The sequence below is a fragment of the Desulforapulum autotrophicum HRM2 genome, assembly GCF_000020365.1.
GTDB lineage: Bacteria > Desulfobacterota > Desulfobacteria > Desulfobacterales > Desulfobacteraceae > Desulforapulum > Desulforapulum autotrophicum.
The window spans coordinates 3171082-3286424 of the sequence record NC_012108.1 but is presented as its reverse complement, the minus strand read 5'-3'; the positions used below and the strand labels follow the sequence as shown (position 1 = coordinate 3286424).

The window sequence follows — 115343 nt, the reverse complement described above, 5'->3', positions numbered from 1 at the left end:
CTGGAGCCCAACTTTCTGGATGCAGGACGCCTGAGAAATCCCATGGGAAGCCTTTCCATGATCAGCGGTATCTTTGGTTATGTTGCCGCCCTTGAGGCGTTAAAACAAATTTAATGGCCCCCCCCCCTAAAATTTCCCATCCATGATTTTTACCCTACCACAGGAAATGACTTTGACAGGAAAGAGATGAAAAAAGACACACTGTTTGCAACCAGAAAAGAGCCGGTACCGGCCTTTGATTTCAACGAATCCGTGGCATCCGTATTCAGTGACATGCTCGAGCGGTCTGTTCCCATGTACCGTGAGAGCATTACCCGCCAGGCTGAGCTTGCCCTGGATTTTTATCGCAGTAAAACCCTGATCTATGACCTTGGCTGTTCCCATGGCAATTTTGGCATGCTTGCAGGAAAGCGTTTTGGAGACCGGCCCTTTTCCATGGTTGGGGTGGACAGTTCACCCCCCATGATCGAAAAATACAAACAGCGGCTTGAACAAGAGTCGTTCCGGGACAATATTGTCCTGGTCTGTGACCGGGTTGAAAACCTTTGCCTTGGCAATGCCTCAGTGGTGGTTGTGAACTTGACTCTCCAGTTTCTCAGTCTGGACAGGCGGGATACCCTGATTTCAGATATTTATACGGCCCTGGTGCCCGGCGGTATCCTGCTGCTCACTGAAAAGGTTCTGGCTTGGGATTCTTCAATTGCGGCCGTTCACCTGGATTATTACAGTCGTTTCAAGCGTGAGAATGGATACTCAGAGCTCGAGATCAGCCAGAAGCGGGAGGCACTGGAAAATGTCCTTGTGCCTGAAACCCTTGAGGTCCATCAACAGCGGCTTGCCCGGGCAGGGTTTGACCGTATGGATGTCTGGCTCAAGTGGTTTAATTTTGCCTCGATGATTGCCGTTAAACCCGAAAGACCAGGAAAATAGACCCGTGAATAGAACAGACCTTTTTAAAGGGTATGAACGCCTTGAGAGTCAGTTCGAACTCCAGGGCATTGACGGAATGCTCACAGCGCTTGCTCCCGTTTTTGATCATCCCAGGGGAAATACCCTTAAATATACGAAGGCCCTGGAGGGACTTCCAGAGACAATCGCCTCAATCGTGGACCTTGACCGGGATGCTCCCAGGGTCGGTGTGGATTCCGATCTTTCATTCGGGCAACACCAGCAACTGTACCAGTCCCTGTTCCAGCTGTGTCCCTGGCGGAAGGGTCCGTTTGAGTTCTTCGGCATCGACCTTGATGCCGAATGGCAGTCAAACATCAAGTGGGATCGTTTCGCCGGCAGGATCTCGGCGTTGACCCATCGTCGGGTCCTGGATATAGGGTCCAGCAACGGCTATTACATGTTCAGGATGGCTTCCCAAAAACCCAGGCTGGTCCTAGGACTTGAGCCCCAGCACACCTTTTATTTCCAGTTCCATGCCGTGAACCAATACGCCGGCCAGGCAAATCTGTTTGCCCTACCCATTGCCTTTGATGCCATGCCGGTCACCAGGGGGTTTTTTGATACGGTTTTCTGCATGGGGGTGCTCTACCATAGACGGTCTCCCCTGGGCATGCTCAGGAAAATCCACGATATGATGCAGATTGGCGGCGAGTTAGTACTTGAAAATCTTGTTCTGGAGAGCCGGGAGGATCTCTGTCTTTTCCCCGAGGATCGCTATGCAAAGATGAGAAACGTTTTTTTTATTCCAAGTCTCAAGGTGATGGAATCCTGGCTCAAGCGGGCCGGGTTTGCCGAAGTCAGCTGCATTGACATTTCGTTGACGACTCCCGGGGAGCAACGTAAAACCGACTGGATTCAGACGGAATCTTTGGATGATTTTTTAGATCCCCGGGACAGGAGCAGGACGGTGGAGGGGTATCCCGCCCCTGTCCGGGCTGTTTTTACGGCAAGGGCCATTTGACCTAAAAGACCGTGCTCCACCCGGCATTGGCAAAAGCAAACCGTTCTTTAAACCGGTTATAGCAGATGGCGGCTGCCTCATTGCCCGTGCAGTGGGATACGGCAATAAGCTTGACCTTGAACCGGTCAAAAGCCTCAAGTGATTTTTCCAGCTGTTCTCCGACCCCCATAAAACCCAGGTGGGTGCCGCCGATGACAGAATGGAAGGTGTCGTGGCCGCTCTTTTCACTGAAATGGTTCATGACGTTGACAATGCCGGCATGGGCGCAGCCCGATACGATGACCGGGCCCTTTGCCGTCTCGATGAGCAGAGAGGCGTCGTCCAAAAGGGGATCCACGATAAATCCGGTGTCGTTTTTTACCAGAAGGTGGGTGTCTGGGTGTTCAAAATCGGTGGTCCTTGGCACCTGGCCTGAGAAAAAGACGCCTGGAGCGATCTTTCCGTATTCGGTTTGAAAGTCAAAGCGTGCGCCAAGGGTTGCTTCAAGGAATTCCCGCTGGAATTTGATGCCGATGAAAGCCTGGGTCTTACCCCTGGGGGTCTGAATCTCGGCGTATTTTTTGTCAAACACTGTGGGATGGGCAATGACCCTGACGCCCCTGGGAGGAAAGAGCACCTGGGGAAGGCCGCCTGTGTGGTCATAGTGGCCGTGGCTCAGTACGATTGTGTTGATCTTTTTCAGATCAATGCCCATGGCGTCGGCATTGGATTTCAGGGTCAGGCCCTGGCCCGTGTCCACCAGGATCTTCTGGTCCCCCCTTTCAATGAGAGCAGCAAAGCCGTGCTCGCCCGTGATGCCGATCACCCCGCCCGCCCTGTTTTCGCAGATAACGGTGATGCGTGTTTCGTCCATAACAGCTCCTTGTCTATGGTCGCCTGTGGTTGTCTTCCGGGAAAGTCATACCTGTCTATAATTGTTTTGGTGTCTGCTGGTGGTTCATAATATATTGTTTGCCCCTTTGTTCAAATACGACAACGCTTTCCAGGAACTCGATTTTGCCGTGGGTTTCAAAGTTAAGGCCCAGCTTGTGCTCCTTTAAGGGATAGATGTTCCAGTCGTGGGAGACGCAGATGGCAATCCGGCCGGGTTCAAGGGCATCAAGCTTTGTTCGCATGAAATTGGCCAGCACTTCGGCCACCTCTTCTGAATCCTGCATCATGTCATGGGCAAGGCCCTTGTCGAACCATGAACGTAAAAAAACATCGTTCCCAAGGTCCTTAAAGGCGTTAAAGGCGGTTTGCATGTCCCGAATATAAAAGGGGGCAAGGGCGTTTTCAAGGGTGTTATGACCCTGGAACCGGCAATGTCGCTGATTGTAACCCTTGTCCATGAGGTAGGCGGTCTCGATGCAGCGGCCAAAGTGGCTTGAGAAAAAAACAGGACCTGGCTCCTGGTTCAAGGCCTGGCCGAATTCAACAGCATAGGTCTTTCCTGTTTCGGTCAGTCCCAGGAAAGGTTCCATCTGGGGGTCAGTTCCAAAATGCCTTGCCGAATGGCGCATGACAATGGAGATTTTTTCAACCCCCTGAAGGATAAGGTCATTGATCATCGAAAGGGTCTCTTTGCTTCGGATTGTTTCCTGGTTGGGCATTCTTTACAGCTCCTTAAAGCGCTTGTGTCTGTTTCCGGGGATATGGTATAAACCGACATGGCCAGCCCATGGTATCTGCCCTGGCCACTGCGAAATCTGAAACGTCCCACTGATGGTGCTTGGGTAAGCGTTACATATAAAACCCTAATTAATCAACCATAAATGTGGTTTAATGACAAGCAATAAAGGGGTATTGAATGAACAAAGATGTGAAAATTATAGGTGTTCCAATGGATTTCGGTCAGCTTCGCAGGGGGCTTGATATGGGACCGGCTGCTGCCCGTTACACGGGCCTTGTATCGGCCCTTCGCACCCTTGGTCATCATGTGGAGGACCTGGGTGATGTTCGTGTACCCGTGAGAACCCCCGTGGAAGAGGGGGAGGCCTCCGATTATATCGAACAGATCCGGGGGGTGTGTGAACAGGTGTACGATCAAGGCCGAACAGCAACCAGGGAAAATGCCTTTCCCCTCTTTATCGGCGGGGATCATTCCATTGCCATCGGAACCGTGGGTGGCGTGTCCCACGACCGGCCGACCGGCCTCATCTGGATCGATGCCCATGCTGATTTTAATACCCCTGTGACATCCCCTTCGGGTAACATTCACGGCATGCCCCTTGCCGTTCTCACGGGAGACGGAGATGATCGCCTGGTTAACCTTGGAAGGCCGGGAGCAAAGGTTGATCTTGAAAACATCGTCATGATAGGGATCAGGGATGTTGACAGGCTTGAACGGGAACGGCTGAAAAAGAGCGGCATTACCGTGTATACCATGAGCGATATTGACGAGCAGGGCATGAGCACCATTGCCAAAAAGGCCCTGATGAAGCTGATTCATTTGAAAAGGGTTCACCTGAGCCTTGACATTGATGCCCTTGATCCCGTGGAGGCCCCGGGTGTCGGCACACCGGTTCCTGGCGGGTTAACCTTTCGGGAGGCCCATCTGTTCATGGAGATTCTTTCCGATTCAGGCAAACTTACCTCCATGGACCTTGTGGAGATTAATCCCATTCTGGACCAGGCCAACAAGACGGCAAAGCTTGCCGTTGACCTGATTGTTTCAGCCCTGGGAAAGAGCATTTTGTGACGATTGCCCAGTACCTGAACGCCCTCAAGGGATTTAAGGGGCTTGCCCCGGATCTTGTCTGCCACAGAACCATTGATGCAAAAAAAGCCCGTTATGGAGACCCCCTGGATACGGATCCTGTGTGGCAGGTGTTTCAGGACCAGGGTATCCAGAGGCTCTATGAGCACCAGGCAAGGGGGGTGGCGTTGATAGAAAAAGGGGTGCACACCGTTATTGCAACCCCCACGGCAAGCGGTAAGAGCCTTGTATACAACCTTCCTGTACTCCGTGCAATCTATGGGGACAACGCCTCTTGCGGGCTTTACCTTTTCCCCCTTAAGGCCCTTGCCAGGGATCAACTCGGCACCCTTGAGACCCTCATGGCCGGGGTTAATGCAAAGATTGCGGATACGCTTACAGCGGCTGTCTACGATGGAGATCTCTCTGCCTACCATAAGGCCAAGGTGCGCAACAATCCCCCCAACGTTCTGCTGACCAACCCTGAGATGCTCCACCTTGCCATGCTCCCCCACCACCATTTGTGGGAGTCGTTCTTTGCCAATCTTAAATTTGTGGTGGTGGACGAGGTACATACCTACCGGGGGGTGATGGGGTCCCACATGGCCTGGGTATTCAGACGTCTTCTGCGCATCTGCCGTCATTATGGGGCTGAGCCAGTGTTTGTCTTCTGCTCTGCAACCATTTCCAATCCAGGAGAACTTTCAACGGCCCTGACAGGCCTTGCGGTTGAGGTGGTGGACGCAGACTCAGCCCCAGCCGGGAAAAAGGATGTTCTTCTCATGAACGGCGCTTCAGGGGCGGCCCAGACAGCCATTCTTCTCATGCATGCAGCCATTCACCGGGGACTTCGCACCATTGTCTATACCCAGTCCCGGAAGATTACCGAACTGATCGCCATGTGGGCATCCCAGCGGGCCGGGGATCTTGGCAGTCGCATCAGCGCCTACCGGGCAGGATTTCTTCCAGAGGAGCGACAGAAGATAGAGCAGCGGCTCGCATCCGGAGAGCTCCTCGCCGTTGTCACCACAAGTGCCCTTGAACTTGGCATTGATATCGGCAACCTGGACCTCTGCATCCTTGTGGGATATCCCGGAACCATCATGTCCACCTGGCAGCGGGCAGGGCGGGTGGGAAGGGACGGTTCAGACGCTGCAATGATCCTTGTGGCCCATGAGGATGCCCTGGATCATTTTTTCGTGAACCACCCTGCCATGCTCTTTGATCTTCCGCCTGAACAGGCCGTTATCAATCCCTTTAATCCGGTTATCATGGAACGTCACCTTGAGTGTGCCGCCGCAGACCTGCGCCTTGACCGGGACGAAAGATTCCTGGATGACCCGGCCATTCAAATTGCCCTTGGTCGTCTGGAGGCGGATGTCCGTCTCCTAAAATCCCGGGACGGCCGGTTCTGGTATTCTGCGCGGCAAAATCCCCACAGGGAGGTGAACCTCAGGGGAACGGGCATGAGCATCCCCATTTTTCTGGATGGTCAAAAAAAGAAGCTCGGGGATGTGGATAGGTTCCGGGCCTTTTATGAGACCCATTGGGGGGCGGTATATCTTCACCACGGCAGCACCTATCTGGTGTCCGAGTTTGACCATGAAAACGGCAGGGTCCAGGTGGTCAAAGAGCGAGTGCCCTATTTTACCCGGGCCAGATCCACCAAATCTACTGAAATTCTTTCGGTCATCCATACGCGCCAGGTGTGGCAGACAAGGGTCTGTTTCGGACGCTTAAGGGTAACCGACCAGGTCACGGGATTTGAGAAACGAAGCGTCAACAACCAGCGTTCCCTTGGTGTTTTTCCCCTGGAACTTCCCCCAATTGTTTTTGAGACCGAAGGGGTGTGGATTGAGATTCCTGAACAGGTAAGGGATTGCATTGAGACCCGGCGTCTCCACTTCATGGGGGGGATCCACGCCCTGGAGCATGCAGCCATCGGGATACTGCCCCTGCTTGTGATGACGGACAGGAACGACCTTGGTGGCATTTCCATTCCCTTTCACCCCCAGGTGGGAATGGCGGCCGTGTTTGTCTACGACGGCACCCCGGGGGGCATCGGACTTGCCCGCCAGGCCTTTGAACAGGCAGAGATCATGCTGGAGAGAACCTTTGACGCCATTCGTCTCTGCAAATGTGACAACGGCTGTCCTGCCTGTGTCCACTCTCCCAAATGCGGGTCGGGCAACCGGCCCATTGACAAGGGTGCTGCCCTGGAAATTCTCCTGGCTTTGAGAAATGAGAAAACCACCCCACCCGTTGACAGGTTCAGGATTTACGCCATGGGAAATCAACAACCCGAACCGTCATTACCCCATGGCAGCCCGTCCCTGGCGGATAAATTGAATGATTTGGCAAATGCTTCACCCCATGGTTTGCCAAAGCCCCCTTCAAGGGTGGTCAAGCGGTTCGGGGTGCTTGACATTGAAACCCGGCGATCAGCACAGGAGGTCGGCGGGTGGGGACGTGCCCACCTCATGGGGGTGAGCTGCGCCGTGCTCTTTGATTCTGGAATCAACGATTTTCGAGTCTACCTTGAGGCGGATGTAGAGACCCTTGTACAGGATCTTCAGGCGTTTGATCTTGTCATTGGTTTTAACATCAAGGGGTTTGACTATAAGGTGCTCTCAGGCCTAGTCTCCTTTGATTTAACGACGATTCCCACCCTTGATATGCTGGTGAAGGTCCATGAGCGTCTCGGCTACCGTCTCTCCCTTGATGCCCTTGCACGATGTACCCTGGGTACATCCAAGAGTGCCGATGGGCTTGCCGCCCTTGAGTGGTGGAAACAGGGGGAAATCCATCGGATTATCGAGTACTGCAAGCAGGATGTGAAGGTCACACGGGATCTCTACCTGTTTGGACGAGAGCATGGCTTTCTTGTGTTTGAGAATAAGGCGAAAAAAGAGGTGTGTCTGCCGGTTGCCTGGTAGATAGGGAAAAGGAATTGAACTTTAAGAAATAAACAGGTTATCGTCTAACCATGGAATTTTACACTAAATACATTCTGCCTAAACTCATCAATCGTGTATGCTCTTATAAAGATATCACCATGATACGCAGGGAATTGGTACCCAGGGCAAAAGGGCTAACCCTGGAAATCGGTATGGGGTCGGGACTTAATTTGCCGTTCTATGATCCGTCCAGGATAGATCTGGTTCTGGGACTGGAACCCATGGCAAAACTGAGGCAGATGGCTGAAAAAAAAGCACTTAAACTTCCTTTTGATGTTGATTTTATAGGGCTGTCTGGTGAAGACATTCCTTTGGCGGATAATTCCGTTGATACGGTCCTTATAACATATACCTTATGTTCCATCCCAGATGCTCCTAAGGCTTTAAAAGAAATGCAAAGGGTCTTAAAACCCAGGGGGGAATTGATTTTTTGTGAACACGGCAAATCACCGGATGAACATATTTTCAAATGGCAGAACAGACTGAATCCGCCTTGGACAAAAATCAGCGGCGGCTGCCATTTAAACCGGCATATTTCCGGACTGATACAAGCGAGTGGTTTTAAAATTGTGGCCCTTGATGCCGGATACAACAGCCCGCTGAAATTGCTAAGCTACAACTACAAAGGGATCGCCGTCCCGGGTTAGGTCGTAAATAAAATTGATTTTAAACTTTTTGGAGGAAGGGATTATGGGTAAATACGGATTTCTCGGGATCGGGATTATGGGTCGAGCAATGGCAACCAATCTGCTAAAAGCCGGTTTTGATGTCACTGTTTGGAATAGATCAGCAGAAAAATGCGCCCCTCTGGTCGATCTGGGAGCCAAGAATGGGAAAACAGCTGCGGATGTTGTTGCCCACTGTGATATAACCTTTGCTATGGTATCCGATCCTGGGGCAGCCAACACCCTTTGTTTTGGTAAAAATGGGGTTTTAGAAGGTATTTCAGCCGGAAAATCCTACGTTGACGTTTCAACGGTGGATGCAGGGACTGCCATTCTTATTCATGATGCGATCAAGAAGAAAGGAGGCAGGTATCTTGAAGCGCCAGTATCCGGGAGCAAGAAGCCGGCAGAGGACGGTGCTCTGGTTTTTCTTTGTTCCGGAGACGAATCCCTTTATAAGGACGCCGGAGAAGCGCTGGATGTAATGGGGAAAAAATCATTCTATTTTCCGCAAATCGGTCAGGGAGCACAGATGAAACTTGTCATCAATATGATCATGGGGACAATGATGACTGCATTTGCCGAGGGGCTTTCATTGGGTGATAAAATAGGGTTAAAGAAAACAGCGATCCTTGATGTTATTGCACAGGGTGCAATAAACAGCCCCATGTTTCAACTCAAAGGCCCAAGCATGACAGTGGGTGACTTTACCACAGCGTTTCCTTTAAAGCATATGCAAAAGGACATGCGGCTGGCATTGTTGTTAGGAGATTCTTATTGTCAACCGCTTTACACAAGCAGTGCCGCAAACAACGCTTATATTACGGCCAGGAAAAACGGCTGCAGTGACGAAGACTTTTCAGCGGTGATAAAAAATATCGAAAAATAACTGTATCCGTTGATTTGACTGACACCTGAAAATCCGAAACCCTGGGGGGGTGCTATTTGACCGGATCTGCCGCGTTGCCGGGCATTTGCGGTAGGCGACTACAGCCCCATGCCCGGCATCTTGTACGTCCAGCCCACTACCGCTTGCAACTTTTAGGTGACAGATGGATTGAAAAATCAGATTTCAATAATTGATATTTTGGAATCAGGCGCATTTGTTGTGTTCAACTCCCATGGGAGGAAAAATCGATTAGACAGGTCCTGCTGTTCGGGCTGTTGCAATGGTGTCTAAAAATTGTTACACAAGCTTGAATGATTCAATTCGATGAAATATTAAAAAGGAATGTTTTTGAATGTCACATATCAATAATCCCATGGAAATCTACAAGTTGTTGAATGGTTCCAACTGTAGAGAGTGCAATGAAAAGACCTGTCTGGCATTTGCAGTGGCTGTGTTCAAGGAAAAAAAACCGATACATGCGTGTCCTTATTTGGAAAAACAAGTGATTGAACAGTATGGCGGGGAAATTGAGAAGCCCAACACCGTTGATGAATATAAAGAAGAGGCCATTAAAGAATTAAAGCAGAAGATATCTTTGATTGATCTTTCCCAGGCAGCGCAACGTCTGGGAGCCCGGTTTTCCAAGAATAAACTGACCCTGAAGGTTTTTGGTAAGGATTTCAGTGTAGATACCAATGGTAACCTGGCCTCTGAAATTCATATCAATGCATACATGGTCGTTCCGGTATTGAACCATATCTTAAACGGTTCGGGTAAATCTCCCCAGGGCAATTGGATCACATTTCGAGAGTTGGCTGGTGGGCCTTCCCGGTATGCTCATTTTCACCAACGTTGTGAAAAACCGTTGAAACGGGTTGCCGATACCTACACGGATCTGTTTAAAGATATGCTGGACATTTTCGGTGGAAAAAAAATTGTCAGTCAGATTGGTTCAGATATTTCAATTATTCTATATCCCCTGCCTCTTTTCCCCATAATGGTTTGTTACTGGAAACCCGAAGATGGCCTTGAATCCAGTCTTCACATCTATTTCGATTCTGCATCCGATGATAACCTTGACATTGAATCAAACTATACTATGAATGAAGGGATTACTTTGATGTTTGAGAAGATCGCCCTGCGGCATGGCGCTTGCAAAATTTAGGTTTCAATGAAAATGCGTCATCCCCGGGCCGCATGGCAGACTAACTCCAGGCGATGATGCAAAAGTTAACCGTGTGAATTTATAAAAGCCTTGACACGGATTCTTTAAAATCATATCTTCATGCCTTTTTGTTCGTCGGGGGAGAGGATATGGTTTCAGTGTGCGGGCTTGATTTCGGGACATCTAATTCCTCACTTGCCGTGGGTTGTAACGGGCAGGTGAGCATGGTGGATGTGGATCACAAAAACAGTAACACCAAGTATCTTAAATCTGTTCTCTATTTTTACAAGGATGAGCAGGGAGACAGGGTCCACACGGGTGATGATGCCATTGACGAGTATCTCCTGGGCGGTTTGGACGGACGCTACATGCAGTCCATCAAATCCTTTCTTCCGGATGCCACGTTTACGGAAACCTTTATCAATGGACGTCGTTATACCATTGACCGGCTGGTTTCCCTCATCCTCAAGGATCTCAAGGAAAAGGGTGAACAGGCGGTCAACACCTCGCTTGATTCCGTGGTTCTGGGTCGGCCTGTTGTTTTTTCCGAGGACAGTGAAAAGGATCAAATGGCCGAACAAAGGCTTGGGTCAGCGGCCCGTCTTGCCGGTTTTAAAAATATTGCGTTTGAGCTTGAACCCATTGCTGCAGCCCTTGCCTATGAGCACTCCCTGGAACAGGGCAGGGAGGAATTGATCTTTGTGGGTGATTTTGGCGGCGGCACCTCTGATTTTACCATTATCCGCCTTAAGGGTGGCAATCCCAACAATTACGACAGAAACAGGGATATCCTTGCCCTGGGCGGCATTTATATCGGTGGTAACACCTTTGATTCCGATCTCATGTGGGAAAAGGTCGCCCCCCACCTTGGAAAGAATGTCAGGGTCACCCTGCCCATGGGGTCGAACAGCCTGCCACTTTCAACGACCATCACAAGAAAGCTTCGGCTCTGGAACTGGATTCCCCAGCTCAAGGATCCCAAATTTGTTCGTTCAATCAATGAATTTAAAGCCTTTGCCTCATATTCAGACCAGCGGCTGATCGAAAACCTCCAGACACTGATCGAAGAGAACCTGGGGCTCAATCTCTACCAAAGCGTGGAACGAACCAAGTGTGCCCTTTCATCAATGGATGAGGCATTCATTAATTTCAATGAGCAGGGGATCTGCATGGCAGAGCGGGTGGTAAAACACGAATTTGAAACCATCATTGCCCCGAATGTCGCAAGGATAGAGAAAGCCATGGATGAGACCCTCGCAAGGGCCGGCATCACACCCCATGGGATTGACAAGGTCTTTCTAACAGGTGGTTCTTCGTACATTCCTTTGGTGCAGCGGGTATTTATGGAAAAATTTGGACCCGAAAAAATAACCCAGGCCGACGCTTTTTTAAGTGTGGGCCACGGCCTGGGGCTTTCTGCGTTACGCATGTTTGGTTGATCCGGGCCAAGCGTGTAAACCTGCTTCAAGCCGTGGAACCGGAGCCGTGTTTTTTTATATATTCGCCTATAGGGGCGGATCTATGGTTTCTGGCAGCTGCTCAAGATACCATGTCATGGGGGCGATGAGTTCGAAACCAATCTCCTGGAGTCTTTTTTTGACCCGGACCACATTGTTGGTGCGAAGATAGATAAATACTGCCCTTTTACCCTCATCCCAGTAACGGGCCACAAGCACAGAGCCAAACGAGATTTTCTCTTCGGTCACCACGTCCACGATTTTTTTGAGCTGGCCCATTCTGTCCTCAACAATGACGCCGATGAGGGTTCCGGGCTCTCCGATTCCCATGACATTTGTAAATGCCCTCAGAAGATCCCTGACAGACAGGATGCCCGTGAGAGCCCCTTTTTCATCCACAACCGGAAAGGCACCGACCTTTTCCCGCTGGATCAGCAAAAGGGCATCCTGAATGGTGTCCATGGGGGAGATGGTCTTGGGGTTTGGGGTCATGATGTCGGCCACGGTCATTTTTTTTATCTTCTCAAGCTGCAGGTTGCGCTCTTTTTCATCAAAGAGCATAAAAGGCATGGAACTTCTGATGTCCCGGTCTGTTATAATGCCCTGCAGGTGGTTGTCTTTGTCCACAACGGGCAGGTGACGGATATCGTTGGCCTGCATGATCTCCTGGGCCTCAATCACCGACCTGTTTTTGTCTATGGTGATCACTTTTTTTACCATGGATTTGCTTACAAACATAAAATCCTCCAAAATTCTTTTTTTGTTTCCGAACCTGGATTTTGCCTGAACCTACCCCTTGAGCAGGATGGATACGTGATTGGCGGCAAGCTCGGGCAGCAGTTTCAGGGAATATCCCCCTTCGAGAATTGAAACCACCCGTCCTTGGGCATGGTGGTTTGCAAGGGCCATGATGGTCTCCATGATCCAGGAGAAACCCTCGGTGGTGAGATTCATGTCTGACATTTCGTCGCCTACATGGGCGTCGAATCCTGTTGAAACCAGGATAATTTCGGGTTTGAACCGTTCAAAGGCGGGCAAGAGGTCCCTGGTAATGAGGCTCTTGTAATTGTCATCCCCGCGACCTGGAAGCACCGGGGAATTTTTGGTAAAACCAAAGCCCTTGAGGGTTCCCTCGTCAAAGGCCCTGCCCGTTCCAGGATAGGCAAACGATGGGTGCTCATGGATGGAATAGTAAAACACGGAGGGGTCAGATTGAAAGATGTGTTCTGTGCCGTTGCCGTGGTGGACATCAAAATCCACGATTCCCACCCGCTCAATGCCGCATTCGGACTGAAGATAGCGAGCTGCAATGGCGATATTGTTGAAGTAGCAGAATCCCATGGCCTTGTCGACCTCTGCATGGTGGCCGGGCGGTCGTATGGCGCAGAATGCGTTGTCTATCTTTTGATCCATCATCATCTGAACGGCATCAAGGATGCCGCCCACGGCCAGAAATGCCGTTTCATAGGTTTCAACGCAGATCTGGTTGTCCTGGTCGTCAAAATAGTGGTTGCCCGAGAGACTCACCTCTTCAAATCGCCTGACATAGTCGTGGTCATGGACGGCAAGGATCCATTTAAGGTCTGCCCGTGAAGCAGGGATGATGGTTAATTGTTCCAGAAGATTTGCCTTGCGAAGGCCTTCGTGGATGGCGATAAGTCGTTCTGACATCTCGGGGTGATAGGGTCCTGTGTCATGGAGAAGATACCTCAGGTCATGCACATAGCCGGTTTTTTTCATGGGCCTCCCATCCAGATATTTTAGATTGTCAAGGCGGTGCTGTTGACGTCGTGTCAAAAAAAGTCAACGATAAGAATTGTAGATTCTTTCTTCCATAAGTTCTAATACCGGCAGCGGATGGGTGTCAAGAAAAAAACAGCCGACCGAGTTTCTGGATGAGTTTGTGGTTGAACTGATTGATTTCCTGAATTTTGAACAGGTATCCTGCGCCTGAAAATACCAGGATAAAGACAAGGCCTGTGATGATCGACACGGAAAGGGCTCCGAAAAGGGTGGATGCATTGATGAAGGTTTTCAGGAAAGCCGTTATTTTTACGAGGAAAAAACCTGTTCCAAGGCTCAGTCCTGTCATGGAGAACAAGAATCGATACACTGCGCCCCGTCCGTTGTTGTGGCTTTTTCTGTTCCACAGTTCAAACAGCAGCAGGGTCTGGGCTGTTGCAGCAATGGAGAGGGCAAGGGCGATTCCCCCTGCACCCATAATCCCCATGAGCAGGTAGAAGACAGGCAGGGTGAGAATGACGGCAAGGGTGCTGAAGAGGGCCGGAAACCAGGTGTTCTGCATGGCGTAATACCCCCGGACAACAACAGTCTGGGCTGCAAATGCAAAGGTTCCGCAGAGGAGGAAGGGCAGAATGCCGGCCGTTACCTGGGTGGCATCGGGGCCGAATCGTCCCCGCTGGAACAGGATGAGAATGATCTCGTGGCGCAGCACCATGAACAGAACCGAGACCGGGATCACCAGCAGCAGGTATTTGAGGGTGGTGTTGAGAAGGGCGTTGAGTTCATCTATTTTGCCCTGGGCTGCAAGTTTTGCCATGAACGGATAGGATGCAACCCCAACGGCCTGGCCAAAGAGTCCCACAAGGATGAACATGATCCGCAATCCATAGTTGAGGGCTGCAATGCTACCCTCGGCAAGATAGGATCCAAAGTATTTTAAAAGAATTTCTGTTGAAAAGGTCATGGTCAGGCCGACCATCAACGGCAGGGTCAGGACAACATACCGGACAAGTTCTGGATGGGTGATGTCAAATATGAACCTGAGACGCATGCCTGTGTTTTTTGCCCCATGGTACTGGAGTAGAAAATTCCCCACAAAGGCCCCGCCAAGAACCCCCCAGGAAAAACCTTCCATGCCAAGGAACGGACCCAGGGCAACGCCGCCAACGATGATGCCAAGGTTGTAGACAAGGGGGGCAAGGGCTGGAATAAAAAATCTTTTTTTCGTGAACTGGACGGCCATGAAGAGCCCGCCTGAGAAAAAGAATAGCTGGGCCGGGATGATGATTCGGGTCATTCTCACTGCCAGTCTGAACAGTGCGGGGTCATCAAATCCCGGGGCAAGGAGGGAAACAAGTTCAGGGGCAAACCAGAGGCAGACCAGGGTTACGCCCACAAGGAGCAGCCCAAAGGTGGTAAAGACAAGGGAGAAAATTCGCCACCCCGTTTCCTCATCGTTTCTTTCAATATAGGCGGCAAAGATGGGAATAAAGGTGATGGAGAGAAAACCGCTTGCAACGATGTGGTTCAGGATCTCAGGTACGATGAATGCCACCTGATAGGCATCGACCTCACCGCCAGCCCCCCCTGAAAAGGCAATGGTCATCTCCCTTCCAAGGCCGATGATGCGGCTTGCAAAGACAGATGCCATCATGATAATTGAGGCAAAACCCACCTGTTTGAAAGTTGAATCGTTTTTTTCCATGATTTTGGAGGCAAGAACTATCACAAAGAACAGGTAAAGAAAAGTGAAAATCCCAGGAAAGGGTTTGACTTGAAGGCCATGGTCAGAATATGATTATAGATCAATTAAATTGAAGACCGATCCCGGCATCCGTCAATACCCATGGTGGAACTGGGTAAATCAGATTGACAGGTAAAAATACTTAATACCATGGACTGCATACAATGAAAAAATTCAACCTGGTCGGATTTATCCTGGTGGCAGGGGGTGTACTTGTCCTCGGCTTTCAGGCAATCGCTGCCCTGATGCACACTGACAATTTCTGGAACGACCTCACACTTTCAACGGCAATGCCCCTTGACCTTGACAGGTATATCCAGATGATCCCCTTTGAGTCCCTGCAAATCGGTCTTGATTACCTTGCCCTGGATCTGCCCCTTTACCAGCTCCTGGTCGCGTTGGGGGTGATCTGCTTTATTCTAGGTTCGTTTTCAAGGAGATAGCCATATGGTTGCAGACACCCCAATGACCCGCCGTACATTTATATCCGGCTCCCTTGCATTGGGTGCAGGTGTTGCCCTGGCAGGCTGTGCTGTAAATCCTGTGACCGGCAAGAATCAGTTCATGATGGTAACGCCTGAGCAGGAAGTCGCAATGGACCGCATCCAGTCCCCCCACCAGTTCTCGGCCGACTATGGCGCGGTTCAGGATCAGGGGGTCAACACCTATGTGACCGAGATTGGCACAAAGCTGAGTGCTTTGACCCACAGGCCCCGGATGCCCTATTCGTTCCAGTGCGTCAATGCCACCTACATCAACGCCTATGCCTTCCCCGGGGGCAGCATTGCCGTGACAAGGGGTATTCTTTTAAAGCTGTCCAACGAGGCTGAGCTTGCGGCCCTCCTGGGCCATGAACTGGGCCATGTCAATGCCAGGCATTCGGCCCAGCAGATTTCAAAATCAACCCTTTCATCTATTTTTATCAGCGGGGTTGCTGCCGCCGTGGGTACCCAGGGTCAGGGGCTTGGAGATGTTGCCCGTCAGATTGGCATGCTGGGCCAGGGAGCACTCCTGGCCCGGTACAGCCGGGACAACGAGCGGGAGGCCGATGCCCTTGGCAACGAATACATGGTCAAGGCCGGATATTCGTCAATGGGGTTTGTGGGGCTCATGGGTATCCTCAACACCCTTAACAAGAACAAAGCCTCGTCCACGGATATCCTTTTTTCAACCCACCCCATGAGTGACGAGCGCTATGGTACTGCCGTGGCAAGGAGCCGTAATCCCTATGGGTATTCGTCGGGGTTCTCCTTGAACCAGGAGCGTTACATGGACAACACTGCATCTGTAAGGGCGGACAGGGCTGCCATTGAGGCCCTTCAGGCAGGCGATCAATACATGGCTAAGAAAGAGTATCAAACGGCAGAAACGCAGTTTGCAAAGGCCATAAAGCTTGCTCCCGAAGATTATACAGCCCATGTGATGCAGGCAAAATGCATGCTTGAAACCCGTCGTTTTGAAAGGGCTGCAACCCATGCAGACCTTGCCGTTACCCTTTATCCAGACGAACCCCAGGCCCAGTATGTGGCCGGTTTTGTCCACCTTAACCTCAATCAGTTTGCCAGGGCCTTTGAGCGCTTTGACCGGTATGCCGGCCTTCTTCCTGGAAATCCCGGCGCAATTTTTTTCAAGGGGTACTGCCAGGAGAAGATGGAACATGTGGCAAGTGCTGCCGAGTTTTATAAACTATATCTGAACGAGGTTCAACAGGGGGAGTATGCAGTCCATGCCCATGGGCGGCTTAAACAATGGGGATATCTGTGATTCAGATGCCCCCGGGATGAATGGTCAGGCCATGGAACTTGTGCGAACCCTTAAGGTGATGACACTTGCAACCGGGTCTGATCAGGGGTGCTGGTCCGCACCGGTGTTTTTTTTTTACCGGCCCGGGGGATTCTATTTCTTTTCATCCCCAACTTCCCGTCACATAGGGGAGGCTGGAGCCCTTGACGGCTTGTGTGGTGCCTCCCTGTTCCATGACACAGAATCAATCAACGAACTCAGGGGCGTTCAGATGCAGGGCGTTATAGAATTACTGACCATGACTCCGGAAACCCTTGGAGCGGCAGGGGGTTATGTCAAAAAATTCGGCATGCAGGTTACCGGTGATAATGTTCTGGCCGCCATTACAAGCCATTACCGGGCAAAATTTTACCGGTTTGTTCCCCAAGAGACCTATTACATGGACAACCGTCTTGGCTTCGGATCAAGAATAAAGGTAAATTTATGAGTTTTTCAAGTCTTGCAGCCTGTGTCGATTTTTTATCCAACCAGAAGGATCTTGTAATAATTCGGCAAGAGGTGGATCCTGATCTTGAGATGGCTGAGATCCACAGGCGTGTGTTTGAGGCAGGCGGTCCTGCCATTTTATTTGAACGGGTCAAGGGCACCCGGTTTCCGGCTGTGTCAAACCTGTTCGGCACCCATGACCGGGCCGTAAAGATCCTGGGGGCTGGACTTGAGACTATCAAGCACCTTGTGCGTCTTCAATCCGACCCGGGTGAAGCGTTACGATCTCCCCTTAAGGCCCTCAAGGCCCTGCCGGGTCTTGTCCATGCCCTGCCTGCAAAAAAGCGGACAGGGCCGGTTCTGGATGCCCGGGCAGGGATCAACGATCTTCCAATGATACGATGCTGGCCCATGGACGGGGGTGGGTTTATTCTTCTGCCCCAGGTCTGCTCCCAGGATCCTTTGCGGCCAGGCGTTTTTCGTTCAAATCTGGGTATGTACCGGGTGCAGTTGTCGGGAAACGATTATCTTCCGGGCAAACAGATCGGCCTGCACTACCAGATTCACCGGGGAATCGGCAACCACCATGCCAGGGCCCTTGAACAGAACCAGCGGCTCAAGGTGAGTATCTTTGTAGGGGGGCCTCCGGCCCATACCCTTTCGGCGGTCATGCCCCTTCCGGAACACCTTCCCGAGGTCAGTTTTGCAGGGGTCCTTGCCGGCAGACGGTTTGCCTACACCATTCAAAACGGCTATCTCATAAGTCTTGATGCGGATTTCTGCATCACCGGCACCATCGCCATGGGCCGCACAAAACCCGAAGGACCCTTTGGAGATCACCTGGGATATTACTCCCTTGTCCATGACTTTCCCTATCTTGAGGTGGAATCGGTCTTCCATCGAAGGGATGCAATCTGGCCTTTTACCGTGGTCGGCCGGCCTCCCCAGGAGGATTCAATTTTTGGTGAACTGATCCACGAGATGACAGGTCCTGCCATTCCCGTGGCCATTCCCGGGGTGACGGCAGTCCATGCCGTTGACGCTGCAGGGGTTCACCCGCTTCTGCTTGCCAAGGCCCTGGAACGGTATGTGCCCTATGAACCCAGACAGCCAAGGGAGCTTCTGACCCATGCCAATGCCATCCTTGGAGCGAACCAGCTTTCCCTTGCAAAATATCTGTTTATCCTGGCCCACGAGGACGCTCCTGATCTGGATATCTCAGATGAAAAGGCCTTTCTGGTTCACTGCCTTGCCCGGGTGGATTTCAGCCGGGATCTTCATTTTTACACCTCCTTTACCATGGACACCCTGGATTACAGTGCCGATGGCCTCAACACCGGGTCAAAGCTTGTGGTGGCAGCCGCAGGAGAGGAAAAACGAACCCTCGTGACCCATGTTCCCGTTGGCCTCAACCTTCCCCCGTCTTTTTCAATGCCAAGACTTGCAGGACCGGGCATGGTTGTGGTCAAGGGGCCTGTGTTTACCGACTATCCAAGGGCTGATAAGGAGGTTGCTCAGCTTGCAGAACACCTTGCAACATCTGATGCCGTTGGAGGGCTTGCCCTGGTTGTGATTGCAGACGATTCGGATCTTGCCGCCCGGAACTTTGACACCTTCGTGTGGATCACCTTTTCACGTTCCAACCCCTCCCACGACATCCACGGTGTTGAGTCTTTTGTCCGTCACAAGCACTGGGGGTGCAGGGGGCCGTTGATCGTTGACGCGAGGATCAAGCCCTTCCATGCGCCGCCCCTTGTCCCGGACCCTGATGTTGAACGGCGGGTGGACCGGCTGGGTCAAAAAGGAGGGGATCTCCATGGGATCATCTGATCGAACCAGCGAAAAAAACACCATGCTCACCTATTACAAGGGACTTGCCGCCTGTTCAAAGGAGCTGATATCCGGCAGGCCCAATGCCTTTGTGCGCGTTTTGCATGAACTTCTTGTGGTAACCCAGGCCGACAGTGTTTCTTTTTATGAAAATTTCGTTGATGCCGATGACAGACTATGTGCCCGAAACGTTCATCTGCTCATGAATCAAGGCATTGACAGTCCTGAAAGGGCCTCTGCAAAAGTCTGGTTTGCCTATGAAGACCTTGCATCTGAATGGGAAGCAGCCCTGGGACAAGGAGAGATTGTCATTGTTGACCAGGGGTGTGGTGGTGAATTTGAAAATGAAAAATTCAAGGCGAATAAAACGGCTTTTTCACTTCTTGTCCCACTTTTTACCGGTAACCACTGGCACGGATTTATAGGGTTTGAGGCGTTGAGCCCCACCCGTTCCTGGCAACCCATGGACATAGAGTTCCTTACCACGGCAGCCGAGATGGTTGGCGGTTATATTGAAAAGGAATTTTATATCTCAGCCCTGATAAAGAGTGAAGAACGTTACCGGTCGATCATCGAAAATATTGATGAGGGATACTATGAAATAGACCTGTTGGGGGTTTTTACCTTTGTAAACAGACGGCTGTGCCGGATGACCCGCCGGACCCGTGACCGTTTTCTTGGAATGAATTTCAAGGAGGTGGTTAATCCTGAAACTGCCAAATTGATCAAAGAGGTGGCAAAAAATGTTTATGAGACCGGCATGCCGTCGGGTCTTAACCAGACCCGGGTTATAAGGGCGGATGGTTCCGTTGTGGTTTATGAGCATTCCATTGCCCTTATTGAAGATGCCCAGGGAAAGAAAAAGGGCTTCCGTGGTATTGTCCGGGATGCAACCCAGTCCCTTGACCAGGAAAAAAAACGAAAGGCCCTTGAAGAGAAGTATTTTCAGGTGGAAAAGCTTGAATCCATTGCCACCCTGGCAGGCGGCCTTGCCCATGAGTTCAACAACCTGCTCATGGGAATCCAGGGCAACACCTCTCTGTTGCTGGTAAAGTACCATTCCCATCCAATGATTTCCGACAAAATCAAAAACATTGAGCGATGTATCAAAAGAGGGGCAGAGGTTACAAATAAACTGCTTGGGTTTGCAAGATCAGGGAAATATCAGGAAACGGAATTGGATCTTAACCTGCTTCTCAAGGGGGTGTGTGACCTTTTTGGCAGAACCCGGAAGGATATTCGAATTTTTCAGAATTGCAATGGGGATGTTCGCCTGGTCAGGGGAGATTCTGCCCAGATTGAACATGTTTTTCTGAATCTTTTGCTCAATTCTGCACAGGCAATGCCCGGTGGAGGAGAGATTCGTATCATTGTCGAGAATCATCCTGTGGATGAAGCCTTTGCCTTTCTCCACGATGCAGAGCCTGGAGAGTACGTCAGGATAACGGTTTCAGATACCGGGACAGGCATGGATGCGGCGACTCGAAAGCGGGTGTTTGAACCTTTTTTTACCACAAAGGAGCGGGTCAGGGGAACAGGCCTTGGCCTTGCTTCGGTCTATGGCATTGTCAAAAATCATTCGGGAATGATTACGCTGGATTCTAAACGAGGAGAGGGAACCAGCTTCAAGGTTTACCTGCCGGCATGTGTCTACGAGCAACCGGCCCGTTCGGCCGAAGAAGATTTTTCTGATAAGCAGTTGTTAACCATTCTTCTGGTGGATGACGAAAAAACGGTTCTGGATATCAACATTGAAATCCTCGAGGTGCTTGGTTACAGGGTCATTGCCGCAGAGAATTCCCGGGATGCGGTGGAGCTGTTTGTCGAGAATCTGGACACGGTTGTTCTTGTTATCATGGACGTTATCATGCCCGGGCGAAATGGATTTGAAACGGCCCGGCTTCTGCGGGAAATAAAGGAAGATGTTAAGATTCTTTTTGTCAGCGGATTTCCCAAGGGCCACGATCAGTTTGAAGATGTATTTAAAGCAAATGAGCAGTTTATTCAAAAACCCTACACCTTGGAAGAATTGAACATGGTTCTCAACAGGGTGCTGGAAAACAGGCGGTGATGGCAGCCTGGTCTTTTGTCCGGTTTATACCGGCTATCCTGATATGAAATTAAACATGGCTGTGAAAACAGGGGAAAAATAGATGTCCAGGAGATTGCCATGGGTCAGTTTTATCCATACCAGGGCTGCGACAAAAAGATATGGCACAGCATCAAAAATAAGTTTGGATCGGGATGAAATGTTCGTTTGTTTCGGGAAAAAAAACGAGACAAGGGAGGCACCTGCAAGGGGGGGGATGGGAATAAATCCGGTTACAAACATGATGATGTTTACGGCCACCAGAATGGGGAACACCTGGTCCTCAACCCCCCAGTTGCCCATGATCCACAGAATGCTGCCGGCGATGGAGGCAAGCATGAGGTTGGCAAAAGGGCCGGCAAATTTGACAAGGATGAGGTAAAAATCCGGGTGTTTAAAGTTCTTTGTGTGTATCTTCGGCTGTTTTGGCCAGCCAAAACCTGCCACGGCAAAGCACAGAACTCCAGACAGGTTCATGTGACCCAGAGGGTTGAAATGGAATCGATCCTTTGCCTGGGTCTGGGCATCTCCCAGAAGGGTTGCCATGAACGCCTGGGCCTCTGCATTAACCGTGATGGCAAGGAGAATGGACACGATGAAGATGATGGTGGTGTCAAATTGAAGATTTGAAAAATCAAGAATAAACGGCAGGTGTGTCAGGTTCGCATATTCCATTGACTGTCCTTTTTAAGCGCTTTCTAAGAGGAGGGGCATTCCGGGGCATGACAGGTGATGCCATGCCCCGGAAACGTGTGTTCTCTATCCGTTATACTGGGGTTTTGTGGTTAGCTTTGCAAGGATGACCCCTGCAACCAGAAGGCCCCCTGAGATGTAGAAGGCAAGGTTCAGACTACCGGTGATGTCCTGGATAACACCGCCTATTCTTGCCATGAAAAACCCAAGTCCCCATCCGATGAAAACAAGACCATAGTTGAACCCAAGGTTTTTTGCACCGTAAAAATCCGCCGTAAACGAAGGCATTAACGAAAGACCTCCGCCGTACTGCCAGTAGGCAACACCCACAACGAGGAACAGGAGAAACAGATTCTGGGTTGAGATGACAAAGGGCAGGGAAAAGAGGCAGAGGGCTGAGACACCACAGTTAAGGCAGTAGGCATTGAGCCGTCCGATCTTGTCTGAATAGTAACCCGTACCCACCCGTCCCGAGGCGTTGATCAATCCGCCATAGGAGACCAGGATCCATGCATTTGCCATGAAAAAGGGCATGCCCTTGGCTGTTGTCATCATCAGGCCGTTGGCCGAACTGATGATGAGAAGGCCTGACTGGGTGGTAAGGATGAACATGAAGACAAGGGCGTAGAACTGCCAGGTCTTGAGAACATCGGCCGCTTCCCAGTTATGGGTTTTTTCCGTGGCACCCGAGTGTCCGGCGTTGGTCACATTGGCCGGGGGAACATATCCTTCAGGCGGAGCCTTGAGCATCTGACCTGCAATGACAACGACAACGGCAAAGAACGAGCCCAGGACAACAAAACTTCCCGTGATGCCGTAGAGGTCAATGAGTTTCTGGCCCAGCCACCCGATGTAAAGGGCTGCGCCACCATAACCACCCACCACAAGGCCTGCTACAAGGCCGCGTTTTTCCGGTCCAAACCATTTCAGGGCAGCAGGGGTAGGGGCTGCGTATCCAATGCCCATACCTGCGCCACCAAGGATGCCAAAACCGATGATAAGCCCTGTATAGCTCTTCATCAGTCCTGCAACAATGCAGCCGGCTGCCAGGAGAAGCCCTCCACAGGTGGCGCCGAATTTCGGGCTGATTCTATCCTGGATACGTCCGCCAGGGATCATGAGCAGGGCAAAAATAATGACGCAAAGGGAAAAGGGGGTTGCGGCCTGGGCATTGGTCAGGTAGACCCAGCCTTCATTGATGCCCGTCATCATTTCTCCTGCCCTGTCAACATTGACCAGGGCCGATTTCCAGATGCTCCAGGCATAGAGAATACCAAGACAAAGATTTATGGCAGTTCCGGCAAAGGTGGTTATCCATGCCTGTGCCGGGACTTTTTCGATTGCTTGCTGGCTCATTGTCTGCTCCTCTGTTTCGTGTAAAAATTTAAACCTAGGATTATTTTGAGGCCTTCTTCCCATATCCGATGGCGCCCAGGCTCACTTCGATCTCATCGAGAATGGCAGGGTCATCAATGGTGGCCGGAACTTTGTACTCCTTTTGGTCGGCAATGCTTCGCATGGTTCCCCTCAGGATCTTGCCGGATCGGGTCTTGGGAAGGCGTTTGACAATGGTGGCCGTCTTGAATGCCGCCACCGGTCCAATTTGATCGCGAACCATCTGAATGGCCTCCCGGATGATCTGATCGTGGTCAACGGTGACACCTGCTTTGAGCACCAGAAATCCCAGGGGGACCTGACCCTTGAGCCGATCTTCAACCCCCATGACCGCACATTCGGCAACCATGGGATGGCAGGAAAGCACCTCTTCCATGGCCCCGGTGGAGAGTCTGTGGCCGGCAACATTGATGATGTCGTCCGTGCGGGTCATAACATAGATATACCCTTCTTCGTCAATATACCCTGCATCGGCTGTCTTGTAGTATCCGGGAAATTCCTCAAGATAGGCCTCAATATACCGTTTGTCGTTCTGCCACAGGGTGGGAAGGGTTCCCGGAGGCAGGGGCAGCTTGACCACAATGGCGCCGATTTCGCCCGAGGCAACCGGTTTGTTGTTGGGATCAACCACCTGGACGTCCCAGCCGGGAACAGCCTTGGTTGGAGAGCCTGGTTTTACCGGAAAGTGGTGCAGACCCATGCAGTTGGCCGCAATGGCCCAGCCGGTTTCCGTCTGCCACCAGTGGTCAATGACCGGGACTTTGAGGTTGGTTTCTGCCCATTTCAGGGTATCCGAATCGGTTCTTTCGCCTGCCAGGAACAGGATTTTAAAACTTGAGAGATCATAATCCTTCATGAGCTTGGCCTCCGGGTCATCCCGCTTGATGGCCCTGAAGGCTGTTGGTGCGGTAAACAGACTCTTGACCCCATGGTCCTGGATCACCCGCCAGAAAGTTCCAGCATCCGGGGTGCCAACGGGTTTACCCTCAAACATGATGGTTGTGGCACCTTTGAAAAGAGGTGCATACACGATGTAGGAGTGGCCCACAACCCAGCCGATATCGCTGGCTGCCCAGTAGACATCCCCTTCGTCAATGTCGTAGATGGCCTTCATGGTCCATTTGAGTGCCACAAGGTGGCCGCCGTTGTCCCGGACTACCCCCTTTGGCTGACCCGTGGTGCCCGAGGTGTAGAGGATGTACAAGGGGTCTGTTGCCAATACAGGGACACAGTCATGGGGCTTTGCAGCGTTCATGAGTTCATCCCAGTCATAGTCCCTTCCGGCCTTGAGCTCGGCCTGGACCATGGGGCGCTGGAACACGATGCAGCTGTCAGGTTTGAACCCGGCAAGGTTGATGGATTCGTCGAGCAACGGTTTGTAGGGGATGACCTTTTTGACCTCAATACCGCAGGAGGCCGTGACCATGACTTTTGGCTTTGCATCGTTGATGCGGGTGGCAAGTTCGTTGGCTGCGAAACCGCCGAACACAACGGAATGGACTGCACCAAGCCTTGCGCAGGCCAGCATGGCAATTGCGGCCTCGGGAATCATGGGCATGTAGATGATGACCCTGTCTCCCTTTTGAACGTTCTTTGCAGCAAGGACCCCGGCAAACCTGGCCACTTCGTCCCTGAGTTCATTAAACGTGTAAACCCGTTTGGTGTTGGTTACAGGGCTGTCGTAGATCAGGGCTTTGTTTTCACCGATGCCGTTGTCAATGTGAAGGTCAAGGGCGTTGTAACAGGTATTCATCTCACCGCCGACAAACCAGCGGTAAAACGGTTTGTTTGAATCATCAAGAACTTTGTCCCATTTTTTATACCAATGGCATTCTTCTGCAATAGGTCCCCAAAAGGCTTCAGGATCATTGATGGACTGGTTGTAAGCCTCTTCATACAAGTTTGACATAAAATTAGGTCCTTATTTTGGATAAAAGTTTAAAGCCGGCAACAAGGTGTGACCGCTGTTGCCGGACAGTTGAGTGTTATTTTCCGGTAACCATCTCCTTGATGATGACAACGACTTCCGGGTTGGCCAGGGTCATGACATCACCAACGTCTTTGTTGTTGGAAATCGCGCCCAGAACACGGCGCATGATCTTACCGGATCTTGTTTTAGGCATATCGGGCACAAGCCAGACTTTTCGTGGTTTTGCAATTTTTCCGATTTGTTCGCAGATCGCGTCGGAAATTTTCTGGGCAAGGGCTTCAGTTGCTTCGTATCCTGGTTTAAGGGCGATGTAAAGATCAGGGACCTTTCCTTTGATATCATGGGCAACTGGAACAACGGCAGCTTCTGCGACTTCATTAACCACAAGGGCTGCGGATTCTATCTCTTTGGTACCGAGACGATGACCGGACACATTGATGACATCATCAATTCTGCCCAGAATTCTGTAGTATCCGTCATCGGACTTTGTGGCTGCATCACCGGCCAGGTATGGCCAGTCACGCCAGTCTTTGCTCTTGGGATCTTTGCAGTAGCGGGCAAAATAGGTCTCAACAAACCGATCCCTGTCTCCCCAGATGGTCTGAAATTGTCCCGGCCATGGATTCTGGATACAGATATTGCCTGCGATCCCAGCCTTTGTGACTTCATGTCCGTTTTCATCATAAATGATGGGATGAATGCCTGGTACTCCAGGGCCTGCACTGCCGGGCTTCATGGGCTTTATACCCGGCACGGTGCTGCACAGAAAACCGCCGTTTTCGGTCTGCCACCAAGTGTCAACAATGGCGGCTTCGCCCTTGCCGACTTCCCGCTGATACCATTTCCATACCTCGGGCTCAATGGGTTCACCCACGGTTGTCATATGTTTGAAATGGTAGTTGTATTTTGCGGGTTCATCTGGACCTATTTTTCTCAATGCGCGAATGGCGGTGGGAGCGGTATGGAAAATATTGACATCAAGTTCCTGGGCGATTCTCCACGATCTGCCTGCATCCGGGTATGTGGGAACGCCTTCATAAATGACAGATGATGCACAAAGGGCCAAAGGACCATAAACAATATATGAATGGCCGGTAATCCACCCGATGTCAGCCATGCACCAGTAAACATCTTCAGGATGAATATCTTGAATATATTTTGATGTGCCTGCTACATAGGCGAGATAGCCTCCTGTGCTGTGCTGGCAGCCTTTGGGTTTGCCGGTAGTTCCACTGGTGTACATGAGAAAAAGGGGATCTTCAGCAAGCATTTTTTCGGGTTCAATACGCTTACCATAGTAGTTTTTCAATTCTTCATTTACAAAAAAATCACGGCCGGCAACCATGGGGGTCTCGGTGGAACTCTTGCCCGGGTATCGCTGCCATACCAAAACCTTGTCAACCACCTGGCCTCCGTTTTTGGCTATTTTGACAGCATCATCGGCGTTAATTTTATGGTTTAGCAAAGTTCCTGATCTGTAATAGGCATCCATGGATATGAGTACCCTGGACTGGGAGTCAACAATCCTGTCTGCACAGGCATTGGGTGAAAAACCGCCGAAAACAACAGAATGAATTACTCCCAGGCGAGCACATGCAAGCATGGTAATGGCAAGTTCTGCTGTCATGGGCATGTGGACGGTGACTCGATCTCCTCTTTTTAAACCTGCAAAGTCCCGGAGAAGGGCAGCAAATTCGTTGACCCGTACATAAAGCTCCTGATAGGTAATATGGTCGACCCTTTCACTTTCAGGCTCAGGAACAAAGTGGATGGCTGTTTTATTTTTGTTTTTTTCAAGATGGCGGTCAATGCAGTTGTAACTTGCGTTTATCAATCCGCCCTTGAACCATTTCCAGCATGGGGCATCACTGGTATCAAGTACCGTATTCCAGGGTTTATACCAGTCTAGCATTTTTGCATATTCGGTGAAGCAGTCAGGAAAATTATCAAGACTGAATCTGTCGTAAACGGCTGGATCGGTCAGGTTTGCCTGGCCTATGAATTTTGTTGAGGGATAGTAATAACCTTCTTCCTGCCAATGTACCGCAATCTGCGCCTCGGTGGTCTCTTCTACTTTTTTGTCACCCATTGATTTTCTCCTTGGATTATAGTTGAGCTGCCATAGTATTAACGGTAAATCGAAAAGTAAAAAACCGGGTAATATCACCTCCTTTTAAATGAAAAGAAGATCCATTATTGGTATTTTTTCCATGTTGCCGGGAACATGGTTGTTGAAAAAAGTGAGGCTGGTTCGCGGTTCAGTGCATTTATATTGAGCATTGATGGTGCATGGGAAGTAATTACTGGCGTCAGAGCGAAAATAAAATCAATTCAATAAGAACCATAACGACAGAATGAATCTAATTCATATCGTATATGCGACTATAAAAAGGAAATTTTCTTTAGTCAATAGAAAAAATTAAAAATTCCGTTTTTATGAAAATATATTGCCCATTGATGTTGTTTTTATATATCGTTACCCGAACAAGTTTGATAAGACTGGTGACCATTATAAAGGAGGAATTTGAACCGTGAAAAATCCAGTGGATATTTTTTGGAAACACAGACTTGCACAAGTTGGAGAAAAGCTTGAAAAGAATAATTTTGAAGTCTTTCATGCTGACACAGTTGAAGGGGCAAAGGATATCGCCCTTGGGAAGATTCTTCCCGGGCTGAGCGTTAAAAGCGTCTCCTGGGGCGGCTCCATGACCTTTGTTGCCACAGGCCTTTTCCATGCCCTAAAGGATGATCCTCGTTTTACCGTACTCAACACCTTTGATAAAACGATTGGTCCCGACGAGCAGATGTCGCTCAGGCGAAATTCACTGCTTGTGGATCTTTTTATTACAGGAACAAATGCCATCACCAGTGATGGTCATCTTGTCAACCTTGACATGATCGGTAACAGGGTGTGCGGCATCACCTTTGGGCCTCGCCATGTCATCGTCATTGCCGGGCGAAATAAGATATGCAGGGACCTGGCCCATGCCATGGACCGGGTTAAAAATTATGCTGCCCCTGTGAATGCGATGAACCTTGACAAGAAAACGCCCTGCAGGGAAACCGGGGTTTGCCAGGACTGTTCAAGTCCAGATCGAATTTGTAATACATGGATGATTACCGAGCGGTGCTTTCCTAAAAAAAGGGTTAAAATAATTCTTGTAAACAAGGATTTGGGGTTTTAACCGGCGATTGATCGCTGTTTGAGAAAGGGGGTCGGCAGATCATTCAGATTCTGTAAGCTTGGGTAACAATGTTCGGGGAAGTGGAATTCTAACTGCTCAAAAACAATGATTGGCTTTTAACAAAGGAGGATTTATGGCGTTTAAGGCGTATGATAATTTCCATGCGATGCTTTGCGAGACCATTGATAAATATGCAGACTCGCCGGCATACAGATGGTTTGATGCAGACACCACCCCCACATCTGTGACCTGGAAGGCATTCTATGATGGGGTAAAAACGGCATCAAAAAGCCTTATTGCCCTTGGTGTTGAAAGGGGCGACAAGGTCAATATTCTAAGTTACACCTGCTATAACTGGATGTTGACCGATGTTGCCAACATGTCCGTTGGGGCCGCAACTGTGGGCATCTATCAGTCAAACCTCCCGGCTGACTGTGAGTATATTATCAATCATTCTGATGGGGTGCTGGTTTTTGCCGAAAATCAGATCCAGTTGGATAAACTCTTTAAAATCAGGGAGCAGATTTCGAATGTTAGAAAAGTGATCCTGTTCAATGGAGAGGCCCCTGAAGATGACTGGGTGATAACCTATGACACCTTTCTCACCCTTGGAAAGGAGATCTCTGACGCGGTTTTTGAGGAACGCACACACAGCGTAAAACCCGAGGATACAGCTGGGCTTGTCTACACCTCGGGTACCACTGGCGTACCCAAAGGGGTTGTTTTGACCCATGACAATCTTACCTCGACCAGCCAGTCTGTTTTCCAGTCCGGAAATTTTAAGGCAGGTGAAGAGATGTTTGTCTTTCTTCCCCTGGCCCATGTTTTTGCCAGAACCTGTTGTTACACGGGCATCAAAACCGGTAACCGGACAAGCTTTGCACGGGGAGTGGATACCCTGCTGGAAGATTTTGCCCTGGCCGCTCCCCACTGGTTTGTAAGTGTTCCCCGGGTGTTTGAAAAAATTCACACCAAGGTCATCAGCGGGGCTGAGGCAAAGGGTGGGGTTGCTTTGAAAATTTTCAACTGGGCATGCGCCGTTGGGCAGGAAGTCAGCAAACGAAAGGTGGACCGTCGGGAGATTCCCTTTGTCCTGGGGCTTAAATACCAGGTGGCCACCCGGCTTGTTTTTTCAAAGATCCACAAGGCCCTTGGTGGCAATGTCAAGTGGTGTATCAGCGGTGCCGCCCCCCTTAATCCTGAGATTGCCCGGTTTTTTCATGCCGCAGGTCTTTTGATACTCGAGGGGCTGGGCATGACCGAAAATACCTCTTTTTCCCATGTGAATCGACCAGACAGCTATGCCTTTGGTGTCGTGGGACCGCCCGGTGAAGGCCTTTTCCATAAACTTGCCGAAGACGGCGAGGTGCTGACCAAGGGCCGCAATGTGATGAAAGCGTACTATAAGATGCCCGAAGAAACAGCTGAGACTTTTACCGAGGATGGCTGGCTTAAGACAGGGGATATTGGAGAGATTGATGGGAACAATGTCCTTAAAATAACGGATCGGAAAAAGAGCATCCTCATTACAGCCGGCGGTAAAAATATCGCCCCGTCCCGCATTGAAGGGATCATGACCACATCTAAATACATCAATCAGATTTGTGTCGTCGGGGATAGAAGAAAATATCTTTCCGCCGTTGTCACCCTGGACGATGAAAATGTCATGGCCTATGCTGATGAAAAAAATATTGCCTATGGCAGGGTTGCCGACCTTGTGGAACACCCGGAAATAAAGCGTCTCATTGAGGGTGAGGTGGAAATGAGAAACCAGTCCCTGGCCTCGTTTGAAACCATTAAAAAAATTACCCTTGTGCCCGAGTTTACCATAGAAAACAGTATGATGACCCCGACCTTTAAGCTGAAAAAGAATGTCATTCTGAAAAATTACGGGGATCAGATCGACGCCATGTATTGATGGGTGTGGGGGCAGATGTCATGTCTGCCTCCGGGAAGAAAAGAGTAAAAAGGGTTCCCTGTCCAGACTCACTCAGGACATGGACCTTTCCCCCCAATTCTTCCATGATACCGTGGACCATGGCCAGCCCTAAGCCTGTGCCGCTTCCCATGGGTTTTGTGGTGAAAAATGGTTCGAAAATATGTGCCATTGTTTCGTGGGGCATGCCATGGCCGGTATCGCTTACGGTCAGTTTTACATAGCTGCCCGGCAATAGATGAATTTGTTTCTGGGCCGTTTCTTGTTGGATAATTTCCCTTTGAATGGAAATTTTGAGAAGGCCTCCCTTTTTACCCATGGCATACCCCGCATTGGTGCATAGATTCATGATGACCTGGTGTACCTGGGTGGGATCGGCTTTGATCATAAGGGTCTCATCCATGGACGCATCGTCGATGCTGATGTTTGACGGTAAAGTGACCCGGATCAGTTTTAAAACCTCATTGACAACGGGATAAATTGCAATGGTTTGAAGCACCCTGCTGTCCTGGCGACTGAAGGTCAGAATCCCCTGGACCAGATCCCTTGCCCGGTCACAGCCTTTTATTATCCTGTGCAGGCGATGGTACATGCGGGTCTGTCTGTCTGTTTCATTTATGGATAGCTCCGCATACCCGAGTATGGCTCCGATGATATTGTTCATGTCATGGGCAATACCCCCGGCAAGGGTCCCGATGGCCTCCATTTTCCGGGACTGGTTGAGCTGGATTTCAAGGGCCCGATTCTCCGCCTCCGCCTTTTTTCTTTCAGTAATATCCCGGGTGATACCGATCATTTCAATGGGGTTGCCCTGTTTGTCCTGGACAAAGGTGGTGGTGGTTTCTGTCCAGAAGATCTGCCTTGCTTTGTTATAGCACTCAAGCTCAATGGTAAAAGCGTGCCTTGTCTCGCCGGTACAAGATGCGCTTTTTTGCATTCCTTCCTGAATGGCTTTCCAGGCATTTTTTCCAGCGTTCCGGGGTAGCATTTCCTTGAAAATAAAACCTTCCGCCTCCTTGGGCGTATACCCCATCATCTCTTCCACGGACGGGGTGATATAGATCAGTTTCATGGTTTTAAGATCAAGCCGCCAGATGACATCCTTTACATTCTCTGCAAGCATCCGGTACATTTTTTCCGAGTTATCGATGTCCTTGAGAAATTTTTCGCGTTCAAGTATCATTATCTTGACATTGTCAATCAGGGCAAACGAAAGAAGTATGGCCACAAGGGCTGATGAAATCGGTACCATGGAATCGGTAAAGAGGTTGTTTCTAATCAGGCCAAAGGATTTTATGACCATTAAAGCAATGGTGACAATAAAGGGGGACCATGCCAGAAGATAAAATCCGGCCCTCCGAATCTGTTTGAAGACGAGCATTATTCCTGAAAAAGTCATGGCCAGTCCCATGAGGCAGGCCATGACCATCAGGGCTCTTGTCATAAACGGATAGGGTACAAAAAATGAGATGAAAATAAGTACGACAGATCCTGCGATGAAGGTCTTAAGAATGGTATCAAACAAGGGGAGGTGTTTTTTTGTGTGGAGAAACGAACGGGTAAATAGAACGGCTCCTGAAATTGCTGCAAATCCAGAAAGGGGGTGACAGAGGTTGGCCCATTTTGTTGATTCAGGCCAGAGATATTGAAAGGCCAGGCCTGTATGAACCAGGGTAAAAAAGGTGATGGCAGAAACAAAAAAGGCCAGAAATAAAAAGGCAGACTGTCGCAGGGAGACAAAGATCAAAAGGCAATAGATGATCGTTGCCAGCATTATCCCGCAATAGATCCAGTTCAGTGCAAGATCAAGTGTCCTATGGTGTTCAAAGGCGCTTTTTCCCCATGCAGTGACCGCTGAGACGATGGCACCCCCGGAATGAATCCTAAAGTAAAAGGTGTGTGCTCCTGGAGGCAGGGTGACCGGGACCACCATGGTCCTGTAATCCACAGGCCGCAGGGAAAAGGGGTGAAGATCGCCCCCCTTTGTGCTTGTAAATCCTTCTGGACCAGAGTGGAAAAATTCAAAATGATCCACCACTGCATAGGGATACTCCAGGAACCAGGAGATGGTTTTTGTTGATGGGTTGTTTGCTGTAAATTTGAACCAGAAATTGGCGGTTGAATACCCAAAGCTTGATTGTCCGTTGACGGGTTTAAACAATACATTGTCTCGGGGGGTGACGATGTCTGCGATGTCCAGGGTTTGTGAATCATCCCGAAAGACAGACAGAAAGGGTGTCAAGTCTTTTCTGTCCGTCTGCGGGGTGATCTGGATGACTTGAGAACCTGAACATACGATTCCCGTGCAGAGCATAAGCATGGTACCTGCAATGAAATAAAGGATAGAATAACAGGTCAGGCCCTTGCTCATTAATGGTCACCTGGTTGAAAAAGATAATTCTAAGTATTTCCAAGGCTAGTTACCGAGCATTCCATCCCTGAGTCCTTTATCTCCTGAGAAGGCATCGGTTTCAAGAAGCCATATGGCAAAAAGCGCCTTTTTGAATTCAAGGCCGCTGATGGTGGTTGCAAGTACATCATTGTAATAAATAGCAGTTCCATTGCCCGGTGTATAGAGATATTTCCAGATGTCATTTTTCTCAGCCTTGACTAGGGTTCCAAGAAAGGCGTTGATGTCAGGTTTTAGACTGTCATAGTTGGTCCCGGCCCCATATTGGAAACCGTCTGAAAACGTATTGGTGACCTTGTCAATGGGACCACTTCGTTTCCAGGTCATGGTGATGGCCATGGGCTGATCTGCATTGATGATATCCTGTGAAACGTTGGTCCTGGCTTTCAGGTAGAGGCCAGCGGCATACACCTTAAAACCAAATTTCTTACGAATCCCCGTTCCGTTCAGCACAAGTTCGTCATTTGTGATGCTCATGGTGTCAGGGACGATGACCCCGCCTGTTTCAACGGCAAAAGCGGTAGTTGCTGCAAACGACAGTGCAAGAACAACAAATAAGACTTTTTTAAACATGGTGCCTCCTCTTTAAATGTGTGAAATGGTTATGGGACTATACGTCAAACAGATTCCTTTTCGTTGCAGAAATGGTCTGGGTGTCCCTGTAAAGGTCCTGGACAAGGGGCTTTTCAATGTTTTTTCCCTTGTGACGATTTCACGGATGTTGGCCATGATCTGATAGAGGTTCCCTTGAAAATCGTTAAGGTTTTTAAAAAAACGCATTATAACGCCAGCCCCTTTTTTTGCCTTGACCATATGTTATTGACAAGAACGCCGATCATTAATAGAAATAGAAATTCATATTAGAGAGAGTCAAATTGTTAGTCAAGTTAAAATTGAACCTAAAAGTTACCTGGCTTAGGATTTTAACGAGGCAGATGTGATCGTTTTTGCACCAAACCTGTGGGAAATCCTGTCCACGGCCCTGTCCAGGACAGCCCATCGTCTATCCTTTTGGTCAATATTGTCAAAAAGTTCCAATTGAACAGGGGCATCCGGGGTTGAAAAGGATGAAACCCCAACGCCCAGAAGCCTTATTTTACGGGTTTTGGCCGTTTGTTCAAACAGGGTACAGGCTTCTCTGTAGATGGCCGTTGAGGCACAAATGGGAACCATGAGTTTGGTCTGGCGGGTGATCTGGGTAAAATCAGAGAATTTAAGCTTGATGGTGATGTTGGTGGCAAGGAGATTCTTGGCCCTTAACTGCCTGCCCACTCGCTGGGCATGGGCAAGGAGATGCTTTTTCATGACGACCATGTCAAGGGTGTCGTTTTCAAGGGTGGATTCACTTGAAATGGATTTTATCGGTCCGCTGGTTCCAATTATTGACGGATCAATACCCCTTGAAAAGTTTAACAGGTCGGTGGCAAACTTTCCGAATTTCTTTTCAAGGATCGGATGGGGGATGCGGCTGATATCCCCGAGGGTAATTATCCCAAGCTGTTTCATCTGGTCCATGGCACGTTCACCGACACCGGGCACTTTTTTGATGGCCAGGGTCTGGATGACCTCGGGTGTATCTGTTCGCTTGATGATGTGGATACCGTCGGGCTTGTTCATGTCCGAAGCAATTTTAGCAAGAAATTTCAGGTGGGATGCACCAATGGAACATGTGAGACCGGTCTCCTGCTTGATTCTGTCTTTAATGGCAACACAGATTTTTTCGACGGATCCAAACAGCCGTTCACAGCCTGTGATGTCAAGAAAGGCCTCATCAATGGAAACCTGTTCAACCAGGGGGGTAAATTCATTGAGAAGGGTCATGATCTGACCCGAGACGGCCGCATATTTTGATTTGTCCGGAGGAATCACAATCAAATGGGAGCATTTATCCAAGGCCATGAACATGGGCATGGCCGAGTGGATGCCAAAGCGCCTTGCCTCGTAACTTGCCGTTGCAACAACGCTTCTTTTTGAATTGCCGCCTACCACAAGGGGACGTCCGGCTGTTTCCGGGTGATCCCTCTGCTCGATCGCGGCAAAGAAAGCATCCATATCCATGTGCAAAATCATCTGGGGTGAAGGCTCTCCCGGATATCTTTTTTCTGCTTGAGCAGTAGAAAACGGTGAATGGCTTCGGTCTGGTCGACGTCGGGTGCTTCAAACAGACAGTGACAGATTTTGTGTGCGTCAATGGATACGATCACAATAACAATGCAAAGCTTATATTTAAACCTGATCTCCTCGTCCCCCAGGTGCAGTGTGATCCTGTCCCTGTCTCCTGGGTTAAATCCATGGTTTTTGAACGAAACCCCGCCAGCGCTGATGTCAATGAGTTCAACCGTTGTGTTGAGAAACTGTATGACCGGTGGGCGGGGTAAAGCAAAGGTGTACCGGAAGGTATCGCGCTTGTCCGGTGTTTCATGGATCAGCATGTCAGTATGGGGTCGCCTTTTTTTCCAGAACAAATTCCACCCTCCTGTTGATGGCCCTGTTGGTATCAGACGTGTTTGGCACAAGGGGTTCCATGTCTGCATAGCCAGTGGCGGTAAGCCGTTTGGGATTGATTCCTTTTTGAATCAGATGTTTAAGCACCGTTGTGGCCCGGATTGCAGAAAGCTCCCAGTTGGATGGAAATTGTGCCGTTTCAATGGGGATGTCGTCGGTGTAACCTTTAATATTTATACTGTATTCAGGATACTCAAACACCACGGCCACGATTCGGTCAAGAATGGCAGTGGCGCCCTGTTTGAGGTTTGCCGATCCTGAATCAAACAGGGTCTGGCCGTTGATGGTGACGATGACTTTTCCGTCAAGCACATGGGTCTTGATTGTGTCAGGCGCTTCCCTGTTGACAATAAACCGGTTCACGTCCCGGATGAGGGTTGCTTGCCGTGATCGAAGGCCTGTGATATCTTCGATGGTGATCTTTGTGTTCAGGGCGTCCGGGATTTCCATGAATTCGATCATGCCAATGGGGTCTTTTTGCAGGTTGATTTTAAGCTTAACTGTCTCAATGGCGGCCTTGTATCGTTCCCGGTCAATGTTTGACAGGGAAAAGAGCAGTATGAAAAAAACCAGAAGCAGGGTCATGAGGTCCGCATAGGTGACGAGCCATCCTGCTTCGTCGTCGGTGGAGACCAGGGAATTGGTTATGGTTCTCCTTGGCATGGTTCTTATCTCCCCACCATCTCTTTCATGGGTTTTCGAAGCCGTGCAGATATGAACGAACTCAGTTTTTCATACAGGATGACAGGGTTGTTGTTGTCAAGTATGGAGATGGACCCTTCTAACATGATCTCAAGGTTGATCACCTCAAGAATGGTTCTTGCCTTGAGTTTCCCGGCTATGGGAAGAAAGAACATGGTGGACATCAACGATCCGTAGAATGTGGTCAACAGAGCCGTTGCCATTGCAGGGCCGATCTGGGAAGGCTCCTGGAGGTTACTGAGCATCTGCACAAGACCGATGAGGGTCCCCAGCATACCAAAGGCCGGAGAATAGATTCCCATTTTTCTGAATACGTCCTGGACGATGAAGTGGCGCATCTTTAACGATTCAATTTCGGTAATCAGGGCATTGCGGATCACGTCGTTGGATGAGCCGTCTGCAATGAGTCCACAGGCTTTTTTAAGGAATCCTGAGTCTGTCTCGATCTTTGAAAGTTCCAACAGCCCCTGGCGTCTTGAAATCTGGCAAAGGCTGATCATGATTGCAACGGCTTCGTTGGGGTCTTCCTTTTCCTTGGAAAAGACAAAATAGGCTGCCTTAAAGGCGGCAAAAACATCCCTGAATTGAAAGGTTAAAAGGGTGGTTGCAAGGCTCCCGCCGCCAACGATCATGAGGCCTGGAATGTTGATGAAGTTGTGGATGTCACCGCCGAGAAAGATTGCGCCGACAATCAGAAAAATTCCAGAGGCAATACCCAGAAGAGATGCAATATCCATTGACAGGTTCCAGCTTAACTGTTTACATCCAGGCAGACATTTGAGGTTATCTGCAACGGCTTGGTCATGGATCTACCCATATCTGAATATCCCATGGGGGTCAAGGATTGATGCGCCATGGGTCCTTGTTGATTTGATGAAGATCGCCTTGATTTCTTCAGGTGCTGCGCCTGTGGATGGGTAAAAGGAGCCCTTGATATGAAGGGGTTCTGGTGGTATATCTGGGGACAGTTTCAGATCCATGGAGGAGTCAATGAAGATAACAAAACAGGTATGTCTTGTAGCCGTCATTTGGATGTTTCTGCTGTCGTCGGGGTGTACCGACAGCGACAGCAGCACTCATAAAAAAGCGGGTGACCCACCAAAGGTCCCTTCAGTGCAGCCGGCAACGGCCGTCCCACGTCCGACCCTTCCTTCGGGCATCCATTGGGAGACCAACGACCATGATCCTGTTTTTGCATCCCCCCTGGCCGTCAAGGGCGGCACCTTTCATACGGCCCTTTTAAGCTTTCCCAGGACCTTCCGCCTTGTGGGACCCGATTCCAACGGCAGCTTTGCAGGCCCCCTTCGTGCCAACAACCTTTCCCTGATTAACATTCATCCCAACACGGGTCATATTATTCCCGAGCTTGCCACCCACTGGGCCTTTGATCCTGACAAAAAGACCATGTACTTTAAGCTCAACCCCCTGGCCAGGTGGTCCGATAACGTTCCGGTCACGGCCGCAGATTATGTCTATACCCTGGAATTCATGCGTTCGCCCCACATCATTGCTCCTTTTTACAATGATTACTACACAAGGGAAATTGAATCCGTGGTGGTATATGACGATTATACCATTGCCGTTAAAAGCACCAAGGCCATGCCAGAACTCTACCTTCGCCTGGGTATTTCTCCTACGCCCAGGCACTTTTTTGGCACCCTTGATGATACCTTTGTCGAAGGTTTCAACTGGCGCATCATTCCCAACACCGGCCCCTATCAGATTTCAGAATTTAAAAAGGGAAAGCGTGTCCGGTTTGAACGCAAAAAACAGTGGTGGGCAAAGGATTTGAGATACTTTAAGAACCGCTTTAACCTCGACGCCGTCGTATTCAACGTCATCAGGGACTATAACATGATCTGGGAGTATTTTAAAAAAGGTGAGATCGATGTCTTTGACCTGACCATGCCCAAGTACTGGTACGACAGGGCCGACACCCGGGTTTTCAACCGCGGATACGCTAAAAAGATCTGGTTTTTCAACGACACCCCGGTTTCGGCCATGGGTATGTGGCTCAACCAGGACAAGGAGATCTTTGCCGACCCCAGGGTCAGGATGGCCTTTGCCCATGCCATGAATGTGGACAAGGTTATCAAAGAGGTTCTCAGGGGTGATTATTACAGGCTTGCCCAGGCGTTCATGGGGTATGGTGAGTATACCAACAACGATATCCGGCCCAGGGCGTTCAACATCGATAAGGTCGAGTCCCTCATGACTGAGGCTGGCTGGCAAAGAGGGCCGGACGGCATATGGCAGAAGCAGGGCCGGCGATTTTCCATTGAGGTGACCTACGGGTTTGACGAGCATACCCCGAGGCTTGTGGTGTTAAAGGAGGAGGCCCTCAAGGCGGGCGTTGAACTGGTGCTCCAGAAGCTTGACAGCACAGCCGCGTTCAAGAAATTCCTTGAGAAAAAGCATGAGGTGGCCTGGATGGGGTGGTCCACCAATCTTCGTCCCTCCTATTGGCAGGGATGGCATTCGGACAATGCCCACAAGACCCAGACCAACAACATCACCAACACGGACGATCCAGAACTTGACCGGCTGATTGATCAATACCGTTCAAGTCTGAGTGAGACGGAACGAAAGTCCCTTTCCCGGACCATCCAGCAGAAGATCCACGACCAGGCCGCCTTTGTTCCCACCTTCATGGTTCCCTACGTTCGCCAGGGATTCTGGCGATGGCTGCAGCTTCCCGAATCCCACGGCACCCGTGTCTCAGGGTCATTGTTTGATCCTTTTGACTCAACCTATGGCGGTCTTTTCTGGTTTGACAAGACCCTGTACGATACAACCCGCGCGGCCATGAAAGATGGCCGATCATTTGAGCCTGAAACCATCATGGATCGAACCTTTAAACCCGAGGCACTCAATTGATATCCAGGCCGATTTTAACTGTTAAAGACCTTGTGGTCTCGTTTACCGTGGAGGGGAACATCACTGTGGCCGTTGACGGGGTGGGATTTGAGCTTTTCCCCGGGCAAACCCTCGGGGTGGTGGGGGAATCGGGCTGTGGAAAGAGCGTCACAGCCCTGTCAATCATGGGGCTTCTTCCCCGTCCTGCAGGCAGGATTGAATCCGGGAGTATTGAATTCATGGGGCAGGATCTGGTGACCCTTCAACGGACCGCCATGCACCAGATCCGGGGGAAAAAAATCTCCATGATTTTTCAGGAGCCCATGACCGCCCTGAATCCCGTGCACAGGATCGGTAAACAAATCAATGAGGTGTACCTTCTCCATTTCCCGGAGATGTCGGCAATGGAAAGAAACAATCAGGCCGCCGGGATGTTGACAAAGGTTGGCATTGCAGATCCGGAAAAGGTGCTCAGGGCCTACCCCCATCAAATTTCAGGGGGAATGCGCCAGCGGGTGATGATCGCCATGGCGCTTTGTGCAGAGCCGGACATCCTGATTGCCGATGAACCCACAACGGCCCTGGATGTCACGGTTCAGGCCCAGATCCTGGATCTGATTAAAACCCTGCAAAAGGAGATGTCCATGGCCGTGATGCTCATCACCCATGACCTTGGTGTCATAGCCGAAAATTGTGATAATGCCGTTGTAATGTATGGGGGACAGGTTGCTGAAATCGCTTCTGTGGCCCAGCTGTTTTCAAGCCCCAGCCACCCCTACACCCGGGGGCTTTTAACATCCATCCCAGGGCTTGCCTCAACCCCGAAAACCATCCTTCCCACCATTGACGGCATGGTCCCTTCCCTTGAGGATATGCCCCAGGGGTGCCGATTCAGCACCCGCTGCCCCTTTGTGTTTGAACCGTGCAACGAATCAGCACCCAGGCTTGCCAGGGTCGGCCCCGCCCATTTTTCCGCCTGCTATTACCTGGAGGCGAAATAATGGTCCTTTCTTCTCAATCACCGATCCTCAGCGTGGATAATGTCAAGAAATACTTTCCCGTGGTCGGTGGTGTCTTTTTAAGGCAACAAGGGTGGGTTCATGCCGTTGACCGTGTGAGCCTTGAGGTTCATGCGGGTGAAACCCTGGGGCTTGTGGGGGAATCGGGCTGCGGAAAAACCACCCTTGGGCGGTGCATCATGGGGTTATATCCCATCACTTCTGGTGCCATACGGTTCAAGGGACAGGATCTTTCAGGTCTTGACCGGTCTGCCCAACGACGCATGCGTCTTAAGATGCAGATGATTTTCCAGGATCCCTTTGAATCTTTGAACCAGCGCCACACGGTCCGACAGATCCTTGGGGAAAAATATTGGATACACAAAAAACGAGAACCAAACCTTGACCAGACCCTTGCCCGGTTGCTTGAAACCGTGGGCCTGGGGCCCAGAGCCCTTGAGCGGTTTCCCCATGAATTTTCCGGCGGTCAACGCCAGCGGATTGGTATTGCCCGGGCCATAAGCCTTGGGCCTGAACTCATTGTATGCGATGAGCCCGTGTCGGCCCTTGATGTTTCTGTTCAGTCCCAGATTCTCAACCTGCTGTTGACGCTCCAGAAACAGATGGGGCTGACCTATCTGTTTATCTCCCACGATCTGTCGGTTGTAAGGCATGTGTCGGACCGGATTGCCGTTATGTACCTTGGGCGCATCGTTGAAATGGCAGACAGGGACGATCTTTTTTCCAATCCCTCCCACCCCTACACCCGGGCGCTTCTTTCTGCCATTCCCGTTGCCGACCCGTCCATGGTACGCCAGAGAACCATACTCAAAGGTGAAATCCCCTCTCCTGAAAATCCGCCCAAGGGGTGCCGTTTCCATACCCGCTGTCCGGAAGTGATGGCTGTGTGCAAACAAGAAGAACCCAGGTTGCAGTTGATCGATCAGGCAGGGAACAACCATTTTGCCGCCTGTCATCTGCTCCAGGACTTGGCTTTTTTAAAAAAATAACGTATGGGTATATTATGCTAAAAAAAATAATTTCAGGCGGCCAGACAGGGGCTGACAGAGCAGCCCTTGACACGGCTATTAAATTCAACATCGCCCATGGCGGGTGGGTCCCTTTTGGCCGATGCGCCGAGGATGGGGTCCTGCCCGATCGTTACCTCATGCAGGAGATGCCAACGGACAGTTATCCGAAACGGACGGAGCAGAATGTCAAGGACGCCCAGGCCACCCTCATCATCACCCGGGGGCCCCTCACGGGCGGATCGCTTTTGACCAAAAAACTTGCCCTTCGCCACAAAAAACCCTGCACCCACATCAACCTTGCCACCATTGACGAATTTGAGGCGGCCGTGATCCTTAACTCCTTTCTCCTGGATTACACGGTTGAAATTCTCAACGTGGCAGGCCCCAGGGCCAGTAATGATCCTGGTATCTACAGGGATGTAAAGGCAATCCTTGAAACCATGATCTATATGCAGCTCATGGAAACCGGACCCGAAGATCTCAAGGGTGAAGAGTTTATCCTGCTTGAGAGAAAGGCATCATCCGTTGCAAAAACAGTGGAAGGGGCGGTTGGTTTCCTTGTCAAGGACCTTAACCTTCGCACCCGATCGTTGATTGCCAACTCAAGGGATGCCAACATTGCTGCCCTCTATTTCTCCATGGCCGACTACCTGAAGGTCAAGCTCGCCCTTGATGCAGGCAACAAGGCTCTCCTAGACGATTGTGCCCGCATTGAGGGCAAGGAGAGCCTTGACATTGAAGATGCGGCCATGGTGATTTTAAAGAAGCTCAAGGGCCGACTTGAAAGGGATCACGTACTGAGGGTTGTTCCATGATTCCCATTCGGGATACCACCCCTTCTGAGAGTGTTCCCGTTGTTATATATGGCCTCATTGCCCTCAATACCCTTGTGTTTCTGGTGACCCTGGGGTTGTCCCCGGGGGAAGTCACCCAGTTTGTCTACCGGTATGGGCTTGTCCCTGCCAAGTTCACCGTGCCTGAGATCTCGGCCTGGTTTTCCCTGCCCTCCCTTTTATTCTCAACGGTATCCTACATGTTCCTCCACGGCGGCCTGTGGCACTTTGTCGGCAATATGTGGTTTCTCTACATCTTTGGGGACAATGTGGAAAATTATTTCGGCTCCCTGCGGTTCGTGGGATTTTATTTTCTGAGCGGTCTTGCCTCGGCCCTTCTTCACTTTATGCTCAACCCCATGTCCAACGTTCCCACCATTGGTGCAAGCGGCAGTATTGCAGGGGTGATGGGGGCCTATTTTCTTCTGTATCCCCGGTCAAAGATCCTGACCCTTATTCCCATCATCATCATCCCCTGGTTTGTAGAGATTCCGGCCTTTCTCTTTCTGGGATTCTGGTTTCTCATGCAGTTTTTCAACGCAGCCGGGGGAGGAAGTTCCGGAATTGCCTGGTGGGCCCATGTGGGCGGGTTTGTGGCCGGCATGGTGATGGTGAAAATGAGCCCCAGAATACCTGCCACAGGTGCCGGGGCAAGATTGAAAAAGGTGACAGCAAGAAAACGGACTCCCCAGCTCCAGGTCATTCATCCAATACCCCTGGGGCAGACCCCGGATCTTTCCGGTGAAATCGTGATTTCCTCGCTGGAAGCATTGACAGGTACGCACAAGATTGTGAACATCCCCTGGGGGTTTTATAAGCGCCTCTACCGGGTCCAGGTGCCAGCCGGGGTAAAGCAGGGCACAAAGCTCAGGCTTGGGGGCATGGGAAGGGTGAACGGTGTAACGGAAAGGGGGGATATGTACCTTACGGTTGTGATCAAAAATGTTATTTAAACACAGGGCCAAACGGATTCTTTTCCTTGTTGCCACGTCAGCGGTGATCCTTGGTGTGGTTTTGTATGTTGCCGTGCCCCCCCTTGCTGAACGACTGATTGTTCAACGGGTAAGGCAGATGCCGGGTCTTGAAGGGTTCAGCTTTGATGTCAGGCATATCGGGTATAGTGGTCTGGATGTCGCAAACGTTACAACAGGGAAAAGGCTCTTTATCGATGGGATCCATGTCAGTTATTCTCCGGCGTCTCTTCTATCGGGGCGAATTTCAGGCGTTGAGGTATCAGGCCTTGATGCAAGGGCTGAAGTCTCTTCCACTGGAGAGTTGATTACTGATTTTACTCCTTTGTTAAATGCTCAAAAAACGACTGAAACATCGTCGGCGCCGTCCCTTGACCCCACCCTTTTTTCAATGGTTCCGGAAACCGTCCAGATAAAAAATTCTGTTGTCACCGTGGTTACGGACAAAGGGATGGTCCGGATTCCCCTGGAGCTTGTTCTGGCGTCCCAGAACAAGGGCAGCCACTTTTCTTTACAGATGAAGTTTTTTCCCTTTGGTCAAATCCTTGAAGGGGCTGTAACGGCAGGGGCAGAAACCGGGGTTGAATCTGTTGAACTCAAGTCTGACAAATTTGCCCTTACCCATCTCCAGGACGTTCTTGACCTTGTCGCCCCTGGCGTTGTCTTAAAGGGACGGTCCGACCTTGTCCTGTCCAGGGCAGGGCAGGCAAATTGGACGATGTCCCTGTCCGCCCTGGAATTTTCAAGCCCCATGGATGTGAGAATCCGGGATCTGAACTGCACCCTGACAAGCCTCTCCCCCCTTGGGGTTTCAGGCAGGCTCAAAATTGACCATGCCCTTGTCAAGGATGTTGCAATGACTTTTGAGGGTGGGTTTGATTCTGATCAAAGATGGCGGTTAAAGGCCGGGCTGGACAGCAAATATTCCAAAACATTGGGCCTTTTTTTCCCGGGGCATACAATTGTTCCCACGGCCCCTGGGTTAACTGTGTCGTTCCAGGGAAAGGGGGAGGTGGGCAGTTTTGATGTGTCGGGAAAAATCGACACCTGTCAGTACTCTGGATCAAATTCATCAGATCTGACCCTGAACCAGGCTTCAAGCCCTGCATCAAGCCCAATTTCAAACCCGGCCCCTGGCGTTGACCCAGGTGTGGGCACGGGTATAATTTCCAACATTACCCTCAAGGCCAGGGGCGATTTCAATCTCCAGGGCAAAAACGATATCCTTGAGATGGGTTTCACTGCAGCAAGCGGCCCTGTAAGTTTTGAGACCAAAGATGCTTTTGTTAAAATTCCGGCCGTCACTATTCCTGGTCGTTTGATTGTGGACAGTAACTTTGTCCCAAGGGTGACCCTGACCCCCACGTTCAAGGAAGCCACGGCTGGTTTATCCACCCATGGCGTTGAGGCCAGGGCTATCTCGTTTATTCTGCCCATGTCTCTGCCCCTGGATCGCCCCCGGAAACAAGGCGCCACCAGCGGCAGCTTCACCGTGCCAACCCTGATCCATGACCGACAGAACATCGGAAATCTCAAGGGAACCATTGACCAGGTGGATGGCGGGTTTACAGCCCGGGGGGAGGTGGATGTTAAGGCTACGGTGTCTGAACTTGAAATTTCGTTTCTTGCTAAAGCCCTTGCAACCCTGAGGTTTGACAACAACAGGACCCGGTGCGGCCTTGACATGACCCTTTCCCGGGGCAGGGTGGCAAGTACGGAAAAAAGTTTTGAGGTGAGCGGTATCCTTGCACGTTTTGGGTCGGATGACCTCTTTGCCATGGCAACCCGGCCCGGCCAGGTGGTTACGGCCGATTCCATCCGGATAAACGAAATTGCACTAACGGACGCATCCCTTGGTTACACCCTTGAGTCCCTGGATTCCCTGCTGGTTGAAAATATTGGGTTCAACTGGTGCGGTGGTCGTGTTACCACGGAATCCATGCGGATCCAGCCCCGGGAAAAGTCGTATAATCTTACCCTGTTCTGTGACCGTCTCAAGCTGTCTGAAATTTTAAGGCAGGTGGGCTCGTTTGAAGCAAATGGTGAGGGGACCGTCAACGGGCGGATTCCCGTGACCTTCTCCAATGGCGATCTATCGTTTAACAGGGGGTTTCTTTTTTCCACACCCGGCCAGGGCGGGAAGATCAGTGTCCGGGGAACTGAAATTCTACTGGCAGGTGTTCCTGCCGGTTCGGCCCAATATACCCAGGTTGATCTTGCCCGGGAGGCGTTAAAGGATTATCAATACCAATGGGCCAAGCTGCTGTTCAATACCGACGGGGAGACCCTTGTGGTGAACATGGCGTTTGACGGAGAGCCTGAAAACCGTTTGCCCTTTGTTTATAAAAAAGAGATCAACGGATTTGTCAGGGTGGATGCCTCAAGCCCCGGATCAAAATTCCAGGGCATCAGAATCGATGTCAACCTGGAAATTCCCTTTAACCGGGTCATGAAGTTTGGTTCAATGCTGAACAAACGGATCCAGTGACAATAACCGCCACAACCCTATCTGGGTATGGCTTACGGGCCTATTTAACGGGAAATTTTTTATCAAGGACAAGGTTCCACTGATCGACCTTGGCCCTGCATTGAGCCATCACCTGGCTTATATCCCCTTCAATGGTTACGGAAATAATTTTATCCCCCTTTTTAATGGCATTGACCACCGCCATATCCTTGGGGCTGACAACGCTTCCAAATATGGTGTGTTTTCCGTTCAACCAGGGGGTCGGCACATGGGTGATGAAAAACTGGCTGCCATTGGTGCCGGGGCCTGCATTGGCCATGGACAGAATGCCGGGTCTGTCATGGACAAGATCTTTGACAAACTCATCCTTGAAGGTGTAGCCAGGTCCGCCCCGGCCTGTTCCAAAGGGGCATCCGCCCTGGATCATGAAGTTGTCGATCACCCGGTGAAAGGTCAGGCCGTTGTAGTATCCCCGGTTGGCGAGGTTGATGAAATTTGCCACGGTATAGGGTGTCTTCTGTGCATAAAGTGCGAGAACAATGGTGCCTTGCGTGGTTTCCATGACAGCCCGGACAGGGGCCGGGGCTGAAGGGGTGTCTGCGGCCCCGGCCGTTTCAAGACCCACAGCAGCCATAAGGGTTACAGCGAAAAGGATGATCAGTCGGTTAAATGATGCCATGGGTGTTTCCTTGTGTGTATGGTTAATGGACGGGGCAGGTGGTTGAGATCCCGTGTCTCACGGCTATTTTTTCAAACATGGTGACAAGCCCTGCGCCAAGGGTGTAGACCTGCTGGATGTTGAGGTTATCCTCAACGGTCTCGTCAAAAAACAGGTTGAGATCCGATGCCATTCCCTCGTCGGGTTTCCAGTAGCAGATGAGAATCGGCACAAGGGGAAGGGGATGGAGCACAAGGGAAATATCGGACTGGTAATGGTCATGGACCTGTTGTCCGTTGAAAAGCACCATGAGGTCTTCAAACAGGTCAGGATAGGTGTCTGCCAGGTGCTTCAAGGATCCTTCACACCGTTGTTCAAACAGGCGATACCGGTCTTTACCGCCTGGAAGCTCTCGAAAGGGAGACCATACGCCCGTTGGCAAGGTTCCTTTCGCGTTGATCACATAGTCCATGAACGGTGCGGCAATCCAGGCATTGACGTGGATGTCGGTAAATATTTTACCCGAAGTATCAATGGCAACGTTCTTGCCCATGACCTTGAGGGTGAGCCTGTTGTTGGAAAAGGTGCCCCCCGTGGGTATGGCCCGGGATTCTAAGTCAATGCCGGCAACCTGATCTTTCAGGCTTTTGAGCAGCTTATCCTGCTCTGTCTCGATTGAATTGTGTTGGCTGTTGTTTTTCTTTACAAGGGCAATGCTTTTTTTGTCGACATAGGGGCACTCGTCAATCTCTCTATCTCCCTTGAACACCAGGGCCGCAAAGGCAAAACAGGAGTTTGCTCGGCATTCCTTGCAGTTGGTTTTTGGCAGAAGTTTGTATATCTCCGGGGTTGTCAGGGTCATTGGTCTCCTCCTTGGTTTAACAGCTTGCACCCGTGTTTGAACGAAAACTCACCCATCTGCGTCGTTGCTGCAAAACTCTGCAATCCTCATGTAAATTAGTACACTCCGGTTTCAAAATTTTTTGCCTCTTGCATATGGTCAACTTTGTGAGCATAGCTCCTCTTCGAGCCGCCCGAAAACGGGTTTTCAGTCAGTTAATAGATAACTCTAAATCATTAAAAATGCAAATTCTGAATCAAGATTCCGGGAGAAACTCGATGACATGGTCGGAAATGGCCTTTACCTGTTCCGGCCCGTGGGAAACCATGACCAGGGTGCATCTCTCTTTGAGCTCAACCATGAGATCTTCAATCTTTTTGCTTGACGCAGGGTCAAGGGATGAGGTGGGTTCGTCAAGGAGCAGAATTTCGGGCGCCATGACGAGGGCCCTTGCCATGCAGAGTCTTTGCTGCTGTCCGCCTGAAAGGACTGTTGCCTTTTTTTCAAGTCGGTCTTTGACTTCAGGCCAGAGTCCGCTTGCCTGGATGGCTTTTGTGACCCTTTCTTCCACCTCGGCCCGTTTTTTTATCCCGGCAAGTTTTAAGGGAAAAGAGACATTGTTGAAGATGCTCATGGGTAGTGGGTTGGGGGTTTGGAAGACCATGCCAACGGATCTTCTGAGCTGAATGGCTGAAAAACCAGGAGCGTTGATGTCGGTAAATTCATCGCATTGTTTGCCTGAAAACCGCACAAGAACCCTGCCTTTAATTCTGGATCCTGGAATGTTTTCCCAGAGCCGGTTCAACAACGAGAGAAAGGTGGATTTTCCCGCCCCGGAAGGCCCGACAATGGCTGTTATGGCATTTTCAGGGATGGTTTCGTTGATGCAGGACAGGACCTGATGGTCATTGTAAAAAAAATCCAGGTCCCTTATCTTGATCTTTGAACGGTTCAATGGATGGAGTTCTCCTAGTGGGTGTACAAAAGAATGTGCCGAGCCTTTTTCTGAATCATGGAGGCAAGGATGAAAAGGGTTGCACAGATGATCAGCAGAACAATGCAGGCGCCAAATCCCTGGGCAAGTTCGGTTTCGCTGGTGTACTGGGAGGAGGTGTAATAGATGAAAAAGGGCAGGGCTTCAAATCCCTTGAACAGGGAATCTGGAACACCCGCCGACGCCACGGCCCCCGTGAGCATGATAACGGCCGTGTCCTCTGCGCACCGGCCCACGGCAAGGATAATTCCCCCGAGCAGGGTTGAAAGGGACTGGGGTAAGAGGCAATGGATGATGTTCTGCAGCCGGGTTGCACCCAGGGCGATCCCGGTCAATCGTACGGACTGGGGAACGGTTTCAAGGGCGATCTGGGTGGTCCTCACAATATAGGGCAGCACCAGAAATGCAAGGGAAAGGGCTGCCACAACAAGGGAGGGAACCAGGGTTTGGCTCACGTGGTGGTGGAGAAAGAGGATGACAGAAAAACCAAACAGCCCCACAACGATGGAAGGAATGGCAGAAAGCAGGTCAAACAAAAAACCAAATATGCTTCGGGTAAAGGCGTTGCTGTATTCTGCCATGTAAATGCCGGCCAGCAGTCCCACGGGTACTGCCGCACCAATGGCAAGAACGATAAGGGCAAGGGTGCCGGCCATGGCCGGAAAGATACCGTCAAACACCTGTCGCTTGAGGAGCAGGGCGTCAACCATTGGGGTGGATCCAAATATAAGGGAAAGGTTCAGGGCGTTGAACCCCTTGAAAACAAGGTAGGATAGGAGAAGGGCAAGGCTTCCAAAGAGAAGGATGCAACTCAAGACCGACAGGGTGTACACCGCTTGTTCGCCCCTTTTATTCATTTGGGTCCTTTGTCTGCTTACCTGTTCGTTCCATGGTCCTTGCAACGAGGATCACAATGGTGGTGATGACGTAGAGAACGGTTCCGCAAAGAAAGATGGATTTGAACTCCATGCTGGCAAAATCTGCGGCACTGACCAGGGCGATGTGGGCCGTAAGGGTGCGGGCAGAGTCAAACAGACTGTCGGGCCGCTGCACAGCATTGCCTGCCAGCATGAGGGCCACAAGGGTATCGCCGATTGCCCTGCCAAAGGCCAGAACCGTGCCCGTGACAATACCCTTTTTACAGGCCGGAATAATTATATAAACAAGGGCTTGAACCTTTGATCCCCCAAGGGCATCCACTGCGTCAAGCCAGGCAGGCGGCACGTTCTCAAAGCTGTTCATGAAAAAAAGGATCATTGTGGGGGCAATGAGAATGGCCAGTACCAGGCTTGCCGTCAGGATGCACATGCCGCTGCCCGTTCCCCCGAGGTTCCGGATGAACGGCACCAGTAGAAATACGCCTGCAAAGGCGTAGATGACCGTTGGAATTCCGGTCATCATCCCGACACACCCCTTGAGGATGTACCTGGTGCGATGGGGGCCAAGGACACAAATATAGCTTGCGCAGCCAAGGCTAATGGGTAACGCAATTATGACACCCAGGAATGAGATCCAGAGTGTGCCAAGTACCATGGGTGCAATGCCATAGCTTTGCTTTACCGGGTACCAGGCCCCTGTCAGGAGATCCATCCACTGGCTGTGCTCAAGCAGGGGAAGGCCTGTCACGACCATGAATCCCAGTATGATTAGAACAGTCAGTGAGCAGGCCAGGGCCGATAAAAAGAAAATCGCCCTGGCCAGCGGTTCCTGGTGACGGCTTATGGGTTGAAAAAAAGGTGGAGACATGGTTAATTTACCGGAATGAATCCCTTTTCCCTGACAATGGACTGACCCTCGTTTGAGAGCAGGTATTCAATGAATTGCTGGGAGAGTCCGGTGGCATCTCCCCGGGTGTTGCTGTAGAGTCCCCTTGCAATGGTATATTCTCCGCTCCTGATGGTTTCAGTGTCGGGTTTTACCCCGTCAAGGGTAACTGCGGTAAGGCTGTCGTCTACAAAGCCTGCAGACATGTATCCAATGGCATTGGGGTCATTTCCAACTGCCGTTTTCATGGCACCGTTTGAAACAACAAAGTTGGCAGACAGGGCAATATCGCCCTTGTTGATGGCCTTTTTCCAGAACACGGCCCGGGTCCCACTTGCCTCATCCCTTGTGTATAGGTTTATCTGTCCGTCGTTCCCACCGATCTCCTTCCAGTTGGTCGTCTTTCCGGAAAAAATATCGATAAGCTGCTGCTTGGTAAGGGACGTCACCCTGTTTTTGGGGTTTACCACCACGGCGACCCCGTCAATGGCCCAGCGGTACAGGGTTAATCCATAGGTTGAAATTTCTTTGTCTGTGGGTTTTCTGCCCGAGTTGCCGATGTCGATCAATCCCTCACCCACCTGTTTGATGCCGACCCCGGAACCGCCGCCTGCAATGGTGATCCTGATATCGGGATTTAGGGTCATAATCTGTTTTGCTGCCTCTTTAATCACGGGAATATGGGCTGTCCCTCCAGCAATCCTGAGCTCTCCAGATAGTCCCTTAAACCGGTCAAGATCACTTGCATTGCCCGGCACACCCCCTGCAAGAACCATAAAAAAAGTAACCATTACCACCACAAAACCTTTGACCATGATTTTTTTAATCATACCTTTTGTCTCCTTTTTCAAAAATCTAAACTATAACCATAAACGACAGTTGGTTTCCAATTGTTTGTTTGAATGGTTTTTATTGGTTTGATTGTTGTTTTCAATATCCTGATCCGGCAATTTTAATTTTGGAAATCAGCATGGAAGAGGGCAACAGCATAAACCAAAATCAGAATTGCCCTTGCGGGTTTGACTTGACATCCCGTTGCTTTCCTGGAATAGAGGACCTTTGATACAAATACAACCGGCACGCCTGGGGCAGGGTATATGCCTGGTCACAACGAAGCATGAAACACGATGATACTGGGCAGGCGATAGTACCATTCCACCCCAAAGAGGGCTCGAAAGTCGAGACTTTCACAATGATGTTTCGACAGGAGTTTATTATAATTCTCATGTCCTGGCAGACACAACGAAGCATGAAACTTGAATCTTCGTCAGCAGAGGCGACCGGGGGGAGGTTTTGCCCGTAGCGGATTAAACGGCAGCGGTCAGCATGGACGCTGAAGGAGCTGCCGTTTCCCTCGGAGCAGCCCAGGACGGGCTGCGAGAATGAGCGGAGGGCAACACCCGTTTCTGCCGGTCGGTCGAAGCGAGTTTCTTATAACCCACATGTCCTAGCGGACACAACGAAGCATGAAACACTTGCAAAAAATGAAAAATGGTCATAACTATCCAATTTTTTTTATCTTCCCAAACAAAAGCGAAAGGATAGTCATGACCAAGAGATCAAATAGCACATTAATCCAAATCGTTCACCCTATTTGTTGTGGTTTGGATGTTCATAAAGACAAAATTTCAGCTTGTTTAATCACTTTGAATAATGCAGGAGGTGAGCACCATGAGATTCGAGAGTTTTCAACATTCACTCACGATCTGCAAGAAATGAAAAAATGGCTGCTTGATAATAATTGCCCAATTATAGCAATGGAAAGTACCGGGGTATACTGGCATCCGGTTTATAATACCATTGAAGATAAAATTGAAGTCGTTTTGGTGAATGCCAGACATATTAAAAACGTTCCTGGCCGAAAAACTGATATCTGTGACAGCAAGTGGCTTGCCGGACTGCTTCGACACGGTTTAGTAAGAGGTAGTTTCATCCCTCCGGGGAATGTCCGGGAATGGCGAGAATTAAGCCGATTGAGAAAAACATACACCGAATCCCTTGCCGATTATAAAAGACGTGTTCACAAGCTGTTCATTACTGCAAATATAAAAATTGATTCAATAGTTTCGGATTTGTTTGGTTTGACAGGCACGAACCTGATCAATTTATTATGCAATAATAGTGAACTAAGCTTGGAAAAGGTCCAGGAGTGCACCAAAGGCGGCCTTAAGAAAAAAACGCAGGAACTGCATAAAAGCCTTAATGGATATTTCAAAGATCACCATCGTTTTCAACTTGTTGAGATGATGGAAATTATCAATATTTTTAAAAAAATGATTGAACAAGTTAATACTCGATTGGAATCTCTTACACGTGAGCACAAAGATTTATTGGAGCGTTTAGACGAAATTCCAGGTGTTGATAAAAAATCGGCACAATCCATTATAGGAGAAGTCGGGGTTACGCTAAATGAATTCAAAACTATGTCAGCATTTGTTTCATGGGCAGGCCTGTGCCCCGGGAATAATGAAAGTGCAGGAAAACGGAAAAGTGGCAGAAATGCAGTTAGAAATCATCCATTCAAAACGATTTTAGTCCAGGTTGCATGGGCAGCAATCAAGAAAAAAGGCTCTTATTACAAGGCCAAATATTACAAACTGAAATCCAGGAGAGGTGCCAGAAAGGCCATTGTTGCTATAGCCCATAGAATTGCAAAAGCCATTTACAGCATCATTAAAAATGCAGACACGTATAAAGATCTTGGCGAAGAGTACCTGAGCAAGCCCAACAAGCAAAGAGTATTAAAAAATTTAGCAAAAAAGGCTGATGAATTAGGCATGAAACTTGTGCCTTGTGGAAATTAATCGAATTGACAGCACGTTTTTAACAGGTATTGTTTAGAGAAGGACAGCAGACAAAGAAATTATTGATTCGGTAAACAAACGTCGGATGATCAAATGAAGCCTTAGAGCGCGAATATAACATGACGGGTCGGTTTTTTGCACAACAAACTGTTAGTCCTCCATCGGGGGAACTACGCATATAAAACTTATCTAAAATAAACCGACCACTACTGATGATTTAAAAACTTGTCTTCCGTGCCTGAATTATTAACCCGACAGGAAGAATTCTATCGATTTGATATTTTCAATCTGTAGCGTCAATCAAAGTGTTCTTGGGACAAGACCCAAAAACCAACAGGATACTATTCCCTTTTTCGAGGGGAGTGTTACATATAAAAAACCGGCACGGCCGGAGCGAGGTATGGCTCCGGCCACAACGAATGATGAAACGCCTCTGTTTGCATTGCTTTGGTGAGTGTTTCATATATAAAAATCAAAGGAGGGGACCATCGTTAAAAAAAGCGCTCCATGGGCACCCATGGTATGGTTTGTTCTGCTGCTCTGGATTGTTGAGGTGTTCAATCTGGTGACAGGACATGCCCTTGTACGGTTTGGCATCTTTCCAAGGAGGATTTCAGGCCTTTCAGGTATTTTGTTTGCCCCCTTCCTCCATGGAAGCATCACCCATCTTTTAATGAATACCCTGCCCCTTTTTATCCTTGGCTGCCTTGTCCTTGTCCATGGCAGGCGAACCTTGTTTAAAATTACGCCCTTTATTATCGTTGTCAGTGGACTGGGGGTCTGGATCATGGGGCGGTCGGCAATCCATGTGGGGGCAAGTTCATTAATATTCGGTTATTTTGGCTTTCTAGTGTTTCGGGGGCTTATCAAAAGAAGCCTGACCTCCATGGGAATATCGATTCTCACCATTGCCGTTTATGGCGGGCTTGTCTGGGGAATGTTTCCAGGTGTTCCAGGTGTTTCCTGGGAGGGGCATCTTTTCGGGTTTCTGGCCGGGATCCTCTGCGCAAGGATGGATCTATAATGGTCGAGCCTGTATTGATCGTTAAAGGCCATTTTATCCATACTCCAACGGCTGACGCCTATGAAGTTCATGAAAACAGCTGCCTGGTGTGTGTTGATGGGCGAGTTGAGGGCATTTACCCGGTCATACCTGACCGGTTCAAGGGGTGTCTGGTCCATGATTATGGCAACCGCCTCGTCATTCCGAGCTTTGTAGATCTTCATCTGCATGCTGCACAGTTCCTTCAGTGCGGCATGGGAATGACCAGCCAGCTCCTGGACTGGCTGGGAGATTATACCTTTGACCTTGAACGGCAATTTCAAAACAGAGAATTTGCCAGAAAGGCATACACCTTGTTTGCGGAAAAACTTGTGGCCTGCGGTACACTCAGGGCCTGTATTTTTGCATCCTCGTCAACCCAGGGAACAGAGGAATTGTTCGAGGTGTTAAAGGAAAAGAAAATCTGCGCCTATGTGGGCAAGGTCAACATGGACCGGAATGCCCCGGAGTTTATAATTGAAACCACCCAGGCATCCCTTGATGGGACACGATATCTGATCGAAAAATACCAGGATGAACAACGGGTCAAGCCCATTATCACCCCGCGGTTTGCCCCCACCAGTTCACCGGGCCTTTTAAAAGGACTGGGAGCGCTTGCCGTAAAATATCGTCTGCCGGTCCAGTCCCACCTTTCCGAAAACCTGGACGAGATCCAATGGGTTCAGGCGCTCTTTAAACGGTCAAAAAACTATTCAGACGTCTATTTTAAAAATAATCTGTTCGGGCAGACCCCAACGGTGATGGCCCATGGCATTTACCTGGGTGAGGGTGAGAGGGACCTGGTCAAAAAAATGGATGTGATGCTGGCACATTGTCCTGATTCAAACATCAATGTTCGCAGCGGCATCATGCCGGCCAGGACCTATCTGGATTTGGGACTCAGGATCGGCCTGGGCAGTGATATTGCGGGAGGCCATAAAATAGGTCTCAATGAAGCCATGGTCCGAGCTATTCAATTGTCGAAACTTGTGAATCTGACAGATAAAACCTTGAAACCCTTGACCGTTGCAGAGGCGTTCTACATGGGAACCAAAGGTGGCGGTCATTTTTTTGGTAAAACAGGAAGCTTTGAAACAGACTTTTTGTTTGATGCCCTTGTGATTGAGGATGATGCCATGATCGCCCAGCGTTATAGTCTGGAAGACAGGCTTGAAAAGTTTATCCATGTGGGAGATGACCGGCAAATCTGTGCCAGATATCTTGAAGGTGAGAAACTGTAACGGGGGCACAGCAATGCCAGGACAGTTAATCCATGTCATTACAAGGTCGGAATACCCTGGGAGTGAAATTAGGGTTGAAATTTTCAAGAAGAGGGTGTAGAAAAAATTCCGAATAAAACTCGGATGAACATGACAGGAGAGATCTTTTCCGTGGTTTGCAACCACTGAAAAGGCACCGAAGAGGTAAATCTTTCAGGTAAAAGGACTGTTATGGGACGAGCCTCTGGAGAGTCTCATTATGGGCGCCGAAGGAGCAAACCGGTCTGTTGCCGGTGAAACTCTCAGGTACAAGGGACAGAGTGGAATAGATATTTACGGGCGTTACCCCTAGTCATTTTTTCCGCAGTATCACTGTTGTTGCAAGCAGGATTCCTCCCCCGGTATTAACTCGTTTTTCTCTCGCAGACTACGACCTATCCAGTTTCAATTTTTAAGATCATTAATTTTTAGGAGAGGGAAACACTTTGGAAAATTTTGCACTATTGCTGGGACAGATTAATTCGTTTGTATGGGGACCGCCCCTGTTGATTCTTCTGGTGGGGACGGGTATTTATCTTACACTTGGCCTGGGCCTCATCCAGGTGGTAAGGCTTCCCCTGGCATTGAAATATGTTTTTTCAAAACACGATGACACGGACCACCAGGGAGACGTGTCAAGCTTTGCTGCGCTCTGCACAGCTTTGAGCGCAACCATTGGTACGGGAAATATTGTTGGGGTTGCAACGGCCGTAAAAGCAGGCGGTCCAGGTGCCATTTTCTGGATGTGGGTCGCAGCTTTTTTTGGCATGGCCACTAAATATGCCGAGGGACTTCTGGCCGTGAAGTACCGGGTGATTGACGCCAACGGACAGATGTCCGGCGGTCCCATGTATTATATTGAACGGGGGCTCAACAATCGCATCCTTGCCAAGATCTTTGCCCTGTTTGGCATTGGGGTTGCCTTTTTTGGCATTGGTACCTTTGCCCAGGTAAACGCCATTAAGGATGCCGCGCACCTGACCTTCCACATTCCAGTAATAATGATTGCCGTGGTGCTGACCATCCTGGTCACCCTGGTGACCCTTGGGGGTATAAAGAGCATTGCCAGGGTTGCCTCCAGGCTTGTTCCTTTCATGGCAACGTTCTTTATTCTTGGCTCATTCATTGTCCTGGCATTGAACTTTGGGAAGATTCCTGCTGCCGTGGCATTGATTGTGGAGAGTGCCTTTAACCCGAGCGCCGCCTTTGGGGGCGCTGCCGGCATTTCCGTCATCATGGTTATGAGAAGCGGTATTGCCAGGGGGGTTTTTTCCAACGAGTCTGGACTTGGCAGTGCTCCCATTGCAGCAGCCGCAGCCAAGACAAACTCATGTGTCCGTCAGGGGCTGATCGCCATGACCGGCACTTTTTTTGATTCGATCATTATCTGCACCCTGACCGGGATTGTGCTTGTGATGACCGGCACCTGGAATGATCCCTCCCTTGCCGGTGCTGCCCTGACCAATGCAGCTTTCAATACAGGGCTTCACTCATCCATCGGGCAATACCTGGTGACCACGGGTCTTATCTTCTTTGCCTTTACCACCATTCTTGGCTGGAATTACTATGGGGAACGCTGCACTGAATATCTTTTTGGTGTCAAGGCCATCAAACCCTACAAGCTCATCTACATTGTGCTTGTGGCGTCCGGTTCCTTTATTAACCTGGGTCTGATCTGGACCCTTGCCGATATCGTGAACGGACTCATGGCCATTCCCAATCTTATCGGGCTCATCGGATTGAGCCGGGTGGTCTTCGCTGAGACACGGAGCTATTTTAACGAGTTGACAGACAAGCAACTGGCGTTGGAACAGCAATAATCAGTTGAAGTTTTTCATATGATTACGGTATCGGGAGGGACATGGCATCCAATTTGTCAAGGGCAATCGCCAGGGGGCAGGTGTCCCTGGCGATTGATTCCCCCGCCCGGTACCTGTTCAGGATGCGTTTGGAATCCCGGGCCAGTTGCTGCCGGATCTTTCGGCGTCTTCCCTTGATTCTGGGAACGGCCATGGTGTCGTAGCGTGTGGTGTGGTGGCGCATCCAGGCAATGATGGCCGCCTTTGCCCTGTCTTGCACAGGAATACGTTCGGTTCTTGCCACGGTGTTGCTTCCCACGGGAACGGCATGGGCTGTGACGGCCATTGCAAGCTTCTGGGCAAGGGCAGAGAATTTTGGGTGAAAATAGAGCTCGGCCAGTACGGTGTTGTAAAATTCAATGGCATAGGCCTCCTGCTTTTTTGCCCGCCTCAACCGTCCCTGGTCCAGACTCCGCTGGTGGGCAGGATCAGCCCTTAGCCTTTTGATGTATGTTAGTGCATCCTGGACGTTTGATTCCGGAGCCCATACCCCTTTTGAAAAGGTTCGTTTCCCCCGTTTGATCTGGACCTGCCAGTGGGGCCCTGCCTGTTTCACTCTCCTTGTCAGGGCTGCATCACCCGGGGGTAAAAGTATCCACCCTGGTGGTATCGTCAATGTCATTTTGTCCATGGTTGTTACTGTCTGTTCAGTTGTTCCGGGCAGGACCGTCCGGATCGTATCGGGCATTAAATTCCTCCGTTGGGGTTGAATGTGAAAAGGCTGGACTATACATGGAATGATCATTATTTTCCACGAGATTTTTCAAGGCGATGAACAGTCCCTTTTCTTGCTGGGAGGCCTGTCCCAAAACCTCTGCTTTACACCCGCCTAAAATATTGCTATTATTATAAATAATATTATCAGCAGCCCCCCCCCAACGCCTATCTAACGTCTATTTGCAGATAATGAATTGATGCTAAAAAATGGATCCTGTCTTCGCCTGAATAGTGCCATATCTTTTTTCCCCGGGTTTATTCGCCTTCTGCCTTGAGTTGCAAATATTTCTAATGGGTTGGGGTAACGTATCAACGACCCTGCAGCATCCCATTGAAGCGTATTCCATGGGATAGAGATGGAGGTGACCTATGGCGAAAAAAACAATCAAATTATCTCGAACCCAAAAGAGTTTGTTCAAGGATATGGTGATGGGCCTGCTCCCGGACGGTGGGAATCTCAACACCTGCCTGACCTGCGGCGCTTGTGCTTCAGGTTGTCCGGCAACGGGCTTTGACGGCATGGATCCGCGTAAGTTCCTGAGGATGGCAGCCCTTGGTATGGATGATCAAATCAAGGAGAGCCGCTGGCCTTGGTACTGCACCATGTGCACCCGTTGTGTCTATGTCTGTCCCATGAAGATAAATATTCCCCAGCTTGTTTTTAACGCAAGAAGGCTTACGCCCAGGGATCAGAGACCCAAGGGAATTCTTGGTTCCTGCGACATGGCCCTTGCAAAGCCTACCAATTCAGCCATGGGGTGTTCCCAGGAGGATTTCGAGTTCGTTGTGGAGGACATCCTTGAAGAGATCAAGGAGGCATACCCCATATGGGAGGAGCGCAATCTTGTGGCGCCCATTGACAAGAAAGGTGCCGAGTTTTTCATCAATCAAAATTCCAGGGAACCCATGATTGAACCCGAGGAAATGGGCCCTTTGTGGAAGATCCTTAACCTTGCCGGGGTGGACTGGACCTATGGAAGCGTGGGGTGGGCCGCGGAAAACTATTGTATGTTCATGGCCGATGACGAAGGATGGAAGGAACTTACCCTGAGGAGCGCCCAGAAATGCCATGAACTGGGGTGCAAGACATTTCTCAACACCGAGTGAGGCCATATTACCTTTGCAGTCCTGTCAGGACTGAAAAAATTCAATATTCCCCACAACTTCAAGGTAGAGACCATGTATACCCTGTATGCCCGCTGGATCCGGGAAGGGAAGCTTAAACCCGATTCCAGCTGGAACGACAACCTTAAGATTAAATTCACGGTCCAGGACCCCTGCCAGATCGTGAAAAAAACATTTGGGAATCCCGCGGCCGAGGATATGCGACTGGTTGTCAAGGCCTGTGTGGGAGAGGATAACTTTGTCGACATGACCCCCAACCGTTCCAATAACTTTTGCTGCGGTGGCGGGGGCGGCTTTCTCCAGTCCGGGTTCAAGGAGCAGCGGTTGATGTATGGAAGTACTAAAGACTCCCAGATTAAAGCCACCAAAGCCACCTACTGCGTTACGGGGTGTCACAACTGCCATGCCCAGATCCATGAACTGGGTGAACATTTTGGCGGCGGATACCATGCTGTACATGCATGGACAATCCTGGGACTTGCCCTTGGCGTCCTGGGGGAGAGTGAACGGGTTCACCTGGGAGCGGATCTTCAGGAGGTCAACCTGCCTGAAAGCAGTGAATGATAAAAGGCCATGATTGAGGGGTGTCGCAGATTCGGTGTGCATGAACCTTGATTTTTATGCTTTGGGAGTTATATTTATTTTTATATATTCATTAACATTTCAACAGTGTTTTGTCTTTTCATTCCCAACCCCTTAAGAAAAAGGAGTATCGCATGAAAGAAAATGAATGCCTGCCCGAAAGATTGTCTAAATTAATGATTGGTTCTCTGCTTTTAGTTGGTGCCGTTGTTCTGGTGTTAATCGGCTTTACCCTCCTGCCTTTGGCTGGATTTATTCTGGCGATTCCCGTGGCCGCTCTGGGGATCTATTTTATAAAGGTCCATTTAAACGAAAAATGTGAAATAGACACCAAATCATAACGACACACAGGGGAATCAGTTCCCCATGGACTTAGCCCCATGATCAGATTAAAATCTTCCAAAATATGGTTTAGAAGACAAGACCTATGGGAGGTTTCATTCTGATTAGGGGCCCTAAACATTGACAACTTAAAGAATTCGGTTGTTTGAGTTCATGATTATGGAATTTTTTAAACATTAACGTAAATAACGGAGGAAACAAGAATGAAAAGTTTTGGGAAAGTATTGTTGCTAATGGTCTTTACCCTGGTCGGAAATTATCTTGTCCTGCCTAATCAAACGTTGGCACACTGTCAGATACCCTGCGGGATATATGATGACCACGCCCGGGTTCAATCCATGCTGGAAGATGCAGCTACCATAGAAAAATCAGCCAAATTGATTGCACAGTTGTCAGGTAAGTCGGATGCGCAATCTCAAAACCAATTGGTTCGCTGGGTAATGAACAAGGAAAAATATGCTCAAAAAATCATCACTACGATCAGTGATTATTTCTTGACCCAGCGGGTTAAACCGGATCAAAAAGATTATTCTGAACGTTTGATAAAACACCATGCTGTGATTATTGCAGCAATGCAAACAAAGCAGAATGCGGATGTGGCATACGTGAAGACTTTGACGACAAGCATAGAGGCCCTTTTGGCCTATTATCCTGAGCACAAGCATTAAAGTTCATGGCTACAACGAACAATGAAACGCCTCTATCGGTGATGCTTTGGTGAGCGTTTTATATAACCCACATGTCATAGCGGACACAACGAAATATGAAACACGATGATACAGGGCAGGCGATAGTACCATTCCGCCCCCTTTGGTTACCCTGACCGGAACGGTAAACGTCGGGGGGATTTCTGCCCTTCCAGACTAAAGCGCAGGAACTGCGGGCTAAAGTCCTCAAACAGCCTGCGCTTCTTAACGCCTGGAAGGGCAAAAATCCTATCCCCTTTGGTTTACAATGTTCCGATCAGGGAAACCAAAGAGGGCTCGAAAGTCGAGACTTTCACAATGATGTTTCGACATGAGTTTCTTATAAAACTCACATGTCCTGGCGGACACAACGAAGCATGAAACTCGACAGTAGTAGGCCGGTGGGAACGGGTGTTGCCCTGAACGGATTAAATGGCAACGGTGGACACGAGGTCCAAGGAGTTGCCATTTCCCTCGGAGCAGGCCATGGACGGCCTGCGAGAATGAGAGAAGGGCAACACCCGTTTCCGCTGGCCGGTCGAAGCGAGTTTCATATAACCGGCATGGCCGGAGCGAGGTATGGCTCCGGCCTCAACGAATTTTGAAACGCCATCATTGACAATGCTTTGGCGAGTGTTTCATATAACCCACATGTCCTAGCGGACACAACGAAATATGAAACACGATGATACAGGGCAGGAGATAGTACCATTCCGCCCTCTTTGGTTACCCTGACCGGAACGGTAAACGTCGGGGGAATTTCTGCCCTTCCAGACTAAAGCGCAGGAACTGCGGGCTAAAGTCCTCAAACAGCCTGCGCTTCTTAACGCCTGGAAGGGCAAAAATCCTAACCCCTTTGGTTTACAATGTTCCGGTCAGGGAAACCAAGGAGGGCTCTAAAGTCGAGACTTTCACAATGATGTTTCGACAAGAGTTTTTTATAAAAAAAAATAGAATGGGGACGAAAAAAAATTATCTGGAGCGGCCACCAAAGAAAGAGCCCATGATTCCTCGAATAATCTGCCTACCGATCTGGCTGCCAATGGCGCGCACTGTACTTTTAATAAATGCCTCTCCTGTACTTTGTCGTTTCCTTCCGGTTGCAGCGGTTGTTTTCTCTCTGGTCGTTTCCCTTTTAATTTCGTCGTTTCGGGTCTGTATCTTTTTGGCCCGGTCTTTTAATATCTCGTATGCCGACTCACGGTCCACGGCATCATCGTAACGACCCTTTAAAGGCGATCGTTGAATACGGTTCTGGCGATCGTTCTCAGATAGGGCCCCGATAAGGGATTCAGGAGGGCGGATCATGACCTGTTGGACGGGCATGGGCCTTCCTTTGTCATCCAGTACAGAAACAAGGGCTTCTCCGATGCCTAGGGCCGTAACAGCAGTCTCGGTATCGAATCCAGGGTTGGGGGGAAAAGATTGAGCTGCGGCCCGGATCACTTTCATGTCCTTTGGGGTGAAGGCCCTTAGCGCATGTTGAATTTTGAGTCCCAGCTGTCCTAATATCTCTTCTGGAAGATCCAACGGGGTCTGGGTAATAAAATAGATACCTACGCCTTTGGATCGAATGAGTCGAACCACCTGTTCGATTTTGTCCACAAGGATTTTAGGCGCCTGGTCAAACAAGAGGTGGGCCTCATCAAAGAAAAATACAAGTTTGGGAAGTTCAGGATCACCAATCTCCGGAAGTTGTTCAAACAATTCAGAGAGCAGCCAGAGCAGGAATGATGAATAAACCCTTGGTGCCTGGGCCATCAACCGGGTGGCATCAAGAATACTGATGACGCCATTGCCGGAAAAGTCAACTTGCATGAGGTCCCTGAGTTCTACGGCAGGCTCACCAAAGAAATGTTCAGCGCCCTGTTCTTCCAGGATGAGCAGTCTGCGCTGAATGGCACCGATGCTGGCACTGGAGATATTTCCATATTCACTTCGCAGTTCTCTTGTATTGTCACCCATCCACATCAGCATGGAACGTAGATCTTTTAAATCCAGAAGCAGCATCCCCTGATCATCCGCAATTTTGAAGCAGCCGTATAAAACACCTGACTGGGTGTCATTTAAACCCAGCAGGTTTGACAACAACAATGGTCCCATTTCAGAAATGGTTGATCGTATGGGATGACCCTGTTTGCCAAAAATATCCCAGAACACAACAGGATATGGACGTTGCACGTAGCCTTTTATGGGTATTTTCTGCAACCGTTCATCAATCTTCGGGTGGGGAGAACCAGCACTGCCTAATCCGGAAAGATCTCCTTTGATGTCAGCGGCGAAGACCGGTACGCCCGCACGGGAGAAACTTTCCGCAAGAACCTGTAAAGTAACTGTTTTACCCGTACCCGTTGCTCCGGCGATGAGGCCATGGCGATTACTCATCCTGCAAAGCTGTTCAACCAGAACGCCTTTTGCACCACCGATAATAAATTGTTTAAGTTCTCCCATGATACCCTCTCTTTTTGCAAGGTGTCATCTCCGATGGCACTGGCAGTGGTCAGGCCTTGCTCTAAATCGCCTGTTTCAAGCAGTTGTCGGGCTTTGTTTGCATGATGGGCCCAGACGTCTGCAAGGCAATCTGTCTAAAGCGCCGAATCCAGAAAGACGCATACCTTGTCTGCCCTCCACATTGTTACTTTTACGATTTCCACGCCAGCGCATGATTTTTCTCCCAATATTTTTGAGTCGTTAGAAGGTGGAATACGAGTCAGAAGGCAACCCCTTCAACAATATCTGATTTGACAGGCAGGTGTTGATTTGTGAATACGAGCACAATTTCAGATAGTTGTAAAACGATACAACACAACACAATGAAAGATCAATAAAATTATCAGACATCGCCAATAGTTTGAAAATCATGATTTTGAAGAAAATCAAACAAGGAGTATGGTAAAATTCTCCTGTTGCGCTCATACCTTAAACAGAGTAAAAAAATAATAAAAAAATTACACGATTAACGATTGAAAAGGTTATGTGATATGGATATTGAATATTGCACTGGCTGTGGGGCTCCCACAGAATTGAAAATTCCGGCGGATGATGATCATGCCCGGTCCATATGTACCCGCTGCGGACGGGTTCATTATGACAATCCCAAAATGGTGGTGGGATGTATCCCTGAATTAAACGGGCAGGTGCTGCTGTGTAAAAGAAATATTGAACCCCGCAAGGGTAAATGGACGCTTCCGGCAGGGTATCTTGAAAACGGGGAATCGGTTCAGGACGGTGCTGTGCGTGAAACCCGGGAAGAAACATTGGCAGATGTTGAAAATGTTGAACCCTACCGTGTTTTTAATATTGTTTCTGTCCATCAGGTTTATTTTATGTTCAGGGCTGATCTGGTATCTGACAATTTTGGCCCCACAAGTGAAAGCAGTGAGGTTCGTCTGTTCCAGGAAAGAGATATCCCCTGGGATGAGATTGCATTCAGCTCCATTCAGAAAACCCTTGAGCATTATTTCAAGGATAGAAAAACAAATAATTTTTTGTTTAAGATTTTTGATATTATCTGACCTGTCAGCAACGTTCACAAGGTTGCTGGGATATCAGACCCCTTTGAAAAGTTATTGCCGAAAAGATAAAGTATCCATTGACATAATTCTTCATTGAACTATAGTGCCTATGAATTCTCAGGGCGGGGTGAAATTCCCCACCGGCGGTGATTTTGATATAATCAAAAAGCCCGCGAGCGCCTGCTTTTCAAGCAGGGTCAGCAGATCTGGTGTGACTCCAGAGCCGACGGTTAGGGGTTCAGATGTAAATAGGTCCACCAATACGAGCTGAAAGACAAGCACGATATGGGAATTATTTATTTCTGAGTTTCTTAAAGTCCGGATGGGAGAGAACAAAAGGCTGTTTGCATTTTTTTAAATGCAGATAGTTGTCGATTTGTGCCGTGAAAGAAGGGCTTTTGCCGTGTGGTGAATGCCTTCCTTTGGCTGTGCCACCCGTTGTTCAATCCTCCCATCACCTTTCCCTGATATTATGTTAATGTGGAATAATAAAAAGGGAGTTTAGTATGTCTCAAGTGTCAATTTCTAAATTTGGTAACCCCATCGAACGCGTGGATCGAGCCATTGATGCCCTTGTTTCGGGGCGGGGGGTGCTTCTTGTGGATGACGAAGACAGGGAAAATGAGGGGGACCTTATCTTTCCTGCCGGAAATATCACAGCCGAACAGGTGGCCCTTCTTATTCGGGAATGCAGCGGTATTATCTGTCTCTGTCTACCCCCTGAAAGGATAGAACAACTGGGCTTGCCCCAGATGGTGACCTGCAACACCTCTGCATATCAGACGGCTTTTACCATATCCATTGAAGCGGCAGAAGGGGTTACAACCGGTGTCTCTGCTGCAGACAGGGCAACCACCATACGGTGCGCTGCCGCCCTGGATGCAAGGCCTGAAGATATTCACAGCCCAGGCCATGTCTTTCCTTTACGGGCAGTTGAACAGGGGGTCCTGGGGCGTAGGGGACACACCGAAGGAACGGTGGATCTCATGCGGCTTGCAGGGCTCGCCCCGGCAGGGGTCCTCTGTGAATTAACCAATGTGGATGGTACCATGGCAAGGCTGCCACAGATCATCACCTTTGCTGATGAACATGGATTTCCAGTGCTGAGTATTGAAGACATAGCAGCCTATCGCTCACAGCCTATTAAAAAAAGCGCCTGAGCCCCAGGGCTCAGATGTCTATATGGCGGTCGTTGTGTGGAAGAGGTGAAACGGACGATTCTTTCTTCGTTTCACCCCATTGCGTTTGGACGTCGTCCCATGGGGACGACGTCAACTTCTGGTTTTTTTACCATGACTTTGAGCAGGGCGTACCGGTTTGTGTAATTCTGTCGTTGAGCCTATCTCAGTTGATCCTGGCTTTTAATCGGCTTTTGGATTGGTTTTACAAAGGGTCCCGGCATTGAAAAACACATAGACCGCCATTATGGTCACAAGGGCGCCAATCATCTGGGCCCGACTGAATGTTTCATTCAGGATGAGGTAACCGGCCAGTGTGGTGACAAAGGGCTGGAGCAGTGTATAAATAGTGATATTACTGACCCCGTGGGTGTTTATGAGTCGATACCACAGGTAGTAAGCCAGTACAGAAGAAAACAGAACCACATACAGGGTGGCCAGTGTGCTTTTCAAGGTGAACACCTCGTGCAGCGGCCTCAAGTCCCCTCCGACAAAATAGACCAGAAAGCAAAACGGGGCCGTGACCGCACCGATCCAGAAGTTGATGGTAAGGGGTTTTATATTGTTTATTTTTCTCACCTGGAGGTTCCCAAAAGCCCATATGGTCATGCTCAGGAGCATGAACAGTGCACCGAGTCGAATCTGGGGAACCTTTTGGACCAGGATTGGTGAAATTGCCCCGGCAGCAGCCACAAACAGGGCCGCCATCTGAAGACGGGTCAGCCGTTCATTGAGAAAGAAAAACGCGACCAGGGATGAAATCGGAGCACCCAGAATGATGATCATTGCTGCCGTGGTACTGTCCACATAACTCAAGGCAATGCTCAGAATCAGGAAGTGGCCGATTCCCATGGTCAATGATAGCTTGAGCACATCTTTCCGGCTCTCTTTTGGGATCTTCCTGAAGGGAAACAGAAAGATGGTTAACAGAAGAAAGCGCATGGCCGTAAACAGGGCCGGGGTCATATCCTGGACGGCAACTTTGATCATACACACATTGATGCCCCAGATACAGATTACCATCAGCGCCGGCAATACCGGAGATGATCCTAAATATTTCAACCTGTTGTCCTTACTATCAATTATTTCCGCTGTTTCGCCAGAAATTCGGCCATATGCAGCACCCGGAAAGAATCGCATCGTTTTTCCGCACCTCCCCTGAGCTGCATCACGCAACCTGGGCATTCGGTTACCAGAATATCAGCACCGGTTTGCTTGACATCATCGAGTTTCCGGTTGAGAATTTCCTTTGAAATCTGCGGGAATTTTCCAGAATAGGTTCCTCCGAAACCGCAGCAGGTTTCCTCTTCCTGGGCGGGGGCAAAGACACCTGCCTTCTGGATGAGTTCATGGGGGGCATCTTTTACTCCGAGTCCCCGGCAAAGGTGACACGGCGCATGATAGGTCACGGTTTCATCCGAACGGGTAAATTCATCCTGCCTAACTTGAATCACATCATTCATGAACGAAGAAAAAGAGATGATTTTATCGGAAAACTGTTTTGCTTTTGTTCCTGCAATTGAGTCTGGATCGAGAATTTTTGGGTAGGCATTCTTCAAGTGGGATGCACAGGACGCACACAGGGTGACGATATAATCATATTGGTCCGGATCAATGGCTGCAACATTCTGGGCCGCCACCTCCCTGGCCGCTGATTTTTCCCCCATCATCTGCAGGGGCAGTCCACAACAGTTCTGGTCCATGGGAAAATCAACGGCAACACCATGCCCGGCCATGGCCTGGAGGCCGGCAACCAGTTGTTCAGGATATACGAAATCCTGGACACAGCCGGAAAAAAGGGCCACTCGGTATCTGGGGTTTTCCACACTGGGTCTTACCGATTCCCAGATCTCCCGAAATGGGCGTTCGGCAATGGCCGGGATCGCCTTGAAATCATGTTCCCGGGCAAATATCATGGGCAGGTGGCGGATATACCCGGTTTTGCCGACGACTGGTTTCTGGGCAAAACTTGCATATCGCAAAAAACGGTGAAAAAGCTCACGGCTCTGCATCACCTTGGACAACATCACGCTGGTCAGGGGATGGCCTGTTTCATCGAGTATTCGGGCGTGAACCTCCTTGATAAGCCCTGGCAGGTCGATGCCTGCGGCGCACACGCTCTTGCAGGCCCCGCAGTTGATACAGTTCTGCACCAGATTTTTTGCCTTGTCACGACCATGGAAAAAATAGGTCATGATTAATCCGATGGCTCCGATATAGATGTGTCCCATCTGATGGCCGCCCACCATCCTGTACACCGGGCAGACATTGGCGCAGGCCCCGCAGCGCACACAACGCAGCACTTGGGAGAATACCGGGTCTTTGGCAAGCTTGCGCCGTCCATTGTCCAAAAATACGATGTGCATCTGCTTGCGACCCGTTGCATCAGCCTTGCATTCATTGGGACCGCTGATCCAGGTGACATAGGAGGTAATGGCCTGTCCGGTTGCATTGCGGGGCAGGACCCGATTCACCGTCAAGGCATCATGAAGGGTTGGCATTAGTTTTTCCAGGCCCACCAGGGCCACATGCACTCGTGGCAGTGTAGTCACAAGCCTTGCATTGCCTTCGTTGGTGATGATGCCAAGTGTGCCTGTGTCTGCAAGGGCAAAATTGGCCCCGGAAATACCCATATCTGCCTCAATAAATTTCTGTCGCAGCTGTTGGCGGGCTACCTTTACCAGGTGGTCTATGTCCTCGGAGGGCTGTTGTTTGCCGGTTACGTCCGTAAAGAGCTCACCGACCTGGTTCCGGGAGAGGTGGATGGCCGGCATCACCATATGGCTTGGTCCTTCGTGCCTTAGCTGAATGATCCATTCCCCGAGATCGGTCTCTGTGACTTCAAGATCATTCGCCTCCAGGTGGTGATTCAGCAGGGTCTCTTCTGCGGTCATGGATTTAGATTTAATGATTTTTGAAACATCGTTGTCCTTGGCTATTTTGCAGATGATCTCATTGGCCTCCAGGGCCGTCTCAGCCAGATGGACGGTAATTCCTGCCTTTTCAGCGTTTTGTTTAAACAGTTCATAGAGTTCGTCCATGCGGGCAATGGCCGCATCCTTGGCCCCGGCGACTTCCGCAATTATTCCATTCACATCCATCCCGGAAAAAACATTTTCCCGTGAACCTCTGTAGGCAACGGCAAACTTGTCCATGGCCAGACGCAAAAAGTCATTGGCCAGGGCACCATCCACCTCTCGCTTGTATTTTTTTATATTCTCCGCTTTTTGCATTATTTTTCCTCCATGAGCAAAATATGAAGTTCCAGGGGACCATGAACCCCGAGGGCCAGGACTCGTTCGATATCCGCCGTTCGGCTGGCACCTGTGATAAACGAGGTATAGTCAGGTGAATTTTTGAACATTTTGGTCAATTCGGGCTCAAGGTCGTAGGCGCTTTTCCGAATCCTGGACATGGGCAGAACCGCCACATGAATATCACAGATCATGGTGGAAAGACGCAGCTCCTCTGAGGGGCAGTTGATCACCAGGGTGCCGGTTTCGGCAATCCCGTAGTCCGCAATGGTAAATCCCATGGCGACACCGGTTAGATGATCTCTTAACCCTTTGTTCGTAAGCGTCAGATCGTTTGCGCCGCATATTTTTTCAAACTCGGCGTAGAGCCCGGAATCAAGTCCTGGTGCCGCCACGATTTTTTGAGTCTCAACACTCCGCGGGCCTTGATTCTGCGGCGGTGGCGTTCCATTTTTGACAGCCTGGCCTGAAACCGGGTCGTTTTGCCGGCAGAGATCGGCCGCATACTCAAAGGCCGCCTGTATTGTTGGAACTTTTGTCACAACGGCTGAGACCGCCTTTGCCTTTTCGCTGAAAATTGAACAAATATTTTTTGAATTATCCATTACCAGATCTCCTTGCTAACCGAACATAGCTTTTAATGATTTTTCAGCTTGATCCTGATGTTGGTTGTTTGTTGTAATTGAAGGTTCATGTCGTGGTCCTGTGGGGTCAGATAAAACCCTTATCGATTCCGACAAAGAAGTCGTAATCCTGTATCGAAATTGATAAAGGCGCTTCGGCTTTTTTTGAAAAAAGCCGAAGCGGTCAAAATCAAACCGGAAGGTTGCTAAATGCCGATTATTTCATGGCAGATAGCAGGTGCAGGTTAAGCTGATCATGGTATCCGAATCCATAAATTACGATCAGACCGATGATACCCACCAGGGTGCAATAATACAAGGTCGGAATGATGGTGCGGCGCAGGGTGATTCCTTCCTGGCCCAAAAGACCAACGGTAGCGGAAGCGGCAACCACATTGTGAATGCAGAACATGTTGCCTGCGGCGGCACCCACGGCCTGGAGCGCCACTACAAAGGAACCGGAGATGGCGAGATTTTCCGCCACACCGTGCTGGAAGAGGCTAAACATAAGGTTGCTGACGGTATTACTGCCGGCGATAAATGCACCCAGACCGCCGATGAACGGCGCAAAAAAGGGCCACACATTTCCTGCACTGGCCGCCACCCACTGGGCCATGGCCAGGGGCATACTGGCATATCCGCCGGCATTGATGCCGGAATTGATGTAAACACGAACCATGGGAATGGTGAATATCAGGACGAATCCGGCACCCAGAAGGATTTGGCTGGATTCCTTTATTGCAGATCCAAGCTCTTTTGTTGACATGCGGTGCAGAAAAAAAGTGATGATCACCACAAAACATAAAATGGCACCCGGCAGGTAAAGTGGTTGACTGGCACCGGTAATGCCGGTACTGAAAATATCGGTCCATTTGATGGCAAAACTTTTCAGAAAACTTCCCAGGGGCAACTGGGGTAGACGGGTGAGCACCAATATCACAGCTACCAGGATGTAGGGTATCCAGGCCAACCAGATCTTCATCGGGTGTTTGTCTATGAGGGAATCAAGGCTGATCTCCATCTTGCTGACCCAGCTTTCATCCCACTCTTTTCTGGGGGCAAAATCCCATGAGTCTTTTGGAACCAGAAATCTTTTTTTGGCCGCAGTGGTCATGATGGCCATGCCGATGAGTGCCCCGATAAGAGAGGGAAATTCAGGCCCGAGAGTAATGGCGGTAAGGGTGTAGGGAACTGTAAATGCCAGACCCCCAAGAACTGCAAAGGGTAAAATTGAAAGCCCTTCGGTCCAGGATTTGTTTTTTCCGAAGAATCGGGTCATCATGATCACCATAAAAAGAGGGATAAAAGTACCGGCACAGGCGTGCATCATGGCACTCTGGGAGGTGATCAATTGAATATACTGGTCAAAATTCATGCCGGCATCCGCCAGCTGGGAAGTGAGGTGGACGTTTTCTAACCCGCCTTTTACGCCGATTAAAATCGGTGTTCCTACGGCGCCAAAGGTCACGGGCGTGCTCTGGATCATCATGCCGATCATTACGGCACAGAGGGCTGGGAAGCCAATGGCCACCATGAGCGGGGCAGCAATGGCAGCAGGCGTTCCAAATCCTGATGCACCTTCGATAAAGGCACCGAACAGCCATGCGATGAGCACCACCTGAATTCTGCGGTCCGGGCTGATATCGGAAAAACCCGTACGGATGGCCGTAATTGCCCCCGAATGTTTCAGGGTATTGAGCAGCAGAATAGCACCAAAGATGATAAACAGGATGTTCGCTGTAATAAACAGCCCCTGAATGGTCGAAGCCGCCACTCGAACAGCCGGAACTTTCCAGAAGGCCACGGCAATGACGGCGGCCACCACGTAGACGATGGGCATGGCCCGCTTTGCCGGCCAGCGAAATCCCACCAGTAAAATGGCGGCGGTTAAAATCGGCATCACTGCCAGAAAAGACTGTAATCCAAGATTCATAATTCCCCCTTTAAAGTTAGGGATCCGGAAACCACTAATCGCCCAATGTTACCTGTCTTTCAGCTCGGTGTCTTCGTTGTGTAAAAGCGCTAATATTTCAATCTGTTCCCTTTTAAACGCTTTGAATACGAGCTGAAACCCTGCGCCATATTTGTGCGATTATTAATTTCCAAATCCTTTGATAAAATGATCAATCAGCTTACCTAAGAAATTGGACCTTATTTATTTAAAAATTGGGTACTTTAATATTGGTCATACCTTTGCTCTCCTCTCCTATTGTATTTTATTTGCCCTTGTCAAGAAAAAATCTAAATAAAATGTATTTTAAGGGTGTTTTACAGGTCGACCAGGGCGCTTTTTGCTCAATAGATTAATAATATATATGCTTGTTATAACACGATATAATTCGTCTAATGATGCGGGAAGGATCGGCGGATTGATTTTTTTTGAAACTTTTCTGAGTCTGACTGAAAGAGCAGATGACTTACCCAATGGTCTGACCGTGAACAGGTGAACGGATATTTGTCGGTTAAAAAAGAATATTATATTTGAAAATTATTTCAAAGTTTGGTATGGGTGTAAGAAAAGGCTGTAAAAACAGTTGTTTTATCATTTTTCTTTTTGAATGGTCGGCCTGGTGGGAGAACCGGGTTTGTCTTTAATTCCCTTTGGTTTGCCCTTGTTATTTTAAAAGCTGCCAGGTCAATCCGTTTTTGATCGTTATTGGTATGACCTATTCTACAAACAACCCTATGGATGTGGAGGTCTTAAACTTGATCAGTGTTTCGGCCTATGCAAATTCGGGATCAAACCCCCTAAGGAGTCTCAATGAAAAAAGTTATTGATCAACTGGTAAAGGCTGTAGGCAGGGAGAATGTCTTCACCGAAAAAGAAGATATGCTTACCTACTCCTACGATGCGGCTGTTCTTGATTCCGTGGTTCCTGGTGTGGCCGTGATGCCTGAAAACAGCGAACAGCTCGGACAGATTGTCAAGGTATGCGCTGAAAACAAGACACCCATGACGGTCCGGGGGTCTGGAACCAATCTCTCCGGCGGCACCATTCCGTCGGGTGCCTCGGGCGTGGTGGTTCTCACGGGCAAGCTTAATAAGATCCTGGAGATCAATGAGGCCGACATGTATGCCGTGGTTCAGTCCGGGGTAGTCACGGCAACCCTTGCTGCAGCCGTGGAAAAAAAGGGGCTGTTCTATCCGCCAGATCCGGGCAGTCAAGCCGTATCGACCCTTGGTGGGAATGTGGCGGAAAACGCCGGTGGTTTAAGGGGGCTCAAGTATGGGGTAACCAAGGACTATGTCATGGGGGTGAGTTTTTTTGACGCCATGGGTGAATATGTGAAGTCTGGTTCAAGAACCGTAAAGTGCGCCACCGGATACAACCTGACCGGGTTGATGGTCGGTTCCGAAGGCACCCTGGGAGTGATCGACGAGATTATTTTAAAGCTCATCCCACTTCCCAAGGCCAGAAAATCCATGGTTACCGTCTTCAAAACCATTGAACAGGCATCGGAAGCAGTTGCCGCCATTATTGCGGCCCGCATCGTTCCGGCCACCCTTGAGATTCTTGACAATTTCACCATAAGGGCTGTTGAAGCGTACAGCCATGCAGGGTTGCCCATTGATGCCGGTGCCTTGCTCCTCATTGAGGTGGACGGTCATCCGGGCCAGGTCGAAGATGAGGGTGCAGCCGTTGAAGAACTTTGCAAGAAGCTTGGTGCAGAGAGCATCAAGGTGGCGGCTGATGATGCCGAGCGAGATAAAATATGGGCGGCCCGCAGAAGCGCCCTTTCGGCACTTGCCAGACTTAAACCCACCCTGGTACTTGAAGACGCCACGGTTCCCAGGAGTAAAATACCCGCCATGGTCAGTGCTATCCAGGAGATTGCGGCAAAATACAAGATAGAAATCGGTACCTTTGGCCATGCAGGCGATGGCAACCTCCATCCGACCATTTTAACCGACAAGAGGAACAAGGAAGAGTGGCACCGGGTGGAGTCTGCCATTGAAGAGCTTTTTGACAGGGCACTTTCCATGGGGGGCACCCTTTCCGGTGAACACGGGACAGGCCTTGCTAAGGCCCCGTTCCTGGAAAAGGAGATTGGTCATTCTTCCATACTCTTTTCAAGACGGTTACGCAAAGCCATGGATCCGGACTCAATTCTCAATCCCGGTAAAATCACAGGAGTTATTTAAATTATGGCTGGCATGAATGAACTTGCAAATCGACTCAAGGAACTTGAAGATCAGCTGGTGATCTGCAACCGTTGCGGCATGTGTCAGTCTGTGTGCCCTCTTTATGAGCAGACCCGAAAGGAGTCCGACGTGGCAAGGGGAAAGCTTGCCTTGCTCGACGGGCTAAGCAAAAACCTTTTTACCGATCCCGATGGGGTCGATAAACGGCTTAACAATTGCCTGCTCTGCGGATCCTGTGCCGCCAATTGCCCAAGCGGCGTGAGTGTGCTTGAAATATTTATCAAGGCACGGGCTATCATTGCCGAGTTCAAGGGGCTTTCACCTGCAAAACGCCTGATCTTTAAAAAGATGCTGGCAAACCCCGCCACCTTTGATCGCCTCACCGAGTGGGCAGGAAAATTTCAGGGCCTGTTTACAAAATCTGAAAAAAATGCCCAGGGTACCTCCTGCGCCCGTCTGGTTTCACCATTGCTCCATGACCGCCATCTGCTGCCCATGGCAAACAAACCCTTCCACAAAACCAGGGCATCGGTCGATACACGTACCGGCCGCTCGGGTCTCAGGGTGGCCTTTTTCACCGGGTGTATCATAGACAAGATGTTTCCCCGCATAGCAAACGATCTCTTGGATGTACTTGAATATCACGGGGTCGGCACCTGGATTCCCGGCGGCCAGGGGTGCTGCGGTATTCCGGCCCTGGCCTCCGGGGATCGGGCCACATTTGAAAAGCTTGTGGAGTACCATGTGGATTTGTTTGACAGCCAGAAGTATGATTATCTTGTGACGGCCTGTGCCACATGTACCTCCACCATCAAGAAACTTTGGCCTTCAATTTATGGTGGCAAGGCAAGTGGTACCCGGGAAAAGATCAGGCAATTATCCGAACGAACCCTTGATATAAACCAATTTCTCGTGAATAAAGTTGGACTTCATGATATGGGTACCGGGGTGGACGCAGATGGAGAGGCCGTGACCTACCACGATCCCTGCCATCTCAAGAAATCCCTTGGCGTGTTTAAAGAACCAAGGCAGTTGATACAGGCATCTGGCAAGAATCTTGTGGAGATGGAAGGTTCGGACAAATGTTGCGGCATGGGGGGCAGTTTTAACCTTTATCATTACGATGTCTCTTCCAAGATCGGCACCATTAAACAGAAGAATATTGCCGATACCGGCTGTAAAACCGTTTCTACCGGTTGTCCCGCATGCATGGTTCAGATATCGGACATGCTTGCCAAGGGCGGTTTGAACATCCGGGTGAGGCATCCCCTGGAGCTCTATGCTGAGTTTTTACGCAATCAGAAACTTATAACTTAAGGAATGCAAATTTTATAATTTGAACGAAAATTTAATACTGTTTTTGTTTAGCTTATTTCATCTGCGGTCCTAAACCATGGAAAAACAGAATGGATTTATCCATCAAACCCATCAAGCCCAAAAAAATATCTGATCAGGCCTTTGATCAGATAAGGGAGTTGATCTACAGGGGCAAGCTCAAGCCGGGCGACAAAATGCTGGCCGAGCGCGAGCTTGCCCTGGCCATGCAGGTGAGCCGAAGCACCGTAAGGGACGCCATCCAGCGCCTTGTCACCATGGGGCTTGTGGTTCAAAAGCAGGGTCATGGAACTTTTGTAACGGCTTTTGATTCCAAGGAAGGGACCACCCTCTTCAAGATGATGCAGAGCCAGGACGCCACCATTGACGATCTCCTTGAGGTGAGGATGGGACTTGAATGCAATGCAGCGGCCCTGGCTGCTAGACGGGCCGACAGGGATGATATCAAGGCCATGGACCTTGCCATAGAGGAGATGAAAAAAGAGATCGACTCGGGTCGCCTCGGCACTGCGGCCGACACTTCTTTTCACATGGCTATTGCCTATGCAGCAAAAAATCCCCTCCAGATTATGATAATGCGTGATTTCTATGATTATCTTTTCCACGGCATTCGAACTAGCCTCGAAGATCTGTATATGGACGGTGAAAATATAGACACCATTTTTAAGCAGCACCTTAACATCATTGACGCCATCAAGGCCAGGGATAGTGACAGGGCACAAGGGGCAATGAATACACATATTGGCTTTGTGGTTCAATTTTATAGAAAAAGGACTCTTTAGTCGTTGGTATGTCCTCACGTGTAAAATATGTTACGATTCATGATCACTCAACTTTCAGGTTTCAATTTTGATGGTCGGGGTCACCCTTGTGTCCTTGTGCTTTTGACAGCATTTTGCCCGTTTTCTAAGCCGAACAAAAGTGCGATAATGTAAGACTGACTCCATGTAAACAGCCAATCCTGAAAGTTGAGAGGCTTATTGTTGCTATTCTATAACCGGCACGGCCGGAGCGAGGTATGGCTCCGGCCTCAACGAATTTTGAAACACCTTCATTGACAATACTTTGGCGAGAGCTTCATACAAAGAGTTAAATATATTGGCAAAAAAACCATTGTTGAGCAACCCAGGAGGTAAGTTATGAAAAAACTATGCTGCGCATTAATTTTTACAGTTTTGTTAATCTGGTCGGGGAATGCTTTTGCTGAGCAGGGGAAAGGCTTGAATGTTATTGTCACCTCCGCAGACAGACAAACACAAATGATGGCGATGGTATTGTCTGTTCAGTCCATGAAAGAGCATGGCAAAGAAATTAATATCGTTCTGTGTGGCGCTGCGGGTGATTTAGCATTGCAGTCAACCAATACTGAAGCCTTCCTGCCTTTAAAGAAATCACCAACCATGTTGCTAAATGCGTTGCTGAAGATGGGGGCTTCTGTTCAGGTCTGCCCTCTTTACCTCCCAAATGCCGGGAAAACCACCAATGATTTAATTGAGGGAATTACCATAGCAAAACCTCCTGTTGTAGCAGGTCAATTGCTCGACAAAGACTATCAAAATATATCATTCTGATAGTCCACTTATGTGAGTACATGTTCACTTATAGCCATCTACTTTTAGTAGAACAAAATCATGATTTTGGACTTTTTAAATGTATTTCAACGGTATGCGAATAAAATAAGGAGGAAAAGATGGCTGAAATTGCGGTTGTTGCGGTGTTAAAAGCAAAAACAGGAAAAGAAGATGCCCTTGAAGAGGCGCTGGGCAGGCTCGTTTCTCCCAGCAGAAAAGATGATGGGTGTATTTCGTACGATCTGCACCGGAATTTCGATGATCGTTCGGTATTTATCTTTTATGAGCGATGGGAGAGCAAGGAATCGCTGGATCAGCACCTTGCCCAGCCACACTTTACAGCGTTCGGCGAGAAGGCTGGGGAACTCCTGGACGGCCCCTCCGATGTAAAGATTCTCGAAATTCTCTCATAAAGGGAAACGGGTCCATATTGTGCTTGCCGTGGGGAAATGGGGTCAGAAAATGGTGTCAGGCTTGGCTTATTGGCGTTATTGACCACGATCTATGCAAGGCTGGAACGCCTTGCAATAATGCCCATAAGCCAAGCCTGACACCTCCCACAGTCCTATATTTTTTTTCGGTATGCAAATGGTCTGAAAATGTACAACGAAAACGGTGGGTGCATATTGGGTGTAAAACGGGTCTAAAATGGTCAGATACTAAAAATCAGAAAAAACACTGAAAGGCTTGAATGGTGGGAGTTTTAATGGAGCCGATGAGCAGAGTCGAACTGCTGACTTGCTGATTACGAATCAGCTACTCTACCAACTGAGTTACATCGGCCCTCAAAAAAACTTGTTCTATATATCAGGGTTCTTTCCCGGTATCAAGTAAAACCTACAGCAGCGCCCTGATATCCTCGATTTTTTCCTTTACGCTGATGTAGCCTTCTTCAATGACATGGGCCACATGGTCAAAATCCATCATTTTTGTTGCCCCCAGACGGGGTTGGATCAGTATGTCCGGCGGGTCCACGGCAATGTTGATCCGTGTGATTCTGTCCTGCATGATGCCAATGGAGTTGGTCAGGGTTTCCATGATGTCTGGCATGGTGGGATCCGTGCCAAGAAAATCGGACATCTTTTTTTTGAGGCTTGTCCCGGCGTTTGTGTAGAAATCCGAGATTTTTCTGGCCAGCTCTCCCCTGGGGGCCTGGGGGAGGTCCTTTTTTTGTTCCTCGGGTTTTTGTTTTTCTGGTTCGGATGGGCAGTGGCTTTTATTGTGGGAAACAACGCCGCTGTTCAGATCGACGGCAATAACGATGTCGGCTTCAGTGGCCCTTGCGATGCCAACGGGGATAGGATCCACAAGGCCGCCATCCACAAGCCATCGGTCCTTGATCCGAACCGGAGCGAACAGGCCTGGATAGGACATGGTGGCCCGCAGGGCCTCCATTAATTCTCCGGATTTTAATACCACCTTGTCTCCGGTGTCAATATCTGTTGCAACCATCATCACGGGGATGAAAAGGTCTGAAAAAAGGGTGGCGCTGGTGTGCATGGAAAAGAGTTCTTTGAGCTTTTTGGTTCCGTTTAAAAGGCCGGAATGGGGAACCACAATATCAAAGTACGAGAACATTTTTTTGCCGTCCATGCTCAGGACAAATTCTTTGAGGTTTTGAAGGCCGTTGCCGGCATAGATGGCTGCTATATAGGAGCCCACGCTGCATCCGACAATGAAATCAATGGGTATTTTTTCTTCCAGGAGGGCCTCAATGGCTCCGATATGTGCCCACCCCCTGGAAGATCCGCTGCCAAGCACCAGCGCCACCTTCTTTACCCTATCCATCGCTTTTTCTCCTTGACACCTGTTTAGTCTCCATATAAAAATATTTGAATTTGTTGAATAAGAGTGACTTGCCTGCCAATGATAAAACAACTACTTGATACCATAGCCAAACGAGATACAAGCATAGACCTGACCGGAGTCCACGGCTCAGGATCAGCTTATATCACAGCAAAATTGTTTGCAAGCAACGATTGCTCCCTGGTCGTTGTTCTTCCAGATAGAAAAAGAGCCATGGCGTTCATGGATGAGCTCGAATTCTATCTGCCCAAGGGTAAGCGGCGGGTGATCTATTTTCCTGGTTATAATATCCTGCCGTTCAAGGCCCTCTCGTTCCACAGCGAAACCGCATCAAAAAGAATTGCAGCCCTTTACAAACTGCTTTCAAGGCGTGAGCACCACCTTATTGTGACCCATGTGGATACCCTGCTCCTTAAGATGATTCCCCGAAAGCGCCTTGCCGATGCAGCAGATCTGGTGATCAACAATGAAGAGATTGATCGGGATCTTCTGGTGGCACGGCTCAATGCCGGAGGGTATATTAGAACCTCCCTTGTTGAGGAGCCCGGTGACTACTCGGTTCGGGGTGGAATTCTTGATGTCTTTTCTCCCTCAGCCACTTTTCCTGTGCGTATTGAGCTTTTTGGCGATTATGTGGAGTCCCTGCGTTTTTTTTCTCCCATTACCCAGAGGGGGATAAAAGACATCCAGGAGATTGAGATCGTTCCCGCCAATGAGGCGGTGATTGATCCTGCTGAGCTTCCCGAAATCCTGGGACGCCTGAGAAAGGCCGGGGCCGATGCCGGGGTAGATCCTGTCGTGATTCGAGGCCATGTGGACAAAATCCGGGAGGAGGGGCGATTTCCCGGCATGGAGGGCATGCTCTCCATTGTTTATCCCGAGCTTGACAGCTTTATGGACTATGTACCAGACCACGCCCTTTTTTTGCTTGAAAATCCCCTGGACATCGAGGCTGGTGCAACTGCGTTTGAACAAAAGGCCAGACAGAATTATACCAGCGCCCTTGCCGAAAATCGGCTGTCGGTTACCCCTGAGTCCCTTTATATTGAATGGTCCCAGGTCAAGTCAAGGCTGTTTGAAAAAAAGCCGGTCTGCTTCAAGCGTCTGACCATGGACCGCCGGGAGACTGACAGCGCGGCGTTTTCGTTTGACATATCCGACAACACCTTCCTCTCCTCCACCCTCAAGGGAGAGGGGAAAACCGAAGCCCTGTTTCAACCCCTGGCCGACTGGTTCCTTGACAAGAAAAATGATGGTTCCAGGGCCGTTGCCGTCTGTTCGAGCACGACCCAGTCCCAGCGGCTGGTCGCCATTTTAAGGCCCTATGGGGTCGAGCCCACCTTTTTAAAGGGGTTTGAAGAGGTGGAAAACCAGAAGCCGGGTATTTACTGCATCCCGGGGTATGCTTCCGGAAATTTGACAAGGGGGTTTGTTTTCCCTGAGCAGGGGATTGCCCTTGTTACAAACCAGGAAATTTTCGGAGCAAAAAGACGCAGAAGTGCTGGGGGAACCAAGCGGGCAAAGTCCCAGTTCATCACACCTGAGGAGCTCAAGGAAGGTGATATCGTGGTCCACCTTGAGCATGGCCTGGGAAGGTATGAGGGCCTTGTGACTCTTAAGTTAGAGGGGATCTCAGGCGATTTTATTCTCATTTCGTTCCGGGATGACGACCGTCTCTACCTGCCGGTTGATCGCATGGAGATGGTTGAAAAGTATATCGGCGTGGACGGCTACTCACCGATTCTTGACAAGATCGGCGGAAAGACCTGGCAGAAATCCAGGGCAAAGGCCAAAAAAGAGGTGGAAAAGATGGCGGGCGAGCTGTTAAAGCTCTATGCCGAGCGGCGGGTGGCTAAGGGATTTGCCTTTAGCCGGCCGGACCATTTTTTCAACGATTTTGAGGCAAGCTTTCCCTTTGAGGAAACTCCGGACCAGCTCAAGGCCATTGATGATGTCCTGGTTGATATGGAATCGGAACGGCCCATGGACCGCCTGGTGTGCGGGGATGTGGGGTATGGGAAGACCGAGGTGGCCATCCGTGCCACGTTCAAGGCGGTGACCGATGGAAAGCAGGTGGCCATTGTCGTTCCCACAACCATCCTTGCCGAGCAGCATGTTCATACGTTCCGGGAACGCTTTGGCAACTATCCCATAACCGTTGAGAGCCTTTCAAGGTTCAGGACCAAGGGTGAGCAGGCCAAGATTGTCAAGGACCTTGAACAGGGAAAGCTTGATGTTGTGATTGGGACCCATCGGCTGCTGCAAAAAGATATTGCCTTTAAATCCCTTGGACTGCTTGTGATCGATGAAGAGCAGCGGTTTGGGGTCAAACACAAGGAGGCCCTTAAAAAACGACGTAGCTCCGTGGATGTGCTTGCCCTGACGGCAACCCCCATCCCCAGGACCCTGCACATGTCCCTGACGGGCATGCGGGATATCAGCATTATTTCCACCCCCCCCGTTGACCGGCAGCCCATTGTTTCGTACATCTCTGAATATGATGACGCCATTGCCGCAGGTGCCATCCAAAAGGAGCTTGAGCGCGGCGGGCAGATCTTTTTTATTCACAACAACATCAAGACCATTTTTAAGACAGCGGAAAATCTCAAGAAACTTGTGCCTGAGGTGAGAATCGCTGTGGCCCACGGGCGATTGAATGAGGCCAGTCTTGAAAAGGCCATGCTTCAGTTTATCAACCGTGAAATCGATATGCTGGTCTGCACCACCATTGTTGAATCAGGGCTTGATATTCCGTCGGCCAACACCATGATCATTAATCGGGCCGACATGTTTGGTCTCGCCCAGATCTACCAGCTCAGGGGACGGATCGGCAGGGGAGAGGAACAGGCCTATGCCTATCTGTTTGTACCCGAAGAGCACCGCCTGACACGGGATGCCCAGAAGCGGCTTGCGGCCCTCATGGAGCACAGGGACCTTGGGTCTGGCTTTCAGATCGCCATGAAGGATCTCCAGATCAGGGGGGCGGGCTCCGCCCTTGGAGGCTCCCAGTCCGGCCATGTGGCGGCCGTGGGATATGACATGTTTTTAAAACTTCTGGATGAGGCTGTGGCCGATCTCAAGGGTCAGCCGCTGACCGATCCCCTGGAGCCTGAGATTAATGTGACCCTGTCCACCTTTATTTCCGACGAGTATGTCCAGTCCATTGAGCAGCGTTTGACCATCTATCGGCGGCTGTCCCAGATGACCACGGTAAAGGAGGTTGCCGCCATGCAGCAGGAGCTTGTGGACCGGTTTGGTAAGCTTCCGGAAGAGGCGGGTAACATGCTGTTGAAGATCATGCTCAGGGTGCTGTGCGTCAAAGCCGGTGTCAAGAAACTCGACCTGACCAACACCTCTTTGACCCTTGTGTTTTCAGCCGTTCACCAGCGACGGCCCCAGGCCCTTGCCGGTGGTGTTTCAATGATCAATGCCGCCCATGAATTTACAGCCGAAAATACGCTTCGATTTTCAATCGGCGGGAAGTTTAAACCCGTTACCCGGGCCCTTGGAGAGGCCAAAAAAATCCTTCAGGTCATTGCCCCCCTTGTGAATCCATGACCCTTTCTCTGACGGCCCGGTGAAGGCCCTTGGGGGCATTTACGGTCATGCCAACCCCTTGTTTGTTATCTGTGTTGGCCTTACCTTGCCCCAGAATCTTCTTGAAAACCGGCGCATTGCGTGGTAACAATTCATGATTTATGCAAAGCAAGAGTCTTGAAGCTGTGGCAAGGAGGGGGGTAAACCCGTGGCCGATCAATGAGAGTCGTTTTTTTCCTGATTGTTGTTTTGTCGTGTCTGATACCCTGGTGTCCGCATGGTGAGGATGTGCCGGACAAAACCGGGACCTATCTTCTGAAATCCGGGGATCTTGTCATCACGGACAGGGAATTCAGCGAAGAACTGGAACTCAAGCGGGCGGCTTATCCCTATGGCATTCAGAAGAATCCGAACGAATATAACACCCTTGTCATTGAGCTTGTGGATCAGCTTTCAGAGGAACTTGTGCTCAGGCGTGCAGCCCGGGACAGGGGCATTTATGTGACCGATCAGGAATTAAAGGCAAACGAGGAGGCGTTCAGACAGGATTATCCAGAGGATTCATTTGAAAAGTTGCTCGTTGAAAATGCCGTCTCCCATAGGTTCTGGCGTCATAGACTGAAACTGAGCCTGCTGTTTGATCGTTTGATCGACAAGGATTTAAGACAGAATATAGAAATAACGCCCCGGGAGATGATTGCCTGTTATAATGATTTGAAAAACAGCACTGAAGAGATGCCGGATGAGGCTGAGCTTGTAAATAAGATTCGCATGGAAAAGGCTGAAACCGCTTATCCCGGCTGGATCGAAAACCTGGAAAAGATTTATCCGGTTTCCATTAACCGGGTGAAAATTGACCGTTATTTAAAAACCATGAAAGCTGATAAAGGGGACTAACCTTTGATAACGAGAAAAATCAATTTTGGACTGGCAATCGGTGTCTTTACTCTTTTTACCCTGTGCGGAAATGTATATGCCGAAATTGTTGATCGAATTGTGGCCATTGTCAACGAGGATATCATCACCCTTACCGAGCTGAACACGGCCCTTCGGCCTTATATTGATAAAATTGATTCTGCTGGTTATACCGGGGATAAGAAGGAGAAGATTCTGTTCAAGCTCAGGACAGATATGTTAAGCCGTATGGTCGATAGAAAGCTGACGGATCAGGAGGTTAAAAAATTTAATATTACTGTGACGGACAAGGAGATTGACGCTGCCATCGAAAGGCTGAAACAGGCCCAGTTGATGACCCAGGAAGACCTTGAAACTGCCCTTGAAAAGGATGGCATGACCTTTGCCGATTACCGGGAAAAGATGCGCCTGGAGATCATGAGGCCCAAACTGATCAACTATAGCGTCAAGTCAAAGGTGATCGTGACGGACAAGGATATTGCCGCCTATTATGCCGAACATCAGGCAGAGTATGCCGGGGTCAGGAAGTTCCGGCTTTCAAATATCCTTGTGTCCGACGAGAGTACCGCTGAGACCGTCTGGAATCGCCTTGAAACGGGTGAGGATTTCAAGGCCCTTGCCGGGGAGCTTTCCAAAGCACCCAATGCCGCAGAAGGTGGTGCCCTTGGAAGCTTTGCCCTGGATACCCTTTCGGATCAGTTAAAGGTCGCCATCGGCAAACTTGAACCGGGCCAATACACAAATGTGATTCCCACGGACCAGGGATTTCAAATCTTTTTCCTTGACGAGATTGTTGAATCCAAGGGCAATGCCCTTGATGAGGTAAAGGATGAGATTCAGAAAAAGCTCTACGACAGTATTGTCGAAAAAAAATTCAACTCATGGCTTGAATCCCTGAGGGAAAAATCCCTCATTAAAACAATGCTTTGATGTTCATGCTCGCAAGGGGGAGAAGAAAATGACCAGGGACCGTATTGAAATACTGGTGGAGAGCATTAAACGACTCTTGAGGCGTGGGGCCACAAAATCCCTGCAAAATATCGTCCGAAAGACCCATGCGGCTGACCTTTCCATTGTTTTCAGAGAGTTGTCGCCGACAGGCATGAACACCCTTTTTCATATGATCAAGGATATTGATAAAAAGGTCGTTCTCCTGTCGGAACTTGAAGAGAACACCTTTCTTGATTTTGTGAAGGTGATTGCCATTGATGACCTGGTCCAGGTATTTGAACAGATGCCGGCCGATGATGCAGCTGAACTTCTAGGCTGGCTTGACGAGGGTATGGCCGACGAGATTCTCCAGAAGATGAAAAAAGAGGACTCCCTGGAGGTCGAGCACCTCATGAGCTATGGGGAGGATACGGCCGGCAGCATCATGATGCCGGATTTTATTGCCCTTAAGGAAGATACCTGCGCAAAGGATGTTATTGCAGCCCTTCAGAACGAGTTCCTCGATGTTGAGATGCCCTTTTATGTCTATGTGATCGATGAGTACGGCAGGCTCGTGGGGGTCAGTTCCCTCCGTCAGCTTGTGGTTGTTCAGCCGGATCGGCCTTTGAAGGAGTTCATGGCCAAGGATATTGTGTCGGTCAAGACTTACACGGACAGTGAGGATGTTGCAAAGCTTGTGGCAAGGTATGATTATCTTGCCGTTCCGGTAGTGGACAACGACAACCGGCTCGTGGGTATTGTCACCGTGGATGATGTCATTGACATCATCAGCGAAGAGGCCACCGGAGACATTCTCAAGATGGCCGGTGTGGGTGAGGATTACATCGAGACCCAGACGGTCCTCAGGGGAACAAGGATTCGCCTTCCCTGGCTTTTTACCAGTTTTCTTGGAGGCATAGGCGCCTTTTTCATTATTGGCGGATTCCAGGAGAGCCTTGCTAAATTCACCTATCTTGCCGCCTTTATCCCGGTGATCATGGGCATGGGCGGTAATATCGGCACCCAGTCCTCGACCATCGTGGTTCGAGGACTTGCAACGGGCAAGATCAACACCCGGGATCTGTGGTCTGTGGTATTCAAAGAGCTGACCATCGGGCTGATCCTTGGGATTGTTTACGGAGTGTTCATCGGTATTGTTGCCCAGGTCAGATTTCACACCGAACTCCTTTCCCTGGAGCTTGCCTTTGCCGTGGGACTTGCCGTGCTCGTATCCATGACGGTTGCGGCCCTTGTGGGATCCCTGGTTCCCATGCTGTTTGAAAAGGCAAACATTGACCCTGCCGTTGCAACGGGGCCCTTTGTCACCACTTCCGTGGATATCGTCAGTGTGTACTGCTACTTCATGATTGCAACCCTGCTGCTCGGGATTTAGAACCCATGTCCGGTTTTTCCACAGACGGCATTGTGCTCAAACGGATCGAGTATGGGGATAACGATCTGATTGTGACTTTTTTTACCACGGCCATGGGCAGGGTCTCCGTGATTGCCAAGAATGCCAAAAAAAGTGTTAAACGGTTTGCCGGTGCCCTGGAACCCTTTTCCGTTATGAACCTTGAGTGTACCTGGCCCAGGCGGAAAAATGCCCTGCCCCTGCTCAATGCCGTAGATCTGAGCTATCCCTTTGCAAAAATAAGAACCCATACTGTTAAAACCGGGTACGCCTGCTACTGGCTTGAACTGATCAATTCTTCCATTGAGGAGGGTAAAAAGCAGGGAGAACTTTATGAACTGCTCTTTTTTGTGCTCCAGGCCCTTGATGCAGATACCATGGACAAGGAGATCTTAAGTCTCCTGTTCCAGATTCGGTTCATGAACCTGTCGGGTCTCTGTCCAGATCTTACCTCATGCGGGACCTGTTCAACCCCCCTGGATGGAATGGCACAACATCGAATCATCTTTGATTTTGCCCAGGGATGCCTGGTCTGTGATCGATGTGCAAAGGGGGCGGTTCGCCATGGCATTACTGTTACCAAGGGGACCTTGAAGCAGCTGTCCTGGATCAACAACACGGATCTGCGCCGGGCCGATCGGATTCGGTTCTCCCCCTGCGCCGTCAGGGAAGGTGAGCGTCTGCTTGAGTCGTTTATTCCCTGCCACCTTGGTCGGGAGGTCAACAGTCTTACTTTTTTACGCAGAATCAGGGAGGCCGGATGAACTATCAGCAGCAACTTGAACAACAAGAGGTAAGGGCGAGTGTTCCCTGCCGGATTGATTTTGGCGGCACCCTTGATCTTGCCACCTTTTACCTGCCCCTCAATCAGTATAACCCCTCCACCGTGAACCTGGCCCTTGATCTCAGGACGTCTGTTACCCTTTCCCCCTGGAGACAGGGACGCATACGGATCTCTTCCAGGGGGTTTGACAGTGCCGAGTTTGAAGCAGATGCAGCACCGTTTAATCATCCCATGGGACTGATGTTTGCCTGTGCCGCTTTTTTCAATGCCCAGGGGGTTCACATTCAGATCAACTCTGCCTCGCCTCCAAGAAGTGCCCTTGGTGGATCATCCGCCGCAGCTGTTGCCATTATCGCCGCCTTTCACCGGGTACTTGGGCGCTCCATTGATCCGGGTTCCATCGCCATGGCGGCCCATTGCCTTGAATCGAGTGTGGCAGGTGTTCCCTGCGGGTCCCAGGATCAGCTTGCCGCAGCTTTTGGCGGGGTGAACCAGTGGTCCTGGCGGTTTGTCCAGGACGGGTCCTTGTTTGTGAAAAAAGCCCTTGTTCCCATGGGTGGTGAAGGCGCCCTTGACCCCCATTTGCTGGTGGCCTATTGCGGCAATCCCCACGAGTCCAGGGATATTAACCGCCGCTGGGTGGACGGCTTTCTTGCCGGTCGCCATCGCAAGGTCTGGAAACAGATTGCCCGGCTGACCGAGGCGTTTGCCGCAGCCCTTGTGGCCGGGGATTACGCCCTTGCAGGTCAGTTGATGAACCAGGAGACTCGCCTGAGGCTTGAAATGACGCCGGATGTCCTCGATCCCACCGGCATGAAGCTGTTTGAGCGGGCCGAAACAAACGCATGCGGCGCAAGGTTTACCGGTGCCGGTGGTGGTGGGTGCATCTGGGCCCTTGGCGGCAAAAACCACATTGCAGACCTGAAGGCTGACTGGCTTTCGATCCTGGCGCATGATCCAGAGGCCGGCCTGTTAAAGACAAAGATTGATCCCATTGGAATTATAATCAGCTAAAAAGTGAGAGATTAACAATGAATTTTCAAGACGTTATTTTGACTTTGAACAACTTCTGGGCCGAAAAGGGGTGTGTCCTCATTCAGTCCTATGACACGGAGGTGGGTGCCGGAACTTTTCATCCCACCACTTTATTGAAGGCCCTGGGGCCGGAGCCCTGGAAGGTGGCCTATGTCCAGCCTTCAAGGCGGCCCACGGACGGTCGTTACGGTGAGAACCCCAACCGGCTTCAGCACTATTATCAGTATCAGGTGATCATTAAGCCGTCTCCGTCAAACATCCAGGCCCTCTATATCGAGAGCCTTAAAAAACTTGGTATTGATCCCTTGGACCACGACATCCGCTTTGTGGAGGACGACTGGGAATCTCCGACCCTTGGCGCCTCAGGCCTTGGTTGGGAGGTCTGGCTGGACGGCATGGAGGTGACTCAGTTCACCTATTTCCAGATGGCGGGCAGCATTGAGCTTAAACCGGTCTCCGTTGAGATCACCTATGGCCTTGAACGGCTGTGCATGTATCTCCAGGGGGTTGATTCCGTGTATGACCTCAAGTGGAACGATACCATTACCTACGGGGATGTCTACCACCAGCAGGAGGTAGAGCAATCCACCTATAACTTTGAAGTGGCGGACACGGACATGCTGTTTGATTTCTTCAACAAGTACGAGTCCGAGGCCCTTCGCATTATTGAAAAGGGACTGGTCCTGCCGGCCTATGAATTTGGTTTGAAGTGTTCCCACACCTTCAACCTCCTTGATGCAAGGGGTGCCATCAGCGTAACCGAACGAACAGGGTATATCGGCAGAATCAGAAAGATCGCCCGGGCCTGCTCAAATGCGTATGTGGCCCAGCGTGAACAGATGGGTCACCCCCTTTTAAACAGGCCTGTCAAACAGGAAAGAAAGGTGTCAAAATGAATAATTTACTGATTGAAATCGGTGCGGAAGAGATTCCAGCTGGATATATTCTCCCGGCCCTTACCTCTTTTTGTGACCGGGTAACGGCAGCCCTTACCGGGGCCAGGATCAATCATGGCAAAACAGCCGTATTTGGTACTCCCCGCCGCCTTGCCCTGATGGTTGAGGATGTCCAGGCCTGTCAAGCCCCCCAGAAGACCACCCTCATGGGACCGCCCCAGCGCATTGGCTTTGACAATGAGGGAAAGCCCACCCTTGCAGGGGTCAAGTTTGCCGAAAAGGCCGGGATCGTTCCTGAAGAGATTATTATTACAGACAACGGCAAGGGGCCATATCTTTCCGCCGTGATTGAGGAAAGCTGCCTGCTAACTGAAGCCATCCTGGAAGGCGTGCTGCCGGAACTGATACAGGCCATTCCTTTTCCCAAAAGCATGCACTGGGGGGATCTTGATGTCACCTTTGCACGGCCCATTGTTTCCCTGACAGCACTTCTGGGCAAGACGGTTCTTAACTTCAAGATCGGCAACATTGCTTCGGCATCATTTGTGTTCGGCCATTCGTTCATGGCACCTGAACGATTTGAACTGGAATCCGCCGATGCCTACCTTGACACCCTGCGAAAGGCCGGTGTTGTTGCAGACATAGGTGAGCGAAGGACAATCCTGAAAGAGAGCATCAAGGCGGCAGCTGACAAGGCCTGCGCCACCATCATCGAGGATGAAGAGCTTGTGGATATTGTCAATAACCTTGTTGAATACCCCTATCCCGTGGTCGGTCATTTTGACGAGGTTTTTCTTGAGCTTCCCGACGAGGTGCTGATCACGGCCATGCGCGAACATCAGAAATACTTTGCCCTGGCCGATACAGCCGGTAAACTCATGCCCTGTTTTATTGCAGTCAACAATACCCGGGCCCGGGACATGGACGTTGTGGCCAAGGGCCATGGCAAGGTGATCCGGGCGCGGCTTGCCGATGCACAGTTCTTTTACCATGTGGACCTTGAGTCTACCCTGGACGATTTTGTGGAGAAGCTTAAGGCCGTCACCTTCCAGGCAAGCCTGGGTTCCATGTACGAAAAGACGGGCCGGTTGGTGGTTCTGGTCGAGTTTCTGGCCGGGTTGGTCAACGCCGACCAGGAGTTGCAGAAAAAACTGATGCGGGCTGCAAGACTGTCCAAGGCTGATCTTGTGAGCCAGATGGTCATCGAGTTTACAAAACTCCAGGGAATCATTGGACGGGTGTATGCACAAAAGGGCGGAGAGGATCCTGAGGTGGCCATGGCCATTGAAGAGCACTACCGTCCGGTCTATTCCGGCGGTGATCTGCCCCGGACCGATACGGGGAAAATTCTTGCCATTGCCGACAAGACCGATACCCTTTGCGGCTGTTTTTCAGCTAATCTTATTCCGACCGGGGCCTCAGACCCCTATGCACTGAGACGTCAGTCCATTGGAATTCTCCAGATCATGCTTGAGGCAGGTTTTGATTTTTCCCTTCGTGCTCTTGTTCGAAGGGGGGTAGCCCAGTACCAGACAGACCCTGATAAAAAGAACGAGATCTCAACCCAAATCCTGGAATTTCTCAAGGGCCGGATGACAAATATGCTTGTGGACCAGGGATTTTCAAGGGAAGCCGTCAATGCGGCCCTGTCCGTTTCGTTCTACAATGTGCCCGATGCCTTTCTCAGGATCAAGGCCCTTGATATCCTCAGGCAGGAGCCCGATTTCGAGCCCCTTTCAACTGCCTTCAAGCGGGTGGTCAACATCCTTAAAAAGGCAGGTGGTGATGCAAAAACCAGGGTAAACGTCAACCTTTTTAACTGTGATGCGGAAAAAGCCCTTCACCAGGCGTGCGGAGAGGTGACCGAGCGGGTTGACACCTGCATAAAGGCAGGCGATTATGGTGCTGCCCTTAAGGAGATATCAACCCTTCGCCCCCATGTGGATCGGTTGTTTGAGGATGTCATGGTCATGGATGATGATGTTGCCCTTCGCATCAACCGCATGGCCCTGCTGTCGTCTGTGGCTGCCCTGTTTAGAAATATTGCAGATTTTTCACAAATATAAATTGATTTAACAAATATGTAAGGAGGTATCATGGCAGGTTATGATCCTGAAAAGGACAAAAAATTAAACGAATGGAAGTGTGAAGAGACCGGATTGATTTTATCCATCCACCAGTATGCCGATGGTGAGCCAAAGCTTCAGATCGGTCCCAGGGTATTAAAGAAAAAAGACGGCACTGACCGCGCCCCGTCCAAGGCAGGCCGGCTGAGCATCGAAGATGTGATGTGGATTTACGATATCATAGACGAGGTAAAGGATGAGCTTTCCGACGTGGTCGGACCTGAATGATAGAGCAATAATCCAGCCCTATGGGGCCAGACCAGGCTTTGAATCCGGGGCTGTGGCCGTTATGGTGAGTACTGCCCCGGATTTTAACTATCTCAAGGCAAATGCAAGGGGCAACACCTGCAGCCCCTTGTTCATGGGTTCTGTTTTTACCGAAACTGAAAAGGGGGCCTCGTTTACCGGCCCCCACATGGGGGCGCCCTATGCCACCATGGTCGAAGAGGCCCTGATTGCCAAGGGTGCCCGCACCCTGCTGGTCTTTGGCTGGTGCGGCTCCCTGTCAACGGATCTTGCCATTGGTGACATTGTTTTGGTGGACGGGGCCATTGCAGACGAGGGAACCTCGAGGAATTACATGGAACCGGGTGAGGATTTTCCCAGAATTCTGCCCGATTCTGATCTTCGGGCAAGGCTTGGCAACGAGCTTAGTGCCGGGGGGATTGCCTTTAAATCTGGAACCCTCTGGACCACGGACGGCATTTACCGGGAGACCCCCAAAAAGGTAGAATTTTTCAGAAACAGGGGGGCTGCGGGGGTTGATATGGAATGTTCAGCCCTGTTTGCCGTTGGCAGATATAGAAAGGTGAGAATGGCTGCCATCCTTGTTGTGTCCGATGAACTGGGTACAATGACCTGGAAACCGGGGTTTAAATCCAAATCGTTTAAAGCCGCAAGAAAACAGGTTGCAGACCTTCTGCTTGACCTTTCCAGGCGCGATTTTTGCCTGCCTGACCTTTCCAGAGCCTGATGTGTAAGGGCCTGGCCGTTTCAGGCTGTGATTTTTCCAGGCTATGATTTTTCCAGCCTGATGACCTTTGTAAGAGAGATACTTTATGATTGACCCATCATCATCGTTTGACAGGATTAAAAAAGAGGCGCGCCTGCTCCGGGAGCAACTCCATGTGCACAACATTAACTACCATGTAAAGGATGATCCGGTTATTTCAGATGGTGAGTATGACCGGATGATGCAGCGCCTCATCGCCATTGAAACCCAGTTTCCTGAGCTTTCCACACCAGATTCGCCCACACGGAGAATAGGGGCAAAGGCGCTGACGGCTTTTGAAACGGCCGAACATGCCATCCCCATGCAGAGTCTTGACAACGCCTTTTCCGACCAGGATGTGATCGATTTCCACAACCGCACAGCCAAGATCTTAAACACCAGTGATATCCGTTATACCGTGGAGCCCAAACTTGACGGTGTGGCTGTTGAGCTTCGGTATGAACAGGGTAGCCTTACCCTTGCCCTGACCCGGGGGGACGGCACCATGGGTGAAGTGATCACCGATAATGCAAGGACAATCCCATCTGTCCCGTTGAAGCTTGCCCCGGCTGGAAATGGAACAATTCCAGATGTGCTTGAGGTGAGGGGAGAGGTGATCATCAATTCCAAGGATTTTGAAGGTCTCAACAAAAAGCGTCTGGCAACGGGGGAGCCCCTGTTTGCTAACCCCAGGAATGCCGCGGCAGGTTCATTGCGCCAGCTCGATTCCAGGGTTACAGCCAAAAGGCCCCTTGAAATTTTTGTCTACGGCGTGGGGCGTGCACAGGAATTGATGGCAAATTTTGACATAGGTTCCCATTCGGCCCTGCTGGAGAGTCTAAAACGCCTTGGATTTCGAATCAATCCGCTGATTCGGTCCGGTCTCAGCCTTACCGAGGTGCTTGACCGGTTCAAGGCATTTGAAACCATGCGCCAGGATCTTGACTATGAGATCGACGGCATGGTCATCAAGGTCGATGATATTGTCTTTCAAGAACGCCTTGGTACAAAAGCACGCAGTCCCCGCTGGGCCATTGCATACAAGTTTCCCGCCATGGAAGAAACCACGGTGATCAACGATATCATTGTCCAGGTGGGTCGGACAGGAACACTTACACCCGTCGCCATACTCGAACCTGTGAACATCGGTGGGGTAATGGTGGCAAGGGCAAGCCTGCACAACCAGGACGAGATTCAGAACAAGGATATCCGGATTAATGATACTGTCCTTGTGAAAAGGGCAGGGGATGTAATTCCCAAGGTGGTCAAGCCTGTGACCGCACTTCGGACCGGATCTGAACGTGTGTTTGTCATGCCGACCCATTGCCCGGTGTGCCATAGCCCGGTGCGTCGTCTTGACAACGAGGCTGCGGTAAAATGCATCAACGCCTCGTGCAAGGCCCAGCTTAAGCAGCGGCTTAAGCACTTTGTCTCTAAGGGAGGATTTGACATGGAAGGCCTTGGGACAAAACTCATTGATCAGCTTGTGGACCGAACCCTGGTGGGGTCGTTTGCCGATCTGTTTACCCTTGACCGGGAGACATTGGCGGCCATGGATCGCATGGGCGAAAAATCGGCCACAAACATTGTCCAGGCCATTGAACGCTCAAAACGCATCCCCTTGAAACGGTTTCTCTTTGCCCTTGGCATGGCCCATACCGGAGAATCTGCAGCCCAGCTCTTGAGCAGCACCTTTTTTACCCTTGAGGCTCTGCTAAAGGCAAGTGCAGAAGCCCTGGGTGCCATCGAAGGGGTCGGACCCAAGACCGCAGACTCGGTGGTGGCTTTTTTTGCCAATCCAGACAATCAGGAGACCATCGCCCGGATGATGGAGAATGGTGTGGTCATTGAAAACCACACCGTTGTTGAATCCGCTGCCCTGGATAATGCCACTTTTTTTAGTGAAAAACGGGTGGTTCTGACTGGAACCCTTGGGACTTTAACCCGGTCCGAAGCCAAACAACGGCTTGAAGAGCAAGGCGCCCGGGTGGTGTCAAGCGTCAGCAAAAACACGGACATCCTTGTTGCCGGTGAAGCTTCGGGCAGCAAACTTGTCAAGGCCCGTTCCCTTGGCGTGACCATCATGGATGAACAGACCTTCCTTGAACACCTTGACAGAGGGTAGCGCATGGGTTGCGACTTATCCGGTCCACCCTTTTTTTCTGGCCAGTTCATATCGGTCTCCATTCTTTTCTTGAAGTTCTCTGGCCTTCTGGTTTATGGATGTTTGTTTCCTTTGTCTTTTTTGCTTTCATCCTTTTTGTTTCTGGAACGTATCGTCGCCATATGTTCCCGATAACAGGCAGGACAGATTGAATGGCTAATAATGGAAAATCCGTGTGCTTCCATTCTCAATGCGAAACTACTTTCAGGACCTTCCTTGGTTCCCATTTTCTTGCCACACCAGGCACACTTGATTTGATAAACCATCTTTATCTTCTCCAATTAAAAGGGGCCCCCAGGGGCAATTAAGGGCCGTGGAGGATGAGATTGAACACTTCCTCGGTGTTTGAGAGCACCTTCATGCCTGCCTGATATGTGTTGTGGCCCTTTGTAATTGATGACATGTCAGTGCCTGTGTATCTGATCGCAGGTTCAATTCCTTTTCAGAGGCTTATTCCATAAATTCTGTACTGTGAATATGTACATATACCTATCCCGCAGGAAAGTTGTACCTAGTGTCTTGAAAATTTCAAATCACAGGCCATGAATGCTTCTACATGGGGTGAGCCTATTTAAAGAATATGAAGTGTATGCAGCTCAAATGTCATGGCCGGAGAACCTGTCTGTTTTGGCAGGTTTGAAAGATGGGGGATGGTACAAGAGGGGATGCCTTGTACCATTTCATTAAAGGCTACTTTATAGGGTAATCAGACCTTCTTTAACTGCAAATCTGGTCAGTCCGGCAATGGTGTGGATTTTCAGTTTATTCATGGTATTTGTTCTGTGGACATCAACGGTGCGTTTACTGATATTTAATTTTTCAGAAATTTCTTGACTAGTATAGCCCTCGGCGATGAGTTGGATAACCCCCCGCTCCCTCAGGGTTAATCTTTGTAATGGGCAAAGCAACTTGGTATCCCCCGGGGTCTGAATGTCTTCCATCATGATGTTCAAAGCCTCTGGACAAAGATAGGATTTTCCCGAGGCCACCATCAAGATCGCCGTATGGAGGTCTTCCAGGGAAGATGTTTTGAGTAAAAATCCTTTTGCACCGGCCTGTATCATGCTTTTTACGTTGAATTCGTCGCACAGCATGGACAGTGCAATGATTTTTATATCGGGATTTTTTGATATAATCTGTTTTGCAGCCTCAATACCGTTCAAATCAGGCATATTGATATCCATGATAACAATATTGGGGCAATGTTTTTCTGTCAGGCGGACGGCATCAAGGCCGTTACAGGCTCCCTGCAAAACCTTGACATTCGGTTTTTCCTCCAAGGCTTTTTTCAGACTTTGACGCAAAATATCATGGTCGTCAACTAAAAGTATTGTAATGGGATTTTGGTTCATTCCAGATTTTCACTCCATGCCAGTAAAGGAGAAAGAATAAGGATATTGGACCCTTTACCAGGCTCCGAATATATTTCGATATCACCCCCCAGGGCTTTAATTCTGTCTGAAATATTGATTAAACCAAACCCTAACGAATTCCTATTCTCCAGACAGCCGGTATCAAAACCGACACCGTCATCCTCTACACTGATGATAAACTGGTTTTCCAATAAAGAGAGTGTCACTTGTGCCGTTTGCGCATTTGAGTGTTTGAGTATGTTGATGATCAGTTCCCTGACAGAGCGATAGAGTACAGTCTTCAAAGTGTCTTCGATCTGAGCGGGGTTTTTGATGTTGTTGTTGAACAATATTTTTAATTCATTCCGAGTATTTATGTCGGAGACCAGCCATTTGATGGTCGCCTCCAGGCCGAGGCTGTATAAGATCGGTGGACTGATCTGGAAGGTGAGTGATCTTAGATCTGACACTGCTTTTTCCAATGTTTTTTCAACAGTGGTCAACTCATCCAGATTTCCCATTAATGTTGAACCAGTGATGTTTTTGATTTTAAACAGGCTTAAGGCAAGGGACTGGCTGACACTGTCGTGAAGATCCTCAGCAATGAGTCTCTTTTCCCGTTCCTCAGTGGCAACGAGTTCGGTTGAAATGTTTTGCAGTTTTCTTTTAATATTTTCTCTTTCAACCTTGAAAAGTTTATCATGAATTGCTTTGAGTTTATCTGCTTTTTCCCTGATGATCCGGTCCCGGTTCAGGATCTGTTCGTTGTATTCTGCCTGAATTTTATTGGAGTTTATGATGATCGTTTTTATAGAAGGAATTTGGGATAGGATTGCATTAAATATCCGGGTTCCCAGGTTTCGATATTGAAAGTGAATATCAAAATCCCAAATACCCCGGCCTGGGTCTCCGTATTTTTCAGGGCCTTTTTCAACACAGGTAGCGTTTATCCTGATATTGGTTGCACCGGATATTCTTGCATAGGATTCAAAAATTCCTGAGTGCCAGTCTATGGCAAATTGATTAACAATTATATTGTTATTGTGGATTAATCGAATGACAACCCGTCCTTTTTCTATTTTCAGAATAAGGCTTTCTTTTGTGCGGTTGTATTTTTTGTTTTCCTTAGAAATTATTTTTAACAGCCTGTAGGGACCCAGTAATGGAATACCTATGGCTGTTTTAAGAATATGATCGGACTTGCAGCATGACTTTCCGATTTTATATGCAAGGTTAGGATCGGGAACCCTCGCTTGCACAGTGGCATAAAGCTTAATCATGAATTCATTGGATAGCCAGTATGCCGTGTCGGTTAAATGAAGGATCGAGACAGGTTCAATTTTTCCGGTTTTTAAGTTTTCGATTAAAAAGGGCCTTTCCCGGTTTACCTGGTTTAGAATCCCGGTGAAGTTCATATTCAGAAAATTGTTTTTCAAGTATTCAACGATCCAAAAGGTGTTTAATGCAGACACCTGTTTCTTCATAGCCGTATTGTTTGTTGTCACCTTTTTTGTTTCCCCAAATATAATCGAAAGGATAGCTGTGACCAAGGGATTAAATAGCACATCAATCCAAATCGTTCACCCCAATTGCCGATTATCGTTGAATTCAATGTCATATGGAATTGGATTTGTCAAATTTTGATCTGCAAAAGGATACAGGCCATGAAACGCATGCGTTGAAAAGTGGTCAGCTGCAGGACCGCAAAAATCATAATTGAGACATCATGTTCAATCCGTGAATACGCCCCCATACAAAACCATCTGACATGGAGAGCAACCAGGTTCCAAGGGAAAGATCAGACAGGTTCTCCTCTTTGCCGGCGACCCTGAGCTGGGGGAGATTGGCAATAAGGACGCTGACGGGAAGAATGACACCCAGTCTCCTTTCTTTTGCTGCAATACCGGCTATCAATAAAACACAGAGCCAGATCGGAGTCATTTTTAATTTCTTTTTTCTTATTCTTTTTTCTTGTCCATGGTTTCCGATGTCAGGGTGTAAAACATTCCGATAAGGGTGAGGCAGACGCTGCAAAAGACAAATGCGCCTCTGAATGCCCCAGGCCCAAGGGAGGTTCCAGGATAGAGAAATTTCATTAAAGAACCCAGTCCCTGGAGAAAAACGGCCACCCCTGCCATGGTAAAAAAATTAATTCCCGTCATTGCCATGCCTGCATTCTCAAGGGGAACCTGTTCCTTGATGTGTGCGTACATCACCTGGCCTGAACTGCTGACAAGGCCAAACCCGAGAAAAAGAAGGGAGAGTGTCATTTTACCGGCATTGGGGGGAAGAAAGATGAGAATTCCGAGGATGCCTGCCATGCCCAGGAGGCCGGGAACGATGACTCGTTTTCGTGAATTCAGGATCTGGTCGGACAAATGGCCGCTGATGGGGCTGCCGATGATCATGCCGATGCTCATGAGCAGGATAATATTGCCCGTGGCAACGCCGGAGAGGCCGGCCACATTGATCAGATAAGGCCCTGCCCATAATGACTGGACCGAGGCAAAAATGCCATAGCGGCAAAAGGTGGAAAAAGAGATGATCCAGAAATCCCGGCGGGAAAAAAGGGTGCGTCCCCGTTGAAGGGTCTGTCTGACACTGGGATGGGTGGTCGTCCTGTCATTTGTCGCTGTGGGTTGACTGGAGCGGTCCTTTACCAGGATAAAGAAAGAAAACGCCATGACCAAGGAGACCCCAGATATGGTCAGAAAACTGTTTCTCCAACCCATGGCTTGAACCATAAGGACAAGGGGGGTGGCAGCAAAGATATTACCAACAGTGCCAGCAGACACAATGACGGCAGATAATGTTGCAAACTGGTTGGGTTTGAACCAGATGGTGATCAGTTTCAGTGTTCCCATAAAATTACATGCCATGCCGATGCCGAGCATGGCCCTGCCAAGGGCAAGGTAATGGTAGGAGTCACCCGTGGCAAACAAGAATGCCCCTGCCACGGAAACCAGGGTCAGGGCTGTCATGGTGATTCTCGGCCCGATGGTGTCAAGGAACATGCCCACGGGAATCTGCATCAAGGCAAATGCGTAGAAAAAGGATGCTGACACGGTACTCAGCTCCCAGGCATCAAGTTTCAAATCCGCCACCAGGTTCGGGGCGATAACGGCCACGGAGGATCGGTAAAACTGGGAGAGAATAAACAGGGTGCCGGCAAGGATCAAAATGAGCCAGCGCCGGGACGGTTTACCCGATGATAATGGCTGTGATTGGAAAGCCAATGATGAAACCGCCTTTTTAAACTGAAAATAAGCGCAGTGGTAGCCGTGGAAAACCCGTCACCCCCGGGGTCATGCAGTGGCAGCCGGTGGTGTCTTTTTCGTTGTCTTGGGCTTGGCTTCGGACTTGGCAGGGGTCGCTTTTTTCTTTGCTGAAGCAGTAGAAGGCGCTACACCCCGTAACAGAGCGGTAACGGTGTCGCGTTCCTGGGCCAGGAGCAGGGCGATTTCCTCATTCTGGTCGTCGCTGAGTTTGATTTTGCTTGCCTTTAAAAAGGCAGAGAGGTTGTCGGCAATATCGAGCATTTTGTCATGGGCGTCGGCTTCTTTTTTTGTCGCAAAGGTCATTTTTTCGACTCCGTTTCTGACAACGATGTACTGGACAACTACGGCCATAGTCTGCTCCTTTAATCAAACAACGCATTGATGAACAACTGGGAGTTAAACTCCTGAAGATCGTTGATCCCCTCGCCCAGGCCAATATATTTCAACGGGATTTCCATTGTGCCTGAAATGGAGACCGCAATGCCGCCCTTGGCTGTCCCATCAAGCTTGGTCAGGGCAAGGGCTGTAACGCCCACGGCTTCGTTAAACAGCTTAGCCTGGGAGATGGCGTTTTGTCCGGTGGTGGCATCAAGGACCATGAGGACTTCGTGGGGGGCACCTGGAAGCCGTTTTGCAATGGTGCGTTTGATTTTCTTCAACTCTTCCATGAGGTTTTTCTGGGTATGAAGCCTTCCTGCCGTGTCAATGAGAAGGACGTCAATCCCCCTTGCAATGGCGGCTTCAACACCGTCAAAGGCAACGGCTGCAGGGTCTGCACCATCCCTGTGTTTGACAATCCCGACGTTGGCCCGTCTGGCCCATTCCGATACCTGCTCAATGGCGGCGGCCCTGAAGGTGTCTGCGGCTGCAATCAAAACCTTCTGACCCTCATTGGTAAATTTCATGGCAAGTTTGCCAAGGGTCGTAGTCTTGCCCGTCCCATTGACGCCAACGACCATGATGACCCTTGGTTTTACAACGGCTGTCGGTTCCGGGGCTGACGGTTCCCCGGGGAAAAGGGCCTGGATTTCGGCTTTCAGGAGATCTTTGAGCTCATTGGCTGTTGATAGCTTTTTGCTCTTTCTGGAGACATTCTCCATGACCTTCAGGCAGAGGTCTACCCCAAGGTCTGCCATGATGAGACTTTCTTCTATCTCTTCTAAAAGGGTGTCATCAATGACTCTTTTTTTGGAAAAAAGATCGTCAATATCGGTAAAAAGAATATCACGGGTCCGGGATAGGCCCTGTTTGAACCGTCCCAATATCCCGTTGCCGGTCTCTTTGTTCGGGGTTTCCCCTTTTTTTTTAAACAGACGAATCTCCACAGTTACTAATTCCTTAAATAATGATTTAATCAGCCTTCTTTTTACATAATTATGCCGGGTTAATCAAGGGTTAAACGTATCTTAGGAAGGCACTTGCCAAAGGGGAGGTGGCATGGTAATTGTTACAGCGGACAACAGGCATGGCCAGGGATTGGTTTATAGTACATACTTTCTGAGGTAACTTCATGGATGACAAGGGTGAAAAAAGGCAGGTCTATGAATTAAGGGCCAGGATTGACCGTCTTGAGTCCCAGAAAAATATTCTCCTCAAGGAGCTCGATATCAATGAAGAACGTTTTGAAAAAAACCAACGCCTTTACAGTCGCTTTGTTCCCCTGATAATTGATCTTGTGACCGAGAAAAACAGAGGGGTCGCATTCGTACTCAAGGACCTTTCAGCAGAACTGAAAAAAAATGCCTCAACTGAAAGGATCGAGGGACTGTTCCAGAAGTTCCATCAGGCCATACTCAACGAAGATCCGGAAGTTGACAGGGGAAAAGACAAACCTTTTTTTTCAAGCCTTTTCAAGGGATCCAGTGACCATTTGATGAAGGCCTTTAAACAGGGTTATCTTGACATTATCGATACCTTGAATGGCACCCTGGAGTCATCCCATTGGAGCGCCTTGAACCAGCTTTCAGACAGAATTGTCAAGGTCAGTGATCTTGAATCCATGGGGAAGGTCCGTGATGAGCTGTTTCATATTTTGCATGGGCACATAACCGATATTGGCAGGGATCGGGAAAAACTGGCCATTTTTGTAAAGGATATTGTCAGACAAATTCTTGGGATGGAGGAGATCATCCGGCTGTCGTTTGATCATTTTGGAGCAATGCTCGAGCCGGGCGATGCCTTTGATCTGGTGTTGAAAAATGAGATCGACCAGGCAAGAAAAACCCTTGATATAGACGGGAATCTTGAAGAGGTAAAGGCCCGGCTTGCAAGTTCCTTTGCAACCATCGAGGGAGCCTTGAAGCAGAAGGTGATTGATGAGGCGCAAATTAAAGGATTTGTAACATCAAATCACCAGACCTTTGAAACCGAATTTGAGAAGCTGAGAACAGAACTTGTCCAGGCCACCGCACACTCAAGGGAACTTGAACGTAAGATCAATCAGGATCCCCTTACCGGGGCCTATAACCGAAGGGCTTACAACCAGCGAATTGAGGATGAGATGGATCGGTTTCTGCGGTATGGAACCCTTTTTTCCCTGCTTTTCATTGATGCGGATCATTTCAAAAACATCAATGACACCTATGGCCATGCCATTGGGGATAAATGCCTCCAGGAGATCATCAAAAGAGCCTCGAAACTTATACGCAAGAGCGATATGCTGGCCAGGTATGGGGGTGAAGAGTTTGTGCTGGTCATGCCCGAAACCGACGCTGCAAATGCAAAAAACGTTGCAGAAAAAATAAGAAAGACCATTGAAAGAATAGCGTTCCTTTACAAGAAGGATGCTGTAAAAGTAACAGTGAGCATTGGCGTCACCCAGGTTCGAGAGAACGATGCTGTGCCCCAGGATGTTTTGGGTCGTGCCGATGCTGCAGTTTATCAGGCAAAACAGGACGGAAGAAACCGGGTGGTGCTGAATTAGGAAAAATGGAGATTTGAATGGAACATTCATCCAGGATTGATATTAAGACGCTTCTGAACCATGCAAAAACCGCAAGTGTCATCGCCGATATAAATCGAGAGGCCATAGAACGGCGGGCCTTTGCACCCAAAAAATGCCAGGTCTTTTCAGAAGGATTTACCGTGCTTGAAGACCAGCCCCAGTATCGCTTCTCCCAGGACAGGGAGGCGGAAAAGGTGCTTGCCGACATCATTGATAATCATGTTCAAAAGATTGTCCCAGGCACTCCGGAACATTCAACGGAACAGGAACGCTACTTTAAACGCAGAAATATCGGTATTGTTTTTTCAGGCGGCCCCGCCCCTGGCGGGCATAATGTTATTTCCGGGATCTTTGACGCAGCGAAAAAGGCAAATCCCGCATCCAGGGTCTATGGGTTTATCCTGGGGCCGGCCGGAATTCTTGAACGTTCCTATGTTGAAATCACCGAAAGCCTGGTAGACGCCTACCGGAATATGGGCGGTTTTAACATGATCAAGACGGGTCGTACAAAGATCGATCTTAAAAAGAAAATGGATCTCTCCCGGGCCACCTGCAAGGCCCTTGAACTTGATGCCCTGGTCATTGTGGGAGGTGATGATTCCAACACCAATGCCGCCTTCCTTGCCCAGGAACTCAAGGTCGACGGCATTCAGGTCATCGGCGTCCCAAAGACCATTGACGGTGACATCCGAGTTTCGACTGAAGATGGTGACGTTCTTTGCTCCACCTCATTCGGGTTTCACACGGCGGCAAGGGCATTTGCCCAGAATATCAGCAATCTGTGCACGGATGCGTCAAGCGACATCAAGTACTGGCATGTGTGCAAGGTGATGGGGCGGGTGGCAAGTCATCTGGCCCTGGAGACAGCCCTACAGACCCATGCCAACCTCACCCTTATCGGTGAGGACCTTGCCGACTATGTGGACCAGGAGCGGCTTAAGGCTGCCCAGGAACGGGGTGAAATTGATTATACGGCATATGGCATGACCCTTCGCCATCTTTCCCGACTCATTTGTGAAACCATAGTAAAGCGGGCCGCCAGCGGTAAAAATTACGGGGTGATGATTATCCCTGAAGGGGTTCTTGAGTTCATTAACGAGATACAGATTTTCATTATCAAGCTCAGTACCATCATTGCCGAGTTTAACAATGTCCATGACCTTGACTTTCACGCCTCGTTTCCCAACCTGGATGCAAGGCTTGACTATTTGAGAAGGCTGTCAAGGGGGATCAGCGACAGGGCTGCGTCCCCGATCTGGAATCTGAGGGATGACGAACTGTTCAACGACCTTCCCGCTTTTTTCCAGGAGGGATTGCTGGTTGAGAGGGATACCCACGGCAACTTTCAGTTTTCCCAGGTAAAGACCGAAAAGATACTCATGGACATGGCCATGGATTACCTTGAAATTTTAAGGGAAAAGGGCATTTACAAGGTGGGGATAAACCGGCGTTCCTATGAATCTTTAATGGCGATGGATGGGCTGGATGCCGAAGGCTTTGGCCGGGCCATATTTAAAAATTATGACCAGGACGGCTATCTCCTGGTCAAGGAGACAATCATCTCCCTTAAGACCCTGACCCAGACGGTGATGAACGCAGGTTTGATCGATGATGAAAAGGATTTACCCGGGAGTGTGGTGGATCTTTTTAAGAAGTCAGTTCCCAAGTTCAGCATCCAGACCCACTTTTACGGGTATGACGGCCGGGGAAGTGATCCCACCAAGTTTGACTGTAACTACACCTACAACCTTGGTCTGACGGCCTTCAGTCTCATTGCCAACGGGGCAACCGGTCAGATGGCGGTTATCAAAAACCTTGAGCACAAGTTCTGTAAATGGGAACCCCTGGGCATCCCCATCTCAAGCCTCATGCACCTTGAGGAGAGAAAGGGAAAGCTTGCCCTGGTTATTGAGAAGAGCATTGTGGATGTGGAGTCCAACGCCTTCAGGGTGGTCAAAGCGCTCAGGGAGAAGTGGCTTGCTGCAGAACCCGGGGACGACTGCTATCGTCGTCCCGGACCCGTCAGGTTCACCGGCAGCAGTGAAGAGGATCGACCCATCACCCTGATGCTCAACTCCATCCATTAAAATTAACTAGTGCCTGACGAAAACTCGTGTTTGGATGAAAACTTGCCCAGATGCAAGGCGCGAGCAAAGCTGAAACCGGAGCGTACTGTTGTACGTGAGGCCCAATTTATAATTTGGTAGCTTTGTGAAGCAACGCAGCAGGTGGGTGAGTTTTCGTTCAAACACTAACTATCGCTTGCCCGGCTGATAGGTGCATAGCGGTTCTTCGGCCATGTAGTTGCCCGTTGCCTCATAGGCACGGGCCCTGCAGCCACCGCACACCCGGGTATACTCGCACACCCCGCATTTGCCCTCGTAGTTGTCAATATTTCGAAGCCGATTAAACACCTCTGAGTTTTCCCACACCTCTTTAAAATGGGTCTTTTTGATGTCTCCGCAGGTTACATCAAGGAATCCGCAGGTCTGAACCCTTCCAACGTGGGAGATGAAACAGAAGCCTGTACCGGCAAGGCATCCCCGGGTTACGGCATCGAGTCCGTGGGTATCAAAGTTTACCTTTTTTCCCTCTTCCTTGGCCCGCTGTCTCAGGATCCGGTAATAGTGGGGTGCACAGGTGGCCTTGAGCTGAAGGGAAGTTTTTTCCCGCTGGTCATAAAACCAGTTCAGGGTTTTTTCATACTCCTGGGCATTGATTTCCTGGTCCACGATGTATTTTCCCCGTCCCGTTGGAACCAGAAGAAAAATGTGGTGGGCAACTGCGCCAAGGGATTCTGCCAGGGCAAGAATGCTGGGAATCTCCTTGAGGTTAGTCTGGGTGATGACCGTATTAATCTGAAAATCAATCCCCGCCTCTTTGGCACGGGCAATACCGTTGAGGGCGCCATCATAGGCTCCTTCAACGCCCCTGAAGCGGTCGTGGCTTTCCTTGGTTGCACCGTCAATGCTGATGCTGATCCGTTTAATGCCCGATGCTTTCATCTTCAGTGCATTTTCCCGGGTGATCAGGGTGCCGTTGGGTGCCATGACCATTCTGAGTCCAATGGATGTGCCGTAGGCGGCAATATCAAAGATATCCGGCCGGAGAAGGGGTTCGCCTCCGGTGAGTATAATGATGGGTTCACCCACCTCCCGGATCTGGTCAAGAAGCTTAAACGACGCCGTTGTGTCGAGTTCATCCGGGTAGTCGTGATCCTCGGCAGCAGCACGGCAGTGGACGCAGGAGAGGTTGCACCGTCTGGTTGTTTCCCATGCCACAAGCCGAAGGATGTGGGAATGCTTGTTGGTCAAAACTTGTTTTTCAGGATGCATAGGCCTAATATTCCCTTGAGTTGATGGCCTTGGCCGCTTCAATGGCCGAGTAGGTCAGGATCATGTCGGCACCGGCACGCTTGATGGACAAAAGCGTTTCCATGACGACCTTTTGTCCGTCAATCCATCCCATGATTTCTGCGGCCTTGATCATGGCATACTCTCCGCTCACGCTGTAGGCGGCAATGGGAAGATCGATTTCATCCTTGAGCCGGTTGATGATGTCAAGGTATGAGAGGGCAGGTTTCACCATGATGATGTCGGCACCCTCTTCAATGTCCATGGTGGCTTCCCGGATTGCTTCAATGGCGTTGCCTGGATCCATCTGGTAGGTCTTCCGGTCCCCGAATTTGGGGGCGGACGAGACAGCATCCCGAAACGGTCCGTAAAAGGCCGAGGCGTATTTCACGGCATAGGACATGATGGGGGTATTGGAAAAGCCCTCTTCATCAAGGGTCTGGCGGATTTCACCCACCCGGCCGTCCATCATGTCGGAGGGAGCTACCATGTCGGCCCCGGCACGGGCATGGGAAAGGGCCACCCGTGCCAGAAGGTCAAGGGAGGAATCATTGTCGATCCTGCCGTCCTGGATCATGCCGCAATGGCCGTGGTCGGTGTACTGGCACAGGCAGACATCCGTGAGTACTGCAATATCGGGGACGGCATCTTTTACCGCCTTGATGGCCTGTTGGACAATGCCCGATTCAGCATAGGCCCCGGTGCCCAGACTGTCTTTTTTGTCGGGCAGACCAAAGAGCATGACCGCAGGAATACCTAAGTCATGGGCCTCTTTTACCGTTTTGACCAGCATGTCGCAGGAAAGATGAAACTGACCGGGCATGGAGGCGATGGGCTTTTTGATCCCCTTGCCGGTAACGGCAAAAAGGGGCAGGATCAGGTCATCCACAAGCAGGGTAGTCTCCCTGATCATCCGTCTGAAGTTAGGGGTTTCCCTGAGGCGCCTTGCCCTGTAATCTGGAAACAGCATGATCAATCCTCCTTTTTGATTTCCTGGTCGGTTAAAAAACAGGCGGGATCTGTGTCCCAGGGATCGCCGGCAATGGATTCAGCCCTGGCCCTGAAATTTCCTGCGCAGATGTCAAGCCAGCGGCAGTCTGCGCAGCGGCCCTTAACGTAAAGTTTTTTCTTCTTGAGCTTCATGAGGTATTCGTTGGTCTCGTCCATCCAGATCTCAGAAAATGGCCGTTTCCTGATGTTGCCAAGGCTCTTGTCCCTTGAGAACTGGTCCGGATAGACCTCGCCGTCCCAGGAGATGCAGCCAAAACCGCGGCCTGAATTGTTGCCCTCGTTCTTCTGAAGCAATTCCAGAACCTCGGCTGCCCGTTCAGGATCTTCCTTTAGGAGTTTTAAATAGAGATAGGGACCGTCTGCATGGTTATCAACAGTGAGAATCTCCTTGGGATGGTTCCGGTCATGGAGGTCTTTTGTGAGGGCCATGATAAGATCAAGGGCTTTCCTTGTCTCCTCGTGGGAGAGGTCTTCGTTGGCAATGCTTGATCCCCTGCCCGAGTAGACCAGGTGGTAAAAGCAGGCCCTGGGGATGTTCATTCGTTCAAGCAGGTCAAAGATGCCCGGGATCTCAGTGACATTGCGCTTGTTGATGGTGAACCTTAGTCCTACCTTGATGCCAGCTTCCTGGCAGTTTCGTATGCCGGTAAGCGCCTTCTGGTATGCCCCTTTCATGCCCCGGAAAAGGTCGTGGGTCGCTTCCAGTCCATCCAGGCTGATACCCACGTAGGAAAGGCCGATTTCCTTGAGCGTCTTGGCCTTTTCCTTGGTGATCAGGGTACCGTTGGTGGAGATGACGGCCCGCATTCCCTTGCTTACCGCATATTCTGCATACTCGGCAAGCCTTGGGTGAACCAGGGGTTCGCCGCCTGAAAACAGGATGACAGGCACGCCAAAGGCTGCCAGGTCATCGATCATGGCAAGGCTCTCTTTCTGTTCAAGTTCGTTTTCGTAGGAAAGATCTTCTGACTGTGCAAAGGAGTATACACAGCGCAGCTTAGATCGCCTTGTTATGTTACACACGATCACGGGTTTTTTATCTAGAGAGAACTGAAACAGGTGCGAGGGCAGGGTGCCTGAGTCGCGGGAATCACGCAATGTCACAGATGGTCCCACGGTCACACAAGAGCTCTTAGAAATTCCGATCATGATATTATTTTCCTGATAAGTTCAGCAAGAAACGCCTCTTGGTCCAGAAGGGCTTTTCTTGGAATAAAGAACCGATTTGTTCCGGATTTTTCCCGGATCAGATTTAGACCGTCGTAAAAATCGTTGTAAATTTTAGCCATGAGGTCATCAGAGGTAATCTCGTACTTGATGAACTGTTCAATGAGCGAGTCAATGGCATCCTCTTCAAACACGATGTTGATGTCATGCTTGTGGTAGAAATCCACCTCCACCTTTTTGATGGACTCATAATAGGTTTTAATGGATTGGATGGCTGTTCCAAGTTCAGTGACATGGGTGCAGTAGTACTGGGCCACAAGATCACTTCTCTCCTTAGACAGGGTAAGACCGTGGTGAAGGGAGAGACTTTTCCAGTTGTTAAGAATATGGTTGGACAGGGCCTGCCTTGTTTCCTGGATTGCCTCAAGAAAGGCCAGTTCCAGCTGGTCACGGTTTTCATCGGCCAGAATAAGGGCAAGTTCAGCCCTTGGGTCTGTGATTACCCCTGGTGTTACCACAAATCTTTTAATTGTTGAAGAAGGAAGCTTTTCTTCAAATTCAAGAAGGGCGTTCTCAACAACGCTTACAAGCCCCCTGGCACCGGTGTTCTCCTCGAAAGCCCTTTGGGCAAGGATGTCCAGGGCTTCGGGTGTAAACACGATGTCAATGCCGTAGGCAGCAAAATCAAGCCTTTTCCCAAGTATGACAGGATTGTTGGGCATGGTCAGGATGGTAAAAAGGTCGTCTTTGGAAAGGGTGTCAAGGACGCACCGCACAGGAAGTCTGCCAATAAATTCAGATTCAAACCCGAACTCGACCAGATCTTCAGCCGTGACCTGCTTTAAAATGTCACTGTTCGTTTTTGCCTTGGCAAGGGATGAACCAAATCCCATGGCGTGGTGGGTTACCCGTCTTGAGACAATTTCATTGAGATCGGAAAAGGCCCCGCTCATGATAAAGAGGATGTTGGATGTGTTTACCCTTCGCTCGCTTCTTTTGCCCGTTCGCTGGAAGCTTTCAAGCTCCTGCATCATGGACACCGGGTCATGGGGAACCTTGAGGTCCACATCTGTTTCTTCCATGGGCTTTAAAAGTGCCCGCTGAACCCCGGTTCTGGAGATGTCAGCACCCCTGAGATTGCTGCTTGCGGCAATTTTATCAATTTCGTCCAGATAGATGATGCCGCATTCGGCAAGTTCAATATCATCGTCCGCCTCCTTCACAAGATCCCGGACAAGATCATCCACATCACCGCCCACATAACCGGTTTCAGAAAATTTAGTGGCATCGGCCTTGACAAAGGGAACGCCAATGCGTTTTGCAATAAGTTTTACAATATAGGTTTTGCCAACGCCCGTGGGACCGAGCATGAGTATGTTGGATTTGATGCTTCCCGTTATCCTGACGTCTGAATGTTTGGTTGTTTCGAGGTGTTTGACCCGGTTGAAGTGGGTGCAGATCTTGGTTGCAAGAACTGATTTTGCCCTTTTCTGTTTCACAATATACTGGTCCAGATAGGCAATCAGTTCCTGGGGCTTGATGTTGAAATTGACAAGTTTTTTTCTACCTGAAGATGTCCCCTTTCCTGTAATGGGTGCCTCGTTTGTGGCCAGGGAGGGGGAGAGGATTTTTACAGTACCGCCGAACTTCTTGTTGAGAAACTCGCCAAGCTCTTTTTCTATACGTTTGGGGTCAGGTATGTTTTCATTTTTTTCGTTCATAGTGGTCTAAGATAAACATGGGGAAGGATAAATCAAGTTTGTTTGGTCGGGGATGGCTGTTTTTTTTCGAAGAGCATGCAGGGCTTGCCTGTTGAACGGCGTACGACAGCCGAGGGAATCATCTTTGATTTGAAGCCCATTGCCCGGCATCCATGGGGTTTGGCCGGCTCCCAGGTTACAAAGTAATGTCGGCATCTGTGGCAGTTTATTCGTTGTGTTTTCTCCATGTGCATTTACCATGTGCATTTGCCAAGTCTTTTAAAAAGATGAAAAGCCGCAAACATTGTGCAATGATTGCGGCTTTTTATATCTGGTGCCGAAGGGGAGACTTGAACTCCCACGGGTCGCCCCACACGCCCCTCAAGCGTGCGTGTCTACCTATTCCACCACTTCGGCAGGATGTATGCTATTTGCTGTCAGTCGTTGCAGGCTGCTCAATCGGTATTTTTATGTCAGGCATAATGGATGTCTCAGGTTTATGACTTGACATATAAGCAAGGGTCAGTGAGGTGAGCATGAAAATCACGGCAACCCCGGTTGTTATTTTGCTCAGGAATGTAGCCGGTCCTGCGCCACCGAACAGAGCCTGGCTGGATGCACCACCAAATGAAGCGCCCATGTCTGCACCTTTTCCTGTCTGGAGCAGAACGATGAGAATTAAAAGGATGCAGGCAATTACATGTGCAATTATAATCAGGGTTGTCATGGTTTGTTATTTGTACCTTATTATTTTGATGAACGTATCTGCATCAAGGCTGGCTCCGCCAACCAATGCGCCATCGACATCGTTAATTTTCATTATTTCCGAAACATTCCCCGGCTTAACTGAACCACCATATAGTATACGGATGGACATTGCAAGCGTGTTGCCAAATTTATCGTTAACAAGCTTTCGGATATATTCGTGTACCTGGGCCACTTGCTCCGGAGTTGCTGTTTTTCCCGTTCCGATGGCCCAAACCGGCTCATAGGCGATAACAAGGGGCTGGAGTGCATCAGAATCAAAGCTTTTTAACCCATTTGACACCTGTTTGTCAAGCACGGAAAAGGTTTTTTCCCCATCCCTTTGTGCCCCGGTCTCACCAATGCACAGAACAGGGATAAGGCCGGCCTTGAGGGTTGCGGCTATCTTTTTGCAAACGGTTTCATCGGTTTCTCCAAAATATTGGCGGCGCTCTGAATGACCGATGATGGCATAGTCGGCACCGGCTGCCTTTACCATGGCGGCGGATACTTCACCTGTGTAGGCACCCTCATTTTCATAAAACAGATTCTGAGCCCCGACCTTTACATTTGATCCTGCCACCGCCTGGGATACAAGGGGAAGGCTTAAAAAGGTGGGGGCGATCATGATGTCAGTATTAACAACTTCAGATGCAAGTTCAACAAGTCTTGTAGCCGTGGTAACGGCTTCCGTGCCGGTCTTGAACATTTTCCAGTTGCCGGCGATTAACGCTCTTCTACTCATAAGGATCTCCTCATTAGTGTTTGAACAAAAAATCACCCATCTGCTGCGTTGCTGCAAAATTCTGAAACCTCACGTACACTAGTACGCTCCGGTTTCAGAATTTTTTGCGCCTTGCATATGGGCAATTTTTCGCCCAAACACGGGTTTTCGGTCAGCCATTATTTTTATTAGAAACTCGATTCAGCCTGACAAGCGTAACGGATGTTGAGTTTCATGGTCTGTTGCGCCCGATAGGATGAGGTGGCTATAGGGATTTTCCCACCAGGGCTGCAAGGTCAATGAGTCGGTGGGAGTAGCCTGATTCATTGTCATACCAGGCGTAAATTTTGACCATATTCTGGATGACATCCGTACTCATGGCATCGACAATCGAAGAAAAAGGGCTGCCGTTGTAGTCAATGGAGACCAGGGGAAGCTCGCAGTAATCGAGAATTCCGGCAAGGTCGGACTTTGACGCTCTTTCAAGGGCCTGGTTTACCTCTTCCCGGGTGACGTTCGCCTTTTCAACGACCACTACAAGGTCAACCAGGCTCACATTGGGGGTGGGTACCCTGACCGACAGGCCGTTGAGTTTTCCCTTGAGTTCCGGAAGAACCAGGGCAACTGCCTTGGCTGCTCCTGTGGTGGTGGGGATCATGGAGAGCGCTGCGGAACGTGCCCGCCTCAAATCCTTGTGGGGAAAGTCAAGGAGTCGCTGGTCTCCTGTATAGGCATGAACGGTTGTCATCATCCCGCTCACAATTCCGAAATTCTCCAGGAGAACTTTTGCAACCGGGGCAAGGCAGTTTGTGGTGCATGAGGCATTGGAGATGATGTCATGTTTTTCAGGATCATAGGTGTCATGGTTGACACCCATGACAATGGTGCTGTCGGGATCAACCGCTGGGGCTGAGATAATAACCTTTGCTGCACCGGCCTTGAGGTGTTTTCCTGCACCCTCCCTGTCCCGGAAGATGCCCGTACATTCAAGAACAATGTCAACGCCTGCATCCTTCCACGGAATTTGTCCCGGATCCTTGAGGGAACAGACCTTTATGGTTCGATCGTTGACGACCATGGTATCTTCAGTGGTTGTGATGGTTGCGTCGAGCCTGCCATGTACAGAGTCAAATTGAAGCAGATGCGCCATGGTCTTTGTGTCTGAAAGATCGTTGATGGCGACGACTTCAAGATCTGATCGTTTCAATGCAGCCCTGAACGCCAGTCTGCCGATTCTACCGAAACCGTTGATTCCAAGTTTAATTCCCACGATATTGTACCTCCTGAACGTTGGTAGTAAAAGAAACACATGTTGGGAAGCCGGGTTGGAATTCAAGCCAACCGATCATGCACGTTTGCTTCCTTTTAAAATTCCGCTTGCAAGGGAAATACTTTTTTTCCCCTGGGCCACAATGGCCGCTGCTGCCGCTGAAAGTTCCTGTTTATCCCTTACTGAAATTGCCTTGAGCAGAATTGGAAGGTTGACCCCTGAGATCACTTCAACGGCCCCTTCTTCTAAAAACGAGTAACTCAGATTGGATGGGGTTCCACCAAACATGTCGGTGAAAATGATCACCCCTTTTCCATCATTGACGGTTTTGATGCCGGTTTTGATCTTTTTGATCAATGCGTCGGCAGGTTCCCTGATGTCAATGGAAACAAAGCTGATTTTTTCTATTTGTGTATCCAGGATTAATTGAGCGGTTTCAATTAATGCTTCTCCAAGTGTTGAGTGGGTGACGATTAAAATTCCTGTCATAGCTCTTTTGTATCCCTGTCTATGTCCCTGTGGATGATGCCGGGTTCAAAGCCTCGCTGGCTCAGGTGTTCAAAAATGTTTTCAGCAATGGCAACGCTTCTGTGTCGACCACCTGTACATCCTACAGCTATTGTAAGATACGCTTTCCCCTCAAGGGTGTAAAGCGGAATCAGATAGTCGAGAAGGCCCAGGTATTTTTTTAAAAAAGTTTTGGCCTGGATGGTTTCAAGCACAAAATCTTTAACCTCCTTTGTGCGACCATTCAACGCTTTCAGCTCTGGTACAAAAAAAGGGTTTGAGAGAAACCGCATGTCAACCACAAGATCTGCATCCGTAGGGATGCCGTACTTGAATCCAAACGAGAGGAGGTTGATCTTCATGGATACAGGTTTGAGGGCGTGGTGGTGGGCAATATTGCGGATTTCGGCTTTAAGCTGGTGGACATTGTAATTGCTTGTGTCAATGATCCGTTTTGAAATTTTTCTGATGGGAAGCATGAGGCTTTTTTCTGACTTTATGCTTTCAATCAGACTTTTGTCCTGACCTGCGGGGTGATGGCGCCGGGTCTGGCTGTATCGTTTTAAAAGGATGTTTTCATCGGCCTCAAGAAAAATAATTTCCGGAATATGCCCGTTCTTCCCCAAGGATTCCAGGACCGAAGGAAATTGGGATAAAAATTGTTTGGCCCGGATGTCCATGACAAAGGCAAAACCGTTTATGTCGGTGTCGCTGTCCAGGGGGAGGTCAAGAAATTTTGGCAGAAGCTCGATGGGCATGTTGTCAACGCAGTAATAACCTGCATCTTCAAATGCCTCCATGGCTGTGCTCTTTCCTGACCCGGAAAGGCCGGTGAGTATAAATAGGCTTTGGCGGTTCATGGGTTAAAACTCTTCATCAATGTCAAGAATGATTTTCTGGATTTCGTCAATGGATTCGGCCCGTAACAGGCTTTCCTTAAAGTGGTCCTTTTTGAGAAGCTTTGAAATCTGTGCCAGAACTTTCAGGTGACTTCCTGTGGAGTTTTCAGGGGTTATCAACAGGAAAAAAATATGGACCGGTTTGTGGTCAAGGGAGTCAAATGAGACTCCCTTGCGGCTCAAACCGAACCCGACAACTATGGAGTCGACAGTGGCAAGCTTGCCGTGGGGAATTCCAATTCCGCCACCGATACCTGTACTGCCAAGTTGTTCTCTTTCCAGAAGAACCCTTACAATTTCGTCGCTCCCGGTCCTGGCCATGGGAGCGACACAAATTGCAAGTTCTTCAAGAACGCCTTTTTTATCCTTTGATGCAAGGTCCGGGATGATGGCACCCCTTGGTAATAGTTCTGATAGTTTCATAATCTCCTGGCAATTTGCTATCTGCGGGGCTGGATCAATCCAAGCTTTCCGTCGTTACGCCTGTAGAGAACATTGACACGCTCTGTCCTTGCATTGCTGAACACAAAGAAATTTTCCTTACCAGAGTTGAGTTCCATAACGGCATCATCGATGTCAATGGGTTTTACGTCAATGGCCTCCATGATCACTTCAGGAGTGGAGGTGTCCGAGGCGGCCTCGGGAGGGGTGAGGAGAATATCATTGTCCTTGATGCTTGCCTTGTTGCCTGACATGTGGCGTCGCATCTTGTCCTTGTTTTTCTTTATCTGGCCTGCCACCTTGTCCATAAGGGTGTCAATGGACGAGTACATGTTTTCAGACTCCTCCTTTGCATGGATCTTCAATCGGTCACACACAAGGGTTATTTCGGCAATGTGTCTAATCTTTTCAACGGACAGAACCACGTTTGCCTCTGCCGGGCTTTCAAGCATTTTGTCAAATCGGTCTACCTTTTTCTGTACATAGGATTTTAATGCATCGGAAGGATCAATCTGTTTAAAAGTGACGGATGTCTGCATAAAAAAAACCTCCCTAAAATTGTTTACGTTTACTTGACGGAAGAATGTGAAGCATCTCCCTGTATTTGGCTACGGTTCTGCGGGCTATGTTGATGTTAGCCTCTTCTAATATCTCTGTCAGTCGCTTGTCGCTGTAGGGGTTTTGAGGATCTTCCTTTTCAATAATAAGTTTGATTTTGTCCTTGACACTTGCCGAAGCCATTGAATCACCATCAGTTCTTGAGATGGAACTATTGAAAAAATATTTAAGTTCAAATAACCCCTGGGGGGTGTATGCGTATTTGTTGGTTGTGACCCGACTGATGGTTGATTCGTGCATCTGGATATCTTCGGCCACGTCCCTCAGGATCATGGGTTTTAACTGGGTGATCCCGTTGAGGAAAAATTCCCGCTGGAACTTGATGATGCTCTCCATGACAGAATAGATGGTCTTCTGTCGCTGGTGGATGCTTTTGATGAGCCAGGAAGCGCTCTGCATCTTCTCGTTGAGGTAGGTCTTGGTCTCTTTTGATATCTTGGTGCCCTTGGCGACTGCCTCTTTGTATACACGGTTTATCCTCAGTTTGGGCAGGCCGTCGTCGTTCATGACAATTTTAAAATCATCGCCTTCCCGGTATACATAGATGTCTGGAATAATGTACTGGGGTTCTTCAGTGCTGAACTCTCGACCTGGTTTGGGCTCCAGGCATTTGATGACGTTCACGGCTGAAACCACATGATCTATGGATATGCCTAGATCCTTTGCGATTTTCTTGTAGTTTTTGTTCTCCAGGTTTTTCATGTGCCGGGTGATGATCCGTTCAAGCATCGGATCTTCGATGCCAAGTCTCGTAATCTGAATGAGCAGTGATTCCCTGAGATCCCTTGCGCAGACACCGGGCGGGTCAAAGGTTTGCAGGGTTTTGAGCATGGCTTCAACGGCTTCGATTTCAAAACCCCCGGGTTCAGCAATTTCCTCAACCGTTGAACAAAGATATCCGTCAACGTTGAGGCTGCCGATGATCATGCTTCCTATCTGTTCCTGATCAGGGGTTGGGCTGTTCATGAGAAGCTGCCACTGAAGGTGATCTTCAAGGGTCTTTTTGGCTGAGGTGAATGCCTCGTAATTGGGGGCCTCCTGGAAATCTCTTTCCGAGTGAACCCTTCCCGTTGAGTTGTATTCGTTGATATAGCTTTCCCAGTCCGTGTCCTGGGAAAGTTTTTCCTCAATGGTGACCTCTTTCAGGTCCTCGTTTTGGTCTTTGGTGTCGGCTTCACGTTCAATCTCCCGGGCCTCTGCCTGGGTTATTTCCTGAATGCTCTCTTCCAGGGCCGGGTTTTCCTCGAGTTCCTGCTCGATCATCCCGGCAAGCTCCAGCCGGGAGAGCTGGAGTAGTTTTATCGCCTGCTGCAGCTGGGGGGTCATCACCAGTTGCTGGGTGAGTATTAAGTTTTGTTGTAGTCCTAAAGCCATAATCAGAGCCTAAATTTATCTCCAAGGTAGAATCGTCTTGCAATTTCGCTGGAGGTGATTTTTTCCGGGTTTCCCGATTCAATCACCTCTCCCTGATTCATGATATAGGCGAAGTTGCACACCCCAAGGGTCTCTCTCACGTTATGGTCAGATATCAGAACCCCGATGTCAAGTTCAGTGAGGTGGGTGATGATTTTCTGTATGTCTGACACGGCCAGGGGGTCAATCCCGGCAAAGGGTTCATCCAGAAGGATGAACAAAGGGTCGGTTGCAAGCACCCTTGAAATCTCAAGCCGTCTTCGTTCTCCGCCTGAGAGCACGCTTGCCTTTTGATCGGCAAGACGGGCGATGCCCAACTCTTCCATGAGGCGGTCTGCCTTGGCATTGACGTTCGTTTCAACATCGGGCCGGACCTCAAGAATGGCTGTAATATTCTGACGTACGGTGAGTTTCCTGAATATGGATGCCTCCTGGGGAAGGTACCCGATGCCGTTTCTTGCCCTCATGTACATTGGATAGTCTGTTATGTCATTGTGGTCAAGGAAAACCTGACCCTTGTCCGGCTTGATCATTCCAACGGCCATGTAAAATGTGGTTGTCTTGCCGGCACCGTTAGGCCCCAGCAGGCCGGTCACCTGCCCAGGGTTGACCTCAATGTTAACACCATTGACTACCCTTCGACCGTTGTAGGTCTTAACAAGATTTTTCAACGCAAGTCTTGTCATTCACCCTCTTTATTTTTCTTTTTGTCCGCGGGGTTGAACAGTGCTTCGACCCGCTGGTCTTTCCCACTCTCCACAACCACCTTGCCATTGCTTCGAAACAGGGTGATTTTTTTGCCGGTGACAAAGCTTTCACCTGTGATTACCCTGGGAGCGTCACCCGTCAGAGTCAGCACAAGGGTTGATGTTGTGTAGACAGCCTTGTCGGCAAATGCCTTTTGGTCTTGGGATGTGAATGTCACATTCCCCGTGGCAATGATCTCCTTGATGTTCTGCTCGTCGGTTTTGCTTAACTTTTTTCTCTCATCTTCCGTGTATATGAATATCTTTATGGCATCGGCATGGATGACATCGTCCTGGCTGGTTGCCACGGCATTGCCTGTAAACGCCACAAAGGAGCTGTCCCTTTCAGATGTCATGGCGTCTGCAGTGATGTGAAGGCTTCTGTCCTGGAGGTTGTCAGCTGTCTGGGCTGAAATAAGACTCGGGCTAAGAATCACTGCCCATACCATTAAAAAAATTAAATGTTTCACTGAAAGTTCCTTTAACATTTCCCCTGAGCCTGGTCGTGTTTTTGTCCAGGTCTGTCTCCATTGTATCCGCTTCAAGGATCGATTCCTTGTCCATGATGCTGATATGAACATTTGAATAGAGTATATGTCTTTTCTTGTCATAATGCAACTCAGCAGTTTTCAGGGTGTACTGGTCATAGGTGACAACGACGTTGTCGGAAAAGCTCATGTCGTGGGTTTTGGTATCCAGGAGTCCATTTGTCGAAGAAAGGTGGATTTCCTTTGCGTTGTCGGTGAAAAAGACCACACGCACGTCGGTCATCTGGGCCTTGTTCTCATCTTTTAAAAGCTTTGCAGATGAGGCATCAAGGGTCCATTCTTTAATACTGTTGCGCGTTGATGTCTGGTGCATTTTGTTGAGCAGCAAAGTGGCCTTGGAGTCGACGGAAATCTTTTTCAGAACAAGGTCTCCAGAAAAAAAACGCTGCTTATAGTAGAGCCCACCAATGCCTGCTGTCAGAAAGAACAGCAGCAGCACCAGAACGATTCTTACCCTTTTGGGTGTGTTGA

At 49.6% G+C, this 115343-nt stretch carries 102 protein-coding genes, 2 tRNA genes, 1 pseudogene and 3 riboswitches (2 of these 108 only partly in view); of the genes and pseudogenes, 51 read left to right on the top strand and 54 right to left on the bottom strand.

Features of this window, described 5'->3' with window-relative positions; translation table 11 throughout:
* The 3 genes from HRM2_RS14305 to cmoB all read left to right on the top strand — a co-directional run.
* Window positions 1–114, top strand: partial view of a tRNA threonylcarbamoyladenosine dehydratase gene (locus HRM2_RS14305; protein ID WP_015904744.1) — the final stretch only. It extends 618 nt beyond the left edge of the window; only the last 114 of its 732 coding nucleotides appear in the window; the start codon falls outside the window, past its left edge; its stop codon occupies window positions 112–114.
* A gap of 72 nt (window positions 115–186) precedes the next feature.
* Window positions 187–930, top strand: coding sequence for a carboxy-S-adenosyl-L-methionine synthase CmoA (cmoA, locus tag HRM2_RS14300; protein ID WP_015904743.1), 744 nt, complete (start codon window positions 187–189; stop codon window positions 928–930).
* A gap of 4 nt (window positions 931–934) precedes the next feature.
* Window positions 935–1912, top strand: a complete 978-nt coding sequence (gene cmoB / locus HRM2_RS14295; RefSeq protein WP_015904742.1) for a tRNA 5-methoxyuridine(34)/uridine 5-oxyacetic acid(34) synthase CmoB — start codon at window positions 935–937, stop codon at window positions 1910–1912.
* Between the two features lies 1 nt (window position 1913).
* On the opposite strand, the gene HRM2_RS14290 is transcribed toward cmoB, so the two are convergent.
* Both HRM2_RS14290 and HRM2_RS14285 read right to left on the bottom strand, forming a co-directional pair.
* Complete coding sequence (locus tag HRM2_RS14290; RefSeq protein WP_015904741.1) at window positions 1914–2765, bottom strand: MBL fold metallo-hydrolase; 852 nt, start codon at window positions 2763–2765, stop codon at window positions 1914–1916.
* A 55-nt stretch (window positions 2766–2820) separates the two neighbouring features.
* Window positions 2821–3504, bottom strand: a complete 684-nt coding sequence (locus tag HRM2_RS14285; protein WP_015904740.1) for a histidine phosphatase family protein — start codon at window positions 3502–3504, stop codon at window positions 2821–2823.
* Between the two features lie 197 nt (window positions 3505–3701).
* Here HRM2_RS14285 and rocF point away from each other — a divergent pair, with 197 nt between their 5' ends.
* From rocF to HRM2_RS14255, 6 genes are all read left to right on the top strand, one after another.
* Entirely contained in the window at window positions 3702–4592 is an 891-nt protein-coding gene (rocF, locus tag HRM2_RS14280) for an arginase (RefSeq protein WP_041273282.1), read from the top strand.
* A complete protein-coding gene (locus HRM2_RS14275; protein WP_015904738.1) occupies window positions 4589–7525 on the top strand; it encodes a DEAD/DEAH box helicase in 2937 nt (978 codons plus the stop codon). Before rocF ends, HRM2_RS14275 begins: the two co-directional genes overlap by 4 nt.
* Window positions 7526–7575: 50 nt before the next feature.
* Complete coding sequence (locus tag HRM2_RS14270) at window positions 7576–8193, top strand: class I SAM-dependent methyltransferase (RefSeq protein ID WP_015904737.1); 618 nt, start codon at window positions 7576–7578, stop codon at window positions 8191–8193.
* A gap of 13 nt (window positions 8194–8206) precedes the next feature.
* Window positions 8207–9100, top strand: a complete 894-nt coding sequence (locus HRM2_RS14265; protein ID WP_202944658.1) for an NAD(P)-dependent oxidoreductase — start codon at window positions 8207–8209, stop codon at window positions 9098–9100.
* A gap of 352 nt (window positions 9101–9452) precedes the next feature.
* Window positions 9453–10265 carry a DUF3786 domain-containing protein gene (locus tag HRM2_RS14260; RefSeq protein WP_015904735.1) on the top strand — a complete coding sequence of 271 codons (813 nt, stop codon included), beginning with the start codon at window positions 9453–9455 and terminating at the stop codon, window positions 10263–10265.
* Between the two features lie 149 nt (window positions 10266–10414).
* Window positions 10415–11704: an Hsp70 family protein gene (locus HRM2_RS14255; RefSeq protein WP_015904734.1), complete on the top strand. Its 1290-nt coding sequence runs from the start codon at window positions 10415–10417 to the stop codon at window positions 11702–11704.
* A 66-nt stretch (window positions 11705–11770) separates the two neighbouring features.
* On the opposite strand, the gene HRM2_RS14250 is transcribed toward HRM2_RS14255, so the two are convergent.
* The 3 genes from HRM2_RS14250 to murJ all read right to left on the bottom strand — a co-directional run bounded on the left by HRM2_RS14250 (window position 11771) and on the right by murJ (window position 15170).
* Window positions 11771–12460 carry a CBS and ACT domain-containing protein gene (locus HRM2_RS14250; RefSeq protein ID WP_015904733.1) on the bottom strand — a complete coding sequence of 230 codons (690 nt, stop codon included), beginning with the start codon at window positions 12458–12460 and terminating at the stop codon, window positions 11771–11773.
* Window positions 12461–12511: 51 nt separating this feature from the next.
* Window positions 12512–13462 carry a histone deacetylase family protein gene (locus tag HRM2_RS14245; protein WP_015904732.1) on the bottom strand — a complete coding sequence of 317 codons (951 nt, stop codon included), beginning with the start codon at window positions 13460–13462 and terminating at the stop codon, window positions 12512–12514.
* Between the two features lie 124 nt (window positions 13463–13586).
* A complete protein-coding gene (gene murJ, locus HRM2_RS14240) occupies window positions 13587–15170 on the bottom strand; it encodes a murein biosynthesis integral membrane protein MurJ (protein ID WP_015904731.1) in 1584 nt (527 codons plus the stop codon).
* Between the two features lie 203 nt (window positions 15171–15373).
* Here murJ and HRM2_RS14235 point away from each other — a divergent pair, with 203 nt between their 5' ends.
* Genes HRM2_RS14235 through HRM2_RS14215 form a run of 5 tightly spaced genes read left to right on the top strand, consistent with a single transcriptional unit; the run spans window position 15374 to window position 21339 of the window.
* Window positions 15374–15652 (top strand): hypothetical protein, encoded by a 279-nt coding sequence (locus HRM2_RS14235; protein WP_015904730.1) that lies wholly within the window; start codon window positions 15374–15376, stop codon window positions 15650–15652.
* A gap of 4 nt (window positions 15653–15656) precedes the next feature.
* Window positions 15657–16973, top strand: a complete 1317-nt coding sequence (locus HRM2_RS14230) for a M48 family metalloprotease (protein ID WP_015904729.1) — start codon at window positions 15657–15659, stop codon at window positions 16971–16973.
* Window positions 16927–17439, top strand: a complete 513-nt coding sequence (locus HRM2_RS14225; protein WP_015904728.1) for a PNPOx family protein — start codon at window positions 16927–16929, stop codon at window positions 17437–17439. Before HRM2_RS14230 ends, HRM2_RS14225 begins: the two co-directional genes overlap by 47 nt.
* Window positions 17436–19268: a UbiD family decarboxylase gene (locus HRM2_RS14220; RefSeq protein ID WP_015904727.1), complete on the top strand. Its 1833-nt coding sequence runs from the start codon at window positions 17436–17438 to the stop codon at window positions 19266–19268. Before HRM2_RS14225 ends, HRM2_RS14220 begins: the two co-directional genes overlap by 4 nt.
* Window positions 19255–21339 carry a hybrid sensor histidine kinase/response regulator gene (locus HRM2_RS14215; protein ID WP_049770455.1) on the top strand — a complete coding sequence of 695 codons (2085 nt, stop codon included), beginning with the start codon at window positions 19255–19257 and terminating at the stop codon, window positions 21337–21339. The genes HRM2_RS14220 and HRM2_RS14215 overlap by 14 nt, the downstream gene beginning before the upstream one ends.
* A gap of 33 nt (window positions 21340–21372) precedes the next feature.
* Here HRM2_RS14215 and HRM2_RS14210 read toward each other — a convergent pair whose 3' ends face one another.
* The 4 genes from HRM2_RS14210 to acs all read right to left on the bottom strand — a co-directional run bounded on the left by HRM2_RS14210 (window position 21373) and on the right by acs (window position 27464).
* Complete coding sequence (locus HRM2_RS14210; protein ID WP_015904725.1) at window positions 21373–22032, bottom strand: zinc metalloprotease; 660 nt, start codon at window positions 22030–22032, stop codon at window positions 21373–21375.
* Between the two features lie 84 nt (window positions 22033–22116).
* Window positions 22117–23406, bottom strand: coding sequence for an L-lactate MFS transporter (locus tag HRM2_RS14205; protein ID WP_015904724.1), 1290 nt, complete (start codon window positions 23404–23406; stop codon window positions 22117–22119).
* Between the two features lie 40 nt (window positions 23407–23446).
* A complete protein-coding gene (locus HRM2_RS14200; RefSeq protein WP_015904723.1) occupies window positions 23447–25354 on the bottom strand; it encodes a propionyl-CoA synthetase in 1908 nt (635 codons plus the stop codon).
* A 76-nt stretch (window positions 25355–25430) separates the two neighbouring features.
* Window positions 25431–27464 carry an acetate--CoA ligase gene (gene acs, locus HRM2_RS14195; protein ID WP_015904722.1) on the bottom strand — a complete coding sequence of 678 codons (2034 nt, stop codon included), beginning with the start codon at window positions 27462–27464 and terminating at the stop codon, window positions 25431–25433.
* Window positions 27465–27906: 442 nt separating this feature from the next.
* Between acs and HRM2_RS14190 the strand changes: the two genes are divergently transcribed.
* Window positions 27907–28560 carry a lactate utilization protein gene (locus tag HRM2_RS14190; RefSeq protein WP_015904721.1) on the top strand — a complete coding sequence of 218 codons (654 nt, stop codon included), beginning with the start codon at window positions 27907–27909 and terminating at the stop codon, window positions 28558–28560.
* A 133-nt stretch (window positions 28561–28693) separates the two neighbouring features.
* A complete protein-coding gene (locus HRM2_RS14185) occupies window positions 28694–30478 on the top strand; it encodes an AMP-dependent synthetase/ligase (RefSeq protein WP_015904720.1) in 1785 nt (594 codons plus the stop codon).
* On the opposite strand, the gene HRM2_RS25330 is transcribed toward HRM2_RS14185, so the two are convergent.
* A complete protein-coding gene (locus HRM2_RS25330; protein ID WP_015904719.1) occupies window positions 30435–32867 on the bottom strand; it encodes a 7TM diverse intracellular signaling domain-containing protein in 2433 nt (810 codons plus the stop codon). The genes HRM2_RS14185 and HRM2_RS25330 overlap by 44 nt on opposite strands.
* Before the next feature lie 45 nt (window positions 32868–32912).
* Window positions 32913–33479 carry a chalcone isomerase family protein gene (locus HRM2_RS14175; protein WP_015904718.1) on the bottom strand — a complete coding sequence of 189 codons (567 nt, stop codon included), beginning with the start codon at window positions 33477–33479 and terminating at the stop codon, window positions 32913–32915.
* Between the two features lie 16 nt (window positions 33480–33495).
* On the opposite strand from HRM2_RS14175, the gene HRM2_RS27115 reads away from it, so the two are divergent.
* The gene (locus HRM2_RS27115; RefSeq protein ID WP_187149253.1) at window positions 33496–33642 is read left to right on the top strand and encodes a hypothetical protein; all 147 of its coding nucleotides are present in this window, start codon (window positions 33496–33498) and stop codon (window positions 33640–33642) included.
* Window positions 33643–33821: 179 nt separating this feature from the next.
* On the opposite strand, the gene dinB is transcribed toward HRM2_RS27115, so the two are convergent.
* From dinB to HRM2_RS27110, 5 genes are all read right to left on the bottom strand, one after another.
* On the bottom strand, window positions 33822–34976 hold the full coding sequence (gene dinB / locus HRM2_RS14165; protein WP_015904716.1) for a DNA polymerase IV: 1155 nt from the start codon (window positions 34974–34976) through the stop codon (window positions 33822–33824).
* On the bottom strand, window positions 34973–35338 hold the full coding sequence (locus HRM2_RS14160; protein ID WP_041273281.1) for a PilZ domain-containing protein: 366 nt from the start codon (window positions 35336–35338) through the stop codon (window positions 34973–34975). Before HRM2_RS14160 ends, dinB begins: the two co-directional genes overlap by 4 nt.
* 1 nt (window position 35339) lies before the next feature.
* On the bottom strand, window positions 35340–36074 hold the full coding sequence (locus HRM2_RS14155; RefSeq protein ID WP_015904714.1) for an OmpA/MotB family protein: 735 nt from the start codon (window positions 36072–36074) through the stop codon (window positions 35340–35342).
* 5 nt (window positions 36075–36079) lie between these two features.
* Window positions 36080–36850, bottom strand: a complete 771-nt coding sequence (locus HRM2_RS14150; protein ID WP_015904713.1) for a motility protein A — start codon at window positions 36848–36850, stop codon at window positions 36080–36082.
* 72 nt (window positions 36851–36922) lie between these two features.
* Window positions 36923–37093 (bottom strand): hypothetical protein, encoded by a 171-nt coding sequence (locus HRM2_RS27110; protein WP_187149252.1) that lies wholly within the window; start codon window positions 37091–37093, stop codon window positions 36923–36925.
* 10 nt (window positions 37094–37103) lie between these two features.
* Between HRM2_RS27110 and HRM2_RS14145 the strand changes: the two genes are divergently transcribed.
* Genes HRM2_RS14145 through HRM2_RS14120 form a run of 6 tightly spaced genes read left to right on the top strand, consistent with a single transcriptional unit; the run spans window position 37104 to window position 45290 of the window.
* A complete protein-coding gene (locus HRM2_RS14145; protein ID WP_015904711.1) occupies window positions 37104–38990 on the top strand; it encodes an extracellular solute-binding protein in 1887 nt (628 codons plus the stop codon).
* The gene (locus HRM2_RS14140) at window positions 38987–39970 is read left to right on the top strand and encodes an ABC transporter ATP-binding protein (RefSeq protein WP_015904710.1); all 984 of its coding nucleotides are present in this window, start codon (window positions 38987–38989) and stop codon (window positions 39968–39970) included. The genes HRM2_RS14145 and HRM2_RS14140 overlap by 4 nt, the downstream gene beginning before the upstream one ends.
* A complete protein-coding gene (locus tag HRM2_RS14135; RefSeq protein WP_015904709.1) occupies window positions 39970–40977 on the top strand; it encodes an ABC transporter ATP-binding protein in 1008 nt (335 codons plus the stop codon). The genes HRM2_RS14140 and HRM2_RS14135 overlap by 1 nt, the downstream gene beginning before the upstream one ends.
* A 14-nt stretch (window positions 40978–40991) precedes the next feature.
* Window positions 40992–41813, top strand: a complete 822-nt coding sequence (locus HRM2_RS26085; RefSeq protein ID WP_015904708.1) for a putative molybdenum carrier protein — start codon at window positions 40992–40994, stop codon at window positions 41811–41813.
* The gene (locus HRM2_RS14125; protein WP_015904707.1) at window positions 41810–42784 is read left to right on the top strand and encodes a rhomboid family intramembrane serine protease; all 975 of its coding nucleotides are present in this window, start codon (window positions 41810–41812) and stop codon (window positions 42782–42784) included. The genes HRM2_RS26085 and HRM2_RS14125 overlap by 4 nt, the downstream gene beginning before the upstream one ends.
* On the top strand, window positions 42774–45290 hold the full coding sequence (locus tag HRM2_RS14120; protein ID WP_015904706.1) for an intermembrane phospholipid transport protein YdbH family protein: 2517 nt from the start codon (window positions 42774–42776) through the stop codon (window positions 45288–45290). The genes HRM2_RS14125 and HRM2_RS14120 overlap by 11 nt, the downstream gene beginning before the upstream one ends.
* 40 nt (window positions 45291–45330) lie before the next feature.
* Here HRM2_RS14120 and HRM2_RS14115 read toward each other — a convergent pair whose 3' ends face one another.
* The 6 genes from HRM2_RS14115 to HRM2_RS14090 form a co-directional block, all read right to left on the bottom strand.
* Complete coding sequence (locus HRM2_RS14115) at window positions 45331–45948, bottom strand: peptidylprolyl isomerase (RefSeq protein ID WP_015904705.1); 618 nt, start codon at window positions 45946–45948, stop codon at window positions 45331–45333.
* 22 nt (window positions 45949–45970) lie between these two features.
* Window positions 45971–46789: a DUF3786 domain-containing protein gene (locus tag HRM2_RS14110; RefSeq protein ID WP_015904704.1), complete on the bottom strand. Its 819-nt coding sequence runs from the start codon at window positions 46787–46789 to the stop codon at window positions 45971–45973.
* A gap of 235 nt (window positions 46790–47024) precedes the next feature.
* On the bottom strand, window positions 47025–47723 hold the full coding sequence (locus HRM2_RS14105) for a phosphate ABC transporter ATP-binding protein (protein WP_015904703.1): 699 nt from the start codon (window positions 47721–47723) through the stop codon (window positions 47025–47027).
* 14 nt (window positions 47724–47737) lie between these two features.
* Window positions 47738–48619 carry a PstA family ABC transporter permease gene (locus HRM2_RS14100; protein ID WP_015904702.1) on the bottom strand — a complete coding sequence of 294 codons (882 nt, stop codon included), beginning with the start codon at window positions 48617–48619 and terminating at the stop codon, window positions 47738–47740.
* A complete protein-coding gene (locus tag HRM2_RS14095; RefSeq protein ID WP_015904701.1) occupies window positions 48612–49508 on the bottom strand; it encodes a PstC family ABC transporter permease in 897 nt (298 codons plus the stop codon). Before HRM2_RS14095 ends, HRM2_RS14100 begins: the two co-directional genes overlap by 8 nt.
* Before the next feature lie 2 nt (window positions 49509–49510).
* Window positions 49511–50356: a phosphate ABC transporter substrate-binding protein gene (locus HRM2_RS14090; RefSeq protein WP_015904700.1), complete on the bottom strand. Its 846-nt coding sequence runs from the start codon at window positions 50354–50356 to the stop codon at window positions 49511–49513.
* Between the two features lie 717 nt (window positions 50357–51073).
* On the opposite strand from HRM2_RS14090, the gene HRM2_RS14080 reads away from it, so the two are divergent.
* The 4 genes from HRM2_RS14080 to HRM2_RS14065 all read left to right on the top strand — a co-directional run bounded on the left by HRM2_RS14080 (window position 51074) and on the right by HRM2_RS14065 (window position 56451).
* Window positions 51074–52330, top strand: a complete 1257-nt coding sequence (locus HRM2_RS14080) for an IS110 family RNA-guided transposase (RefSeq protein WP_015903451.1) — start codon at window positions 51074–51076, stop codon at window positions 52328–52330.
* A 517-nt stretch (window positions 52331–52847) separates the two neighbouring features.
* On the top strand, window positions 52848–53354 hold the full coding sequence (locus tag HRM2_RS14075) for a rhomboid family intramembrane serine protease (RefSeq protein ID WP_015904698.1): 507 nt from the start codon (window positions 52848–52850) through the stop codon (window positions 53352–53354).
* Window positions 53354–54613: an amidohydrolase family protein gene (locus HRM2_RS14070; RefSeq protein WP_015904697.1), complete on the top strand. Its 1260-nt coding sequence runs from the start codon at window positions 53354–53356 to the stop codon at window positions 54611–54613. Before HRM2_RS14075 ends, HRM2_RS14070 begins: the two co-directional genes overlap by 1 nt.
* Window positions 54614–54736: 123 nt before the next feature.
* A riboswitch (glycine riboswitch) is annotated at window positions 54737–54831 on the top strand.
* Window positions 54832–54834: 3 nt separating this feature from the next.
* Window positions 54835–54913, top strand: a riboswitch (glycine riboswitch).
* A gap of 164 nt (window positions 54914–55077) precedes the next feature.
* Complete coding sequence (locus tag HRM2_RS14065) at window positions 55078–56451, top strand: alanine/glycine:cation symporter family protein (RefSeq protein ID WP_015904696.1); 1374 nt, start codon at window positions 55078–55080, stop codon at window positions 56449–56451.
* Between the two features lie 22 nt (window positions 56452–56473).
* Here the strand turns inward: HRM2_RS14065 and HRM2_RS14060 are convergent, their stop codons facing one another.
* The gene (locus tag HRM2_RS14060; RefSeq protein ID WP_015904695.1) at window positions 56474–57178 is read right to left on the bottom strand and encodes a DUF2293 domain-containing protein; all 705 of its coding nucleotides are present in this window, start codon (window positions 57176–57178) and stop codon (window positions 56474–56476) included.
* Between the two features lie 398 nt (window positions 57179–57576).
* Here HRM2_RS14060 and HRM2_RS26080 point away from each other — a divergent pair, with 398 nt between their 5' ends.
* The 4 genes from HRM2_RS26080 (at window position 57577) to HRM2_RS14035 (ending at window position 60547) form a co-directional block, all read left to right on the top strand.
* Window positions 57577–58896 carry a (Fe-S)-binding protein gene (locus HRM2_RS26080; protein WP_015904693.1) on the top strand — a complete coding sequence of 440 codons (1320 nt, stop codon included), beginning with the start codon at window positions 57577–57579 and terminating at the stop codon, window positions 58894–58896.
* 152 nt (window positions 58897–59048) lie between these two features.
* Window positions 59049–59255, top strand: a complete 207-nt coding sequence (locus tag HRM2_RS14045) for a hypothetical protein (RefSeq protein ID WP_015904692.1) — start codon at window positions 59049–59051, stop codon at window positions 59253–59255.
* 204 nt (window positions 59256–59459) lie between these two features.
* Window positions 59460–59924: a superoxide dismutase, Ni gene (locus HRM2_RS14040; protein ID WP_015904691.1), complete on the top strand. Its 465-nt coding sequence runs from the start codon at window positions 59460–59462 to the stop codon at window positions 59922–59924.
* 395 nt (window positions 59925–60319) lie between these two features.
* Window positions 60320–60547 (top strand): hypothetical protein, encoded by a 228-nt coding sequence (locus tag HRM2_RS14035; RefSeq protein ID WP_041273277.1) that lies wholly within the window; start codon window positions 60320–60322, stop codon window positions 60545–60547.
* Between the two features lie 367 nt (window positions 60548–60914).
* Here HRM2_RS14035 and HRM2_RS14030 read toward each other — a convergent pair whose 3' ends face one another.
* Together HRM2_RS14030 and HRM2_RS28365 are read right to left on the bottom strand one after the other, a co-directional pair.
* Window positions 60915–62393, bottom strand: a complete 1479-nt coding sequence (locus tag HRM2_RS14030) for a helicase HerA-like domain-containing protein (RefSeq protein ID WP_015904690.1) — start codon at window positions 62391–62393, stop codon at window positions 60915–60917.
* Window positions 62324–62512 (bottom strand): annotated as a pseudogene (locus HRM2_RS28365) (neutral zinc metallopeptidase); the annotation flags it as partial. The gene HRM2_RS14030 and the pseudogene HRM2_RS28365, both read right to left, overlap by 70 nt.
* Before the next feature lie 411 nt (window positions 62513–62923).
* Here HRM2_RS28365 and HRM2_RS14025 point away from each other — a divergent pair.
* Together HRM2_RS14025 and ribB are read left to right on the top strand one after the other, a co-directional pair.
* A complete protein-coding gene (locus HRM2_RS14025) occupies window positions 62924–63457 on the top strand; it encodes an NUDIX hydrolase (RefSeq protein WP_015904688.1) in 534 nt (177 codons plus the stop codon).
* 109 nt (window positions 63458–63566) lie between these two features.
* Window positions 63567–63714, top strand: a riboswitch (FMN riboswitch).
* 249 nt (window positions 63715–63963) lie between these two features.
* Complete coding sequence (ribB, locus tag HRM2_RS14020) at window positions 63964–64617, top strand: 3,4-dihydroxy-2-butanone-4-phosphate synthase (RefSeq protein ID WP_015904686.1); 654 nt, start codon at window positions 63964–63966, stop codon at window positions 64615–64617.
* Window positions 64618–64818: 201 nt separating this feature from the next.
* On the opposite strand, the gene HRM2_RS14015 is transcribed toward ribB, so the two are convergent.
* The 4 genes from HRM2_RS14015 to HRM2_RS14000 all read right to left on the bottom strand — a co-directional run bounded on the left by HRM2_RS14015 (window position 64819) and on the right by HRM2_RS14000 (window position 70445).
* Window positions 64819–65697 (bottom strand): DMT family transporter, encoded by an 879-nt coding sequence (locus HRM2_RS14015; RefSeq protein ID WP_041273276.1) that lies wholly within the window; start codon window positions 65695–65697, stop codon window positions 64819–64821.
* 20 nt (window positions 65698–65717) lie between these two features.
* The gene (gene ldhH / locus HRM2_RS14010) at window positions 65718–67868 is read right to left on the bottom strand and encodes an L-lactate dehydrogenase (quinone) large subunit LdhH (RefSeq protein ID WP_015904684.1); all 2151 of its coding nucleotides are present in this window, start codon (window positions 67866–67868) and stop codon (window positions 65718–65720) included.
* Window positions 67868–68494: a lactate utilization protein gene (locus HRM2_RS14005; RefSeq protein ID WP_015904683.1), complete on the bottom strand. Its 627-nt coding sequence runs from the start codon at window positions 68492–68494 to the stop codon at window positions 67868–67870. Before HRM2_RS14005 ends, ldhH begins: the two co-directional genes overlap by 1 nt.
* A gap of 235 nt (window positions 68495–68729) precedes the next feature.
* Window positions 68730–70445 carry an L-lactate permease gene (locus HRM2_RS14000; RefSeq protein WP_015904682.1) on the bottom strand — a complete coding sequence of 572 codons (1716 nt, stop codon included), beginning with the start codon at window positions 70443–70445 and terminating at the stop codon, window positions 68730–68732.
* 828 nt (window positions 70446–71273) lie between these two features.
* Between HRM2_RS14000 and HRM2_RS13995 the strand changes: the two genes are divergently transcribed.
* The 5 genes from HRM2_RS13995 to HRM2_RS13975 all read left to right on the top strand — a co-directional run bounded on the left by HRM2_RS13995 (window position 71274) and on the right by HRM2_RS13975 (window position 75975).
* Window positions 71274–72656, top strand: coding sequence for an FAD-linked oxidase C-terminal domain-containing protein (locus HRM2_RS13995; protein WP_015904679.1), 1383 nt, complete (start codon window positions 71274–71276; stop codon window positions 72654–72656).
* A gap of 3 nt (window positions 72657–72659) precedes the next feature.
* Window positions 72660–73973, top strand: a complete 1314-nt coding sequence (locus HRM2_RS13990; protein ID WP_015904678.1) for a (Fe-S)-binding protein — start codon at window positions 72660–72662, stop codon at window positions 73971–73973.
* 89 nt (window positions 73974–74062) lie between these two features.
* Entirely contained in the window at window positions 74063–74773 is a 711-nt protein-coding gene (locus HRM2_RS13985) for a FadR/GntR family transcriptional regulator (RefSeq protein WP_015904677.1), read from the top strand.
* A gap of 357 nt (window positions 74774–75130) precedes the next feature.
* On the top strand, window positions 75131–75562 hold the full coding sequence (locus HRM2_RS13980) for a hypothetical protein (protein ID WP_015904676.1): 432 nt from the start codon (window positions 75131–75133) through the stop codon (window positions 75560–75562).
* A 119-nt stretch (window positions 75563–75681) separates the two neighbouring features.
* Entirely contained in the window at window positions 75682–75975 is a 294-nt protein-coding gene (locus HRM2_RS13975; protein ID WP_015904675.1) for a putative quinol monooxygenase, read from the top strand.
* Between the two features lie 294 nt (window positions 75976–76269).
* Here the strand turns inward: HRM2_RS13975 and HRM2_RS13970 are convergent.
* Together HRM2_RS13970 and HRM2_RS13965 are read right to left on the bottom strand one after the other, a co-directional pair.
* Window positions 76270–76345: transfer RNA gene (locus HRM2_RS13970), tRNA-Thr, on the bottom strand.
* Between the two features lie 54 nt (window positions 76346–76399).
* Window positions 76400–77350: a patatin-like phospholipase family protein gene (locus tag HRM2_RS13965; protein ID WP_015904674.1), complete on the bottom strand. Its 951-nt coding sequence runs from the start codon at window positions 77348–77350 to the stop codon at window positions 76400–76402.
* A 78-nt stretch (window positions 77351–77428) separates the two neighbouring features.
* Between HRM2_RS13965 and mfd the strand changes: the two genes are divergently transcribed.
* From mfd to ligA, 11 genes are all read left to right on the top strand, one after another.
* Complete coding sequence (mfd, locus tag HRM2_RS13960; protein WP_015904673.1) at window positions 77429–80926, top strand: transcription-repair coupling factor; 3498 nt, start codon at window positions 77429–77431, stop codon at window positions 80924–80926.
* Window positions 80927–81124: 198 nt separating this feature from the next.
* Entirely contained in the window at window positions 81125–81802 is a 678-nt protein-coding gene (locus tag HRM2_RS13950; protein WP_015904671.1) for a SurA N-terminal domain-containing protein, read from the top strand.
* Between the two features lie 3 nt (window positions 81803–81805).
* Window positions 81806–82750 (top strand): peptidyl-prolyl cis-trans isomerase, encoded by a 945-nt coding sequence (locus tag HRM2_RS13945; RefSeq protein WP_015904670.1) that lies wholly within the window; start codon window positions 81806–81808, stop codon window positions 82748–82750.
* A gap of 28 nt (window positions 82751–82778) precedes the next feature.
* Window positions 82779–84143: a magnesium transporter gene (gene mgtE, locus HRM2_RS13940; RefSeq protein WP_015904669.1), complete on the top strand. Its 1365-nt coding sequence runs from the start codon at window positions 82779–82781 to the stop codon at window positions 84141–84143.
* Between the two features lie 5 nt (window positions 84144–84148).
* A complete protein-coding gene (gene recO, locus HRM2_RS13935; RefSeq protein WP_015904668.1) occupies window positions 84149–84925 on the top strand; it encodes a DNA repair protein RecO in 777 nt (258 codons plus the stop codon).
* Entirely contained in the window at window positions 84922–85959 is a 1038-nt protein-coding gene (locus HRM2_RS13930; protein ID WP_015904667.1) for a GHMP family kinase ATP-binding protein, read from the top strand. The genes recO and HRM2_RS13930 overlap by 4 nt, the downstream gene beginning before the upstream one ends.
* Before the next feature lie 17 nt (window positions 85960–85976).
* Window positions 85977–86876, top strand: coding sequence for a glycine--tRNA ligase subunit alpha (glyQ, locus tag HRM2_RS13925; RefSeq protein WP_015904666.1), 900 nt, complete (start codon window positions 85977–85979; stop codon window positions 86874–86876).
* Entirely contained in the window at window positions 86873–88942 is a 2070-nt protein-coding gene (glyS, locus tag HRM2_RS13920; RefSeq protein WP_015904665.1) for a glycine--tRNA ligase subunit beta, read from the top strand. Before glyQ ends, glyS begins: the two co-directional genes overlap by 4 nt.
* Before the next feature lie 30 nt (window positions 88943–88972).
* Window positions 88973–89230 carry a hypothetical protein gene (locus tag HRM2_RS13915; RefSeq protein WP_015904664.1) on the top strand — a complete coding sequence of 86 codons (258 nt, stop codon included), beginning with the start codon at window positions 88973–88975 and terminating at the stop codon, window positions 89228–89230.
* Window positions 89199–89975 carry a nucleoside phosphorylase gene (locus HRM2_RS13910; protein ID WP_015904663.1) on the top strand — a complete coding sequence of 259 codons (777 nt, stop codon included), beginning with the start codon at window positions 89199–89201 and terminating at the stop codon, window positions 89973–89975. Before HRM2_RS13915 ends, HRM2_RS13910 begins: the two co-directional genes overlap by 32 nt.
* A gap of 85 nt (window positions 89976–90060) precedes the next feature.
* Window positions 90061–92118 (top strand): NAD-dependent DNA ligase LigA, encoded by a 2058-nt coding sequence (gene ligA / locus HRM2_RS13905; protein ID WP_015904662.1) that lies wholly within the window; start codon window positions 90061–90063, stop codon window positions 92116–92118.
* A gap of 92 nt (window positions 92119–92210) precedes the next feature.
* Here ligA and HRM2_RS13900 read toward each other — a convergent pair whose 3' ends face one another.
* The 7 genes from HRM2_RS13900 to ftsY all read right to left on the bottom strand — a co-directional run bounded on the left by HRM2_RS13900 (window position 92211) and on the right by ftsY (window position 98112).
* Window positions 92211–92423 (bottom strand): hypothetical protein, encoded by a 213-nt coding sequence (locus tag HRM2_RS13900; RefSeq protein WP_041273275.1) that lies wholly within the window; start codon window positions 92421–92423, stop codon window positions 92211–92213.
* A 429-nt stretch (window positions 92424–92852) separates the two neighbouring features.
* On the bottom strand, window positions 92853–93509 hold the full coding sequence (locus tag HRM2_RS13895; RefSeq protein WP_015904660.1) for a response regulator: 657 nt from the start codon (window positions 93507–93509) through the stop codon (window positions 92853–92855).
* Window positions 93506–95014: a sensor histidine kinase gene (locus HRM2_RS13890; protein ID WP_148214630.1), complete on the bottom strand. Its 1509-nt coding sequence runs from the start codon at window positions 95012–95014 to the stop codon at window positions 93506–93508. Before HRM2_RS13890 ends, HRM2_RS13895 begins: the two co-directional genes overlap by 4 nt.
* A 205-nt stretch (window positions 95015–95219) precedes the next feature.
* Window positions 95220–95450, bottom strand: coding sequence for a hypothetical protein (locus HRM2_RS13885; RefSeq protein WP_015904658.1), 231 nt, complete (start codon window positions 95448–95450; stop codon window positions 95220–95222).
* 17 nt (window positions 95451–95467) lie between these two features.
* Window positions 95468–96745 carry an MFS transporter gene (locus tag HRM2_RS13880; protein WP_015904657.1) on the bottom strand — a complete coding sequence of 426 codons (1278 nt, stop codon included), beginning with the start codon at window positions 96743–96745 and terminating at the stop codon, window positions 95468–95470.
* Window positions 96746–96814: 69 nt separating this feature from the next.
* The gene (locus HRM2_RS13875; RefSeq protein ID WP_015904656.1) at window positions 96815–97138 is read right to left on the bottom strand and encodes a YebG family protein; all 324 of its coding nucleotides are present in this window, start codon (window positions 97136–97138) and stop codon (window positions 96815–96817) included.
* A gap of 11 nt (window positions 97139–97149) precedes the next feature.
* On the bottom strand, window positions 97150–98112 hold the full coding sequence (ftsY, locus tag HRM2_RS13870) for a signal recognition particle-docking protein FtsY (protein WP_015904655.1): 963 nt from the start codon (window positions 98110–98112) through the stop codon (window positions 97150–97152).
* A 185-nt stretch (window positions 98113–98297) separates the two neighbouring features.
* Between ftsY and HRM2_RS13865 the strand changes: the two genes are divergently transcribed.
* Window positions 98298–99710 (top strand): GGDEF domain-containing protein, encoded by a 1413-nt coding sequence (locus HRM2_RS13865; RefSeq protein ID WP_015904654.1) that lies wholly within the window; start codon window positions 98298–98300, stop codon window positions 99708–99710.
* Window positions 99711–99727: 17 nt separating this feature from the next.
* Entirely contained in the window at window positions 99728–101818 is a 2091-nt protein-coding gene (locus tag HRM2_RS13860) for a 6-phosphofructokinase (protein ID WP_015904653.1), read from the top strand.
* A 168-nt stretch (window positions 101819–101986) separates the two neighbouring features.
* On the opposite strand, the gene ahbD is transcribed toward HRM2_RS13860, so the two are convergent.
* The 16 genes from ahbD to lptC form a co-directional block, all read right to left on the bottom strand.
* On the bottom strand, window positions 101987–103066 hold the full coding sequence (gene ahbD, locus HRM2_RS13855; protein WP_015904652.1) for a heme b synthase: 1080 nt from the start codon (window positions 103064–103066) through the stop codon (window positions 101987–101989).
* Window positions 103067–103070: 4 nt separating this feature from the next.
* Window positions 103071–104054, bottom strand: a complete 984-nt coding sequence (gene hemB / locus HRM2_RS13850; RefSeq protein ID WP_015904651.1) for a porphobilinogen synthase — start codon at window positions 104052–104054, stop codon at window positions 103071–103073.
* A gap of 2 nt (window positions 104055–104056) precedes the next feature.
* Complete coding sequence (ahbC, locus tag HRM2_RS13845) at window positions 104057–105244, bottom strand: 12,18-didecarboxysiroheme deacetylase (RefSeq protein WP_015904650.1); 1188 nt, start codon at window positions 105242–105244, stop codon at window positions 104057–104059.
* Window positions 105241–106983 carry an AAA family ATPase gene (locus HRM2_RS13840; protein ID WP_015904649.1) on the bottom strand — a complete coding sequence of 581 codons (1743 nt, stop codon included), beginning with the start codon at window positions 106981–106983 and terminating at the stop codon, window positions 105241–105243. Before HRM2_RS13840 ends, ahbC begins: the two co-directional genes overlap by 4 nt.
* A gap of 311 nt (window positions 106984–107294) precedes the next feature.
* Window positions 107295–107379 (bottom strand) — tRNA-Leu (locus HRM2_RS13835).
* Between the two features lie 10 nt (window positions 107380–107389).
* The gene (secG, locus tag HRM2_RS13830; RefSeq protein WP_015904647.1) at window positions 107390–107689 is read right to left on the bottom strand and encodes a preprotein translocase subunit SecG; all 300 of its coding nucleotides are present in this window, start codon (window positions 107687–107689) and stop codon (window positions 107390–107392) included.
* 6 nt (window positions 107690–107695) lie between these two features.
* Window positions 107696–108451, bottom strand: coding sequence for a triose-phosphate isomerase (tpiA, locus tag HRM2_RS13825; RefSeq protein WP_015904646.1), 756 nt, complete (start codon window positions 108449–108451; stop codon window positions 107696–107698).
* 244 nt (window positions 108452–108695) lie between these two features.
* Window positions 108696–109700 (bottom strand): type I glyceraldehyde-3-phosphate dehydrogenase, encoded by a 1005-nt coding sequence (gene gap / locus HRM2_RS13820; RefSeq protein WP_015904645.1) that lies wholly within the window; start codon window positions 109698–109700, stop codon window positions 108696–108698.
* A 75-nt stretch (window positions 109701–109775) separates the two neighbouring features.
* Complete coding sequence (locus HRM2_RS13815) at window positions 109776–110189, bottom strand: PTS sugar transporter subunit IIA (protein ID WP_015904644.1); 414 nt, start codon at window positions 110187–110189, stop codon at window positions 109776–109778.
* Window positions 110186–111067, bottom strand: a complete 882-nt coding sequence (rapZ, locus tag HRM2_RS13810; RefSeq protein ID WP_041273274.1) for an RNase adapter RapZ — start codon at window positions 111065–111067, stop codon at window positions 110186–110188. The genes HRM2_RS13815 and rapZ overlap by 4 nt, the downstream gene beginning before the upstream one ends.
* 3 nt (window positions 111068–111070) lie before the next feature.
* Complete coding sequence (locus HRM2_RS13805) at window positions 111071–111529, bottom strand: PTS sugar transporter subunit IIA (protein WP_015904642.1); 459 nt, start codon at window positions 111527–111529, stop codon at window positions 111071–111073.
* Window positions 111530–111546: 17 nt separating this feature from the next.
* Entirely contained in the window at window positions 111547–112086 is a 540-nt protein-coding gene (hpf, locus tag HRM2_RS13800; protein ID WP_015904641.1) for a ribosome hibernation-promoting factor, HPF/YfiA family, read from the bottom strand.
* Window positions 112087–112099: 13 nt separating this feature from the next.
* A complete protein-coding gene (gene rpoN / locus HRM2_RS13795) occupies window positions 112100–113539 on the bottom strand; it encodes an RNA polymerase factor sigma-54 (protein ID WP_015904640.1) in 1440 nt (479 codons plus the stop codon).
* Window positions 113540–113541: 2 nt separating this feature from the next.
* Entirely contained in the window at window positions 113542–114264 is a 723-nt protein-coding gene (gene lptB / locus HRM2_RS13790) for an LPS export ABC transporter ATP-binding protein (RefSeq protein ID WP_015904639.1), read from the bottom strand.
* Window positions 114261–114794, bottom strand: coding sequence for an LptA/OstA family protein (locus HRM2_RS13785; protein ID WP_015904638.1), 534 nt, complete (start codon window positions 114792–114794; stop codon window positions 114261–114263). The genes lptB and HRM2_RS13785 overlap by 4 nt, the downstream gene beginning before the upstream one ends.
* Window positions 114751–115343, bottom strand: partial view of an LPS export ABC transporter periplasmic protein LptC gene (gene lptC / locus HRM2_RS13780; protein ID WP_015904637.1) — the 3' portion only. 13 nt of this gene lie beyond the right edge of the window; only the last 593 of its 606 coding nucleotides appear in the window; the start codon falls outside the window, past its right edge; it ends in the stop codon at window positions 114751–114753. The genes HRM2_RS13785 and lptC overlap by 44 nt, the downstream gene beginning before the upstream one ends.

Coding starts and splice junctions, on each gene's coding strand:
- cmoA (WP_015904743.1), top strand. CDS start 187: ATGAAAAAAGACACACTGTTTGCAACCAGAAAAGAGCCGGTACCGGCC.
- HRM2_RS14290 (WP_015904741.1), bottom strand. CDS start 2,765: ATGGACGAAACACGCATCACCGTTATCTGCGAAAACAGGGCGGGCGGG.
- HRM2_RS14285 (WP_015904740.1), bottom strand. CDS start 3,504: ATGCCCAACCAGGAAACAATCCGAAGCAAAGAGACCCTTTCGATGATC.
- rocF (WP_041273282.1), top strand. CDS start 3,702: ATGAACAAAGATGTGAAAATTATAGGTGTTCCAATGGATTTCGGTCAG.
- HRM2_RS14270 (WP_015904737.1), top strand. CDS start 7,576: ATGGAATTTTACACTAAATACATTCTGCCTAAACTCATCAATCGTGTA.
- HRM2_RS14260 (WP_015904735.1), top strand. CDS start 9,453: ATGTCACATATCAATAATCCCATGGAAATCTACAAGTTGTTGAATGGT.
- HRM2_RS14255 (WP_015904734.1), top strand. CDS start 10,415: ATGGTTTCAGTGTGCGGGCTTGATTTCGGGACATCTAATTCCTCACTT.
- HRM2_RS14250 (WP_015904733.1), bottom strand. CDS start 12,460: ATGTTTGTAAGCAAATCCATGGTAAAAAAAGTGATCACCATAGACAAA.
- HRM2_RS14245 (WP_015904732.1), bottom strand. CDS start 13,462: ATGAAAAAAACCGGCTATGTGCATGACCTGAGGTATCTTCTCCATGAC.
- murJ (WP_015904731.1), bottom strand. CDS start 15,170: ATGGAAAAAAACGATTCAACTTTCAAACAGGTGGGTTTTGCCTCAATT.
- HRM2_RS14235 (WP_015904730.1), top strand. CDS start 15,374: ATGAAAAAATTCAACCTGGTCGGATTTATCCTGGTGGCAGGGGGTGTA.
- HRM2_RS14230 (WP_015904729.1), top strand. CDS start 15,657: ATGGTTGCAGACACCCCAATGACCCGCCGTACATTTATATCCGGCTCC.
- HRM2_RS14225 (WP_015904728.1), top strand. CDS start 16,927: ATGCAGTCCATGCCCATGGGCGGCTTAAACAATGGGGATATCTGTGAT.
- HRM2_RS14220 (WP_015904727.1), top strand. CDS start 17,436: ATGAGTTTTTCAAGTCTTGCAGCCTGTGTCGATTTTTTATCCAACCAG.
- HRM2_RS14215 (WP_049770455.1), top strand. CDS start 19,255: ATGGGATCATCTGATCGAACCAGCGAAAAAAACACCATGCTCACCTAT.
- HRM2_RS14210 (WP_015904725.1), bottom strand. CDS start 22,032: ATGGAATATGCGAACCTGACACACCTGCCGTTTATTCTTGATTTTTCA.
- HRM2_RS14205 (WP_015904724.1), bottom strand. CDS start 23,406: ATGAGCCAGCAAGCAATCGAAAAAGTCCCGGCACAGGCATGGATAACC.
- HRM2_RS14200 (WP_015904723.1), bottom strand. CDS start 25,354: ATGTCAAACTTGTATGAAGAGGCTTACAACCAGTCCATCAATGATCCT.
- acs (WP_015904722.1), bottom strand. CDS start 27,464: ATGGGTGACAAAAAAGTAGAAGAGACCACCGAGGCGCAGATTGCGGTA.
- HRM2_RS14185 (WP_015904720.1), top strand. CDS start 28,694: ATGGCGTTTAAGGCGTATGATAATTTCCATGCGATGCTTTGCGAGACC.
- HRM2_RS25330 (WP_015904719.1), bottom strand. CDS start 32,867: ATGAGCAAGGGCCTGACCTGTTATTCTATCCTTTATTTCATTGCAGGT.
- HRM2_RS14175 (WP_015904718.1), bottom strand. CDS start 33,479: ATGTTTAAAAAAGTCTTATTTGTTGTTCTTGCACTGTCGTTTGCAGCA.
- HRM2_RS27115 (WP_187149253.1), top strand. CDS start 33,496: ATGTGTGAAATGGTTATGGGACTATACGTCAAACAGATTCCTTTTCGT.
- dinB (WP_015904716.1), bottom strand. CDS start 34,976: ATGATTTTGCACATGGATATGGATGCTTTCTTTGCCGCGATCGAGCAG.
- HRM2_RS14160 (WP_041273281.1), bottom strand. CDS start 35,338: ATGCTGATCCATGAAACACCGGACAAGCGCGATACCTTCCGGTACACC.
- HRM2_RS14155 (WP_015904714.1), bottom strand. CDS start 36,074: ATGCCAAGGAGAACCATAACCAATTCCCTGGTCTCCACCGACGACGAA.
- HRM2_RS14150 (WP_015904713.1), bottom strand. CDS start 36,850: ATGGATATTGCATCTCTTCTGGGTATTGCCTCTGGAATTTTTCTGATT.
- HRM2_RS27110 (WP_187149252.1), bottom strand. CDS start 37,093: ATGGATCTGAAACTGTCCCCAGATATACCACCAGAACCCCTTCATATC.
- HRM2_RS14145 (WP_015904711.1), top strand. CDS start 37,104: ATGAAGATAACAAAACAGGTATGTCTTGTAGCCGTCATTTGGATGTTT.
- HRM2_RS14135 (WP_015904709.1), top strand. CDS start 39,970: ATGGTCCTTTCTTCTCAATCACCGATCCTCAGCGTGGATAATGTCAAG.
- HRM2_RS26085 (WP_015904708.1), top strand. CDS start 40,992: ATGCTAAAAAAAATAATTTCAGGCGGCCAGACAGGGGCTGACAGAGCA.
- HRM2_RS14125 (WP_015904707.1), top strand. CDS start 41,810: ATGATTCCCATTCGGGATACCACCCCTTCTGAGAGTGTTCCCGTTGTT.
- HRM2_RS14120 (WP_015904706.1), top strand. CDS start 42,774: ATGTTATTTAAACACAGGGCCAAACGGATTCTTTTCCTTGTTGCCACG.
- HRM2_RS14115 (WP_015904705.1), bottom strand. CDS start 45,948: ATGGCATCATTTAACCGACTGATCATCCTTTTCGCTGTAACCCTTATG.
- HRM2_RS14110 (WP_015904704.1), bottom strand. CDS start 46,789: ATGACCCTGACAACCCCGGAGATATACAAACTTCTGCCAAAAACCAAC.
- HRM2_RS14100 (WP_015904702.1), bottom strand. CDS start 48,619: ATGAATAAAAGGGGCGAACAAGCGGTGTACACCCTGTCGGTCTTGAGT.
- HRM2_RS14095 (WP_015904701.1), bottom strand. CDS start 49,508: ATGTCTCCACCTTTTTTTCAACCCATAAGCCGTCACCAGGAACCGCTG.
- HRM2_RS14090 (WP_015904700.1), bottom strand. CDS start 50,356: ATGATTAAAAAAATCATGGTCAAAGGTTTTGTGGTGGTAATGGTTACT.
- HRM2_RS14080 (WP_015903451.1), top strand. CDS start 51,074: ATGACCAAGAGATCAAATAGCACATTAATCCAAATCGTTCACCCTATT.
- HRM2_RS14075 (WP_015904698.1), top strand. CDS start 52,848: ATGGTATGGTTTGTTCTGCTGCTCTGGATTGTTGAGGTGTTCAATCTG.
- HRM2_RS14070 (WP_015904697.1), top strand. CDS start 53,354: ATGGTCGAGCCTGTATTGATCGTTAAAGGCCATTTTATCCATACTCCA.
- HRM2_RS14060 (WP_015904695.1), bottom strand. CDS start 57,178: ATGCCCGATACGATCCGGACGGTCCTGCCCGGAACAACTGAACAGACA.
- HRM2_RS14045 (WP_015904692.1), top strand. CDS start 59,049: ATGAAAGAAAATGAATGCCTGCCCGAAAGATTGTCTAAATTAATGATT.
- HRM2_RS14040 (WP_015904691.1), top strand. CDS start 59,460: ATGAAAAGTTTTGGGAAAGTATTGTTGCTAATGGTCTTTACCCTGGTC.
- HRM2_RS14035 (WP_041273277.1), top strand. CDS start 60,320: ATGAAACTCGACAGTAGTAGGCCGGTGGGAACGGGTGTTGCCCTGAAC.
- HRM2_RS14030 (WP_015904690.1), bottom strand. CDS start 62,393: ATGGGAGAACTTAAACAATTTATTATCGGTGGTGCAAAAGGCGTTCTG.
- HRM2_RS14025 (WP_015904688.1), top strand. CDS start 62,924: ATGGATATTGAATATTGCACTGGCTGTGGGGCTCCCACAGAATTGAAA.
- ribB (WP_015904686.1), top strand. CDS start 63,964: ATGTCTCAAGTGTCAATTTCTAAATTTGGTAACCCCATCGAACGCGTG.
- ldhH (WP_015904684.1), bottom strand. CDS start 67,868: ATGCAAAAAGCGGAGAATATAAAAAAATACAAGCGAGAGGTGGATGGT.
- HRM2_RS14005 (WP_015904683.1), bottom strand. CDS start 68,494: ATGGATAATTCAAAAAATATTTGTTCAATTTTCAGCGAAAAGGCAAAG.
- HRM2_RS14000 (WP_015904682.1), bottom strand. CDS start 70,445: ATGAATCTTGGATTACAGTCTTTTCTGGCAGTGATGCCGATTTTAACC.
- HRM2_RS13995 (WP_015904679.1), top strand. CDS start 71,274: ATGAAAAAAGTTATTGATCAACTGGTAAAGGCTGTAGGCAGGGAGAAT.
- HRM2_RS13990 (WP_015904678.1), top strand. CDS start 72,660: ATGGCTGGCATGAATGAACTTGCAAATCGACTCAAGGAACTTGAAGAT.
- HRM2_RS13985 (WP_015904677.1), top strand. CDS start 74,063: ATGGATTTATCCATCAAACCCATCAAGCCCAAAAAAATATCTGATCAG.
- HRM2_RS13980 (WP_015904676.1), top strand. CDS start 75,131: ATGAAAAAACTATGCTGCGCATTAATTTTTACAGTTTTGTTAATCTGG.
- HRM2_RS13975 (WP_015904675.1), top strand. CDS start 75,682: ATGGCTGAAATTGCGGTTGTTGCGGTGTTAAAAGCAAAAACAGGAAAA.
- HRM2_RS13965 (WP_015904674.1), bottom strand. CDS start 77,350: ATGGATAGGGTAAAGAAGGTGGCGCTGGTGCTTGGCAGCGGATCTTCC.
- mfd (WP_015904673.1), top strand. CDS start 77,429: ATGATAAAACAACTACTTGATACCATAGCCAAACGAGATACAAGCATA.
- HRM2_RS13950 (WP_015904671.1), top strand. CDS start 81,125: ATGAGAGTCGTTTTTTTCCTGATTGTTGTTTTGTCGTGTCTGATACCC.
- mgtE (WP_015904669.1), top strand. CDS start 82,779: ATGACCAGGGACCGTATTGAAATACTGGTGGAGAGCATTAAACGACTC.
- recO (WP_015904668.1), top strand. CDS start 84,149: ATGTCCGGTTTTTCCACAGACGGCATTGTGCTCAAACGGATCGAGTAT.
- HRM2_RS13930 (WP_015904667.1), top strand. CDS start 84,922: ATGAACTATCAGCAGCAACTTGAACAACAAGAGGTAAGGGCGAGTGTT.
- glyQ (WP_015904666.1), top strand. CDS start 85,977: ATGAATTTTCAAGACGTTATTTTGACTTTGAACAACTTCTGGGCCGAA.
- glyS (WP_015904665.1), top strand. CDS start 86,873: ATGAATAATTTACTGATTGAAATCGGTGCGGAAGAGATTCCAGCTGGA.
- HRM2_RS13915 (WP_015904664.1), top strand. CDS start 88,973: ATGGCAGGTTATGATCCTGAAAAGGACAAAAAATTAAACGAATGGAAG.
- HRM2_RS13910 (WP_015904663.1), top strand. CDS start 89,199: ATGAGCTTTCCGACGTGGTCGGACCTGAATGATAGAGCAATAATCCAG.
- ligA (WP_015904662.1), top strand. CDS start 90,061: ATGATTGACCCATCATCATCGTTTGACAGGATTAAAAAAGAGGCGCGC.
- HRM2_RS13900 (WP_041273275.1), bottom strand. CDS start 92,423: ATGGTTTATCAAATCAAGTGTGCCTGGTGTGGCAAGAAAATGGGAACC.
- HRM2_RS13895 (WP_015904660.1), bottom strand. CDS start 93,509: ATGAACCAAAATCCCATTACAATACTTTTAGTTGACGACCATGATATT.
- HRM2_RS13885 (WP_015904658.1), bottom strand. CDS start 95,450: ATGACTCCGATCTGGCTCTGTGTTTTATTGATAGCCGGTATTGCAGCA.
- HRM2_RS13875 (WP_015904656.1), bottom strand. CDS start 97,138: ATGGCCGTAGTTGTCCAGTACATCGTTGTCAGAAACGGAGTCGAAAAA.
- HRM2_RS13865 (WP_015904654.1), top strand. CDS start 98,298: ATGGATGACAAGGGTGAAAAAAGGCAGGTCTATGAATTAAGGGCCAGG.
- HRM2_RS13860 (WP_015904653.1), top strand. CDS start 99,728: ATGGAACATTCATCCAGGATTGATATTAAGACGCTTCTGAACCATGCA.
- ahbD (WP_015904652.1), bottom strand. CDS start 103,066: ATGCATCCTGAAAAACAAGTTTTGACCAACAAGCATTCCCACATCCTT.
- hemB (WP_015904651.1), bottom strand. CDS start 104,054: ATGCTGTTTCCAGATTACAGGGCAAGGCGCCTCAGGGAAACCCCTAAC.
- ahbC (WP_015904650.1), bottom strand. CDS start 105,244: ATGATCGGAATTTCTAAGAGCTCTTGTGTGACCGTGGGACCATCTGTG.
- HRM2_RS13840 (WP_015904649.1), bottom strand. CDS start 106,983: ATGAACGAAAAAAATGAAAACATACCTGACCCCAAACGTATAGAAAAA.
- secG (WP_015904647.1), bottom strand. CDS start 107,689: ATGACAACCCTGATTATAATTGCACATGTAATTGCCTGCATCCTTTTA.
- tpiA (WP_015904646.1), bottom strand. CDS start 108,451: ATGAGTAGAAGAGCGTTAATCGCCGGCAACTGGAAAATGTTCAAGACC.
- HRM2_RS13815 (WP_015904644.1), bottom strand. CDS start 110,189: ATGACAGGAATTTTAATCGTCACCCACTCAACACTTGGAGAAGCATTA.
- rapZ (WP_041273274.1), bottom strand. CDS start 111,067: ATGAACCGCCAAAGCCTATTTATACTCACCGGCCTTTCCGGGTCAGGA.
- HRM2_RS13805 (WP_015904642.1), bottom strand. CDS start 111,529: ATGAAACTATCAGAACTATTACCAAGGGGTGCCATCATCCCGGACCTT.
- hpf (WP_015904641.1), bottom strand. CDS start 112,086: ATGCAGACATCCGTCACTTTTAAACAGATTGATCCTTCCGATGCATTA.
- rpoN (WP_015904640.1), bottom strand. CDS start 113,539: ATGGCTTTAGGACTACAACAAAACTTAATACTCACCCAGCAACTGGTG.
- lptB (WP_015904639.1), bottom strand. CDS start 114,264: ATGACAAGACTTGCGTTGAAAAATCTTGTTAAGACCTACAACGGTCGA.